Below are 115,343 nucleotides of genomic sequence, written 5' to 3'. Positions count from 1 at the left end.
TCTCCTTTGACTGGCAATGTGAAAATGTCATAGTAAGGAATTTTATGATCTATCTGGCGGTTGGGGTCATCGTTTCCGTAATCATGATTTCCGGGTGTTGGGAAAACCGGATATTTTTTAAGGAAATTATCTTTGTAATGATTGAAAAAATTGGACTGATATTCCGGATCTTTTCCCTGTGAATATGCATTGTCCCCGAGAAGAAGCAGCGCATTCATGTAGTTATTGCCAAGGTAATTGGTTAGCTGATCCCGAACATTTCCCTGAAAAGCCGAGTTGGTGCCGCAATCTCCCAAAATGCCGAAGCGATATTTTCCTTTGGTTCCGGGTATCGGCGTGGTTTCAAAATAGTTGTTCGCATCGCCCTGATGTACCGCGGACGTCGAACCGATGGAATAGAAATATTTTGTCATGGGTGCCAAACCGGTAAGCTTAACTTCATGCTCCGTCACGAGCGCATTATCATCCACTTTTTGATCCAGATTGTTCGAACCATTTCCAAATTGTACGCGGGAGGTAGTAGCCGCGTCAGTTCGCCAGCGGATTACCATACTAGTCGACGTGACTGCCTGCAAATAAGGGCCGCGAATTAGCTGTCCGAAAGACGGAAGAGCAAAAAACAGGAATAACTGCAATAGTAAATTTCTTCTCATATAATTATTGGTGTCAGGAGTTTTCGATCTTTTTATATCGCTTTTAAATCGTCGGTAAGCGAATTTAAAAACTCAATAATATTCTTTTTTTCTATTTCAGTTAAATTCAGTTTTCCAGCCGAAAGGGTCTGGCTCTTAAAGTCCAATCCCAGTCCGGCACCTCCACCCTGGTTATAAAATTCGAGTAAGGTTTCCAGTGATTGAAAGGCACCATTATGCATATAAGGGCCCGTTTTAGCAGAATTTCGGACAGTCGGTGTTTTAAAAGCTCCTTTGTAAAACCGGATGGGGCGAAAATTGAACCTGCCATCATCCTCATCAGAGACGGGATTTAAGAGATCTTCTGTTTTGGTAGTCCCCAGAATCTCAAACTCAGTAAGCGTATAAAAGGGAGGCGTGAGACCGTTGAAAAGTGGGGCAAAATGGCAGGTCCCGCACTGAGCCTTACCCATAAAAAGATTGAATCCAGTTTTCTGGTTTTCTGTTATGGCCGTTTTATCACCAGCCATGTACTGGTCAAATGGCGAATTATTTGGATTCAACGTGCGGATGTATGATGCAATCGCTCGATAAACTTCTTCCTCTGAAATTTCCTTTTTGCCTTTTTTTGAAAATGCTTTCTGAAAATCTTTGCGATAGTTTTTGTCCGCATTCAATCTGGCCAGGGATGCTGCGATATCACCACGCATTTCCAGCGGATCTTTGATGACTGCCTCAATTTGTTCTTCCAGACTTTTTGCCCGTCCGTCCCAAAACTGGCTATGTTGCATACCTGCATATAGTAGCGTTGGTGCATTTCTTTTGACCGTAGAGGTTGGATCAAAACCTACACTTTTTGCCAATCCATCTGAGAAATAATGATCAGGGTTATGACAGGAAACGCAACTTTTAGTGCCATTTCCGGAAAGCGCAGTTTCAGAAAATAGTTTTTTGCCCAAAGCAATCTCCTTATTTGATACGGCTCTGTTACTACCAGTAAATGAGCTGGTCTGAAATGCGTTGTGACTGAAAATATGATCAGAACCGTAGTTTAAGGTTCGGTACTTGTTGGTCTCAGAACCAATACCACGAATCAATTTACCCAGGTGTTTTTGCAATGGAAGGGCGCAAGTCGTCAGAAATTCCAGACGGTTGAATTCATCGAAATCCGGATTGTTTTGCAGATACGTATATGTTTTTTTTAGAAAAAAATCTACGCTGTCTCCGGCGGATTTGTTTTCAGCGATATAAGGTTGAAGCGATTTTTGCATGGACTGTATCACGACGGCCGATTCCAGAATCCCGGATTTTAAAAATGGAGCGTCGAATCCGTTGATGCCTAATGACATAACACGTACTAAGGCAATTCTGATACTTTCAAGCAGTTGTGCGTCGGTGGGAGAGAAGTTGTATAATAAAGAATTTACGTCTTCCGAGGCAAGGCGCAACAGTGTAGTTTGTTCTTTGAAAATTCGCTTATGTTTCTCGGGAGTACTGTCGAAAACCAATGTTTCTAAATATTGCAGCCCGGCTAATTCCTGATATTCCAGAAATGGCTCTTCAATCTCATTTTTCGGCGCTCTGTTGTAAAGGCGGGAAGATGTGTAGAAAAAATATTCGAGAAGATACTCAATTTTTTTGTAAGCAAGACGACTTGAAACAAGCAATTTTTTTGCCTTTTCGATCGTCTTTGGTTTAGAAGAATCCAGGCCTGATAAGGCCATTTCAAGATCAGTAATACTGGAAGCAAATGCTTTGGAATCAACTCGAAATTGCGTGGTACTCTGATTAACACCAATCGTCCTGTCGTCATGTGAAGTTGCAGCCATGATGATACTTAGCAATGCGGCGCAGAATAGAATTAATTTCAGTTGGCCAGGCATAAGTCCGGATGAATTTTCTATGAACTTTCTATTTAGTAGGTAAATGTACTCTGTTAGGTTATTAAACTCATTTTTAATTTATCAATTGGTAGTTAAATAGTTACAGAGTAACAAGTTTTCTCGTCCGCTTCTGTTGCTGAAATCAGGCAACTAAGATCAAGTAACCTATTTTATACATTAAGGCAAAATAAGTATATTACAATTCATATACCTCTATCATTGTATCAATATAACCTTACCTTAATGAAATACTATTTAATTTCGATTTGTAGCTTAGTAGTTTTGCTACTTTCCAACCCACTTTTTGCACAAAAAAATTATGAACCCGGATATGTGATCTCTGTCAAAAATGATACGATCAACGGATTCATTTCGTACTTAAACTGGTCGAAAAATCCGGAGAAAATTTATTTCAAAGGTCAACAGGATGGAACTGAAAAAAGATATGGATTGGAATATTTAAATGGTTTTGGAGTCCATGGGGAAAATTACATTAAAGCAGCGATCTTAGTCAATGAAAACAGCGACAAAACAAGTGAGCTTTCAAGTGTCCCCACTGCAAGCATGCGTGCCGATACGGCATTTTTAATGGTATTGTCGGGAGGATCAAGAAGTCTGTATTATTTGAATGACGCAAGCGGTAAATCTCATTTTTTTATAAAGGCAGGTGAAAAATTCGAATGGCTGGTTTATTACAGGTATCGTTTGGAGCGTGATAATCAGTCTGGAATTGTGACGGTCGACGGCTTCAAAAAACAATTGGAAGATTACTTTCAGGATTGCCCTATCGTATCAGGAAATACTAAATATCTAATTTACTCGCAAAGGTCTATCAGTAAATTATTTGAAAGTTACAATAAAGAATGCCAGCCTAATTCAAATATTGCCATATTTAACACCGAAAAAATTATCTCCGAATTCGGTGTCCTGGCAGGACTTTCGGTTACCAAACTTAGATTCAAAGGCGAGGGCGGTAATAAATATTTGCTTGCAACTTTGCCTTCGTCGAGTCAAGTTGCTGGCGGGGTGTTTTTAAATTTAATTCTGCCACGTACGAAGCAGAGAGTGTCTGTATACAACGAGCTGTTTTTTACCTCTTTCAAAACATCAAACCATCAGGAAGAGTATGTAAGCGATCAGGATTTTAGCGCTACGGACTATACCATTGGTTTTGGTTACCTCAAACTAAATAATTTTTTACGTTACACGATTCCTGCGCGGAAGCTAAATCTTTATTTTAATCTTGGGATTTCGAACGGAATTGCCATTTCTGAGACGAATACTTCCAGGACTGAAACGACATTTTTTTCAGATAAAGGGCGTGTGACGATGGGTGAGGCTCTTGGAAGTGTCAGGAAGTATGAACAAGGACTTTTGGCAGGCATTGGCGTCACCATCAAAAAGTGTTCCCTGGAAGCGCGATACGAAAGAGGAAACGGGATGTCGGCCTACCAAGGTCTTAATTCATTGGCCCAGCGGTTCTACCTGCTGCTTGGTTATAAGTTTTGAAATTTAGGGATCCCATGCAAATTGATTCCGGGGAAATTTTTATAATTTTTCCGGAATTTTTTGTGATCACCTGATATTTTTATATATTAATCCACAGGCGAATCTTCCGGGACATCAGGTTTGACTTGCTGAATGAAATTCTGTTTCGCAGTTGAATACGGTCAGGTAAATCATTTTAGTTTTAAACAAAAAGGTTATGTTCAGAGAAACAAAAGCTTTTAGTGGATTTTCAGTGGATAACATTGAAAAGGCAAGACAGTTTTATGGAGAATTACTTCAAATGGAAGTGACCCATGATGAAGAAATGAATATTTTGCAGCTGCAAGTCCATGGCGGAAATGATATTATAGTTTACGAAAAACCGAATCATACACCTGCTACATTCAAAATTCTCAACTTCCCGGTTCCAAATGTTCAGCAGTCCGTGGAAAGGCTCAAAGCAGCTGGCGTTCAGTTTGAAAGTTATGACATGCCGGATATGAAAACCGATGAGGATAATATTTTTCGTGGAGGCGGTCCTTTAATCGCCTGGTTCACCGACCCGGCTGGCAATATTTTGTCCGTTCTGGAAACAGAGTAACAAATACTCATTTGTATCCGTTTGAGATTTAAGTCATTCATTAAGACCTGAATATTCAAGGAAATTGTGAAAAGCGTGCGTCAGTCTGGATTATCCGGTAAAGAATATATGTAATATCGCTAGCTAAATTCTTCGACCTAATCAGTATATTTCGCCTGTCGCTGATATTTTCTCAGTGAACGGACATGAAATTAATTGCTGATAAAATGCTTAAAAAACTGGTTCTTACAATTTTGCTGTCTCCGTGTGTTTTTGTTAACGCACAGATGATGAAAGATTCTTTATTAATTGAAAACCATTACCGGGTTTTCTTTTTCAAAAAGCCGCCTGCATCAACGAATGGTGCAAGTCTGATTTTCGCGATGCATGGATCAGGAGGTGATCCCAAAAGCCTTTTTGATAAAACCACGAAGCTGGAATCTATGGCGGCGACAGAAAATTTTATTGTCGCATATCCGGCCGGTTACCAGCGCTATTGGAACGAGTGCAGAAAAGCTTCTACGGCTGTGACGAATGTAGAAAATTTCAATGAAGAAGTTTTCTTTTCAGAAATGATCACCTATTTCAAAAAGAATTACAAGATTAATGAAAAGCATGTTTTTGCCACAGGTTTTTCAGGCGGCGGGCATATGACCTATAAGTTGGGTCTTACGATGCCGGACAAAATTAAAGCGTTATCTGCAATTGTGGCAAATTTACCAACGCCGGATAATATGGATTGCGGTGAAGCCAGAAAACCGATAGCAATCCAGATTATTAACGGAACGGCGGATATGACAAATCCCTACAATGGCGGAGAAGTGAAAACACCGGGCGTTACGCTCGGCATGGTGAGATCAACAGAGGAATCTTTGAAATATTGGGCCTCACTTGATGGTTACAAAGGCGAGCCCGTCAAATCAATCATGCCGGACGCTGACACGAGCAACGATATAACCGTTGAAAAATATACTTATAAAAAGAGAAATCAGCCAGAGGTTACACTTTTGAAAGTCATCAACGGTAAACATCAATTTTTAACTGATATCGATGTTTTTGAAGAATCTTGGAAGTTTTTTAAGAGGCAGATTGGCGAATAAATTCATTTCGCGCAAAGCAAAAAAGTAAAAGACAAAGGACGCGGAGAAATTTTCTCTGCGTCCTTTGTCTTTTACTTACCTGCTACGCGTGAAATAAAAACTACTCGAATTTCTTCCCAACCGTTATTCCAGGCCAGTTATCCGTACGGAAAGGACTTGCCGGAAATTCTTCGGAATTATAAAGATTGGCTTCTACCGGGGCGTCCGACCACGCATAACGAACAGAAGCTGGTTTCACTCCTTTCGGGTGATAGACAATAACAGTATTCCCAAGGATTTCAGCTTTGGCATAATGAAAAATCTTGTCCTCTCCTGCAATTTCAAATCCTTTCAGATATCCGTATTTATCTTTCACGATCAGCCCGCTTCCGGCAAATTTAAAGCGCACGGTAGCTTTTCCTTCACTGAAAGTAACCGTGTCGTACAGCGGTGAACTGTATTCAATATTTTGTCCATAATCCAGCTTCAACGCGTTTGTAGCCAGCCTGTGAGCGACATCCTGCTTATTTGTAGGATGAATATCTTTGGGATTTCCAACGTCTGTCGTGACCGCCATACCTGTTTTGGGCAATTTTAAAGCCATCGTCTGTGCCTCGCGAAGTTCTGCCCAGCCACTTCCTTTGTTGCTATCCTGATCGGGGCCATAACTAGACAGTTGAACGAAGTAAAATGATTCGTCGCCTGGTTTTCCATCGACACTCCATTTGTTGCGCCAGTCCTGAATCAGTAAGGGAAAGCTCTGCCGATACTGATACGCGCGGCCGGTATTGGTTTCGCCCTGATACCATAAATTTCCACGGATCGCAAATGGTACCAGCGGTGCGATCATGGCATTATAGATCGTCGTGCCGACATTATTACTGGAATGAACATAGCTGTGTTTATCCGCAAATGAAGGCATCAGATACCAATCGTTGGCAAGGCTAATTTTCTGTGTTTCAGTACCTACATATAAATCTTCGGCTGATCCCATCAGTCCCAGTCCGTACCAAGGTGTGGCGATCATGTTTCCGAATTTGATAACGAGCTTATTCTCTCCGTCTTTCCATGTATTCTCAGGAATTTCGATTTTTCTGAGACCTTTCATCACACCTTCATTTATCAATTTTCCATTGATGAAAATAGCATTTTGGCTATCATTTTCTGCGAGCGCTAAAACTGTTTTTTTGTTAACCAAGCCAGCTGGTATCATAATAGTCCTGGCCATATATCCATTACCACGAAATGCCCAGATCCCTTTCCAGTCCCATTGTCCGATCGGGCTGTCTGCTTTCGTCCATTTTGAAAAGTCATAATCCGCTTCCGGATATTTTGCTTCATCTGCGGCAGATGGGTTAATTTGGGAGTCTTTAAAAAGCTGTTTTCTTAATTTTGCATCAAGTTGTGCGTCAGCTTCTTCCCAGGATTTTGGGAAATTTTTCGCATAATTTTTCAACTCCACATCGCTTAACATTCCCTCTTTGCTGATCCATCCTTCTACCTGAGAGCCACCCCAGGAACTGTGCAGTATACCGATCGGAACATTCAATTTTTGATGTAATTCTCTGGCAAAAAAGAAACCGATAGCCGAAAAATTTCCAACAGTTTCAGAGGAAGCCATTTGCCAGGATCCATTTTTAAGATCTTTTTGAACTTCCAGCGTTACCTCATGATCGACGTTGAAGTGGCGGATTTTCGGGAAATCTGCGTTCTTTTTTTCCTCAGCAAAATGATCAGCCTGCCGGACTTTAAATTCCATATTCGACTGGCCCGAACACAGCCATACCTCGCCGATAAGAACATCTTCAACGTTTACTTTCCCGGATTTTCCGGATGCATTTATTTGGTAAGGCCCACCTGCTTCGAGAGGGGAGAAACGGACAATCCATTTGCCGGATGCATCCGCTTTTACTTTTTGAGTTTGTCCTGCCAACGTCACTGTTACCGTTTCTTTGGGTGTTGTCCAGCCCCAGACCGGTATTGATTTTTGTCTTTGAAGCACCACATGATCGGAAAAAAGGCGTGCGAATTTTAACTGCGCAAAACTGCTGGTTCCTGAGAAAAGGAGCAGGAGTAGGAGTATTCTTTTCATTATTTATTTAAAAGTTTACCAGGTTGAAAGCTGATCTCAGGCTTAAATTACTATAAAAATCAGTAGTGTTTTCATGTCAGGTAAATGATTGAATCGTCTGAGGCAAGTGGCTTAAGAAAAACAGATATTTCCTGCCTGACGTTTACAGGTTGACTTTGAAAACAAAAAGGCCCGACATTGATTGCCAGGCCGGGACATAATTTTTATATTTTAATTATTTTTCTTCGCGTAAGAGCTTTTCGTATTCAATTTCAACAGATTTCTTTGGGTTGTAATCTCCGAAAGCGGAAAAGTAATGTGATAGTAATCCAATTCCCCAGCCAAACATTGGCCAGATTGGCCATGGATATGAATAATGTCCCCAATGCTTTTGCGTCGTCAGGCCGTAGATGATCCACAGGCCGCCAATTACCAAGACATAAGACCGAAGGTGTGCTTTAAATGCTGCGCGTTTTTTAGCTTTTCTCCAAAGAAACTCGTTTCGAGAGGTTTCCATTATTTCTATATTAATTTTTAAATAACATATTGACTAATCAGCTTTTCCGCTGATTTATGTTATGAACTTACGGCTATAAGATTTGATATTTTTACCGTTTTCGACGAAGTTCAGGATATTATTGACAGAGAACGGAATTAGGTAGATAAAGTTTATGTCTGTTCTTGTTCCTTATGACTTTTCGCTTTCAGAATGCTCGCAGAATATTAAACAGCATTTAAAATTCAGGCCGGTAGAAAGACACTAAAAACAGAACCAACTCCCAGCTTGCTGTTTGCCGTAATGGCACCGCCGTGATTAGTGACAACTTTTTCACAAATCGCCAGACCTATACCGGTTCCGGCATACTCGGTTTTACCGTGAAGCCTTTGAAAAATCTGAAAAATCCTGTCCGTGTATTTACTGTCAAATCCGATGCCATAGTCAGTTACATTGATCCGATAATAAGCAGCTGCCATTTTTAATGGTTTAGATGTCAAAGGCCAGTCCTGCGCTTTTACAATTTCAGAAGTTATTTCAACAACAGGTGAAGTGCCCGGTTTATGGAACTTGATCGCGTTGCTGATGAGATTTTGAAAAAGCTGACCCAATTGCAATTCATCTCCCTGCACCACAGGTAATTCTCCTACTTTAATTCGAGCACCTTTTTCGTGAATGGATAATTCGAGGTCATTTAGTACGGATTTAACGATCTTATTTATAGAAACCTGGCTTGTCGTGTCTTGTTGTGTTGACACACGCGAGAAAGCCAACAGGTCTTCTATCAGCGAAGACATGCGTTTTGCGGCTCCCTGCATTCGATCCAGATACTCTGCGCCCGGGCCGAGCTGGTCTGCAAAGCGTTTTTTCAAAAGGTCACCGAAAGACTGTATTTTCCTTAGTGGTTCCTGCAAATCGTGTGAGGCAACGTAAGCGAACTGCTGCAAATTTTCGTTCGAATGAATGAGCAGTTCATTGGACTTAGCTAGCTCCTCGTTGATTGCCGCAAGCTCTTCGTTCGTAATTTCCAATTCTTCCGTACGCTCTCTTACCAGCTCTTCCAGTGCCAGCTGGACCTGGCGTTGTTCCGTAACGTCCTGTACCGATCCGATAATTCTGACAGGCTCACCGTTTTCGTTTAAGTAAGTTTTCCCCTGCGCATGAAGGATTCTCTGTCTTCCAGTCATTTCGGCTTCAATCACGTATTCGATGTCATATATTCCGTCCGAGTCTGGTAAAATCGCTTTATTGATGGCGGCTTTAATTAATGGACGGTCTGATTCGCGGATAGGTTGGTAACCTCTTTCAACCGTGATTATCTCGTTTTCTCCAATGCCAAACCATTCGCGAAGCCGCGGAGAAAATTCTAAAATCCTGGTTTTCAGATCAATCTGCCAGGTGCCCAGGTTTGCCAGCTCCACAGCACCCCTCAGACCTATTTCTGCCTCCTGAATTTTCTGACGTGCAAGTACCTGTTCTGTCATATCCGTTACTACAACAAGAATTCCGGAAACCACATTGTCAATATCCCGTTTAGGCTGATAAACAAAATCGATGTATATTTTTTCCTGAACACCGTTTCGAATAATAGAAAGTGGAAGCTCTTTAAATTTTACGGATGTTTCAGTCTTTACCACATTATTAAGCAACGCATCAAAACCCTGTCCGGTCAATTCTGGAATTGCATCAAGCAATGACCTGCCGATAATCTCATCCGGTTGCCTGCCCACTAATTCGCTGTAAAATTGATTTGCCATGGTAAAGACGAGGTTATTCTTGTCCATAATCGCAATTCCAACTGGAGACTGTTCAAAAAGTGCAAGTAATTGCTGCTGACTTTGTTCAATCTGCTGTTGTGCTTTCATACGCTCGGTCACATCAATTGCGATATCAAGAATCGCATAAACCTCGCCGTTGACGTCCAGAAGCGGTGTATAAGTGATGTTGTAAAAATTATGAGACATAACACCGTGCTGCACGATATCTACTTGTGTACCAAAGCTTTGATACATTATTCCGGACGTGAACACATCATCAAGAATTTGCAGATATGCCTGACTTTCCAGCTCTGGCATAACTTCCCTTAGCGGCTTTCCGACGATATCAAGACCCTTGCCGACAATGTCGATAAAAGCTTGGTTTGGCATTTCTATTACCAGATCCCGGCTCACAAAAAGACCTATCGCCGCCGGAGCCGTTGCAATAACAGACCGTAATTTTGCCTCACTTGCTTCCAGGCTCTTTAATGCCACTACCTTGTCTGTAACGTCGATCGCGGTATCCATGATCGCGTAGATTTCTCCTTTTTCGTTACGAAGCGGTTTGTAAGTAAAATCAAAATAATATTCTGAGAGCACACCGTCAACTTCGAGGAAGGCGGGCATATTGGTCGCTGTAAAAATTTCTCCGCTTTTGTAAATATCATGAAGAATTTTAGGGAATTCCTGCCCTCGTAACTCCGGTATGGCTTCAAGTAATGGTTGGCCAAGAACAGATTTATCCTTCCCCCAATAACCAATCATGGTTTCATTGGCTATTTCAATTCTCATTTCCGGTCCGACAAAAAGGCAAGTTGCCATAGATGCTTCCTCAATGAGACTCCTGAAACGCTCCTCGTTTAAAGTTAGTTGCTGCCTCGTAAGGGCGTTGGCAGTGACATCCAGTGCGATACCTGAAAGCAGAAAGACCTGATTTTGGTTATTCTTCAAGGCCTGACCTTTTAAATTTATCCAGCGAATTTCATCTTGCCTGTCAAAGGTCCGGAACTCAATATCAAATTTTTCGTCAGCATTATTTTCCAGAGCACTTTTTACTTTTTGCCTTACAAGATCCCGGTCATCTGCATGAATACGGGACAAAATATCGTCCACGTCGACGACATCTTCAAAAGAATAATCGAATATGGATTTGAACCGTTCACAAAACCGAAAGGTTTTTTTATCCGGATCAAAATCCCAGGTTCCTACGCAAGCTGCCTCCAAAGCCATTTCCAGGCGTTTTATTTCGATAGCATTATCGGTATTAAATGGTTTGGAAAGTTCAGTCATAGAGTTGAAAAGCTATCGTATTATGGAAACAATTGTCAATATGGTAGATAAAAAGTCATTAAACAACAACACAGAAATGCAACGGTCTTATGCCAAAACATTAATATAAAAATTGTACCTGCTTACATAGATCCATTTTCTGCATTGAAACATTAGGGAGAGTAAAATGTCAAATGAATATCGTCTTTTGTTTTTCGCAAACTTAACGGCCTGACCTATACGAAGGTGTTTTAATGTCAAAGCCCAATTCTCCTATCACATAAGTACTATGACAGGCGCGGGATTTTTATTCAATTCAGATTTTGGTAATAAAATGTGGTTCAAGCTTAATGAATGTTTGTCATTTGATTCCGGATATGACAAACTTAGAAGATAGGGGTAATCCGGTAAAGAATTTGCAACCAATTTTAGTTACCCTTCTTTCCAAACGACAGCGAATAATAATCACCATCAGGCGAAATTCCTGAATCTTCAATGAGCCAGCCTTGTTTTTTATAAAATTTTAGAGCAGATTCATTTGCCTTCAGACATTTCAGCGAAGCGGGCAGCGAAATTTGTTCCAGACATGCTGCCAGTAACAACTTACCAATTCCCTGGCCAATAAAGTTCGGATCGATAAAAAGTGAGTGAATAAAACTTGCAGGCGGCCACCAGGCGATAAATCCTACGGGAATATTGTCGTTTAAAGCAATCAACAGCTTCTCGTCCTTAATAACTTCGTCAAAATCAGTCAACCTGAACTCCTTGGTATCTTTCCATGGGAAGGCCAGTTTACGGGATTCAAGAAAAACCTCCCGGAGTTTTGAGGTATGAACCTGAGTATATTCTGAAATTTTGAGGGCCATAAGTTAAGGTTTTTTTCATTCAGCTTTTCTTCATTTTATAAACATCCTTATTTGGACGATCTTCCGGAAATGGTGTTGGCACAAATTTTCTGGTACGAAAATTAGATTACAGAATGAATGATGGATAAACTTAATGAAAAAACGATGAATCTTGATCAATTTTATAATAAAGCTTACTTGTGGATATTGGATCGTGGGCCCTCATTTTTATTGGGCGTTGTAATACTGATAACCGGATTGTGGCTGATCAAAGTCCTTTCAAGATGGATGTCTGCACACATGCTCAGAAAAGAAATTGACCCTTCGCTAACACCATTTCTGATTAGTTTAACGATAACTGTTCTCAGAATTCTTCTGATTATTGCAGCGATGCAAATCATTGGAGTTCAAATGACGATTTTTGCTGCAATAATTGGTGCCATTGGTGTAGCGGCAGGACTTGCACTTTCCGGGACACTTCAAAATTTTGCGAGTGGTGTTTTGATTCTGTTGCTAAAACCGTTCAAAGTTGGTGATAACATTGTCGCTCAGGGCCAGGAAGGTACGGTCGTGGCAATAAAAATATTTCATACCGTCGTTAAGACTTTTGATAACCGAACGGTTGTCATTCCGAACAGTAAACTTTCGAATGAGGTGATTATCAATATTAGTGTTTCGGGAAAAAGACGGCTCGATGTAGAGATGAAATTCAGTAATAGTATTGATTTCGCGACAGTGAAAAATCTCATCAACCAAGTGCTTGAGAGATCCCAGAACATACTGGAAACGCCCGAAAGGCGAATTGGTATTTCTTCCATTGAAAGTGATGGCTATAAAGTCATGTTAAATGTCTGGATCAACGCCCATGGTTTTATTGATACGAAAATGGCCATTCAGGAAAAGTTGCTGGAAGATCTTAAAGCGTCAGGTTTGAAATTGCCAGGCATGTAAAATAATATTGAGCCAAACAATGGCTACTAAAAACCTCTAAATGTCGAAAAAATCGTCGCCGATAGATTTTGGAAGAATTGCTGTAAAATTTAAAAGGTTTGTTTGGGGGATGTTTTTCTTATTTGGATTCGCTGTTAATGCAGTCAGGAGTGTAAAAATGGATGGCAACGCCGGAGTCAAATTCCTTTTTACGTATAAGCGTCAAACGATTTTTTAATTCTGGATTTCTGAAAAAAAGTTTTCCTCGACCCAGCATAATAGGATGGACCCATAGTTGATACTCGTCAATTAAGTTGTACTCGGCGAGTGAAGCAACGACGGTACCGCTGCCAAGCACAAGAATATCTGTACCAGGTTCCTGCTTTAGATGACAGACCGCATTTTGTAAATTTTCTGTCATGATCATTGAATTATGCCAGCGCGTGTCTTTTAATGTATTTGAAAAAACAACTTTCCTATGGTTGTTCATCATATCGGCAAAGGCCATATCCTGTCGGGCGAAATTTGGATTAAGCGGTTGGAAAGGCCAGTAGTTTGCCAAAGCCTGGTAGGTGATTCGCCCTAATAATATTGTATCGGCTTTGTTCAATTGTTTTGCGGCTTCTTCTGCCATTTCTTCATTCCAGTATTTAAAATGCCAGTCAAGCTCACAGTTCGGTCCGGCCATGAAACCGTCGAGCGTCACATTCATGGATACAATTACTTTCCGCATATAAGGACAGATTAGGATCTAAAAGTTATTCACTCACTTTTTTATACAAAACTATTTTCAAATGAAACATAAGGCGATGTGCAAAAGAGACTTTTTCAAGGGTAAATAGCGACATGTATTTCCAACCTATCATTTAATTTGATACATTTATTTACCCAAATGACAAATCTTTGTTAGCCAGATTTCAGATGAAAAACGTAGCAATTTTGATCCCGAATGAAGCCGTTTTATGCAGCATTGTCGATGCCCGAACGATGTTTACAGGTGCCAATGATTTTCTCGAAGCAATGGGAAGGAAGCCTTTGTTTAATGTAAAAATGGTCGGGTTGTCAAAAGATGTCAAATTTCATAATGGAATGTTTTCGGTGCATCCTGACATGCTTTTAGCAGATGCAGAAAAAGCGGATCTGGTAATTATTCCGGCCATTAGCGGAGATTTGGCGAAAACAGTCGCGGCTAACGAAGCTTTCGTACCCTGGATCGTGGAGCAATATCAGCATGGTGCTGAGGTGGCAAGTCTTTGCGTCGGTGCTTTTCTGCTGGCTTCGACCGGTTTGTTGAACGGTAAGGAATGTTCGAGTCACTGGAAAACTGCACCGGAATTTCGAGAAATGTTTCCGGAGGTTACCCTGGTAGACGGCCGGATCGTGACGGAACAGCAGGGAGTTTACAGCAGCGGCGGGGCGACATCTTATTGGAGCCTGCTTTTACATCTCGTTGAAAAACATGCCGGCAGGGACGTTTCCATCATGGCTTCGAAAATATATGCACTTGAAATAGATCGTAAAAGCCAGTCGCCGTTCGTAATGTTTAACGGGCAAAAAAAGCACGAGGACGACCCCATTAAAAAAGCGCAGGAGTATATCGAAAATAATTTTACTGAAAAGATTTCAGTTGAGGAATTGTCGTCAATGTATGCAATTGGCCGACGCCACTTTGAGCGAAGATTTAAAAAAGCAACTAACAATACACCGGTAGAATATATTCAACGCGTAAAAATAGAAGCGGCGAAAAAGCAGTTTGAATCCAGCGGAAAAAACGTAAACGAAGTGATGTACGACGTCGGATATTCTGACGCGAAAGCGTTTCGGTCTGTCTTTAAAAAGATTACAGGGTTATCTCCGACAGACTATCGAAACAGATATAACAAAGAGGCTGCGGTTGCATAAAAGCAACAAAAAAATTTGATTTCTTTTCATTTGCACGATGGCGTGTTTCAGATCTGATATCTGGGACACGTTTTTTTTGCAGATATATGATTTACTATTGAGCGTTGAAAAATAATTAGTGTACTAAATAAAATAAAATTAATTCGATAAAAATAATAATATCTTATAATTCTAACTTTAAAATTTTAGTTTATAAATAATATTTTTAGATTTGTCTAAAATTTAAGATATGCGACTCTGAAATCAATTCATCTGGATTAATAAGGTCCCTTGAGGTATTGAAAAAATATTTACGATAATTTGATTATTCCACAATTGAATTGGGACTTACTAATAAATGGGATTGTTTAGAATTTGTTTGCAACATTAATGCATAGATTATTTGATATGAGTGATAATGTTATGAAACGACGACAGTTGGCTGGCTTTTTGCTGGTATTGTGGGCATTGATTTGCCTGAGCAACGTCGTGTTTCGGCATTCTCACCGTATGCCTGATGGCCGGATTGTCAGCCACGTGCATCCCTATGCAGAATTCGGGGCGAAATGTAATTTCCCGAACCACCATCATACCCAGTCCGAATTGAACTGGCTGGATTGTGTCAGTAACCTTCCATTTGATACATTTCTTCCGGAGCTTTCTTTTTCTATACCTGAAATTATTGAGGAAACACTTCTTGTCTACCAATACATTGAACGCGATTCAGAACATAATTTCCTGACTTTATTTCTACGCGGACCGCCGACTGTTTAAGCTTCTTCTTTATATCCCTAACATCATTATTCAACAACAGCATTTGCATGCAGTACGTCTGGTATGCGTTCATCTGAGGTTGTTCCATTCTTGCTACTCAATAGAATTGAATCTATGAAAAAATATATCCATTTCATTACGATTTTTTTAGCCCTTACCTCGCAGGTACTTGCTCAAAATAATCAGATTACCGGAACAATTACTTCCGGCGGAAAACCTGTTCCCTACGCAACAGTTACTTTGGTAAAAACGACTTTTGGCATACAGGCTGACAGTAGTGGAGCTTTTACGATTGCTAATATTCCGGCAGGGCGTTATGAATTACAGGTTTCTGCAATAGGTTTTCAGCGTGTTACAAAAAAGATTGATATTCTTGCCGATGTGGTCGCAGCGGTAAACATTTCTTTATATTCTCTTATTAATAATTTAAGTGAGGTTGTTGTCACAGGTGTTTCCAGAGCAACAGAACTTCGGAAAAGTCCGGTTGCTATTGCAGTCATGAGCAAAAAGGAAATGGATATGAACGTCAATAACAACATAGTTGACGCTGTCTTAAAAGGTGTTCCTGGGCTTAGCGCGGTAACAACGGGTCCTAATGTTTCAAAGCCTTTTATCCGTGGCCTTGGTTATAACCGCGTTTTGACTCTTTATAACGGCATCCGTCAGGAGGGACAGCAGTGGGGCGACGAACATGGTATTGAAATTGACCAGTATGGCATTGAGCGTGCAGAAGTTGTGAAAGGCCCTGCAAGTCTGATTTATGGTTCGGACGCTGTGGCTGGCGTGATCAACTTTATACCCTATATCCCAAAAGGTCCGGAAGGGAAAGTGAAGGGAGATATCACGACGGAATATCATACCAATAACGGTATGATCGGTGCCTCCGGCGGGCTGGCTTATAACAAAAACGGCTGGAAAAGCGCATTCCGCGTTTCAGGAAAAAATGCTACGGCTTATAAGAATCGGGTGGATGGCAGGGTCTATGGTACTGCCTACAACGAACTGAATTTGTCGGCGATGACCGGGTTCGAAAAACGCTGGGGATCGTCCTATGTTTATGCAACGCTTTACAATAACTTACAGGAAATTCCGGACGGAAGCCGGGATTCGTTAACCCGCCGATTTACAAGACAAATTTTTGAAAGTGGAAAAGATGACATAAAGGATCGCCCGTTGGTTGCTGAGCGGGACTTGAAAACTTATAATATTAATCCATTGCACCAGCGCATTCAGCATTACCGGTTATTTACAAAAAATCATTTTTTGTTAGGTAAAGGAGATCTGACAGCCTTACTTGGATTTCAGCAAAGTGTGCGCCGGGAATATAATCACCCGACCACGCCGGAACAGCCGGGATTGTATGTGCAGCTTAGTACCTATAACTATGATTTAAAGTATAATTTCCCGGAATGGCAGGGCGTAGAGGCAACATTAGGGGTGAATGGAATGTATCAGATGAACCGAAACCTGGATGGAACAGATTTTCCGATTCCTGATTATAATTTGCTGGATATTGGCGGGTTCTTATTCCTGAAAAAATCATTGGGTAAGGTTGATGTCAGCGGTGGAATGCGTTATGATACCCGGTCATGGAATTGGGAAGACCAGTATGTGCAGCCTAATCCGGAGACAGGTTACGATGAACTTCTCAAAGTTCCCCGGAATTCTGCCGCAGTGCTGCAATTCCCATCTTATGACCGCAGTTTCAAAGGGATTTCGGGAAGCCTGGGCGCGACTTATAATATTTCAGAACGTCTGCTTTTGAAGGCAAATGTATCCCGTGGCTATCGCGCGCCAAATATTACGGAGATCGGATCAAACGGTCTTGATCCGGGGGCTCACATTGTTTATCTGGGTAACCGGGATTTCGAACCCGAATTCAGTCTGCAAACCGATATTGGTTTTATTGGTTATCTGAAAGATATGGATATCAGTCTGGAAGTTTTTAATAACACCATTGATAATTACATTTATCAGGCGCGCCTGTATGACGATTCAGGAAACCCTGTTGTGATCGTCCCGGGAAATTTTACTTATAAATACCAGCAGTCAAAAGCGCAGTTATATGGTGCTGAGGCAAGTTTAAACCTGCATCCGACCGGCTTAAAATGGCTGGCTTTTAATAATAGTCTGGCATTTATTCGAGGCCTGAACAAAAATGATGCTTTGATCGCCATCGAGGGAGACGCTGCGAAATACCTGCCATTTATACCACCGATTCACGGAAGGTCTGAGCTCAGGTTTTCAATCGCCAGGGAACTTGGGTTTTTGTCTTCAACTTATTTTCGGGCAGAAGTTGACTATTATGGAGCCCAGAATAAATTCTATGGCGTAGACGATACAGAAACTGCCACAGCAGGTTACACGCTTTTTAATCTGGGATGTGGTACTACGGTGAACAACCGCAACAAGAAACCGATTTTTCAGCTTTTTTTACAGGTTGATAACGTCTTTGACATCTCGTATCAATCGAATTTGAACCGGTTAAAATATTTCGAATATTACGCAAGTTCTCCGAACGGGCGTTCTGGAATTTATAACATGGGCCGGAACGGCAGTGTCAAAGTGATTATTCCGTTTTGATGATATATTGATTTTTAAAACTGGGTTGTCGAATCTGAAATCGGCAACCCAGTTTTGTTTTTGGTGCAAAATAGTATTCAGGCTTTGGGTTATAAATTGTGCTGATGTCAGTCTGTCTTATCATTCGTAATTCGTGGATAATTTTGAAAGGTTAAATTTTAACCAAAAAAATAAAGGAATTTGAGAGAAGATTTAGTGTGTTCAAACTAATTGTTTGATTTTTGGTAAATTGAATCTGATTTAAGCAAACTTAGCAGCAAACAAATGAATATCATAAAGGCAAGTGAAATAGCAGAAATATCTTCAACCGGCGATACTGTCATGATCGATGCCCGGGGCGGGGCAGATGCCGAAGACAGATTTGACGCGGGACATCTGGATGGGGCATTATTTGTGAACCTGGAAACGGATCTCTCAGAGAAATCAGAAAATGCGGCAGAAGGAGGCAGGCATCCATTGCCGGAGGCGAAAAGGTTTGCCCGGTTATTGGGTCAGTTAGGCATTACGCCGACTACGAAAGTGATCGTCTACGATGACAAAAGAGGTGCGATGGCAGCGGCGCGTTTCTGGTGGATGTTAAAAGCTGCCGGACATGAAGCGGTATATGTGGTCAGTGGAGGTTTGGAAGCGATCAAAAAAGAAGGACTTTTACTCTCCCAAGATGAACTTACCTTGTTAACCGAATATCCGGACTATCCTCTTGACGCCTGGCTTTCACCGACGGTAGGTTTGAAAGAAGTTGCACAGGCGGCCGGAAATTCCGATTATGTCGTTATTGATGTACGGGAAAACTATCGTTACAGAGGAGAAAGTGAACCGATTGATCTGGTTGCCGGGCATATACCGGGTGCTGTCAACATCCCATATATAGAAAATATGGATGAGGAAGGGAATTTCTTATCTCCGGAGGTATTGAAGCAAAAATATTCCGAAGTGCTGATGGGTAAAGCTCCTGAAAAAATAATTGTGCATTGCGGGTCTGGCGTTACGGCCTGCCATACGCTTTTGGCAATGGAGGAAGCCGGTATTACAGGTGCGAGTTTATATGTGGGTTCGTGGAGTGAATGGTCAAGAAATGATATGTCGATTGCTACCGGGGATAATTAAATAACCTAAACTGATTGACTAAGAGATTCCTTCACAAGAGGAATCTTTTTTATTTGAACGTCTGATATTGTCGCCTTTCAGTATTCAGAAGTTTAGAAACGTAAATTTTATATCAGATGGCCTGGGAATTTTTACCTGGACAGAATATTTAATTAAGCCTGGTTCAGAACAATATTTGACATAAATTATAAATTTCATAACTATACTAATGTATTAATTAAAAAGACAAAATATCTTAAAATGAATTTAACGAAAGTTGAAATTTTTATGAATATGTCATTAACTTAGAACAACGATATGAAAGTCTGCCATTTTAATGACCTGATCAAAGATGACCGCAATCGACGAAAATACTTTACTGAATGGTATATCGCTCGGCGACAGAAGAGCATTTGATGAGATTTACAATCAATATCATTCTGAAATTTACAAGTATGTTTTAAAGTTTGTGAAATCTTCCGATTGCGCACAAGATCTGTGTCAGGAAATCTTTTTGAAGGTTTGGGAAAAGAGAGAAAATCTGGCAGATGTACGTTCATTCAGAGCTTATCTTTTCACGGTTTCAAAAAATCATATCTTCGACTTTTTACGCCACGCATCGGTCGAACAATCTGCCCGCGAAGAAATACTAAATGCCTCCCGCGATTTTAAAAACCAGGTTGAAGACACTATTCAGTCAGAAGAATATTATCAGCATCTGCAAAAAGTTCTTGATCAAATGTCACCAAGAAATCAGGAGGTGTTTAAGTTATGCCGCGAAATGGATCAAACTTATGACGAAGCTGCGGAAGCACTAGGGATTTCTCGTAACGCAATAAAAAAACACATGGTTAAGACCATGAAACTTCTCAAATATTCTGCTCAAAAAAGCTTCGGTCTTTCTTTTAACACACTCCTTTCCTTTTTTCTCTTAGCCGGATTTTAAGAGATCATTTTTCTTTATTGTTATTTTTTTAGTGGTATATCACGTATTTACCAGAAGGAAAAATTGTGTTTTGCAAAAATTATAAAATAATTTTTGCAAATCAGGGTACCCTGCACGCAACGTTTTACGTCTTCCTTATAAATCCCTGAAAAATGGAAGAAAGGCAATTTCTGGAAATTCTCGTTAAAAGGTATGTTGCGAATGAATTGAGTGAAAAAGAACTCGAAGCATTTTTCCATTTATTGGCTCAAGGAAAACTGGATAACTTGCTGAATAATTATTTGGATAAAGAAAGCGGTGAGATTTTAAAAGTTAAGAAAACCTCATTATCCAAATCACGTTTGCTTTTACTTCCTTTGAACAGGTTAAGTCTCGCGGCCTCTGTTTTCCTGATCTTGGGGATGGTGATGTTTTTGGCCAAACCCGGAATAGTTAATTTTCTGAAAATTGGTATCGTAGCAGTTGAAACGAAAAAAGGCGAGAGGGAAGAGATCAGATTACCGGATGGTTCGACCGTGTGGTTAAATGAATCCAGCAAGCTGGAATACCCGAATAAGTTCGATTCTGATGAAAGAAAAGTTGTGTTACTTGATGGGGAAGCCTACTTCGATATTAAACGAGACACAACGAAGCCTTTCAATGTTGAAGCCTCAGGAACAAATACGAAAGTTTTGGGAACGGCATTCAACATCAGATCTTATCATTTTCTGGAAAGTGTCCAGGTTACTGTTACCCGCGGAAAAGTACAAGTCGAGGAAGCCTCAGACTGGGGCGAAAAACGGCAGCGGAAAATATTATTGCCGAACGAACAGGTCAATTTTGATACCAAAACAAAAAGTATAGAAAAAACGGCTGTCAACAGTGCCAACGCGGTAGCATGGAAAGATGGGAAATTACTTTTCGATAATGAAAGCTTTGCTAATGTAACTGCGATTTTAGAAAATAAATTTGGTGTTAAAATTGCCTTCGCCGATGAGTCCATTAAAAGTTATCACATGTCGGCTGAATTTACTGCCACCGATTCCCTGGCGCACATTCTTGAATTGCTAAGTCTTGCCAATAATCTGGATTATCAGTTTGAGGATAAGAAAATTACTTTATTGAAAAAGAGAAAAAATAATGCTAACCCGCTGCCTATGTAACATTGTTGCTTTTTTATAACAAAAAAATCCGGCAAGCCGAAGCTGCCGGAAAGTATGATAGAGAAGTCAGGACGTAACGCCAATCACCCACTGACCCTGCTATTCAAATTGGAATTAATGTTTATCGCTTAACCCCAAACTGATCCAAAGGTATGAAAAATTGTACCAGAAGTTTACAGTCCATTACCAAATGGACGACTAAAAGTGTATGCCTGTTTCTTTGTGTCCTGGCTGCGGTATTTCAGCCTTCGCTGGTCGTCGCCCATCTACCAGGACAAAGTCTTCAGGAGGTTACCATCGATCTGACACTCAAAGATAAAAGTCTGAAAGAGGCGCTCTCGCAGATTAATAAGAAGACCGGTTTCAGGTTTATCTATAACGAAGAACTGATCGCTCCGTACAAGGTTAATATTGCGGTAAGCAAAAAGCCGGTAAATGAAGTTTTGCACGAGCTTCTGGCTTCTACCAAACTGGATTACCGCGAGCAGAAAAGAACGGTGGTTATAATCGAAAGAGAAGTAAAGACCACCGGCGAAGCTAAAAAGACTGAGATTTTACTTGCTTCTCTTGTTCATCAGATGGAACGAGAAATTACCGGTGTGGTGACCGACGGAGAAAATGGCGATGCGCTTCCGGGTGTGGCCGTGCTCATCAAAGGAACGTCCATTGGTACCATCACGGACATGAATGGAAAGTATAGTATCAAAGTCACGGACGGTGGTTCTCCGGTTTTGGTATTTTCTTACGTGGGATATTTAGGACAGGAAATAACCATTACGAACCAATCCGCGGTAAATATTAAACTTGCAAGCAGCACCAAGCAGCTTAGTGAATTGATGGTCGTGGGTTATGGCACACAGTCGAAGGACGAGTTTACAGGCTCTGCTGCGCGCGTGTCGGGTGACAAACTGAAAGACATGCCCGTTCAAAGTTTTGACCAGGGAATGGCAGGCCGTGCAACGGGTGTTAGTATAGGGCAACCAAACGGGGTTTTGAATAATCCGCCTGTCATCAGGATACGCGGTGTAAATTCAATTTCGCTGAGTTCGTTCCCTTTGATCGTTGTGGATGGGATACCTATCAACACTGGTGATATTTCGGGAAACTCAACCGTAGCCAACAACCCGCTTGGCGATATTAACCCATCTGATATTGAGTCCATTGACGTGTTGAAAGACGCGGCATCTACTTCTATTTATGGTTCACGGGCAGCAGCCGGAGTTTTGTTGATTACAACCAAAAGTGGTAAAGTTGGCAAGCCAAAGGTAAATTATGAAGGCTGGACCGGTATGACAAAAGCAACCCGTCTGCCGACGATGCTTGATGCCCAGCAGTTTATGGATATTAAAAATGAAGCCGTTTTAAATGCAAAAATTCTGGGTGGAAATGCAAGTAATGATGCGGTTGCATCTGCGCTTTTCTTTCCTATGCTGAACCCTGATGGATCAATGGTTAACACCAACTGGTACGATCAGGTTTATCAGACGGGTGTTTCTCAAAACCATAGTTTAAGTATCTCGGGAGGTTCTGAATCAACAAAATATTACTTTTCAACAAATTATAGCAATCAAAAGGGGATTTTAAAGACCAATGAATTTACCCGTAAGGCAGCACGTTTTAACGTGGATCACAAATTCAATAACTGGCTTTCCTTTTCCAGTAATATCAATTACAACAACAGCCTGAACTCTTCCCCGAACACAGGTTCTCTAAGCGGAAATGCTTTTGGTTTGGTAGGTTCCGCTCGCCTTGCCTGGTTGTCGGCGCCGAACGTTTCCCCGTATAATGAAGACGGTTCTTATAATTTGAGTACTTCCAACACTTTGGGTATGGGTGCCAATAAAGTAGTTAGTAACTTTTATAACCCCGTTCCACTTTTAGATCTGAATAAATACAGTTCCGAAAACGACCGAATCATTGCCAATTTTGGCGGTACAGTGAAGCTGATGAAAGGGCTTACTTACAAAATGAACTACGCGATGGACCGTTTGAAAGTTGAAAACGTAACCTTCGAAAGCCCTGTGCATGGTCCCGGTTTTTCCACAAACGGGAGCGCGCAGAACATGAGCCGTACGATTAGCAACTGGAACTGGACCAATACGATGAGTTATAATACTTCAATTGCGACAAAGCATAACATTTCTTTGCTGGCTGGTTATGACGTCCAGAAATTTAATACTTCGAGCTGGGGTGCGAGACGTACACAGCTTTCCGATCCGTTCTTTGATGAATTTCAGGGAAGTTATGGACAGATTGTTCCGATTACGAACGTCTTGACGGAAAGTGCTCTTGTCTCGGTTTTTTCTCGTTTTACCTATGATTATGACAAACGATATTTCTTTACCCTGAACTATCGTCGTGATGGAAATTCGGCTTTGGGGGCTGGCAAAAAATATGGAAACTTTGGTGGTGTTTCGGGAGGCTGGACATTGTCTGAGGAAGAATTTTACAAGAATTCTGGCTTGGCTGATATCATGAGCAGCATCAAATTAAGAGCAAGCTGGGGCCGCGTAGGAAATTCCGGGGTGAGTCAATACGGTTCGCTTGCACTTTATGAATCGTCGTTATACGGATCAGCGCCAACGTGGAATTTCAGCCAGGGTGGAAATCCTGATCTTGGCTGGGAAACGAGTAATCAGACAAACGTTGGAGCCGATATCAGTTTTCTTAACGACCGTATCCAATTGGAAGCAACCTATTATGCGAACAGCGTGAATGGTCTGATCTTGAACGTACCACAATCGCCGTCCAAGGGTATTCCCGGAAATGCAATTTTTATGAACATTGGCAGCATGTATAACCACGGACTTGAACTCGGTATTAACGCTAGCGTAATCAGAAAAGGAAAGTTCAGCTGGAACACGAGTATTAACTTTACCAAAAATAAAAACAAGGTTACTGAGCTCTACGGGCAAGGTACTGAACTGGTAGGAACGACATCAACCGCGGCAGAAGCAACGAACATTACGCGGATCGGATATTCTGTTGGAAGTTTATATGGAGCCAAAACGGATGGCGTGAATCCTGAAAATGGTCAGCGTGTGTTTATCAACAAAGCTGGTGAAAAAGTACAATATAGTCACGTAGTGCCATCCGGTGGAAGTCGCTGGACGTATCTTGATGGCACACCAGCAGCGGCCATTGGTGTAAATGATTATCAACTTTTGGGTAATGCTTTGCCAACTTACTACGGTGGTTTTATCAATACCATCAAGTATGGGGCATTTGATCTGGGTGTCAATTTTACTTATTCAGGTGGAAATCTTGTGATGAATGGAACGAAAGCAACATGGCGCGACCAGCGTTTCTGGAATAATTCCACGGACGTACTTTCAAGATGGACGACGCCCGGACAAGTTACGGATGTACCGAAAGTGGTTTACGGTGATTTACTTTCAAACGGATCTTCCTGGCCTATTTCCGACAATGCTGAAAAAGGTGATTTCCTGAGATTGCAGTCGGCTTCGCTGGGATACCGCGTTCCAACGGGTGGTTTAGCGAAACTGGGTCTGGCTTCTCTTCGTTTGTATGTTCAGGCTTTCAATGCTTTTATCCTGACAAAATACACAGGAACGGATCCCGAAATTTCGGTTAACGGTAATTCAAATACGACGCCGGGTGTCGAGAAAAACTCGATTCCACAAGGGCGTACTTTCACATTTGGTGTAAACCTTGGATTCTAAGATCATTTTTAATCATACAAAAGATGAAAGAAATCAATATAAAATCAGCAAAACACTGGATGCGCAGCGCGGTATTTCTGGCCTTGCCTTTTGGCCTTGCGCTTAGTTCCTGTGATGAAGATAAACTGCTTAACCCGATACCAAATATTCAGCTTCAGGACGCATTTTTGTTCGATACGCCGGAACGTGTTTTGGGGCAGGTGAACGGAATTTATACTTCTATGAAAGATGGCAGTTTGTATGGTGGGAGATACCTGATGCTTGCTGATATCCGCGGAGAAGATTTTATTAACCGTACCCAAAATGTTTTTACGGGTTATGATGCATGGAGCCATACAGTTACGTCAGGTTCCAATGATGCTTCGTCTGGCTGGGGTTCTTCGTACACTGCCATCAATGCTGCAAATCTGATCATCGACGGACTTGCCGCCCATCCAACGGCAGTAAGCGAAACACTTGCTGCACAATATCTTGCTGAGGCTAAATTTGTCAGGGCATTTTGTTATTTTGGACTGATCACCCGTTATGGACAGCCGTATACAAAAGATAACGGTGCGTCAGCGGGTGTACCCCTGCGGTTGAAAGGTGAAACAACCCCTGCTAATAATGATCTGGCCAGAAGCTCGGTTGCTGAGGTTTATGCGCAGATTTTGAAAGATCTTGATGAAGCAGAAGCTGGTTTGCCTCTAACTTATACCACTGCACTTTTAAATACAACACGTGCGCATAAAAATACCGCCATCGCATTCAAGACCCGGGTTTATCTGACTATGGGCGATTATGCAAAGGTGGTGACGGAAGCTAAGAAAATTGTATCGGATGCTGCACCTTTTTCCGCACCAACAGGTGTGAAAAACCAGCTGCAAGCCAATGTTGCGACGCCATTTACGACGGATTACACAACTACCGAATCAATTTTCTCAATGCCGATGACAGTATTGAATATTGTGGCCGGGCAAAATTCATTGGCCTATACCTACAACCTCAACCTGGAATATAATTTGAATGCAACGGGTATTCTGGGAGACCCGACCTGGTCGGCGACGGATGCGAGAAAAACGAATTTTACACGTGTTGCCGGTGGGGTTACCTATCTGAAAAAGTATAACCAGACGAACCCGGCTTTAGATTATGTGCCTTTGCTCCGGTATGCCGAAGTTTTACTGAATTATTCAGAAGCCGCGGCGAAAACAGGAGATCTGGCAAAATCGGTTGCGTTGCTGAAAGCCGTGCGCAACCGCTCAGATGCTGCCTACGTTTTTCCGGATGCCAGTATTGCAACAGCAGATGCGCTGGTGAAAACAATCTGGATTGAAAGAAGGATTGAGCTTTTGGGAGAAGGATTGCGATCAAATGATCTGCTGAGGAATTTGCTGACTATTCCGGCAAAAGGAAGTGGGGGATTATCATCGCCAGCGGTGGCACCAACGCAGCCTGAATATATTTTTCCGATCCCGAATGCAGAGCTTTCGACAAATAAGCTTATTTAATTAATTGTTAAGGGTTAATTGTTAATGTTTGAAAGAGCTGAAACTTTGGTTACGTATATGCTTTATGGTTTGTTTTTTCTATGGTCATAACCGTCAAACTTTGGAGCTTATTCTGAATATTTTTTATAGTGATTTGATGGATGTTATGGAAGTTTCCTATGAATTGCAAATGTGGAAAGCGCGATAAATTAAACTAAAACCTTAATCGGTTATAAAATGGAAAAAGATATAAAAAGATTTTACCGGTATAGGAGCTGGTTGGCAAAGGGGATTTGTGTTGCAGGTACTTTTGCGATGAGTTCGCAGATGGTTGCCGCGCAGACCAAAATGACACCTGCCAAAATCGATGCTTTGAAAACGGAGCTTACCAAAGAGATTGATAAGCAACAGAAATTTACCCAGGAAATGGTTGATATGGTTTTCAGTTTCGGAGAACTTGGTTTTCAGGAAGTGGAAACCTCGAAATACCTGACCGATATTTTGCAGAAAAACGGGTTCACTATTGAAAATGGAATTTCCGGGGTCCCGACAGCATGGACTGCAAAATGGGGATCGGGTAAACCGGTTATTGCCGTTGGAAGCGATATCGATTGTATTCCAAAAGCATCGCAAAAACCCGGTATTTCTTATCACGATCCGATCATCGAAGGTGCTCCTGGCCACGGAGAAGGCCATAATTCCGGACAGCCTCTGAATATTACTGCTGTTCTGGCATTGAAAAAAATCATGGAGCGTGAAAAGATTTCTGGGACGATCATGTTGTGGCCCGGCGTTGCGGAGGAGCAGCTTGGCACAAAAGCATATTACGTTCGTGATGGTTATTTCAAAGATGTGGATGCTTGTATTTTTACGCATGTGGCAAACAATATGGCGGTGTCCTATGGTGATGCCGGAAACAATGGAATGGTGTCGGCCCTATTCAGTTTTGAAGGTCAGGCTTCTCATGCGGGTGCGGCACCTTGGCGCGGAAAAAGTGCTTTGGATGCAGTTGAGCTGACCAATATTGCCTGGAATTATCACCGTGAGCACATGGAAACCACCCAGCGTTCACATTATGTGATCAGGGACGGAGGGGACCAGCCTAATGTGGTACCTTCGAAAGCCTCGGTCTGGTATTATTTCCGCGAAAGAACTTATCCCAAAATTATGCAGATGTATAAAGATGGAATCAGAATTGCGGAAGGTGCTGCGCAAATGACTGAAACTAAAATGACTTACGAGGTTCTTGGAAGCGCCTGGCCGGGACATTTTAATCAGCCCATGGCAGAGGCGATGTATGAAAATATCAAAGCCGTCGGGTTACCGAAATGGTCGGAGGCTGACCAGATACTCGCGAAAGCTGCACAGAAAGAAATGGGAAATCCGGAAGGCGGAGCTATTGAATATAACGGTCTTGCTACGACGTTAAGTCCCTTTGCAAAACCGACCGCAACGTCTGGTTCGGGCGGTGGCGGTTCGGATGACATTGCTGATATTTCATGGAATTTGCCAACGATCGTGCTGAGATATCCTGCGAATATTCCTGGTCTTCCGGGTCATCACTGGGCAAATGCTATCGCGATGGCAACCCCGATTGCGCATAAGGGTGTAACGGCTGGTGCGAAAGTGGAAGCTATGACTTTGCTCGATCTATTTCTCAAACCGGAGGTCATCAAAAATGCGAAAACGTATTTTACAGATGTACAGACCAAAGATGTTAAGTACACGCCGATTATTTCAAAAACGGATAAACCAGCCATTCACCTGAACGAAAAAATTATGCAGGAATTCAGGCCGGAGATGAAAAAATACTATTACGATCCGGCTAAATATCCTACTTATCTTGAACAACTCGGGATTAAATATCCGACAGTAAGAGATAGTAAAACAGAAGGAACTGGGAAGTGACTTCGGCAGTCGGCTTTCGTCAATCAGCTTTCAAATAGCCTGAGCCGTCTGCTGACTGCCGACAGCGGACCACCAAAAACTTTATGCTAAGAACAAAATCACTTTCTCATCATTATGCCAGCGAATCGCTCTCTTTTTCGGATTTACATATCCGAAAAGGCGAGCAATGGCTGCTTTTGGGTGAATCCGGAAGTGGTAAAACTACGTTGCTGCACATTTTGACGGGTATTAAAAAACCGAGTTCCGGCTCAGTTTTTATTGGTGAAACTGAGCTTTACAAACTTTCTAATTCTGCGCTGGATCAATTTCGTGGACGTAATATCGGTGTTGTTTTTCAGCAGGCTCATTTAATAAAAAGTCTGACAGTTAAAGAGAATTTATTTCTCGCGCAGACATTCGCAGGGTTAAAAAATGACGAACAAAGAATCAAAGAAGTTCTGACGGATCTTGATATTATTCAAAAAGTGAATAGTTACCCGTCCACATTGAGTCAAGGGCAATTACAGCGAGTTTCAATTGCCCGGGCGGTTTTGAACAAACCCGCTCTACTCTTTGCAGATGAGCCAACATCGAGTCTGGATAATAAAAATGCTAATGCGGTAATTGGTTTGTTATTGAAACTCTCTAATGCCAACGGCGCGACGTTGGTCGTTTCCACACATGATGAGCGGGTGAAGGAAGCATTTTCAAATGAGTATATTTTATAACCAGCGAATGAATTTGATCAGGATAAGTTGGAAAAGTTTGCAGTTCAACCGCCTCGCATTTTTTTTAAATGTGTTGCTGATTGCGTTTGGAACTGGTATTCTGACTTTATTGCTTTTGGGTTCAACGCAGGCAGGCGAAAAATTAAGAGGAAATGCGAATGGAATTGATCTTGTGGTAGGAGCGAAGGGCAGTCCTCTACAGTTGATTCTGAGCAGTATCTACTTTATTGATTTTCCGACAGGGAATATTTCATTATCAGAAGCGCAGAATCTAGCTAAAAATCCAATGGTGAAACGTGCAGTGCCACTTGCTTTGGGCGATAACTATGCCGGGTTTCGGATTGTCGGAACCGACACAAGTTATATTAATCTCTATCATTTGAAACTTGCTCAGGGCGATTATTGGAAGATTGATTTTGAAGTCGTCATCGGTTCGGAAGTCGCGAAAATTAAAAAGTTGAAGGTAGGGGATAAATTTAGCGCGTCGCATGGGTTGAGTTCGGATGAAGATGTTCATGAAGGAAATCAGAATAGGATAACCGGAATTCTGGAACCTACTGGCACAGTCGCGGATAATCTTGTGCTGACCAGTATTGAAAGTGTCTGGAAAATGCATGGCATTGAAGACGATCATGAGAATCCGGAGCATCAAAGCAAAAAGGAAATTACGTCACTTTTAATCCAATACCGCTCTCGCATGTCAATTGTACTTTTTCCAATGATGGTGAATAAATCAACTTCGATGCAGGCAGCATCTCCGGCTAAGGAAAGTGCCAGATTGTTCACACTGATCGGCGTTGGGGTCAACACTGCGAAGTGGTTTGCAATCATTGTCATGTTCATTTCAGCGATCAGCATTTTTGTGACTTTATATAATTCATTAAGAGAACGTACGTATGATCTGGCCATTATGCGGGTGATGGGCGCGTCTCAGTTGAAAGTTTTCACGATCATTATTCTGGAAGGTATCATTCTGACGATAATTGGATCTGCTATTGGTATGTTTCTAGGACACGTTTGTCTGCATGTGATCGGTTATTTTCAGGATTCCCCGCAAGCGCGGTTAAGCGGATTTTATTTTATGCCGGAAGAATTATATCTCGTCGCAGGCGGATTTTCTATTGGAATCGTAGCGGCCATTTTGCCTGCAATTCAGGCGTATCGGGCGGATATTTCTAAAACTATTTTAAGGGTTAAGTCATGATAATGAAAAAAATAGTTTTCCTTTTTTTATTTTTAACGGTTGCATTATTTGCAAAAGCACAGCCGCCTACGCACATTCCGTTGATGAACAATACGTGGAAATTGATTGCCGGGAGGTCCTATAAAAAGAATAAGAATTTTAAAATGGTACCGGTTTTTCCTGCAAAACTGGAAGCATTACAAAACAAAGTTGTGGAGTTGCCCGGTTACATTATTCCAATAAATGCCGATCTTAACCATTCAGAATTCATGTTAGCGGTGGTTCCCATGGACCAGTGTCCCTATTGCGGACAAGGTGATATTCCCTCAATGATCGAGGTTAAAATGAGTAAGGAATTGAATTATACCGATAAACCTGTAAAACTCAGGGGTAAACTAGTGCTGAACAAATCCGGCGATTTAAGGTCGGAAATATTTCTTTTAGATGCTGAATTGATAAAATAACGGTTTGAAATTTTTGATTAAATAACTCCTGTACTATGAAATTAAGTTTTAATACATTAGCCGTTTTATTGGCTGCCGGGTCAGTTTCTTATGCGCAGAATCCTGCTGCCGGAGGCGCACCAGCCAGGCAAGCAGCCACACCTGCAACCAGTATTGCTTCCATCACGCAGGGATTGAAAAAGTACGATGGTTTTTTTAATTTTTATTATGACGAAAAATCAGGGAAAGTTTATCTGGAAGTGGATAAACTGGACAAAGAATTTCTTTATTTTTCTTCTTTGACGGATGGAGTTGGAAGCGGCGGACCTGAACGTGGACAAGCTTCTTCGGCTATTGCTAAATTTGTAAAAGTAGGCTCGAAAGTATTATTGGTTGAGCCTGTTTATAGTTACCGAGCGATCACTGAAAATCCGGATGAGAAAAAAGCTGTCGAGAACGCTTTCGCAAAATCGGTGATCTGGGGTTTCGTTCCGGCTGCGGTTGAAGGTGATAAAATGCTGATTGACCTAACTCCATTTATTATCCGGGACAGCCAGAATATTGCTTCACGTTTAGGCGTGCGAAGAGCTGCGGGACCTGTTGCTGTTCCACAGCCAGCAGGTGGCGGCGGAGCATACAGAATGGATGAAAGCCGTTCGGTATTGTATCTTGAAAATACAAAAAATTTCCCGAAAAACACGGAATTTGAAGCACTGATCACTTTTACCGGCGGAAATCCGAATACAGGATTTTTCGGCGGCGGACCGGGACTTGCTCCTGATCCAAGTGCGGTTAGCGTTAAAATGCATCAGTCTTTCGTTGAGCTGCCCGATGATAAATATAAAACCAGAAAGTTTGACACACGTTCCGCGTTTGGGTTGTTCAGTTACATGGATTTCTCTGCACCGATGACCGAACCCATCGTGAAACGATTTATCAGAAGGCACAGGCTTGAAAAGAAAAATCCAGGTGCTGCACCAAGCGAAGCAATAAAACCAATTGTATATTACATAGATCGCGGTGCTCCGGGACCCGTGAAACAAGCTTTGATTGAAGGCGGATCGTTTTGGAACGAAGCTTTTGAGGCAGCCGGTTATAAAAATGCTTTCCAGGTGAAAGAGCTTCCTGAAGGTGCCGATCCTATGGATATCCGCTATAACGTGGTAAACTGGGTAAACAGAAACGGAAGTCCGCGCGGTTTCTCTTATGGTTCTTCTTATGTTGATCCGCGGACTGGTGAAATTATTAAAGGTGTGGTAACACTCGGTTCGGATCGCCACCGTCAGGATTATCTCATTGCAGAAGGTTTGTTGCAGCCTTATGAAGATGGAAAGCCAATTCCCAAGGCAATGCAGGAACTTGCTTTGGCGAGGATTCGGCAATTGTCTGCACATGAGATTGGCCATACGCTTGGATTTAACCACAATTTCGCCGCAAGTCCGAAAGACAGAGCATCGGTGATGGATTATCCATTCCCTAAATTTTCTCTGAAAGCGGATGGTACCGTTGATATTTCAGATTCGTACGCCAAAGGAATCGGAAGCTGGGATAAGCGTGCTGTGATGTGGGGATATACAGAGTTCCCGGCTGGAAAAGAAGATGAAGGTTTGGAAAAAATTATGCAGGAAACGCTTAAACAAGGATTTATTTACATCCCGGACATTGGCGGAAACGCACATCCCACTTCTCACCAGTGGGACGACGGTTCAAATCCAATTGATCAGATGACAAACATTATGAAAGTCAGAAGAAAAGTTTTGGATAATTTCTCTGAGAAAGCAATCAGACAAGGCGAGCCGATGGCAACGATTGAAGAAGTATTGGTTCCGGTTTATTTGCTGCATCGTTATCAGGTTGAGGCAGTTGCGAAATCTGTTGGAGGGTTGTATTTCACGCACGCAGTGAAGAACGATGGTCAGGTTATCACCAGAATGGTTGAGCCAAAAGAGCAATGGAGAGCGTTGGAATCGTTATTGAGCACAATTACACCAGAGGCTCTTGCTTTGCCTGAAGCACTAATCAAGAAAATTCCGCCACGCCCGTCAGGATATCCGGCTAGTCTGGAAACATTCTCAGGCCATACGGGGCCAACTTTTGATCCGATCGCTGCCGCTGAAACAGCTGCGGGAACGACCTTGTCTTATCTGTTAAATGCAGAACGTGCGGCACGTTTGGTTGAATACAATGCCAGGGACGAAAAACAACCAGGCCTTATGCCTGTGATCGATAAACTTTTTGAAAGCACCTGGAAAGCCCCGGTGGCGCCGGGATATAAGGGTCAATTGCAAACGTTGGTGAATAATCTTTCGCTGAAATATTTGCTGAATCTTGCGGCCAATTCAAAAGCACCGGAAAGCGTTCGCGGTGAAGCGTTATTGAAAGTGAGCGAACTGGGCGACTGGATGAAAGGAAAAATGGCAAGTGCTGCGCCAAAACAAAAAGCGAACATACTTTTCGGACTTTCTCAAATTGAAGAATTTAATAAAAATCCGAACAAATTTGAACCCGCTTCGGTATTGGATATGCCTCCCGGTGCGCCAATTATGGGACTGATGGATTTCATGGGTTGCTCTCAGACTCATTTTCATGGAGAGTAATAAGCTGAATTGTTAGCCAAACTTAATTAAGCGGATCAGGAAAAATCGAGGAATTGAATACAGATTTCAAGATCATTTTCTGATCCGCTTTCTTTTATTTTTTGAAAAGTATTTAACACTCCGGATATGAAAATAAATCTTCTTGTGGCGGTAGCAATGCTGTCTGTTACTGGTCATTCTTTTGCACAAAATTCTCTGTCAACGGCAAATCAGTCTGCTCAAACAAAAGCCTCACAAATACTTTCCATTGCCGGAAAAACGGCTGGAATGAAAAAAAGTGAAGGATATTTTAATTTTTATTATGACGAAAAAGAAGGAAGGATTTTTCTTGAAATTCCAGAGCTTATGTTTGATAAGGAATTTTTATATGTCAACTCAATGCCGGGCGGCGGTGGCGGGGCAGGAGACAGGGGAGCCGTTGGCGGATACCGCATTGTGAAATTTATAACCGTCGGTCCGAAAATTTTTCTGACACTTCCTAATTATGATTTCCGCGCGGATACTGACAATCTAGAAGAAAAAAAATCGGTGGCCGAGTCTTTTCCGCAGTCGATAATCTGGGCATTTAAGCCGGAAGTGAAAGAAGTTGGCAAGGTGCTCGTTGATCTTACAGGTTTTTTATTACGCGACAGCCAGAAATCCGGAGAAAGATTAGGGGCAGTAGGATTTCGTCCTGCATCACCGGGAAATATCTACCGCGTGGATGAAACGCGATCAGCGATAGCCATTGGTAATACCAAAAGTTTTCCAAAAAATACCGAGTTTGAAGCGTTGCTGACGTTTGCTGGTCCGGGTGGAAATGAGCGGAGTTATTTCAGCGGTGGTCCGGGTAATGCGTCGAAAGCACCAGACCCAAATGCTATCACACTCCGCAATCATCATTCATTCATCGAATTGCCTGATGACAAGTACAAAAAAAGAGAATTCGATCCACGCTCGGGATACAATTCCATGGACTACTTCGACTTTGCTGCTTCAATTGAACAGCCGATCGTGAAAAAATATATTCGCCGGTGGAGGTTAGAAAAGAAAAATCCGAATGCAGAGAAAAGTGAGGCTATAAAACCGATCATTTATTATGTTGACAGAGGTGCGCCCGCGGAAATAAAAAAAGCATTAATTGAGGGTGCTTCATGGTGGAACCAGGCGTTTGAAACCGCCGGTTATATCAATGCTTTTCAGGTAAAGGAACTCCCAGAAGGAGCTGATCCGATGGATATTCGTTATAGTATCATTAATTGGGTACACCGTCCAACCCGTGGTTATTCTAACGGAATTGGAATTTTTGACCCAAGAACCGGCGAAATTATCAAAGGTCAGGTAACGCTCGGTTCCATGCGCGAAAGACAGGATTTTTTGATACTGCAAGGTTTGACCCAACCGTATGGTGACGACAAAACTGCACCTCAAAGAGCGGTTGAGCAGGCCATGGCTCGAATCCGTCAACTGGCAGCCCACGAGGTTGGTCATACGCTTGGATTGTATCATAACCACATGTCCAGCAGTAACGACAGATCTTCTGTAACAGATTATCCTTTTCCAAAAATATCGCTGAAAAAAGATGGCTCAATCGATATCTCCGAAGCCTATACCAAGGGAATTGGTACTTACGACAAACGTTCGATTTTGTGGGGTTATGCAGAATTCAAAAAAGGGGAAAATGAGAAGGAAGGTCTTGAAAAAATCATACAGGAATCGATCCGACAAGAGCAACTTTTTATGTTTGATCTTGGTGTGCATCCACAATCTGCACATTGGGATAATTCTGGCAATGCGAGCGGAGAATTGTTGAGATTAATGGAAGTGCGTAAGCATGTCCTGGCAAGATTCTCTGAAAAAGCAATTCCGTTAGGTGCTCCTCTGGCAACTTTGGAAGAGGTCTTGGTTCCTTTGTATCTTCTGCATCGATATCAAATCCTGGCAACTTCCTATCTGGTCGGAGGAATGAACTACCGGTATGCACTTCGAGGAGATGGTCAGTTGGTGACTGAACTGCTTGATCCGAAAGAACAACAGAAAGCGCTTGAAGCCATCATGTTGGCAATAACTCCTGCTGAGCTCGCAATTCCTGAAAAATTAGTCAAATCATTGCCGCCGTATCCCATTGGATATGCCAAAACTCAGGAAAATTTTAAGGGATATACCGGCTTGACGTTTGATCCCGTCGGTGCCGCGGAATCTTTGGCTGGGGATTGTATCACCTTACTTCTTGACCCGGAAAGAGCTGCCAGACTTTTAGAATTTCATGGACGAGACGCCACGCAACCCGGCTTGATTTCGGTAATCAATAGACTGAATGACCAAATATGGAAGTCCGCAGCGCTGACGGGTTATCAGGGCGATCTCCAAAGTATGGTCCGAAAGGTTTATCTCAAAACATTGCTAGGTCTCGCTGCAAATTCTGGTGCTTCTGATAACGTTAGAGCGACTGTAATAGGTGAAATTGATAATCTTAAAAACTGGATGATTTCGCAGAAAAGTACAACCGATGTAAAACTAAAAGGTGATTTGTTGTTCAGTCTTTTGCAGATTAATCAGTTTGAGGCAGATCCGGATAAGTTCAGACCTACGCCTCCATTAACAATGCCCGCAGGTTCGCCCATTTAATTTTGGTTTTATAAAATATGCATGTATCGGCTTTTCCTGAACATTGTACATGCATATTCTTTTTAAGCATAAAATATAATGATTAATTTATGCGGTACCGGTTACATAATTGCATTTTACAGATTACATTTGGAAATCAATTATTAGCCAATTTCCACATGAAATTACTTATTCCTCTTCTGCTATTTTTATGCTCCGCTCCGGGTTTCAGCCAGATCATTTTTGAAAAGGATCTTTCCTGGGAACAGCTTTCCAAGAAAGCAAAAAGTGAAAATAAACTGATCTTTCTTCATCTGGAAGATGATCACTGCCAGCAATGTAATGATGTGGCATCGCAGGGATTTGCTTCCAGTATTTTGAAAGAAAAATTTGAGAAAAACTTTGTCTCAATGCGGTCAAATGTTAAAACCGAGATCGGCAAGACGCTAGCAGAAAAATTTGAGATAAAAGGAGCGCTTGTTTCTTTGTTCATTGATACCGATGGAAATATTCTAAACCGGTATAATGGCTCAACAAGTGCCTCATTTTTTTACGCGGAACAGGCTGATATTGCACTTGGTAGAACAGGTGAAAAAAAACTGAAAGATTTCGAGAAGGAATATAAGGCAGGCGAAAGGTCTTCGAAATTTTTAAAGGAATACATTGGAAAACGAAAAGAACTCTCACTTCCTGTTGGCGATTTGCTGGAACAGTATGTTGGCCAGTTACCTGTTGATTCATTGAAAAGTTATGACGTGGTAAGATTTGTCTATGCACAGGGACCGTCTCTGGATAGTCGTGCCTACAACATTATTCAATCCGGAGCTCCGCGTGGTCTGGTAGACAGTGTTTATAAAACAGTTTCGTATGAAGATGCTGTGGCTATGAACAACGCAATTATCGGCAATACTTTCCGGCTCGCTGTTGAAAAGAGGGATGTGAATCTCGCTTATAGATTGTCCTCTTTCACCCAGAATACATATAACAAGGATTATATGAAAGGCCACCTGGCGTCTCGCCGGGGAATGTTGAGATATTTGTATGCCGTGAGAGATACGGTCCAATATAAAAGGCAGGCGAGAGAATTTCTGGATTTTACACACATGGTCGTTACAGTAGATTCGTTGAAAAAAATGGATGAGGCCGATATGAAAAATCAACCACCTTTACCGCCAGTGCCGTTTAGAAAAGAAACTATGCGGGTCGTTAGCGTAGCACCTTCTTCACAGTTTTTTCACATGGACCTGAATGAACATGCCTGGCATTTTTACGAAATGTCGAGCAAGACATCTGATCTGGAAACAGCGTTGAAATGGTCGAATCAATCGATGGAGTTTTTTAATGGACTGAACCTTGGTAGACAACATCCTATGCGTCTGGGCAATCCTGCTTATATAGATACATATGCGCAGATTTTGTATAAATTGGGCAGAAAGCCAGAGGCGATTGAATGGCAGACAAAAGCTGTGGAAGCACAGAAACTGGTAGGGAATCCTGAATCACTTGAACGCACTTTGCTCAAAATGAAAGAGGGGAAATTGTAATTTGCGAACCGGCAAGTCTTGTCGTTATTCCTTATTCTCAGAATTATTTGTGCGAGGAAAAAAGCCAGCGAAATCCACACCGTCGGGATTACTGTTGATCGTTTATCTGTTTTAAAACCGAATTTACAATCATTTCTGACACGCCGGTAAACTCAGCAATTTTAACTGTTGAGAAGTCGGTATTGCGAAGTAAATTTTCGACGATATCCAGTTTAGCGATTTCAATTCCCTTTTCAATTCCTGTCTGTATTCCTCTTTCCATCCCAATTTTTTTGCCTTTTTCGATGAAAATATTCAGCGTGTTCATAATTGTATCTTTTAATGTAATTGGTAGTGATTGTATTATTTCTTCAATTGCATCTTCTTCTAAACCACTGTTAATGAATAGGTAAATACAATACTTTTCTGCAATGAACGTACATTGCTCAAAATGAAAGACGGGAAATTGTAATTTGCGAACCGGCAAGTCTTGTCGTTATTCCTTATTCTCAGAATTATTTGGGCGAGAAAAAAAGCCAGCGAAATCCACACCGTCGGGATTATTGTTGATCGTTTATCTGTTTTAAAACCGAATTTACAATCATTTCTGACACGCCGGTTAACTCAGCAATTTTAGCTGTTGAAAAGTCGGTATTGCGAAGTAAATTTTCGACGATATCCAGTTTAGCGATTTCAATTCCCTGTTCAATTCCTGTCTGTATTCCTCTTTCCATTCCTGTCTTTATTCCTCTTTCCATCCCAATTTTTTTGCCTTTTTCGATGAAAATATCCAGCGTGTTCATAATTGTATCTTTTAATGTAATTGGTAGTGATTGTATTATTTCTTCAATTGCATCTTCTTCTAAACCACTGTTAATGAATAGGTAAATTACAAAACTTTTCTGTAATTTCTCGGATTCTTCCGAGATCAGAAGTAGTATGCGCTGGGCATTTAATTTCAGCCATTCCTTTTCAAAGCTATGCTTTAAAGCCAGGATCGATGCCAGAAGAAACTTGTTGTTTAAAGTTTCGACCTGTTCATCAGAAATGTCTCCAAGATCATTGTAAATGTATTCAAAATCAGGCAGGTATTTCGTCAATTCAGGTTCTGGATTTTTAAATAAAGATGCCAGTGTCTGATATTTCCATTTTCCTCTTCCATGATACAATAACACCGGAATAATAATGGAAAGTTCTTCCTTATTTTCAATCTGTTTCTGTAAACCAGAGAAGACGTAATGTCCGATTTGCAGCGGTGTGTACTTATCAGGGTAGCTTTTGTGCTCAATTAACAAACATATTTTCACGACATTGGGAGTATCATTTTTCTCGCAGGAATACACAATGTCAGAAATTGATTTTTTGAGTTTATCAGAAAGATAGGTATCCGGTAGTTGCGTAAGTGTAGAAAAATTCAGTTTTGAAGATATAGACTCGGGTAAATAATTTCGGAAATACTCAGTCGCGATGGTTTTACTGGACAAGATTGCCCGGATAAAATTATCATGTATGGAAGTGTGTGTGTTGCTCATTTTGTAAAGATAATTTGTTTCCGGAAAAATGATAGTTTTCATTCATCCGGAAACAAATTGTCAGTCAAAGCACTGCTAACTTCCACTCTGCACATCATCATTCCGGATACCCCGTTTATTCTTTTTGATCGCGTCTTTCAATTTCCCAAACTTATAATTTACACTGAAATTAAAAGAGCGAAAATAGTCTCGGCGATCATTAAGCTGAGCAAAATCAGGCCCGTAAGATTCATTTCGGTTATGTCTGAACTTTGTGAACGGATTATTGACTGCTGCTGAAAGTGATAATTTGTCTTTAACAATATCTTTATTCACACTAAACGAAGTACTAACCATGGCATTCGACGTTCCCTGCAAACTTACGCTAGGTCCATTTGCATTCAGGTTAGTATTGATCCGCCAGTCTTTTTCAAAACGATAACCGGTCGAGGACGAAATCTGGTACATAAGACCCTCATTTTTAATTAAAACACCGTTCACGACACCGCTCACCATACCGTATGCAACCCGTGAATTCAGGCTGAAATTCCATTTTTTTGTAATCGGATAGTTGATATTTAAATTTCCCTGAGGAAGTTTTGCAGTACCGGTATTTCCGTAAGAGGTCCGCGTAATGTTGGTTACGGAATCATACACAGAAACCGGGAAGATCAGATCTTTGAAAAAAGTATAACCAAGTCCAAAATTGATCGACATTTTCTTCGACCAGTTATATCCCAACTGAATATCATTGACATTCGCCGGCCTTAAATCAGGATTTCCGGTACGTTCGAAATTCGGGTTTGATCTGTCGACAAATGGATTTAACTGATAAATGCCAGGTCGTTGAATTCTTTGTGTGTACCCAAGATTAAGCGCACTGCTCCCTTTCAGTTTTCGGTTTATGGATACCGACGGAATGACGTTAAAATAATTCTGGCTGACACTTGATTCTGAGGAAATGAATTCTGCATGAATAACCGTTTGTTCGATCCGCGCACCGCCTTTAAAACTCCATTTTTTGACACTGAACTGGTAAGTATTATACGCTCCAAAAACGTTTTGTTCATTCCTGAATTTATTCCCTAATCCGGGCTGGATTTCAAACTGATCAGTTTCGTCATTCAAGGACCAGTTTTGAAAATCGCTTTTGTTATCACGGAAAATCGCTTTGATTCCTGCTTCAATGTTGAGTTTTTTCACGGGATAAACATAATCAATCTGAAAAGTCTGCTCTGAAAAACGCTGATCATTGAGCTGGCGATAATCCGGAACTGTATAGTCTACACGCTCAGTGAAGGCTATGTTATTATTTTGTTTATTCCCATAAGCAAATACCCGGTAAGAAAAGGTAAGCAATCTGTTTTTATCTGCCTTGAATCCTTTCTGATAATTTAAAGCTGCGTCCATGCCCTTTCCGTTTCCATTATTGAGATTACGAAGCATATAGTTTTGAAGGATATCCTGCGTATTTTGCAGCGAACTGCTCTGCGTTATAATCCCATCTGATTTACTTCCGTTGATATTAAATTGTCCGGAAAGCAGGTTTAAAGTATCAATTTCATAGGTAATTTCGTAGCCCAAATATGCATTTTTGCTATCAGTCTGATTGGTCCCGTTTTGAGCGAGAGACGTTGGTTCTTCACCAAATGTGTTTCTCAAAGCCGAATTTGTCGTGACAGGCGCATGAAGAGAGCTGGCCCCTCCAAAAGCAGACATCCCTAACTGTCCAAACTTTGCTGATACTGATCCTCCGAAACCAGGTCCGCCATTTGGAAATTTCTCGCTGATGTTAAGCGATCCGTTATATCCGTTGTCAATTTTCTTGGTGGTAATAATATTGATTATACCAGCCAATCCCTCGGCGTCATATTTGGCTGGTGGCGTGGTGATTACCTCAATGCGTTCAATCGAAGAAGCCGGCATACTACGAAGCACTTCCTTGTAACTTCTTTCCATCATACTGGATGGTTTTCCATTAATAAGAATTTTGAAATCGCTGTTGCCCTTCAAATAGACAGTATTGTCTGCATCGACAGACAAAAGCGGCACTTTTCGCATCATATCCAGCACGCTGTTCACTTTGCTTTCCGGATCAGCCTGTAAATCGTAAGAAAGTCTGTCAACTTCCTGCGTTACAACTGGTTTTGCAGCTGTAATCCTGACCTCTTTCAATCCCAGGGTTGCCTGGCCGATGCTGATGTTTTCCAGATTCAGCGTTTGTTTGGTAGAATCCGACAGATCTGCTTCAACCACCTTATTTTTATATCCAACACCGATAATGATTACCTGATATTTGAGTGGTTTTAACCCGGAGAAAGTAAAGGATCCATCTTCTTTCGAATAATCTACTTTCACAACTGTGTTTTTATCGGTCATCAAATTGACAGTAATAAAATCGAGCTTTTTTTGTGAAATTGAGTCTGAAATGAACCCAATAATTTTTCGATCTAAGACATTGCTTTGCGCCGAAGCTTGTCGGGCTGTAAGTAATAGGTAGGTGACAATCAATGTCATGCAAATTAAAATAGATTTGATCTTCATGATATTTTATTTTTGATGGCTAATAAAAAGGGCAAAGGAGTAGCGTCCGGAAAATGGTGGTTTTCCGTGAATCACGCCAGTATCATTTTAATAATTTATCACGGATAATTTTAAGAAACGTCTTTCCTAAGACTATCAATAATACAAAGGTATATCAAGGTACTATGTTTTGCAAGGTACTAGGTGAAAGATTTGTTGGTTCTTGATGAGAGGCGTATAACTTACACGAATGGTAAATAGAGGGAAACAAACTCAATCTTATTTATCGGCAAGTTTTCTTTCGATAAAAAAATTAATGATAAGACTGAGTCCTCCAAAGAGAAAGACCATCGAAAGAAATGAAGTTCCTTTGCTGAGACCATAAATTTGATGCATTATGTCGCCGACTATGATGCCCAACGCTATACCTACAAATAACATCCCGAATTTCAGCGTAGGAGAAATGGATTTGTTATTACTAACGAAAATGGAGGCGTCGACACCTCTTTCGATCATTGCTATACGTTCCTTATATCTGGTCATAAGAAATACATAAACGATACCGAAAATTCCTGAAAATGCGCCAAGTGCTATCATGACGCTCATTGAAGTTCCACTCATATTATAAATTGTTATTATTCGATATTATTTAATGCATAAGACACGAGCAGTTTTAGCTTGGTTACAAGATTTTGTAAATTTATTACACAAAAGATTTCTCTCAATGTTTGTAACCATCATACTGAAATTTATGTCTAATCCGAAACAGGCAGCCATGTGACCAACGGATGAAATATCGCGAAGATCAGATTTATATTGACAAAATAATGAACGGAGATTCAGCGTCTTATGCGTTTCTGGTAAACAGGTATAAGGATATGGCTTTCACGATTGCGGTTAGAATTATGCGAAATGCTGAGGATGCCGAAGATGTTGCCCAGGAAGGATTTTTAAAGGCGTACCAGCAGCTTCACAGATTCGAGAGAAAATCTAAATTTTCAACATGGCTTTACACCATCATTTACCGGACGGCGGTAACCAAACTACAAAAAAGAGGAGTGCCGGCATTTTCTGTTGATGAAGATTTGAGTGGCTATTTTATATCGGATGAAACTCCACAAGTAGAAGTGATGCACGCACAGGAACAGGCAAGATTTATCAAACAAGCGATTGCCAAACTTCCTGAAATGGACGGACTTCTGATCACACTATTTTATCTGAATGAAAATACCATTCGCGAAATTGAGGAGATTACAGGATTGTCGGCTTCGAATATTAAGGTGAAGTTGTTTCGGGCAAGGAAAACATTGGAAGCTGAACTGCGATTTTTATTATGAAAATCAGTATTTATGGAAAACGATAAAGAGTCAATATTAAAAAAACTCATTCAAAAGGCTGGAACGGAAGAAACCAAAGCTATTTTTACCGGTTTGGTGATGAAAAATATTGAGCTTGAAACGGAGCTGGAACTTGGGAAAGAAAACAAGTTGCGTGAAGTTATCAATGCTATTCAATTGGATAGTGCGCCGCCATTGCTTCAAAGGAATATTATGGCGCAGATCGCATTTGCTGAACAGAAGGTAGTTGAGCCAATTATCAGCCGTAAGGTCTGGTATATCGTCGCCGCTATTGCCGTATTAATTCTGTCTTTTTGTATTATTTCACCAGTTGAAAAGTCGGTAGACAATATTCCGTATTTTTCCAATAATATCACAATTTCTGCCTTTGAAACTATTAATAAAATAAGCGTTTTACCTGTTATTTATCCGGCAGTTATTTTTGCACTGGCAGTGCTCATTATGGGAGATTATTTTTTGCGGACGAAAATGGAAAATATTAGAAGTTGACAACATACTGGTCTTGTTGCTGCCAACTTCTAATCTAAATCAATTTACTCACTCCGCAACGCCTTCACCGGATTCATCAAAGCCGCTTTAACACTTTGAAAACTTATGGTGATGAGGGCGATAACCACAGCCATTATACCAGCAACTGCGAAAATCCACCAGCTGATTTCAATCCGGTATGTATAATCTTTTAGCCAGTTATCCATGGCGTACCAGGCTATTGGTGAGGCGATAACGAGCGCGATCACGACCAGTTTTATAAAATCCACAGAAAATAAACCGAAGATATTGAAGGCTGATGCGCCGATCGCTTTACGGATTCCCATTTCTTTAGTTCTGGATTCTGCCATAAAGGCGACAACACCATATAATCCGAGGCAGCCAATGAAAATAGCAATACCGGTCAGAATTCTGAATAGGGAAAACAGTTGCTGTTCTTTCTCATAAAAACTGTTCAAAGTCTCATCGAAATAGGTATACTTGAACATGAATTCCGGAAAGGTATCGGTCCATGCTTTTTCGATTTGCGCCAGTTGCGCCGGTGTGGCATTGGCGGTCATCTTTATGCTCAGCGTACGATAATTATCTCTGGCAGTTGTCAAAACACAGGGAATGATTTCACGGTGAAGACTGAACGTGTTGAAGTTTTTAACAACACCAACGATCGGTAATTTTACATTACTTCCGCCAATCGCCAGTCTTTTTCCAATCGCGTCCTGGGGATTTTTGAAACCCAGTTTTTTTACAAATGCCTCATTGACTACGTATTCACGCATGGTATCTGCCGGGAGATAAGTCCTTCCCGCGAGTAGTGCCAGTCCATAAGTGTTGATATAAGAGGTGTCTGCCGGGCGCATAACGATTTCAAAATCCAGCACTTCTTTATCGTTTTCATAGGTAAAACTGGTTTGCCAATTGCTTCGCGACATGGGCGTAAAGGCACTGAAACTGATTGATTTAATTCCGGGAATATCCTGTAATTTTGATTGTAAATTTTCCAGTTTTCCCTCTTTTTGCTCAGGAACCTGCATGTTGATAATTTCGTCACGCATAAAACCCACATCCATCGTCCGGAAATATTTCATCTGGCTATAAGCGATGATCGTACCGATGAGAATAACCTGCGAAATTGTAAATTGCAAAACAATCAAACCTCTTCTCAAATTCGATTGCTGACTTCCTGATTTACCGACTTTTCCTTTTAATGCCAGTATAGGTTGATATCCTGAAACGATCAACGCAGGATAAAAACCGGCTAAAAAAGTTGTGAGAATACAAAGCACAATAAGAAAAGCCATTATCGTCGGATCTGTAATAAACAAAACGCCCTGCGATTTTACATTCAGAATTTGTGAAACGTAAGGCAAAGAAATCTGAGCGACGATTAGCGCCAGGATTACTGACAAGAATGTGATGATTCCGGTTTCAGAAAAATACTGACGAAGTAATTGTCCGCGTGTGCTGCCCAGCACTTTTCTCACGCCAACTTCACGAGCACGGCGCAAAGCTTGTGCGGTTGCCAGATTGATGAAGTTGACACAGGCGGTGATTAAAATAAAACCTCCAACCAATATCATCGACCAGATCATGCCTTTACTAATCGTCCGTCCTGAGTAATTCTGGGTGTAGGTGGAAAAGTGAATGTCGTCCAAGGGCTGGAGAATCCAGTCGTTTTCAGCTGCATCTTTCGGATCCCTGTATTTTTGCGCAAAGGCTGTCAACTGTTTTTCCATCTGGCCTTTACTGACCGACTCGGGAAGTTTTATGTATACCTGGCCGCCGCCATAACTAGACTTCCAGTCGTCCCAATCCGTGTTTGCGCCATATTTTTTCAGCGAAGAAAACGAGAGCATAACCGTAAAAGGGAGACTTGTTGTTGTGGGCGGGTTGTCGATAATCCCGGTCACGATGAAATCCATTATGTTACTCACCCGGATGGATTTGCCCATAGGGTCTTCTTCTCCAAAGTACTTTTTCGCCTGATCAATGCTGAGAACAACAGAGCCTGGATTTTTCAGGCTGGTTGCCGGGCTTCCTTTTAACCATTTGTAAGTAAATATGTTGAAATATTCAGGATCAATAAAAGAAACTGAGTTATTGGGGTCAATAAATTTTTTTCTTTTTTCTCCCTGACCAACGGTCACCAAAGCTTCTTTGGACGCATAAGTACAGGTTACTGTATTTCTGATTTCAGGAAAATCGTTTCGAAGCGCGGCAATAACAGGTAGTGGCGCACCCACATTATAACCTTTTTCTCCCCGCTGTTTATTTCGGTCTGCAAACCGGTAGATCCTTTCGCCATCGACATGGTGTTTGTCAAAATTCAACTCAAACCTTACTGTAAAAAATATCAGAAGACAACATGTTAGTCCTAAGGTTAGTCCGGTAATATTAATTGCAGTAAAATTCCAGTTACGCCGCAGATTACGAAAGGAAGTGATCAGGTAATTTTTTATCATGGCTTTGGTTTTGAAAGAGAACACTTTTGATGTTACAATTTTATGCCAGTGACAATTTTAATATTTACATATTGTTAATCAAGTAGTTATCTTATACTTTTTAAAAATAAATGTCCGCTTTCGGACATTTATTTGTCTGAAAGCGGACATTTGTTTTCTTGAATTATTTCTTTCTAACCTCTTCCGTTGAAGCGGCCATAACCAGGATTGTTTTGATAAGCCATCCAGCGTTGGCGTTGTACCGGAGTCAAAACAGCCATGATCTCTTTTTGTTTGTTCCATTCAAGCTGTTTGTAATTTCTGACTCTGCTATTCGCCATCAAGCGATCATAGCTGTTTTCTATTTTCTTGATTTTGTTTTCCTGTTTCCGTGTAAGTTTAACTATGTTGTCAAGTTTGTTGATTTGAAACTCTTCACGGGCGTTGTCTCTCTGTGCATTTTGAACGGCTCTGCCGCTGATAACGGCGCGTTGTGCGAAAGATTCTCCAACAGAAAGTGTTGCTAAAACGGCGATTGCTAAGATGTACTTTTTCATGGTTTCTATTGTTTAAATTTGTTTGTTATGTCTTTTAGAGCGCATACAAATCAAATAGTTTAACCACTACATTTGCTCAATCTGCCATCTGGCACTTTTAACAGATGAATCGCTTATCCACACCGACCAATCGTTGATTTTATTATTTTTACATATTTCCAGCGTATCATCAAAATTCGATTTATTCGCTTCGAAGCGACTTTACAGGATTCATCAGTGCTGCTTTGATACTTTGAAAACTTACAGTAAGAAATGCAATTGAGATCGACAGCACAGCGGCACTTGCAAAGATCCACCATTTGATGTCTGTTTTGTATGCAAAGTTTTCAAGCCATTTAAACATTCCATAATAGGCCAGGGGCGAGGCGATCACAAATGCAATAACGACCAATTTCAGGAAGTCTTTGGATAAAAGTCCAACAATACTGCCGACAGAAGCACCCATCACTTTTCTTACCCCAATTTCTTTTGTTCGCTGCATCGTACTGTAAGACGCCAGACCTAAGAGACCGAGACAAGAAATGAAAATGGCCAGAATAGCGAAGTTGAAGAATAATTTTTCAAACCGTTCTTCGCCGCGGTATTGTCTGTCGAAAAACTCGTCCATGAAATAATAACTGAATGGCCGGTTCGGCATGGTGGCTTTCCATTTTTCCTCAATTGCTGCAACAGTGCCTTTTATATTGCCGCCATCGATTTTTACCGAAACAAGGTCACTTCCGCCTGGTTCGATACGCATCGTTAATGGTTTTATTGTTTCCTGTAAAGCTCGGAAATGGAAATCTTTGACCACGCCAACGATTTTCCCTTCACGTCCCCATTGCTTGAATCTCCTTCCAATTGCCTCCTGCGGGGTTTTATAACCAAACAATTTAACAGCTGCTTCATTCATAACCATCGCCTGGGTAGTATCTGTTCCAAATTCTCTGGAAAACGGCCGGCCAGCTACTATTTTTAGCTGGAATTGAGGTATGTAGTCGAAATCGACAAAATAGAGATCCAGGTTGGCAATTTGTAAATCGCCGCTTTTGTTTTCAATTTCTGAGTAGGCACCAGGATTTCCACTACCCGGCACACTTGAAGACGCAGCGGTTGATTTTACGCCTGCGATGTTAGTCAGCGATTGTTTGAAAGCTTCTCTTTTAGGATCACCTTCTGAATTCACGATGAGCATTTGATCCTTGCTGAAACCAAGGTCGCGGTTCCGCATAAAGTTCATTTGTGTGTAAACCACGAGCGTCGCAATGATCAGCGCGATTGAAATTGCAAACTGAATGGTTACCAAACCTTTCCGCAATAATATCCCTTTTACGCTTGTTGTAAACCTTCCTTTTAAAACAACAACAGGTTCGAAAGAAGACAAAACCAGTGCCGGATATAGTCCCGCAACAAAACCAATCAGAATCGACGCGACGAACATGCCACCTATAAATGACATATTACTGAATATGCCCGTGCTGATGATTTTACCTGAAAGGTTATTAAACAAGGGAATCAACGCAGCAGAAAGTGCCACAGAGAGAATAAATGCGATCAGGCAAATCAATATGGATTCACTGATAAACTGGCGTGCTAAAAGCATTCGGGGTGCGCCAACTACTTTGCGAATACCAACTTCTTTGGCCCTTTCAACGGAACGCGCCGTAGTAAGGTTGACAAAATTGATGCAGGCGATAAGTAAAATAAATATTGCAACGGCTGAAAATACATACACATTATTAGCGCTCCCTGTTTCCTGTCCGCCTCTGGTCGAATGCAGGTATACGTCTCTCAGCGGTTCAAGAAATAAAGTATAGTGCATCTTCATTTCCTTCATCATTTTTCCTGCCCGGTTTTCCAGGAAAGCAGGAAATTTTTTTACGAGTGCTGCGCTGGTTGTTTGCGGTTTGAGAAGTAAATAGGACGTAGCTCCAAAATTCCCCCATTGTTCGTCAAGGCCTTTATTAAACCTTTGCGTCATGGTTGCCATAGACACGATCATGTCAGCTTTTATCTGCGAATTTTCAGGAATATCTTTAATAACACCGGTAACGGTTGCAGGCAGTCCCTCACCGGACAGTAGCAGGGTTTGTCCCAGCGGATCAGCATCTCCGAAGTATTTTTTCGCTGCTTTTTCTGTAAAAACAATGCTGAGTTGCTCTTTCAGTGCAGTTTTAGGGTTTCCTTTAATTAATTCAAAATCAAAAACCTGGAACAAAGTTGAGTCGGCAAAGATTGTTTTTTCTTCCTGAAATTTTATATCACCTTTTCTAACCAGAAAACTGCCACCGCTGACGCGTGTAAATGCTTCCACTTCCGGAAAGTCATTTTTAATATTGGGCGCAAAAGCCCAGCTCGTAACGCCAGTATTGATCGTTTCAGATGGCGTTTTGATATCCGTCACCAGCCTGTAAATCCTGTCCGCTTTACCATGAAAGGCATCGTAGGTTACCTCAAAATGGACATAAAGGAATATCAGAAAACAGGCAGACATACCGACCGTTAATCCCAAAACATTGATAAAAGAAAACACCTTGTGTTTCCAGAGATTGCGCAAGGCACTTTTGAGATAATTTTTTAACATAACCGTTTCTATATAGGATTTTGGATTGATCTAATGATTATTTGTTTAAGCGCTACTCACTTTTCAAAGCATTGATTGGATTCCGCAATGCCGCTTTAATACTTTGAAAACTAATGGTCAGCAGTGCGATTCCAGCGGATAGAAATCCGGCGCCGACGAAGATCCAGATAGAAATATTCGTATGATAAGCGAAATTTTCTAACCAGTTATGCATACCATACCAGGCAATAGGCGAGGCAATAATAATGGCAATCACCACGAGTTTCAGGAAGTCGTTTGACAAAAGTACAACCAGACTCGGAATTGATGCGCCAAGCACTTTTCGAACGCCGATTTCTTTCACACGAAGTTCAGCCATAAACATGGATAGTCCGAGCAAACCAAGGCAGGAAATGAAGATAGCGATGCCGGCAAAAATTCCAAATAGAAGCTGCTGGGTTTGTTCACGTGCATAAAGCCTTCCAAATCTTTCGTCCAAAAATTCGTAGTAAAATGGTTTGTCCGGAAAACGGCTCTCCCATACTTTTTTCATGTGATCAACAGAATTTTTGATATCACCGCCAGCGATTTGTACTGAAAGCCATCTTCTGTTTCCGGTTTGCATAAACATTACAATGGGCGCAACCTTTTGATGAAGGGATTCAAAGTGATAATCTTTGGTAACGCCTATAATTTGGCCTCGTACATTTCCATAACCAAAGCGGTTAGCGATCGCATCTTTGGCATTTTTCCAACCGAGCATGCGAACCGCTGTTTCATTTAATATAAATCCTTCGGTTTTGTCGGTTCCAAAATTCTTTGAAAAGTTTCTGCCGGCAGCCATTTCGATTTTATAAGCAGGAATAAAATCTTCATCAACCGAAAGTGATTTAATATTGATATCGGATGGTGTCATCGAATCACCTTTCATCACATAAGCTTCCCAAGAATCCAGAAGCCGGATGGAAGGAATGCGGGAAGAGCGACCGACCTCAATAATGTTGCTGTTCTGTTTTAATTCCTGACTGATTGCCTCAAAATTGGTAGTAGAATCAGAAGGCGGGGAGAGTAGAATGACCTGATCTTTTGAATAACCCAGCTTATAATTTTGGATATATTTCATCTGACTATAAACGACGGCCGTGCTGATGATCAGCACAACAGCGATAGCAAATTGCGCCACGACAAGCGTTTGGCGCAGCCGCCCATTTTTCAATGCCGAAGCAATTTTTCCTTTAAGCACACTCGTTGGCTGAAAAGAAGTCAGGAAAAATGCGGGATAACTTCCGGCGACGAGTCCCGTAAAAAGTGTTATCGAAATGACTATAGCAATGAAAGACGGCGTTAGCAGCGAATTTGCAGTAAGTTGTTTTTGTGTAAAATCGTTCAGAAACGGCAAGCATATTGCTACAATGACAAAGGCAAGAACGAGCGAAATGCAAACCAGCAAGATTGATTCACTCAGAAATTGATTAATGAGCTGGCTGCGAACCGCGCCGACGACTTTTCGCATACCAACTTCTTTCGCTCTTTTGGCCGAACGCGCTGTTGCCAGATTCATGTAATTGATACAGGCAATAAGCAAGATAAAAATAGCAATAGCAGAAAATAAATAAACATACTGTATATCTCCGTTGGCCTCCATTTCGGAATCCAAGTGTGAGTGAAGATGGATATCAGTCAGTTTCATTAAATTGAGTACAGACCAGGTCGAAGCTTTTGGATCAATATGTTTGTTCTGAAAAGCCGGAAATGCCTTGACAAGTTTTTCAGGATCATAGTTTTTCGCCAACAATAAAAATGTTGAAAATGAATTGTTTCCCCAGTTTGAACGCAGGTTTTCAGCTCCATAAACGCGGTCGTCGGCGAGTGTTGAAAACGAGATAAGAAAGTTTGGATGAAAGCTGGCTTGGGAAGGAAAGGGCTCATAAACGCCGGTAACGGTATAATCAAACTCGTTGTCAACCCGGATTGTCTTGCCAATTGGATTTTCTTTTCCAAAATATTTTTCTGCCATTGGTCTTGAAAACATAATGGAAAATGGATTGACCAGGGCGTTTGCAGGGTTTCCTTGCAAGACATTAAAAGAGAAAACCTTGAAAACATTATCTTCCGCAGCGTAGATATTTTCTTCATTAAAAATATGCTCTCCGTAACGCACCATCGCGTCGGTTTCGAGCAAACGGACCACTTGTTCTATTTCAGGGAAATCCTGCCGTATAAGTGGGCCGAAAGGTGGCGCGGCATGCCCCAGACGCAGCGATTCTGTTCCGTCTTTTGAAAGGAAAGTCCGGGACAACCTGTAAATTCTGTCAGCATTTACGTTATGGCGGTCATAACTCAGTTCGTCTTTGACGTATAAGGTCAAAAGCAAAAAACAGGCAAGGCCTATGGCCACGCCTATGATATTGATAAAACTGAATGACTTGTGTTTGACAAGATTTCTGAGGGCGATTTTAAAGTAGTTTTTTATCATGGCTAATGGATCTATGGGTTGCACCAAAGGTGCATACAATAATCTTATGCCATCATACTTATATGGCCTCAAAGCCTGCATTTTAGTCTTTGGATGTTCAAAACCGGACATTTTTGTCCGTAAGCGGACAGCGTTAACTGTCATCTCATGCTGGTCTTTATTAAAAACGATAAGGCTTGTACGGGTAGGAAGTGAAAGCAGCTGTCAGCTTTTTAAGAGCCTGACTTTCCGAGGCTGGAATTGAAAATGTATTATTTATAAACAACTCGGTCAATTTTGTATAATTTTAACAATTTTTTAAATTATACTTTTGTTATAATGTTATTCTGAACTAAACATACCATGCGGTATTTTCAAATTTTTTTTGCGATACTGATTTATAGCTGCATGCTCTCCTGCGGGCCGAAACTCCCTGTGGACATACAAACTGTATACGACGAGCTACCGGAACAGCTGGACTACAACCAGCACGTAAAACCTGTGCTTTCCGACAAATGTTTTGCCTGCCATGGGCCGGATAAGGCGAAACAGAAAGCGGGCTTGCGTCTTGATCTAAAAGAAGCCGCCTATGGAAAACTCCCGGAAAATCCGGACAAGGTTGCTATAAATCCGGGTGATTTGGAAGGGAGTGAGTTTTATCATAGAATTATTTCCAGCGATCCGGAATATATGATGCCCACGAAAGATTCACATTTGAGCCTGACTGCAAAAGAAAAGGCCATATTGATCAAATGGATTGAGGATGGGGCTGAATATAAGCCGCACTGGGCATTTGTAAGACCTGAAAAACCAGAATTGCCCAAGGTAAATAACAAAAAGTGGATAAAAAATCCGATTGACCATTTTATTCTGGCCAAACTTGAACAGGAAAAATTGACGCCGTCCATGGAGTCAGACAAGGAGTTATTGCTGCGCAGAGTTTCGCTGGATCTCACGGGGCTTCCGCCAACGCTTGAAGAAATGGACGCATTTTTGAATGATAAGAGTGCAAATGCTTATGAAAAACAAGTAAACAGGCTTTTGAAATCGCCGCACTACGGTGAGAAAATGGCGGTAGACTGGCTGGATCTGGCTCGTTTTGCAGATTCTCATGGATACACCGTGGACAGGCTCCGTGACATGTCACCTTATCGGGACTGGGTTATCGGCGCATTTAATCAGAATCTGCGCTATGATCAATTTGTTCAGTGGCAGCTTGCCGGCGATTTGATGCCAAAGCCCACCAAAGACATGATTATTGCTACTGCTTTTAACAGAAATCATCAGCAGAATATGGAAGGTGGAATTGTGGAGGAGGAATTTCAGACGGAATATGTGATAGACAGGACCAACACATTCGGCGATGCTATGCTTGGAATTTCAGTGGGATGTGCAAAGTGTCACGACCATAAATACGATCCGATCTCGCAAAAGAATTATTTTCAGCTTTTTAGCTTTTTTAATAATGTAAAAGAAGCCGGGCAGATTTCCTGGGATGACGCGCTGCCGACGCCCACGTTAATGCTGCCAACCGATCAGCAGGAAAAAATGCTTCGGTTCATAAATTCACGGATCGCTTCTGAGGAACTGGAGGTTGAGAATGCAAAATCGGCTTCTGAAAACGATTTCCGACAATGGATTAATAAGCAAAAATACAGGGAGTTGGGAAATGAAAACTTGCCCAAGACGAATTTGCAGGCGCATTTTTCTTTTGATAAAAACGCGTTGAAAAACGCTGTTAATCCAAAACAAACGGGTATCATGAAAAGAGAATCGGGGCAAACCGGAGATAGCCCAGTTTTTGTAACCCATGATATCGGGCAAGCTTTGGTGATGAACGGTGATGTTTTTTTAGATCTTGACCAAACGGGTGTGTTCCGCCGTTCTCAGCCTTTTAGTATTGGTATTTGGATCAATATTCCGAAAGGCCTACAAGAAGGCGTGATCCTGCATAAGTCCCAGGCTGAGCGACTTTACAATTTCAGAGGATATCATTTATACCTGAAAGATGACAGGCTGGAACTCAATATGGCGCATACCGCACCGTCAAACGCAATTACAAAAATAACGCAAAAAGGAATTCCCCGGGATCAGTGGATTCAGCTGACTATCACTTACGATGGCTCGTCAAAGGCCGGAGGTTTTAATCTTTTTCTTGATGGAAAAAAATGCGTTATGGAGACGACCATGAATCAGTTGACAAAGGATATTTTATTTAAAGGGGAAAAACAGCCGGGTTTACAAATTGGTGGATGGTGGCGCGGACTGGGTTTTAAAGGTGGGAAGGTCGATGACATCTTGGTATATGACAGGGTTTTGACGAATTATGAAATCGGAATTCTTGCCCGGAAAAAGTCCTGGGAAATGGTCGCTGGTAAAGCAAAAGAACAAATGTCAAGGCAAGATGTGGAGATTTTGAAAGCATACTATTTCTCAGCGGTCTCTACAAAGGTCATTGCAGCTTCCAGAAAATTGACCAAAACGAGAACGACGCTGGCTGACTCTTCGGAAAATATTCGCGAGCTGATGGTCATGCAAGAGATGAATAAACCGAAAAAAGCTCATGTCCTTTTACGCGGCAATTATGATGCATTTGGTGAAGAAGTTTCGCCAGATACGCCGGAATCTATATTGAAATTCCCAAAAAATCTTCCCAAAAATAGATATGGTCTTGCGCTTTGGTTGACTGATCAAGAAAATCCGCTGACAGCCAGAGTGGCTGTGAACCGTTTCTGGCAAAATTTCTTTGGTACCGGAATCGTCAAAACCACGGAAGATTTTGGCAATCAGGGCGAGCTTCCAAGCCACCCTGAACTGCTAGACTGGCTGGCAACCAATTTTCAGGAATCGGGTTGGGATATCAAAAGATTAAATAAAATGATTGTAATGTCAGCGAGTTATCGTCAGAATTCAAATACGACCAGAGAAAATCGCGAAAAGGATCCTGAAAACCGATTACTTGCACGAGGGCCTTCCAACCGGATGACTGCGGAAATGATCCGCGATAATGCACTAATGGCCAGCGGATTGATAAATAATAAAATCGGCGGGGAAAGTGTGAAACCATACCAACCGGATGGTTTATGGGAAATTAATAATACGACATACAAGGCGGATTCCGGTCAAAGTGTTTACAGAAGAAGTTTATATGTGATCGTAAAAAGGTCTGTTCCCAACCCGACACTTTCCACATTCGACGCGACTTCCAGGAGTTTCTGCGTTGTCAGAAGGCAGAAAACCAATACGCCGTTACAGGCTTTGGTGACACTGAACGATCCCACTTTTGTAGAAGCGATGAAAGTATTGGGAGAAAATATGAGCCGGATTTCTGATGCCAGACTGGCAATTATTATCGCATATAGAAAGCTTACCGGCCGGAAACCTTCTGTAAAAGAGATTGATTTGCTGGAAACGATGCAAAGGCATGAATATCAAAAATTTAAAAAGTCACCTGAGAAAGCAGTCGGTTGGTTTGGCGCGGGACAAGTAATCATCAATAAAAAAGCAGACTTAGCTTCGATAGCGGCAAACGCGATAGTCGCAAGTACCATATTGAATTCGGACGCAACATTGACCAAAAGATAACCTATGTCACAGCATCACGACGAAGAATTTAGACTGAATGGTCCCGAATTTGACCAGCTGAATAAAAAGCTGGACAGGCGGCGTTTTCTAAACAAAACATCGCTGGGATTAGGCGCGCTTGCCATGGGTTCGCTGCTGGGTGCCGGAAAGATTTTGAATACTTCCGGCTTAGCTGCGCCAGAAAGTGCTGCTGATTTTGAACAGGAAATACTTAAAGCATTACCGCATATTACCCCAAAAGCAAAACGGGTGATTTATCTCTTTATGAGTGGCGGCCCGTCCCAGTTTGAGACGTTTGACTACAAACCGAAATTGGTAGATATGGCCGGCCAAAATCTTCCGGATTCCGTTCGTCAGGGTCAGCGGCTTACGGGCATGAGTGCCAATCAAAGTGCACTTCCGATGGTTCCCTCGATATATAAATTTAATCAGTTTGGTAAAAGCGAAACCTGGGTCAGTGAGCTGTTGCCGCATACTGCAAAAGTTGTGGACGATCTGTGCATCATTAAATCAATCCATTCCGAAGCGATCAACCACGATCCGGCCATTACCTTTTTTCAAACCGGAAACCAGCTTCCCGGAAGGCCGTCGATCGGCTCCTGGGTAAGTTATGGTCTGGGGTCCGACAATCAGAATCTTCCAACATTTATTGTTTTGGTTTCGAAAAACGGATCGAAAGATCAGCCCTTGTACGCCCGGCTTTGGGGAAACGGGTTCCTGCCCTCCAAACATCAGGGTGTACAATTCCGATCAGGAAAGGACCCGGTTTTGTTTTTAAATAATCCCGAAGGTTATGACGGGACGGATCGGAAAGAGATGCTGGACTATCTGAAAAAACTGAATCAGCTACAAAATGAAGCGTATGGTGATCCCGAAGTAGATGCCCGCATTTCTCAGTACGAAATGGCATACCGGATGCAAACTTCGGTGCCGGAAGTGATGGATACAAAAGATGAACCTGACGAGGTGTTTGAGCTTTATGGCCCCGACAGCCGTGATGCAGGAACCTATGCTGCAAATTGTATTCTGGCAAGAAAACTGGTTGAGAAAGACGTCAAATTTGTTCAATTGTATCATCAGGGCTGGGATAACCATGGCGGCTTGCCAAAAGGGATCGCGCACCAATGTAAAAACACAGACCAGCCAACAGCGGCTCTGATTATGGATCTGAAAAGGAGAGGCCTTCTGGACGATACGCTAGTGATCTGGGGTGGTGAATTCGGGCGGACGGTATATTCTCAGGGAAAACTCACCGCTGACGATTACGGGCGAGATCACCACCCGAGATGTTTTACGATGTGGATGGCAGGAGCAGGCGTGAAACCGGGAATTAGCTATGGCGAAACGGATGATTTTAGTTATAACATCGTAAAGGATCCGGTTCATGTACATGATTTTCAGGCTACGTTAATGCATCTGATGGGCGTTGACCATGAGCGCCTGACCTACAAATTTCAGGGGCGACGATTCCGCCTTACTGATGTTCATGGATCCGTAGTGAAAGATATTTTGTCGTAAAAACCAATCACCGTTCCCGTATATAACATTTTCGTTGATGAGGAAAATAGTATTCTTTTGCTTTTGTATATTTCATTTCAACCAGCTCCTTGCCCAGTCGGAAAAAATTAGTGACTATCATGTGGTTTGGAATTCCCAAAGTAAAAATTCCTCCGAATCGATGCCTTGCGGCGGAGGGGATATCGGCCTGAATGTCTGGGTTGAAAATGGTGATGTTTTATTCTATTTGTCGAGAAGCGGCACATTTGACGAAAACAACCAGATGTTGAAGTTGGGTAGAATGCGGCTAAAAATTTCTTCTAACCCGTTCGAAGGGCAAGATTTTCGCCAGGAGCTCCGGCTCTTGGAAGGGGGGGTGAAAATTTCCGGCGGAGGTGTCGAGTTGAATCTTTGGGTTGATGTTTTTAATCCGGTAGTTCACGTAGATATAAAAAGTAAAAAAGCGATCAAATTGACTGCGGCTTATGAGTCGTGGAGGACTGAGGATCACCTGATAACCGGAACGGAATTCAGGGCAAATTCCTATCGGCATAAGCAGCCTTTTGCAGTGAAAACATTAAAAGATGAAGTTGCTTTTGAAGGTAACACAATTCTTTTTTACCACAGAAACAGTTCAGAGCGGGACGACATTTTTGATTATACCGTGAAAATGGAAGGGATGGATTCGGTAAAAAACGAAATGTTTGATCCTGTAAAAAACAATACATTTGGTGGGATGGTGTGCGGCAAAAACCTGCGGCCTTCGGGTAATGACCAGGGGCGTTATGCCAGTACTGATTACAAGTCCTGGAAACTGGAAAGTATTTCAGATGCCAGGAGCTTCCAACTCGAAATCGGTCTTCATGTGGCACAAGCACAGACGCCTTCCGTTTGGAAAAGTGATCTGGAAAAGATTATGAAAAAATCTGCTTCTGAACAGAAAATATCTCTGGGTAAAACCAGGCAATGGTGGAACGATTTCTGGAACAGAAGTTATATTTTTATTGAAGGAAGCGACAGCACAATCTCCCGGAATTATCAATTGTTCCGTTATCAGCTTGGTTGTAATGCTTATGGTAAGTGGCCAACGAAATTCAACGGTGGTCTGTTTACTTTTGATCCTGAATATGTTGATGAAAAATACAGTTTTTCGCCCGATTTCCGGTTGTGGGGTGGGGGAGCTATGACGGCTCAAAATCAGCGTCTTGTTTATTTTCCGATGTTGAAAAGCGGAGATTTTGATATGCTGAAAGCGCAGTTTGATTTTTATCTGAATATTCTTCACACCGCCGAATTGCGAAGCAAGTTTTATTGGCATCATGGCGGGGCTTCATTTACAGAACAAATAGAAAATTTCGGACTACCTAACATTTCTGAGTATATTATAAAACGCCCTGCCGGCTATGATGCAGGTATGGAATATAATCCATGGCTTGAATATTTGTGGGAAACAGTATTTGAGTTTTGTTTAATGATGCTTGAAACCGAGCGCTATGAAGGACGCGATATCCGTCCTTATATTCCTTTTATTGAAAGCAGTCTGACCTTTTATGATGAACATTATCAACAGCTCGCCTTGAAGTTTGGGACTAAAGCTTTTGATGAAAACGGTCATTATATATTTTATCCAAGCACGGCGGCAGAAACGTTTAAAATGACCTACAATTCAACAACGGTTATTTCAGCATTGAAAATAATTCTGGAAAGAATGCTGGCACTGCCCGATCCTTATCTTGATCAGAAACAAAAAGAGAAGTGGTCCGTCATGTTAAAACGTATTCCACCCATCCCATTCCAACAATTTGAAGGCCATAAAACGCTGGCGCCTGCGGTCACATGGAGCAGAGTTCAGAATTCGGAAACTCCGCAATTGTATCCTGTTTTTCCATGGGGAATATATGGCGTCGGGAAGCCGGATCTGGACATTGCTGTTAATACATACAAATTTGACCCTCATGTTATAAAATTCAGAAGCCATATTGGATGGAGGCAATATAGTATTTTCGCTGCAAGGCTTGGGCTTACGGATGAGGCTGAGTATTTGACAAGAGAAAAATTCAAGGATTCTAAACATCGTTTTCCGACTTTCTGGGGGCCTGGGTTTGACTGGACGCCCGATCATAACTGGGGAGGTTCTGCGATGATCGGTTTGCAGGAGATGGTCATGCAGGTGGATGATAAGAAAATTTATCTTCTCCCAGCCTGGCCTAAAAAATGGAATGGGAAATTTAAGCTTCATGCGCCATATCAAACTATCGTAGAGGCAGAAATTAAGGATGGGGAAATCCGGAATCTTGTCGTTTCACCGGAAAACCGGCGTCAGGATGTTATCATAAAATAAAACAGTATCCGGGTTCACATCCGGACACTGAAAGTTGTATGTAATCTTGATACAGATTACCTGAGCCGAAAACCCTGTTTTTGTTTTTCATAGACTCATACCTCCGTCTACGAAAATGTTTTGTCCGGTTATAAATTTTCCGGCATCCGAGCAAAGAAAGAGTGCCATACCAGCGCAGTCCTCCGGTTCGCCGATCTCGCCCGATGGGGTATGCAGCCTTTGAAGAATTCGCTCATCTGCCTCGGGTACGTGCTCATCAATCCGTGGTGTCGAAATAACGCCGGGTGCGAGGTTGTTTACCGTAACGCCCTTATCTGCAAGCTGCATGGCGATGTTCTGTACGAGATTTAGAACAGCAGATTTCATGGCGGCATAAGCAATCATGTTCGGGTGTGGTTTTACCTGTTGTACGCTGCCTATGGTCAGAATTCTTCCCCAATTTCTCTCAACCATGGCAGGAGCCAAATATTGCATTAGAAAAAATGTTGATTTAAAATTCGCCTGTATATGTTCGTCAAAATCGGCGGGTGTGTAGTCTTGCCAGTTCTTCGCTTTTTGGATCGAAGCATTGAGCACGAGGATATCAACCTTTTTTACTTTTTCCATGATTGACTCATAGAAATTTTCTACACCCTCATTTGCCGTAAAATCTTCCTGGACTATATGCACATCAACGTTATATTTCTCTCTTAAATGAGCTGCCAGTTTTTCAGCATTCTCTTCGCCGCCGTGGTGATGCAAAACTATATTTGCCCCAAACTCTGCAAAGGTAGTTGCGATTCCTTCACCGATTCCCTGGCTCGCACCTGTTATAACAGCCGTTTTTCCGGTTAACCTAAGTTTTTCTGAAAACATATTTTTCAATTTAGATGAGTACCTCGTTTCGCGGTATATTTAACAAAATGCTCCCTGGATCAGCCTTACCTGATAACAGAGAGCAAATTTGCTGTTAAAATATTCTACAAGCTTCCAACACTTGCTGAAAAAGTGTCATCGGACCTATCCGTCTGATTGGAGTCTTCGTGGGCTATTCCTCCGATGAAGTTTACCAGGTCTTTGTTTAATCTCTCTTTCTCAGTTATGAAAAGGCCATGAGGCGCACCTTCGTAAACTATATATTGTGCCGCCGGCAGCAGTTCAGCTGTTTTCTGGCCACTGACTTCAATCGGCACTGTTTTGTCAGCGTCTCCATGAATAATCAATACGGGTACTTTTATTTCAGCCAGATCTGCCCGAAAGTCGGTTTCACTGAATGACCGGATGCAACGGCTTGTAGCTCGTCCTGATGCCTGCAAGGCTAGAGCGTTATGCCAGGCCAGGATTTCGTCGCTTACGTTAGCGTTAAGAAAAGAATTGCCGTAAAATGATTTTGCAAACTCTGTAAGGAATTTAGGTCTGTCGTCCTCAGAACTTTCAACAAAACCATCGAACATTTCCTTTGGAAGACCATCCGGATTGTTGTCCGTTTTGAGCATAAATGGCACAACAGAACTTACCAGGGCGATTCGCGCAATTCTCTTGTCGCCGTATTTCGAAAGATAGCGGACCACTTCACCTCCTCCCATCGAAAACCCCACCAATGTAACCTCATACAGGTCAAGCTCTTCAAGAATTGCATTTAAGTCCGAAGCCAGCGTATCGTAATCGTAACCATCCCAGGGCTTATCAGATTTTCCGAAACCGCGTCGGTCGTAACCGATACAGCGTATGAAATGTTTGGGTAAAACGTTGAACTGGTATTCCCACATTTCACTGCTTAAAGGCCATCCGGATATAAACACCACGGGTTTTCCCTGACCGACATCCTGAACAAAAAGTTTAACCGGCTTTTCACCGGTACTTGACAATGATTCTACGAAAGTCATAACGATAAAAAATTTAGAATTTAGTTTGATGAATCAGCCCAGGCATAAAAACTTATACGTCTGGTGACTGGTCATTTAAAATAATCATTCCAAATTTGGACATCCTCGATAAGGTAATGGAGTTTATTTCTGTTGGCTCATTAAGTCAATCAAGTTATTTTCAGTCTATTTAAGAAAATCCGATCGGGAGTAAGTAATTCAATAATTTTTTGAATTAATCAGAAAAGTTGATAAATTTTATAATTAATTGTAAATAAGGGATATTGTGGGTACGCACACGTTATTTTATTTTAGATAATGTGTTTTATAAAAATATAAGTTGGAATTTTACTTAAATCCTCGAAAATTGGAAAATCTTTACACTTATATAAGACATCATTACCCGGAAATATCTGAAAAAAATTGGGAAGCGTTGGTTCAGGTTTTAACATCGATCCATTTTCGGAAAGGGGAGGCGCTATTGAAAACCGGCGAACTTTGTAAATCCATTTTTTTTATTGAAAGTGGATATTGCAGAGCTGTTTACAGCCACGAGGGCCAGGAGCTGAATACCAATTTCTATTTTGAAAATGAATTAGCCACCAACATCCGAAGTCTCAAACAAGAAAAGGGATCTGAATATGCAATTCTGGCTGAGGAAGATTTAGAAGCAATTATTTTCGATAAAGATAAGCTTTACGAACTTTTTAGCCGTTCATCAGAAATTGATGCCATGGGTAGGAAACTTATGGAAGGTGTTTTAGCCCGTCAGGAAGAACAGGCGAAATTATTTAAACTTGACACAGCCAGGAAACGATACGATTATATGCTTCTCATCCAACCTCAAATAGTGGACCGTGTTCCTTTGGAACATATCGCGTCTTATTTGGGTATTAGTTTGGACACACTTCTTCGAATTCATCCATCTGTTTAGCTCATTATCTTTTTGAAGTTTTTCAAACGATCTCAAACATCCTGACGCAAAACTTCAAGCGGTGATTTGGATAATATACCTCTGCTGTTGATCAAACCGATAAAAACAGTCAGTCCGGAAACGATCATAAATAAGAGTAATACCGGCAGCAATTCTGGCTTAAATTCTGTCTCAAAGGTGAATTTTGCCAGTGCATAACTGCTTATCAAAGCCAGCATAATACCAGTCGCAGCGGCCATCGCCCCCAAAAAGAAATATTCCAATGCCGTGATCGCAAAAATTTGCTTCCGGCTGGCACCAAGCGTTCTAAGCAAAACACTTTCCTGTAAACGCTGATATTTACTGATCAATACGGAGGAAATCAATACGACGAGCCCGGTCAGAATACTGAATCCCGCCATGAAACGGATGACAAATCCTATTTTACTAAACAGTTCGTCAATGACTTTTAAAACCAATGCAAGGTCAATAATGGAAACGTTGGGGAATCTCTGAACTAACGCAGTCTGGAATCTTGCTGACATTTCAGGAGAGGTGACACGCGTAAGTAAAACATGGAACTGAGGAGCTTCTTCAAGGACTCCATTTGGAAAAACAACAAGAAAATTCGTCTGGACTTCTGCCCAGTTTACTTCACGCATGCTGCCGACAACAGTCTGCATTACGGCTCCTTGCACATTAAACAAAAGGGTATCGCCCAATTTTATTTGATTCCTTTCAGCAAAACCTTCTTCGATAGAAATCGGAACAAGTTTTGAAGGATCTGTAAAAGAGTCTGTCCATTTCCCCTGAACCAGTTTTTCAGAGGCAGTTAATGAATCGCGGAATGTTACCCGATATTCCCTGCCAAAAATCCGTCTCGATTGTTTTTTCAAAGAATCATTTTTAATCTCAGATCCATTTTTTCCATTGACAGATTCCAGTCGCATGTTGACAATTGGAACCGTTTCATCTACCGGTAATCCCTGTTGTTTAGCAAGTGAGACGACCGCATCTTTTTGATTTGACTGAATATCAAAAAGAACAATATTAGGCTTGTTGCCGCTCGACGACAATTTTACACGGTTGAGTAGAATAGTTTGTGTGAAAAATAAAGTACAGATAAATAAAGTACCCAGTCCAATGGAGACAATCAGGATTACGGTCTGATTGTTGGGACGGAATAAATTTGCAAGTCCTTGTCTCCATAGATAACTCCATGACGAAGGGAAAAATCTCCGCACGAGCCACATAAGGCCTGTTGCAATGGCAGTGAGAACAAGGAAAGAACCGAGGATACCGCCCGTAAAAGATAAAGCCTGAATCCAGTTCCGCGTTTGAAGATAAGAAAATCCGAAAATGAACAGGACGATCAGAACATAGACCATCCAGATAACCGGATCTTTTTCTACACCGCTGCTTTCACTGGTATTACGAAGGACATTTAAAGGTGAGATTTTCCGGATACCTACCAATGGCGGCATTGCAAAAAGTATGGAAATGATCAGTCCTATACCAATTCCTTGACCAATGGCTGGCCATGAAATTCCGGTGGTAACTTCAAAGGGTAGAAAATCTTTTAGAACGATCGGCAAAAACTGCTGAATAATACTTCCCAGGCAGGCACCTAAAATTGAACCAAAAAGTCCGATTCCGGCGATTTGAATAAGATAAATTAAAAAAGCCTGATAACCTTTCACACCCAGACAACGTAAAATTGCAATGGAGTTGAGTTTTTCCCGGATGTAAATATGAACCGCGCTGGCAACACCTATGCATCCAAGCAGAAGCGCGATGAAACCAACAAGTGCCAGAAATTGAGTCAGATCCTTAAAAGATCTGCCGGTATCTTCTTTTTGACTTTGTACCGTTTTATTGTCCAGATCCGCCGCCTCCAGCCTTGGTTCTATGGTTTTCAAAAGTTTTTCAACGTCGGTTTTGGGTTTGAACCTGATATAATGTCTGTATGCAACCCGACTTCCTTTTTGCATCAAACCGGTTTGGTCCAGATACTTCATGGGAATGTATACCGAAGGAGCGACTGAACTTGTGAGCCCTGTTTGTCCCGGAGCTTTCATCAGAATTCCGGCAATGCCAAAAGTTTCTTCGCCTACTTTTATAGAGTCACCGACTTTGGCGTTGTATTGGAGCATCAGTGTCTGGTCCACAATCGCTAGTTTTCCTAACCTGAAATCTTTCCCGGCAGTAACGGGAATTGTTTCTAATGCTCCGTAGAAAGGGAAATTTCCGTCCAGCGCTTTTACCTGAGCCAGACGATTACCGCCGCTTTTTGGAAATAAAATCATGGAAGCAAAACTTCTTTCTTCCGACCGTTCTGTGCCCAGCGAATCAATCAGTTTTTTTGCATTTCCAGTCACGGGACGGTTTCCAGAAATCTGGAGATCTGCTCCCAGAAGTTCAGCGGCCTGACTGTCAATATTTTGCCTGAGATTATCGCCTAAGGAATAGATTGCTACAAGCGCAGCAATTCCCAGCACGATGGACGATACGAAAAGGAGAAGTCTCGACCGGTTTTTCCTGCTATCGCGCCAGGCCATTTGCAAAAGCCATGGAAAGTTCAGGCTGTTTTTTTTATCAAAAGAATTGTCGGGAGAAATCATTTTGTCTGAGTATCGGAGATAATTTTTCCTCCTTTAATTTTGATAATCCTTTGCGTTTTTGCGGCAAGATCCAGATCGTGGGTGACGACGACCAGGGTTGTTCCTGCTTCTTTGTTCAAATCAAAGAGCAATTTGACCACTTTTTCACTCGTTTCAGCATCCAGATTACCGGTAGGCTCGTCCGCGAAAAGTATCTGAGGTTTATTGGAAAATGCCCTCGCCAGTGAAACGCGCTGTTGCTCGCCACCACTCAGTTGCGTAGGATAGTGGTGACTACGCTCCGCCAGTCCAACTTTATCCAAAAGGTCCAGGGCCCGTGGACGGATATTTTTTTCGCCGCGCAGTTCCAGCGGTACCATCACATTTTCAAGAGCAGTCAGGGTCGGCATGAGTTGAAAGTTCTGGAAAATAAATCCGACATACTGATTACGAACTGCCGCCAGCTGATCTTCGGTCAGCCCATCCAGACGTGTTTCATGTAATTCAACTTTTCCAGATGAAGAGCGGTCAAGACCGGCACACAATCCTAAAAGCGTTGTTTTTCCACTTCCGGATGGTCCAACGATGGACATCGTCGAGCCGGCTTCGACAGAAAAACTGATATTATCCAGGACGGTTAGGGAACGATCGGCACTTTTATATATCTTACTTACCTGTTCAAGTTTGAGTATTGTATTCATCAATTAATTTCGTTGTAGCGTTACTTATTTTCCTGATTGAAAAGGGCATGAAGATCCCAGATTTTCGAAGAAAACGATCTGACAGGTAATATAAACCATTAATATTATATTTTTACATGTTGATGCCGCTCAATTACAAAAATGAACGCACTGGAATTGTATTTATCAAAAATCATCAACGAAGTATTTAATTAAAATAATCATGAATTCAATTTTTTCATTCGCGCGACTCTTGGTTTTAGTAATGCTAATTACCGCGTGCAATTCAAACAAAAAAACTGAACCAACTCAAAATGATTCAACGGCAAGCGAAAAAGTAGTTGAGAAGAAAACCACCAGGACAATTCTTTTCTTCGGTAACAGCCTGACCGCGGCGTATGGTCTTGATGATCCAACACAAGGTTTTGCGGGACTGACACAGAAAAGAATCGATTCGCTGGGACTTAATTATAAAGTAGTCAATGCGGGCGTGAGCGGAGAAACTTCGGCGGGAGGTAACAGCAGGATTGACTGGATTTTAAAGCAACCTGTGGATATTTTTATTCTCGAACTTGGTGGAAATGATGGCCTTCGCGGTATTCCTGTAAGCGAAACGAAGAAAAATTTACAAGCGATTCTGGACAAGGTGAAAACAAAATACCCGGATGCGAAACTGGTTTTAGCCGGAATGCAAATGCCGCCAAGTATGGGCAAAACCTACACGTCAGCGTTCAGGAATGTGTATCCAGAACTTGCGAAAAAAAATGATCTGACTCTTATTCCATTTTTGCTGGAAAACGTAGGCGGAGAGGCAAAACTAAATCTTCCCGACGGCATACACCCAACCGAAGAAGGGCATAAAATTGTTGCTGAAACAGTTTGGAATACGCTAAAAGACATCTTATAATGGACCTTGGGATATCAAATTGGTTTAATGATATCCCAAAGTTCAAGTTTTGCCTGAAGTATCTCTTTTTTTGAAATATAATTGTCAAAAGTGTCATGTTTGAGACCGTTGACAAATTGTGGCTTCATGACGCGGGTAATGTATTCGTTATCACTGAACGGGTCTATCCATTTGTCAGCATCTTTTTCTTTCAGGAAAATTGAATATCCCCAATTCGATTTATTAAGATGTACATATAACCAGACCGATACTTTAACCAGACTCCCATCTTTGCGTTTAAATACCTTTTCGTGTGTCATTAAAATAAACTGTTTACGCTATTCCAAATGGTTCATAACCAGCTCCTGAATTGTTCGTTCAAGCGCTTTTTTAATTTCATTTATTTTACTGAGAACAGGATCTGTTCCTTCGTTGTTATGGATTAATTTAACATAACTTTCCCGGATTCTGCCCGTAACCTGAAAAAGGGGGTCTCCTGCGCTTTTGTATATTATCGATTCCAGATCCTGTTTTACGAATTCATCGAGAATATCATCGGCAATGTTTTCCGGATATTTTTCGATCGTGTCAAAGATAAGAAATCCATTCTCCTGCTTGCATTTTATAAAATCTGCCATGTCTGAGCGTTGTAATTTTCACTGCCAAAATTATTATACCAAAAAAACCAGTGCGGATCAAAAAGGGTTGCACTGGCATTCATATTAATCAAAATTTTCGATCATTAATCTTCATGGATCTGACGACCGCCATAACTATTCCAGGCCGTGATGATGTCAAGTCTGACTACAACTGTTTTTGGTTTAAAACCAATGATTATGCCACCCTCTTTTAAACTTTTATCATAATGCTCTGCATGATGTTCCGGAACGCCCGACCCGATCAACGCGCCAATGATGCCGCCTGTCAGTCCTCCTGCCCCCGCACCTGTGAGCGATGCCAGGATTGGTCCGGCGACAGCGATTCCTAATCCGGGAATAAAAACTGCAGTACCGATCGCTGCAATCGCTCCGGCAACCGCCCCGACAGTTCCGCCAATGGCAGACCCCAATCCGGCATTTTCCAAAGTTTTCGTAGTCAGGTCGGAATGATCTAGGTCAGAGAAATGCAACTTTCGCGTTTCGTCTGATATCAAAACCGTTATTTCTTCTGATAGGTAGCCTCGGGAAATTAATTCATTGTATGCCCGTTCAGAACTGTCTTTTGTTTTAAAGACAGCGGTAACATTATCGGGGATAATGATCTCGTCAGGATTCTCCATTGTTATCTAATTGTTAAATCTTGAATGGTTCAGCTTTTTATTTTTTGTTTGTAACAATTATGCCAACAAACGGATCAGCCTTTTGAAAATGTGGCCATAAAAAAACTCAGAACTAATGAAAGTTCTGAGCCAATATTTATTGATGAAGTATTTTGTTAGACGACTCTGTCTCCACGGATCACTCTTAATATCACGGCAACAACAGCGATTACCAGCAATACGTGAATGATGTTTCCCATTCCGAAGCTAGCGAAGCCGAAATAGCCAATTAGCCACAAAATAACCAGAATAACGGCTATTGTATAAAGTAGATTTCCCATGGTGGTAGTAAGTTAGTTTGATTGATAATGTTTGATAAAGCTTGTTAAAATTAAGTGCCAGCGCATTTTTTATTCTGAAAAACGAGTTAATTCCCCGTATTTAACCAGAATCAGCACTTAACTTCATTTTTATCCCTAATAGTTGTAGAAAAAAGCCCTCAATAAGTCGTTTCAGTGTTATAAGTAATTGTATACCTTGAATAATTTATGGGGTCTGGCGTCAGCTCATTAGAAAAATGTATAGGAGAATTGATTGCTTTTACGATATGTAGGATCTAAATTGGCACCAATATTAAATTATAGAAACGTGAAATACGAAGATATTCCTCTCGTAGATAATAAGGAAGAACATAATTTTGAATTCATCGTCGACGGATACCGGTCATTTATCGACTATGTGATAAAATACGATCTGGTTTATCTGATTCATACGGAAGTTGCTCCGGAGCTCGAAGGAAAAGGTGTTGCATCTGCGATGGTGACAAAAACTTTCGAATTTCTGGAATCCGAAAACAGACAGATTGTTCCGCGTTGCTCTTACGTGCTCAGTTTCCTGGAAAGGCATCCGGAGTGGAAAAAGCTGGTCGCGCATCATTAAAGTTCACGCATTCTTTTACCGGATTGATCCAGAAAAACTGAATTTTTTGGTTCGCCGATCATCTGTGCGCTGTAAATGCTGCTGCTTCCTGAAAACAGGTAAGAAACAACGCAGGCAATAGCTACGTAAATTCCGCATTCACTGCCAAATAATTCAATCGCCATAAGTATGCAGGCAAGCGGAGTATTGGTGGCCCCGGCAAATACCGCGACAAAGCCCATAGCGGCCAGTAATCCCACGGGAAGCGGAATGAAATAGGAAAGCGCGTTGCCCAAAGTTGCCCCTATAAAAAAAAGCGGAGTAACTTCGCCGCCTTTAAAACCAGCGGCGAGGGTGATGATTGTAAAAATAATTTTCAGAAGAAAATCATAGGGCGGAAGATTCTGTTCAAATGAAAGCAATATGGTTGGTATACCAAGCCCGACATATTTAGTCGTGCCCAAAATCCAGACACCGAGTGCTACAATAATGCCACCTAGAACCGGCCGCAATGGAGGAAAGCCAATATTTGACTTAAAAATTCGTGATACGACGTGAATACTTTTGCTGAAAAAAGCTGCTGTAATCCCGAATAATATCGCTGCGCCAATGCTATATAAAATCGTTGGAACAGAAGTTTTTGGTACCAAAGAAATGTGATAATGCGTATGGGAAACCTGCCAGGAATCGGTGACCAGGCTGGCCAGAATTGCCGATATAAATGCAGGGAAAATTGCGTCATATCTTAATCTCCCGATCAGAAATACTTCAAGGCCGAAAATCGCACCGGCAAGTGGGGTGCCGAAAACGGAGCCGAATCCAGCGCTGACAGCTGAAATAAGCAGTATTCTACGGTCGTCTTTGCTAAGTTTAAATAATCTGGAAAACTGCTCTCCGATGGATCCCGCCATTTGCAGTGCCGTTCCCTCGCGGCCGGCTGACCCTCCGAAAACATGCGTAGCAATGGTACCAATCAAAACGAATGGTGCCATTTTTAATGGAATGAAATCTTTTGGATCGTGAATTGTGTCAATGAGCAGATTGTTTCCAGCTTCAACACTTTTTCCATAGTAGTGATATAACAAACCGATCAGAAAACCCGCCAGCGGCAGTAGTGCGATTAACCAGATATTGGCTTCTCTCAATTTTGTAGCCCATTCCAGCGAGACAAGAAAAAAAGCAGACACGGATCCAACGCAAACGGCCAGAAGAGAGCTAAGTAACAGCCACTTTAAAACGTACTTCGTTGATGGAAACTTTTGATTAAAAGATAAAAAGTAACTTTTGGCGTTAGAAGGCATTTTGAATTTTGTTTCAGACATGATAATCCTGGCAAATAATGTTTAACATTAAAATTGACCAGGCGTCATCAGCTTTTTAAAGCGGTTCGAATAGGAAGACACCATTTCCTCGTCTGCAAATATATTCAGAAATTCGAAGCTCCGGCGTGTTTTTACTGTACAATATTTCGATATTGGGCTCATATTATTGATTAAAGTATGCAGCAGTTTGTAAATCCACCAAAGTTATTCATGGTTCTTTTAGGTTGCCGTCCTCCCGGCAGGTTCACCGAACAGCACGATATATTTTTTGGCATAGGAAATTCTTTAAAGGATCTGGTACCGGAAATCATTACAAGCTGGCCGGAGGCAAATAAGAAAATTCATGTTGACGCCTTCCGCGAAGTAAAGTCGGTGGATGGTTATACCATAGAAATCACTGAAAGAAGTGAGGCCCTCGAAGCCGGGGGAGATAACTTATTTTTTATAAACCTGGGCGGGTATAAGGCAGGAGAATTCGACGAATTTCATTATAAAATGCTGACGGTGGCGAAAACGCAAGGTGAGGCTATTCGACTGGCGAAACAAACTGCTTTTTACAAACACACCGGTTTTAAGGGTGCGCCTTCTCATATTGATGATAAATATGGAATCGATGTGGACGATATTTTTCAGGTAAGTGATATTTTGCCTGCGGTATTTAAGGAGAAATATTCTATCAAAATAATTAAAAGAGAGATGGAAGAAGATGAGCTATTTCTTGGATATTTCCCTTTAAAGAAAGTATTGGATGAATTTTGAAAATAAAAAATCCTTGAATATAACCGAGGCAGATTATTCAAGGATTTTATTTTCTTTCGCATTTTTTATTAAACCTTCTTATTCAACACGGACCCGTTCCTGACTTCTTCGCTGGCAGATTTTACGAGCTGGTCATCCACTTTCAGACTGTCGCTGAAAATTTCGACATTTCCGTCTGCTTCTCTTCCTTTCTGTACATCAACCCATACCGCCTTGTTATCAATGACTTTCACAACAAAAACTCTTTCCATAGAACTAACCAGCGCAGTTTTTGGAACAACGAAAGATGCTGTCTGAGAAGAAAGTGGGATGGATACTTCGGCAATCATGCCTGGGAGCAGTTTTTTGCTATTGTTGATCACGTCCATTTCGATTCGTTCTGATCGCAGTCTGGTATCAAGAGCGCCAGCCATACGTTTTACTTTTGCCGTGAATTGTTCATTTGGATATGCTTTTACAGAAAATTTGATTTCTGTCTGATTGGTGACATACCCAACATAAGCTTCCGGGATTGAAACAACCAAACGCATTTTTTTCTGATCCTGCAAAGTGAAGAGCGGAAATTCAGAACCTTTTCCGGAAGGGCCTACATAAGCACCAAGATTGACATTTCTGGCTGTGATGATCCCTGCAAAAGGTGCACGGATTTCCAGATAATTTTTGGAAGCGCCAACTTCCTTCTGGCTGGCTTTCGCAGATTGAAGCTGTGCATAATCCGCGTCCATCCGTGCCAACGCCTGGTCAAGGTCATTTTGCGAGATTGTTCCCGGCGTTTTGCTCGTTTCCAGCAAACGATTATAATTTGCTTTGCTCGCAATGTAGGCTGCCTCCTGAGCTTTTGCCCGCGATTCAGCTCCCGCCAAACGTGAATTCAGTTCGGGTGCTTCCATTGATACCAAGAGTTGTCCGGCCTTCACCTCCGTTCCAACATCCGCATATAGTTTTTTTACAAAACTGGTCTCCCGTGCATAAAGATCAACCTGCTGGTAGGAGATCAATTCTCCCGGCGTATGAAATGCGGTGGAGAGATCTTCTTTTTTCAATGGAAAAGTTTCTGTAACCGACACTTTTTTTTCAGCTGCGGGCTCTTCTTTATGTTCTTTTTTTTCAGCATTTGAATTACATCCGATTGCTGTTGCAATAAGGGCAGCCAAAACCAGACTGTTCAATGTCGAATATTTATTGATAGGTTGCATTGTGAATATTTTTGAATTAATGAGCCGGTATATAATGTTTGCTTTCCTTATCCTCCGGATCCAGGGAAACCGAAGCAGTTGATGTTTTTTCCTGAACCCAGGCAAAAACCAGCGGGAGGATAATCAATGCAGAGAAAGTTGACGCGATCAATCCTCCGATTACTGCGCGTGCCAAAGGAGAGGCCTGGTCTCCACCTTCTCCAAAACCAGCAGCCATCGGAATCATCCCGACGATCATCGCAACGCTGGTCATCAAGATTGGTCTTAGTCGAAGTGACGTAGCCTCTTTTGCGGACATCAGTGCATTTCCATTATGTTTTCGTAATTCCTCAGCATTTGTAACGAGCAATACGGCATTGGCGATGGACACGCCAACAGACATGATAATTCCCATGTAAGATTGCAAATTTAATGTAGATCCGGTGATTGTCAACATGGCTAGCGCGCCTAATAATACAGCTGGCACCGTTGTTAATACGACCAGAGAAACTTTAAATGACTGGAAATTAGCGGCAAGCATCAAAAATATTACCACGATCGCAACGCCAAGTCCGGATTGGAGACTATCCAGCGTTTCAATCAGCACATTACTTAATCCGATTGGCTCTATTGTCATTCCACGGGGTAATTCACCCAGGGCGACAATAGCAGCCCGCACCGCTGTGGTTGCCGTTCCTAAATCTGTCTTGTGCAAATTCGATGTAACCGAAATGATCGGCATAGCGCCAAAATTATCATTCTCTCCATAAGTCGTGTCCATTTTTATTGTTGCAACATCACTCAGGACGGGTCTGGACGAATTTTTCAAAATCGGAATTTCCCCGATACTGTTAATACTATTCATTTTGTTTTCAGGCACCTGAACCTGAACAGCATAACTAAGTCCGATCTTTTCATCCAGCCATACATTTTTTTCTGTGTAACGCGAGGAAGATGTAGATGCCGTTAAAGACCGTGAAATATCTGACATATCTACGCCAAGTTGTGCGGCGCGGGTTCTGTCAATATCAATATTCACCGACGGATAATGAAGCGGCTGAGCGATTTGGACGTCTCTCAGAAAACTTACCTGGCTTAGTTTGGCTGCCAGTTTGTTAGCGTACTCTTCATTCTGTTTTTTATTTTTACTCATAATCCTGACTTCAACAGGCGTTGGAGATCCCTGGCTGAGGATTTTGTCGGTCAGCTCTATCGGTTCAAACGAAACTTTTACATCCGGTAAACTTTCCTTCATTTTATTCCGAAGGTCTTCCTTCAAGTCGTCAAGATTAACATGATAATCGTGGCTCAAACTCACCTGCAAAATGGCGTCATGTGGCCCGCTTGTAAATAAATAAATCGGGTTAACAGAAAACTGTGCAGGGTGCATCCCGACGAATGCCGAAGTAATTGATATATTTTCTTTACCGATTAATTTTTCAAGCACACCGATTGTTTGAATAAGTTTTTCTTCGGTGCGTTCTATCCGGGTTCCATCAGCGACGCGTATGTGAAGCTGGAATTGTCTTCCGTTCACTTTTGGGAGTACGTCTCTACCGATATTGATCAGTAAAAATCCTGCACAAGCCGAAATAATAACGACATAAGACACCACAACCAGCTTTCGTTTTGGCAAAAGTTTATCAATCATCCGCATAAAGCCCCGCCGGAATCTTTCAAACCCGGTCAATTTTCCTTCATGGTTGGTATCCGCCGTTTCAGCAATTTCTTTTTTGTCCTCCCAGGTATCATTTTCCGTCGCAGCGATGGAAGAGTCAGCAGACTTCTTGTGTTTAGGTTTATGTTCTTTCATAAGCCAGTTGGCCATGATCGGTACAAATGTTTGCGATAACAAATACGAAACAAGCATTGAAAAACCGATTGCCAGTGCCAAAGGAAGGAAAAGTGCTCCGGGAATACCCGTCATGGTAAATGCAGGTGCAAATACGGCCAGGATACAAAAAAGAATCAAAAGTTTTGGGAAAGCAATTTCTTTACAAGCATCCCATATCGCAAGCGCCTTGGGTTTTCCGAGATCAAGGTGCTGGTGAATGTTTTCGATGGTTACTGTCGATTCATCAACGAGAATACCAATGGCCAGGGAAAGCCCGCTCAACGTCATGATGTTGATGGTTTGCCCAAATAATTTAAGGAACAACACTCCGGAAATAATAGAAGTTGGAATAGTAAGAATTACAATCAATGCACCTCTCGGATCACCAAGAAATATCAATACCATAATGCCGGTTAGAATAGCCCCAATCGCACCTTCCACGATCAAGCTTTCAACGGCATTAATTACATAGGCCGATTGATCAAATTCGTAAGAAATTTTTACATCCTCCGGAAGCAGGCTCTGAAATCTCGGCAGCGCTTTTTTCAAACTTTGCACAACCTCCCATGTCGAAGCATCTGCTGATTTTGTGATTGGAAGATAAACAGATCTTTTTCCGTTGACGAGTGCATAACCGGCAGTAAGGTCAGCACCATCTTCAATGGTAGCCACATCACGCAGATAAAGGTTTTGAACGGTGCCTTTAAACAGAGGAATATTCCCAAAATCCTGAACATTTTTTATGGATGTATTGGCTGGTGTCAGGTAATTCTTATCGCCAATCCTTACGTTTCCGGCTGGGGTTGCCTGGTTGTTCAGCCGTATCGCTTCAACCAGCTGATCCGGTGTAAGGTTATGTGAGCGTAATAATTCCGGATCCGCTTTGATCAAAATTGTACGAAGATTCCCTCCGAATGGCGGCGGAGAAACCAAACCTGGTATAGATGTAAAAGAGGACCGGACATATACATGTGCAAGGTCAAGAAGCTCATTATTGGATCGGGTAGGACTGCTGAAAACAAGTTGCCCGACGGGTAGCGTTGATGCATCGAACCGTATAATGAATGGTGGCTGAGAACCTGGCGGAAACGAAGATTGCATCCGGTTACAAAAGGAACTGAGCTCGGCAGCCGCCTGCGCCATATTTGTGCCTTCATAAAAACTCAGCTTCATCAGCGTCAGGCCTTGAATATTTTTCGTTTCAACACTTTTCAGACCATTCACGAAAAGAAAAATATTGACATAAGGTTTTCCGAAATAAGCCTCCATTTGGTTAGGCGTAAACCCACCAAAAGGGTGAGAAATATAAATAACCGGCAAATCCATTTTCGGAAAAATATCAACTTTGATCGTCCGCACCGCATTGATACCGAAAAAGAATAACCCGGCTACGAGTACTAAAATTGAAATGGGTTTGCGAAGTGCACTTCTTATTAATTCCATAGGGTTGGGAAAGGGTTTATGAAAAGACTTTAAGCGAGGGCTGAAGTCTCTTTTTCATAAAGAATGCTAAAAACTGCTTGTGAATAAATTAAAATCTCCGGTTGCGGCCGCTTTGAGCAAAAGCCCTTGCCAGACATTGCTGTAAGCAATATCGCGGTCGGTTTCTGCCCGGTTTAATATGTACAATGCCTGCGTCAGATCAACGATATTGCTCAGCCCATTTTTGTAAAGCGCGCTTTTCTGGATATATGCGTCTGTCGCTGATTTGATCTGAATTGGTGCTTCGCGATAATTGGCAAGTGCATTTTGTATCTTATTATTCGATAAAATAAGCTGGTTTCTGATCTGTTGGTCCGCCAGATCATATTCATTTTGAAGGGCATTGGAAACGAACTTCTGAGACAAAACCTGATGACGGATACGCAGCACATTGGTCATATTCCAGACAACCCCAACACCTAAAAGGTAATTAGACCGGACTGGCCTGATACCTTCCGCAAAACTGCCTGTATATGCGGTCTGATCTTGCGCATAATTTGAACTGAATCCTGAACCCCGTGTTTGAAAAACACCGAAAGCAGAGAAAACCGGCATACTAAGTGTATGGAAATACTTTGCCTGTTGGTTGCTGACCGCGATCCGGTTTGAATAATATTTTAAAAGCGGATGGTTTTTTGATGGCGCGTTAATCGAATCGGCGAATGACACAGGAATTTTGGCAATAAAGACAGTGTCAAGCGCGAAATCCTGTTGCTGAACACCCATAAGGACCGCCAGCCGGTTTGCCTGCTCCTGCTCAAAATCTTTAGCTCTGGTAATCGCAATTTTTGCGTTGGAAACTTCCGCATTCGCGAGTGAAGAATCTACACCGGCGATCAAACCATTTCTAGCTCTGGTAACTACTACTTGTTTTATGGCCGTGGCACGGGCCAGGTTATTTTGCCAGGAACGGGTCAATCTTTGTGCGGCTAATAAATTCAGGTAAGCACCGGCAACGCGAATTTCATGTTGAAAAACTTCCTGCTCCAAATCGCTTTCATCGCGCATCACGGTAGATTTTGCGACATTTATTTTTTCGCGGGCGCGGCCGAACGCAAAGAAATCCCAGTTTACATTCGTGAGATATAAGGCACCAAAGGCGGCATTCCAGTTTTGGTTCGCCAATGGAAGACCAGAAGAAGCCACACCCAAACCGCCCAATCCAAATAACGGTCCGTTCTGTCCATTGACCGTTCCATAATCCTGTTGAAGAGAAAGATTAAGATTTGGCAAATAGTCTTTTATGCTCTGTTGCACCGTTGCTCTCGATGCATTTGCGTAATTCGTCTTTGCCTTGATGGTGCCGTAGTTAGATTTAGCAGTTTCAATGGCATCAGCGATTGTTAAAACCTGGGCGTTGATTTTAGCTGATATAAAAAATGAAGAAGCGAGCAGAAAATATAATACTCCATTTTTTATTAAATATGGCAAACTGCTAAATTGTCGAAAGATTATTGAAGTTCGGGGAGGGTTTGCTGCGAAAATAAATTTCATTTTAATCATTTTCTAAATTGTATTCCTGGGTTACAAAAATAATGAGGTGCTTGGTACATATTCTTATGTATTTCAAATAATAACCTGTAAAATTCAAACATTTACTTTCGAAATGAATTTGGTGTTATTCCGGTTTGCTTTTTGAACAGGTTATTAAAATACTCCGGGTACTCAAATCCCAGGCAGTATGCAATTTCAGTCACACTCCAATTGGATTTTATTAATAAAATCTTTGATTCTTGAATCAATCTTTCTGTGATGTGTTCGGTTGTCGTCTTGCCGGTTACTTCTTTCAGTGCTCTGTTGAGGTGATTAATATGGATGGATAGTCTTTGTGCATAATCCTTCGCCGTACGCAACTGTAACTTATGCTCTGGCGAGTCGATTGGAAATTGTCTTTCCAAAAGTTCGGAGAAACAGGATGCGATGCGCCTTGAACCGTTTGTATGATAACCAGCTGCCTGTGAGGACTGCATTTTTAAAGCCTCGTGAATAATCAGGTTTACATGATTTTTGATCAGATCATATTTATAAACATAACCGGATTCCATCTCAGCCGATATTTTCTGATAGATTTCCAAAAGATACTGTTCCTGTTGTTCATTAATAAAATAAACAGGAATCGTATCGTGCTTTAAAATTGGAGAATCCATAAAATTCTTTGTGCGATTCATGCCGTTAAGAAAATCGTCATTAAACAGGCAGAAATATCCGGATTGCTGTTCCGAAGATGTTTCCCAGGAATAGGGGACATTTCGGTTAAAAAAGACTAGTGCATTTTGGTTGATCTCGATTTTTGAATCGCCATAGGTAAGATTTCCTTTTCCAAGGATTAGCGAAATTTTATAATAATCTCTCCGACTGTAAGCATTGTAACGGTTACAAAATTTCCGGGAAAAGACGTTAAAATGTCCGTACTGCAAAGTACTTGAAAAGGGATCTCCCGAAGCTCGTTTTGCAGCGGGATGGGTTTTGTAAAAATCCTCGATTGATTCGCTTACTATCATTCCATAAAGCTATGAAATTCAAATATCAGCACCAACGATCTTGGTTTCTGGGGAGATGATTTTTAATTGAAAATAAATGTTTCTCTGTAAAGAATAGGGCTATGTAACAATATCCATAAAATGAGATACAATAACATAACCCTCTGATCAAGATTTACTATCAGCTTTACTTAAAAATGTTTTTGAATAATGGAGGTGTGGGAATCTAGGGTTCAATGACAGCAAAATGCCTTAGACAATCTGAATCAATCAATGATCGGTCGTGGCAAATGGGATGAGTAACAAATTTAATGCATCGTGCAAGCTCTGATATACGAATATCTTTTTGGGGCTTCCAGACATAAGTCTTATCGCTCTTCATTTCCAAACCAGTGTTTTGCCTTTCAGATTTGGATTGTGGATCTAGTGGGTTCTCGCTCATAACACGCAGACGTTAAGGTTGAGTTATTTATTTAACTAAACTTACAGAATCGTCGTATGAATGTCAAGCTATTGCAGATAAAATTCTACTAATGTTGTAGAATTTTACGATTTGAAAATAAATCAATTACGTTTCTTCCGAATGTATATATTCTCGGTGTCGATTTTCGGCAACTTAAACCAACATAAAGCAGTCCAATAGGGGGTAGAAACTAGCGTTCTGCGTAAACTGAATTATTATCAAGTGTAACCATAACACTTTTTGTCTCCATGGTCGGTTTAGACGACTTTTCTACCAGCTCTACAGGATCATTTTTTGTCGTTGGGATGGTCCAGCAAAAGTAAAATCCTAACATTAGAACCAAAACAACAGAAGACAAGCCTAATGACCAAAGTATGGCGTCCAGACAACGTAGTGAGATAGATAGAAGACTCTTCATGGTAAATTCAATATGGTTAAGAACGGAGAAACCGGGTGTTACCTTTCCGTTTCGTTTCTGCACGCGAATACATCTACGAAAACCATGCCAAATTCGATTAAGGGTGTAGATCGTATATGGTCATCTAGACTAATTTACGGCCTTTCCATTCATATTCTGGTTTTTGTGCAACTAAACCAAAAAAACATACATAGAAAGGGTAGAAAATTTGTGTCAGTGGAATGAAGAATATTGAAACAGTTTTTCTTAAAAAGTGTAGAATTGTACCTAGAAATAACCATTCAGGGGCACATTTTATCAGAAGCAATGTTAGGAAACTACTATACGACAGATTTCCGGATAGCCATAAAGCACTTGCAAGAATGATTGAGAGATTGCAAGAGAAAACAAATAATGCCAAAACCAAGGGTGTTTTGCTCTGATAATGTTTCCATTTACTCGCCCAGCGCTTTCTTTGTTTAAAGAACAATGACCAATCCCTATGAGCCTGGGTTGAAATGACTGCGTCCGGATTTTTCAAAAACATAGCCTTTCCGGGAAATCTTGCTGAAATTTTATGCATTAAAAATTCATCATCGCCCGAAGCAATATGTCTAACTCCGTCGTATCCGCCAACTTCAAAGAATGCATCTTTCTCATAGGCCAGGTTTGCACCGTTGCATAGGGAAGGAAAACCTGCTTGGATCGCGCTCGCGCCACTTCCGATCAGACTGGAAAATTCTACGGTTTGTAAATGATCGGTTAGGGAAGTTTCGTGGTTAAAAGTAACCGGACCGCTGATAAGTTTTACGCCCGTGGCACTGTGGCAATTGGCGATTGCTTCCAGCCAGCCGGGTTTTGCGCGACAATCACCATCTGTGGTTACAATCAAATTTCCTTTTGCAAGTGCCATTGCAGTTTCGATCGCACGTTTTTTCGGAGAAGTTGTTGGTGTATCCGGCAATGTGATCAATTGTATCGCGCAATTGGATTGATCTTTATAGTTATTGACAAGTTCAGCAGTATTGTCCGTTGAGCCATCGTTCATAACCAGGACTTCAAAACGTGAAAATGGAAAAGTCTGGGCACTGATATCTTGTAACAACGCAATGATATTAGCCTCCTCGTTACGCACCGGGATAATGACGGAAATAATGTCAGAATGATCATTATTATTTTCAAACTGAGAAGGAATTCGTTTCCAAAGAATATATAACATGATCGTGAACACCGCATAACTTGTTATGAATGTCCATAATACGGGTATCAGCCAGGGAGCGATGTACTGTTCTATCATATTTGAATTCCTATTTTAGACTTTTCCATTTATATTTCCATATCAGGAAAATTCCGATCAGGATGGGGCCGAGCACGTTAATGATCCATACCAGAAAGGTTGCAGCAATGACTTGTTCGGCAGGCAGATTGTATTGTTTGAAAACAAAAAGTGCAGTAAATTCCCTTAACCCCAGATCTCCCAAGACATTGATTGCCGGGATAAGTGTTTTGGCAAGAAAAATTAGCGCAACGCAAGCAGCCAAGTCCATAAGCGACATTGCGAAACTAAATAAAGATAAGGCAAGAAGAAATTGCGTTAAAAAAACCAGATAACGGAGTGTTCCAAAAATCGTGGCAACGAGCAGGTCAGTAGCCGTATACGAACCGATGATCCGGATATAGGATAGTGCTTTTTGCAAGTATACTTTTTGAGGTTCCCACTTATTCAGTCGTTTTCGATAGGCTACAACCAAAAAACCAGTTAGCAGCAGAAAAAAAAGCAAAACATATAAACCATTTTTACCAGCAGAATCAAGTCCGAGTTTATTACCGATCCTGGCAAGTCCCCAGCCGCCAAAAATAAGCGAAACATAAAACTGAATTCCATTGGAAACAACGGCTGCTCCGATGGCTTTCAGGCGGTCATCTGATTTCAGCGCAGCAACCCTTCCGATTGTATCTCCAAGCTGCGCAGGTGCTGCCACACCTATTGCCAGCCCAGTCAAAGTACCTCTGAAAGCTTCCCAGAATGTTATGGGAACCGCTTTTCTGGCGAGTCTTTGCCATTTAAAACTTTCCAGTGCCCAATTGACCGGAACCAGAAGCAGCATGATCAATAAGGTATTTAAATGATCTCCTCGCAGGATTTCGCTGTAAACCGATCCAATATCGCCAATTCCTTTTTGTTCGTTTTGAAAGGTTTTGTATATGTAGCTTAAAATCAGAAGGGTAACAATAAGCTTTGCGGCCCAGAAAAGCTTTCGCCAGGCTGTTTTTTCGTTTGAAGCTTTCAGTTGACTATCTTGCACCATGATTAAAATGCAGCAAGCTGACGCTACCGAAAAGGTGATTATAGGAGTGGATCCCGGCACACAAGTGATGGGTTATGGCGTGATATCTGTCAAGGGACAGCACATTACTTTGATTCAGTATGGTGTGATTCATCTCAGCAAATATACTACGCATGAGTTGAAGTTGAAGAAAATCTTTGAACGGATCTCACAGCTCATCGATGATTACCTGCCCGACGAGATGGCGATTGAAGATCCATTTTATGGAAAAAACCCGCAGTCGATGCTGAAACTGGGTCGGGCGCAAGGCGTTGCGATGGCAGCTGCGCTGGCGCGTGACATTCCAATCGTTGAGTATTCTCCCAAAAAAGTAAAACAATCCGTGACCGGAAGTGGTGCGGCTTCCAAAGAGCAGGTTGCCTATATGCTTGAAAAAATATTGAAAATGGAGCTTAGTAAAGAATTTATGGATGCCACAGATGGAATTGCAATCGCCATTTGTCATCACTATCATGCAAATTCTCCCGCCGCCATCGCTTCAACATCAGGTGCTAAAAAATCGAAAAAGGGTGGCTGGGGTGCTTTTGTAACGGAAAATCCCAATCGGGTCAAGTAATAAATATGTAATTGATCAAACCATATTTCTGAAAGATTAAACTGTACTGAGACTTTTTTCGGCTCTTTTCATTTGTACCAGCATTAACATCACAAGTTCGCTAAACTTCATCATTGAAGTCTGATGATTTGCTTGTTGCGAGCGCTATTTTTCCGGTGGCAAGCAGATTTATCAATGCGATCATAGCCTACATTTCTTATATAAAAACAACATTAAAATAATTTTAATGGTATTATTCCCATGACTGCTTGAATAAATCAAACGTTTGTTTAGTAAAATCAAACAAACGTTTGATTTATTATTTTCCTTCTGTTACATTTGTCTCACCATTCAGCCAGTATTTCAATAGAACGTACAAACATGCTGATAGTCAATAAGATGGAATATAACGCAAAACAATTACAGATCATCCATGTGGCAGAGAGGCTTTTTGCAGGAAAAGGTTTTTCAGGGACATCCATACGGGATATTGCACATGCGGCGGATATTAACGTTTCGATGATTTCATATTATTTCGGTTCAAAAGAAAAATTGATTGAAGCGCTTTTCGAAGTGAAAAGTGTAGAATCGACAACCCGCTTGGAAACAATTATATCCAATGACGATTTATCTCCAATTCAGAAAGTTTTTATCCTGATTGATGGCGCAATCGACAGGTTACTTGGCAATCAGTGCTTTCACAACATTATGTTGCGTGAGCAGCTTTCGGAAGAAGATCGGACACAGGTAATATCAGATCTCATTTTTAACTTGAAATTTAAAAACTGGGAGGGGCTTGATACAATCATAAAAGAAGGACAAAATAAAGGACATTTTCGGGAAGACATCAATGTCTCCCTACTTTCTGCAACGCTGTACGGGACAATTAATCAGGTAATTACTACACAGGCCTTTTTTAAAAAGATAAATAAACTGGAACTTCTTACTCAGGAAGAATTTGAAAAGGACCTGAAACTTAAATTGAGCAAACACTTAAAGAGTATCTTCAAAGCAACAGTAGCATATGAAACCATCGAGTAGTAAAAGAATGGCTTTTGCAGTGATCACAATGTTAATGATAGCCGCATCTTCTCATTCATTCGCACAAACACCACGGCAGATCACGCTGGAAGAAGCCGTCGAGCTTAGTCTCAAAAACAGCAAACAATTGAAATTGAGCCAGTCTAATGTTGACATGGCCGGATATAATATTCGACAAATTAAAGATAATCAGTTGCCAAGTTTTGGGGTTTCAGCATCTTATCTGAGATTAAATACGCCGAATATTAATTTAAAAACAGGCAGTGCAGGAACTGGCGATTCTTCGGGTATGAGCTCACTTCACGTAAACCAGGTTATGTATGGAATGGCAAGCGCATCTGTTCCGCTATTTTCAGGTTTTCGTTATAAATACAGTCTGGAGTCTGCCAGGTTTTTACAGGAAGCTTCAAGACTTGATGCAGAGGGTGATCGTCAGGCAATAATTCAGAATGCAATTATGGCATACGGAAATTTATATAAAGCAAAAAGGTCAGTGGATCTGGTTGCTGAAAATCTTGTCCGTGAGCATGAGCGTGTTACAGAATTTACAAACCGCGAAAAAAACGGTATCATCGCCCGGAACGATTTGTTAAAAGCTACTTTGCAGGAATCCAACGTGCAGCTTGCTTTGATGGAAGCGGAAAACGATTTAAAAATTACCACCATCAACATGAACCTGCTTTTGGGTTTACCGGAAGGTACTTCACTTATGGCCGATTCCAGCAGTTTTGAAATTTTGAAAGAAGCTGGAAATGCTATGGATTGGGAGCAAACAGCACTAACACATCGTAAGGATATGGCTGCGATTGCAATTCGTCAGAAGGCCGCCGGATCTGATATTCGTGTTGCAAAAGCAGATTTTTATCCAAGTGTAGCATTGACAGGTGGTTATGTCGCTTTGAGTATTCCCGGTTTCATAACCGTTCCAAATGCATTTAATGCAGGTATTGGTGTAAGTTATAACCTTGCCTCCCTGTGGAAAACAGGAGCCAAAATTGACGAGGCTAAAACAAGACTTTACCAGATGAAAACAAATGAAGAGATTTTACTTGACCGTATACACCTGGAAGTTAACACTGCTTACTACAATTATGTGCTGAGCAAGAAGAAGATCGAGGTTTATGAAAAAGCAGTTGAGCAGGCCGGTGAAAATTACAGAATAACGAAGAATAAATACGATAACAGCCTGGTTACAACCACTGAACTTTTGGATGCAGACGTTGCGCAGGTTCAGTCTAAGATAAACTACGCTGCTGCAAAAGCCGATGCGATCATCGCCTACAAAAAGCTGGAACAAACTGCCGGCGTCATTAACTAACTAAATTTTCAAAACAGCGGCGAAAAAGTATCGCTTGTCCGCACATTTTAACATTTTTTTATTCCAAAGATTATGGAAACCAATCAAAACACCGGCGCTGAAATTGAGGCACCTAAAAAGAAAAGTTACACATTCGTTATCATCCTTGCGGTTCTTGTCATTGTAGGAGGAACCTGGGGTTATACAAAATATAATCACGGCCTGCACCACGAAGAAACAGACGATGCGCAGATCGATGCCAACATCAGCCCGGTGATTCCCCGGATTTCAGGATATATCACAGAAATTAAAGTAAAAGATAATCAGATGGTTCATAAAGGCGATACGCTGATTGTACTTGATAACCGCGATCAGATCATTAAACTGGAACAGGCACAGGCAAACCTCTATGCTTCACAGGGAAATCTTGTCGTAGCCAACGCAACCACCAATGCTTCCGTTGCCAGCGGTAGCACGTATATTGCTAACGTTGAGGTCGCAGAAGCGCAAATTGAGCAGGCAAAAGTGAGCGTTTGGAGAGCAAACCAGGATTTCGCCAGATATGAAAACCTGATCAAAGATCATTCAATTACACAGCAGGAATATGAGCAGGCATTAGCTACAAAACAGACTGCCGAACGTCAGCTTCAGGTATTGATCTCGCAGAAAAATGCGGCACAGCGTCAGGCAAAAGCGGCAACTTCTCAAACGGCTGCAACTTCACGTCAGACCAGCGTAGTTAACGCAACAATCAAAGCACGTCAGGCAGATATTGATAACGCAAAATTGAATTTATCTTATACCATTATCACAGCGCCAACGGATGGGCATGTTTCAAAAGTGAACGCACAATTGGGTCAGTATCTGCAAGCCGGACAGTCTCTTTTCAGCATAATTGCCAACAGCCAACCTTGGGTTGTTGCCAACTTTAAGGAAACGCAGCTTACAAAAATGAAACTTGGACAGGAAGTTAAGGTTCACATTGATGCCTATCCGGATCACGTTTTTGAAGCCAAAGTAGCTTCGTTTTCACCGGCAACAGGTGCTCGTTTCGCACTTTTGCCTCCTGATAATGCAAGTGGAAACTTTGTGAAAGTAGTTCAGCGCCTTCCGGTCCGCATTGAATTTAAAGAAGTAAAAGACGAATTTATTCAACGTCTCCGTCCGGGAATGAATGTCTTTGTTGATGTTGAGCTTGATTAAGATGTAAGTATTTCAGAGATGCGATTGGTATAACAAACGCATCCAGGTCTTAACATCAATTAAAAAAGTAGCATATGGAATTACAACCATCCCTGGTAGAATATGGCTTTCGAAGGGTAATCATTACAATCACAGCCGTTATGTGTGCGCTTCTGGAGATTGTCGATACGACGATCGTGAACGTGGCACTGAACGATATGCGGGGGAATTTGGGAGGAACGCTTTCCGAAGTGAGCTGGGTTATCACAGCCTACGCCATTGGTAACGTGATCATTGTGCCCATGACGAGCTGGCTTTCACAACAATTTGGCCGTCGTAATTATTTCGCAGCCTCCATCATCATTTTTACCGTAGCCTCGTTTTGTTGTGGAAATTCAGATAACATCTGGGAACTCGTATTTTTCCGTCTGATTCAGGGTTTTGGTGGCGGAGCACTTTTGGTAACTGCGCAAACGTTGATCACTGAAAGTTATCCGCCTGAAAAACGTGGTATGGCGCAGGCAATTTACGGTTTGGGTGTCATTGTTGGACCAACGCTGGGCCCGCCGCTGGGTGGCTATATCGTAGATAATTTTAGCTGGCCCTACATATTTTACATCAATCTTCCACTTGGAGCAATTGCAGCGCTTTTGACAATGCAATTTATTCGCAGCCCTAAATATTCTGAGAAAAAATCAGCCAGTGAAATTGACTGGTGGGGTATAGTACTGCTGGCTCTTGCTGTTGGTTCTTTACAATATGTTTTAGAAAAAGGTCAGGAAGATGACTGGTTCAACGACGAAATTATTATTATTTGCACAGTCACTGCGGTGCTCGGATTTTTCTTTTTTATCTGGCGCGAGTTAACTTATAAGAACCCAATCGTTGCCCTTCGGGTTTTGAAAAACAGCAATCTGTTGATCGGTACTATTCTTTCCTTTGTATTGGGTTTTGGACTTTATGGATCAACTTTCGTGATCCCGCTTTACACACAAGCGACGTTGGGCTGGACTGCGACCCAGTCCGGTATGCTGATGGTGCCGGCTGCGTTGGTAACAGCATTCTGTATGCCCATTGTCGGACAGCTGATTCAACGAGGCGTAAAGCAGCAATATCTGGTTGCCGGCGGCATGGTGGTTTTCTTTATTTACAGCATCTGGGGTTATTTTATCCTGACGCCTGATACCGGTTCTGATGCATTTTTCTGGATGCTAATTGTAAGAGGTGCAGGGCTCGGATTTTTGTTCGTACCGATTTCAACGCTGGCTTTATCAACATTGAAGGGTAGAGAAATAGGCGAGGGGGCAGCTTTCACAGGCATGATGCGTCAGCTGGGAGGATCATTCGGTGTGGCGGTTATCACCACCTATATTGCCAGACAAAACATGCAGCACAGAAGTGATCTGGTAAGTCGTCTTGATGTTAACAATCCTGTGGTTCAACAACGGGTTGAAGGGTTGCAAAGAAATTTTATGGCAAAAGGTATGAGCCCTGATGTTGCTTTGAAGAGTGGTTATCAAACGCTTGAATATAGTATTTACAAACAGGCGACTGTGCTTTCTTATATGGACGTTTTCCTGTTTTTAGGTTGTTTATTTTTATTCTGTGTTCCTTTTGTGCTAATGACAAGGAGCGGAAAAACCAAAATCGATCCGTCATCGGTTCATTAATAATAAGTGTTTGTTAATTTGGTATAGTAGTAGTTTAAAGAAGCTTCCCCGGTTCTGAAGGGAAGCTTCTTTTTTATTAACAGGTTCGTGAAGAGAGTAATTCCTCAGTATCTTTCGCTGGATTTTATTCTACTCCGGCTAAAATAATTCCTAAATATGCGTAAACTCTTTTGCGACGAAGCGTTATGATCAATCTTAAAAATCACATTCCTTACCGGTTTAAAGTTAATAATGATCAAATTGAGATACATTGGCTAAATACGGGAGACGTTACTTACTCAGCACCTTTTTTTGATGAAACCATATCCCGATGTCTTTCGCTAAATCCGGGAATGGCAAATTTTAAGTGTATATCCTCATTGGATAACATGATTGAAGCTGCCGAATATGCTGATGCTGTTCTGGTCACTTCCTTCATTTTTCATATCTCCCGATGCGGATCAACACTTTTGTCGCAATCGTTAAGCCTTTCGGAAGAAAATATTGTGTTGTCCGAAGTTCCTGTCTTTGATGCCATTTTACGGAGCAATCTTCTCGGGCTGGAAAAGAAAAAGGAAGTTCTTCTGGCTTTGGTGAAATTGTATGGGCAAAGGAGAAATGGTAAACAGAAAAAACTATATATAAAACTTGATAGCTGGTCGGTACACTATTGGCGACTGTTTCGGGAACTTTGGCCTGATGTGCCATTTCTGATGCTTTATCGTAATCCGATGGAGGTGCTTCAATCGCACCGAAAAAACGCTGGCATGCACGCTGTTCCCGTACTTTTGGAGCCGTGGCTATTTAATCTTGACACGGAGTCTGTTGCGGATCTGCGTGGAGACGAGTATTTGGCGAAGGTTTTAAATTATTATTTCTCAGCATTCATCGTGATGAAAAACAACGACAATCTCTGTGAAATACTGAGTTATCATCAGGGCATTGAGGGTATTGTAGCGACGATAGGTAAGTTTACGGGTGTTGCTTACAATGACGATTTTATGGATCTTGTCAAAAACAGATCACAGTATCATTCGAAAGACGATGGACGGTTATTCTCGGAAACTATGCCGGTCAATGCCATACCTGCGTATATGTTGCAGGCTTTTGAGAAATTCACAGCGCTTGAAAATATCCGGCAATCAAGCCAAAGGGAATGCTAAATAAGAAATTGCTTGTCTAAATCTTCTTCCATTTTCTTCGCCATCTTAACAGAAGTATCTGAACCTTGAAGATAAAGTGATTCAATAATTGCCTTTTGCAGATTGGGATCTAAAATCTCCGGCCGTTCACTGATCATCGGTGCCGTTGTAAAAAGTTGCGATAGCCAGTCATTGACTTCACAATCAATCACCAGATGGATCCGGTCGTTCGTGCCGTTATTTTCTACCGAATGGTAAAGATTTGCATTGATGTACCAGCATTCGCCGAGTCGCATTGGAAGTAATTCCCCGTCCAGGATGAACTGTACTTGTTCGTTTGTTTGCAAAGGAATATGAAGCCGAGCCTCCCCGTGTTCGTAGGAAAGCTCAGCGTCCCGATGTCGTAAAATTTTTGCGCCCGCCTTCAATCTCATAAGCCGGACAGATCTCAACGGACATTTGAAACTATCAAGTAGCAATTTAATGCCCGGAACAAAGTCCAGCAATGGCGAGGCTTTGAAATCTTCGCCGTGTAAGGCATCGGGAACGGTAGTATTTTTCCCGCCAGGTGAAATGAATGATAAAATGTTCCAGTCGCCCTGATACTGCGCGGTATTCAAGTGCGGATTCCAGTGCTCGCCGGAAAGATTCAAAAGATCCCCGGACAAATTTTGCAGGTCAGCAGCTAAGTCGATTTTGCAGAAACGTATCATAGTCCGATATTTATTTTGAACAACCAAAGATTGAATTAACAGAGAAACATTGCCACCTTAACTTATTTCAATAGCCTTCAACTCACTCAACCCAAGTTCTGCTTCGTTTTTCAAATCCGACAACTGCTCTTTCAGGTCAACCGGGCGAATGTTATTTTTAAGTTCACCTTCTATCTTTTTGTACTTATCTGCTGTTCCTAACAAGCCAACAGAAAACAATGACGACCGGAACTTATGCACGACCTGACGCAACTTTTCATTATCTCCCGAACTTTCCGCCTGATGAATCATTGAGGACTGGACTTCCAGCTCATCTTCAAAAAGTGAAATAAGTTCTCTTTGAAGATCAGGATCGCCGCCGGTAATTTCGTTTAGATACGTAATGTTTACAATATTAGTGCTCATAGAATCTTCATTGTGTTGGGTAATTGAATTCGTTTCATTAAAGTTCGTATTTTGTCTTCCTGTCAGGCTGGAAATAGTATGCAACAGTTCACTTTCCCGGAATGGTTTTGAAATATAACTGTTCGCTCCAATGCTCAGACATTCCTCCTTTTCTCCAACCATCGCGTGAGCAGTCATTGTGATAATCGGTAGTGTCTGAGAGATGGAGCTCCGGATTTTTTTGATTGCGGTATAGCCGTCCATAACCGGCATTTGAATATCCATCAAAACAAGATCATAAGCATTTTTTTCAATAGCCTCAATTGCTTCCTGACCATTGCTTACAATCGTGAGATCAATCGAAAGTCGATCAAAAATGGCTTCGAGGAGCTTTTGGTTCAAAAGGTTATCTTCTGCCGCTAAAACGTGGATATTGCCAATGGGAGCATGCTCGTTACCGAACGCTTCCTCACTGTCTGATAAAGTATAGTCCGTCACAACCTCAAACGGAAAATCCAGAATAAAAGTTGTTCCCTGACCAAACTGGCTCTCGACTTTAATAGTTCCGCCGAGGATTTGAACAAGAGATTTAACAATACTAAGTCCCAATCCGGTACCGCCGAAGAGCCTTGTTGTACTTTCCGATGCCTGAACAAACCGTTCGAAAATTTTAGCAACCTTATCCTCCGGAATACCAATTCCGCTATCGGTTATGGTAAAACGAATGGTTTGCAGATTATCTACAATTGGCGAAACGGGCATCGCCTGAATTTTTACAGAACCTTTTTCTGTAAATTTAATAGCATTTCCACACACATTTAAAAGTATCTGGGATATCCGGAGTTTGTCCGTTATGATCATTTCGGGTAGGTCAGGAGACAGATGACTTTCGTAATGAATGCCTTTTTCATTCGCCCGCTGATTAATGATAACTGATACCGATTCGATAAGCTCCGAAATGGAAGTGTTTGTTTTGTCAAGAATAACCTGTCCTGCCTCAATCTTGGAAAAGTCTAAAATATCGTTGATCAGTTCGAGCAGGTTTCTGCTGGCCATCCTGATATAACTCACGTAATCTTTACTTTTTTTATCAAATACCTGCTCTTCCAAAAGACTCGTGAACCCGATAATAGCATTCAGTGGTGTCCGGATTTCATGGCTTACATTGGAAAGAAATATATCTTTTACAAGAACTGACTTTTCCGCCAGAGACCGGGCTTTTTCAAGTGTTGCCTCATAATTTGCCCGTTCGGTTATATCTCTAAAAACAGAAATAGCATTTGTTATCTCTCCGTCTAACCCCAGAACCGGACGCACGCTGGTTTCCAAATGAACAAGCGCATTGTTTTTGATCAGATCAATTTTATTTCCATCGGATTTTTCACCTTCCAGTGCACGGCTTACAGGCAAAGTATCAGAAGTGAAACGGATATTATAAGTTAATGGATCAAGAAGGACCAATTTATTTACTTGTTCAGCAAGGGTTTCAAGTTTGCCTGTCAAACCAAGCATTTCCCGCCCGGATTGATTTAACAAAACAATTTCTTTATTGGTATTCAACACCATCACACCATCCGGAATGGCTTCGATATACTGAGCCAGTATTTGTTCTTTTTGCCTGATTTCCAGTTCCAGCTTTTGTTGTTTTTTTTGATTCCAAAGCAGGGATATTACAGCAAGAGCAGTTAGAAAAAATCCAAAAATGCTGGTTCCGGCAATAAATAAAGTTGTTTTCTTTTGTGTCTTTTGTATGAGTGCACGCTGTTGATTAAGATGGCTGTTTTCCGAATTCTCAATAGCGGCAATTTTGCTGGTCAACATTTTGTTGAGTCGGATACCTTCTCCCAGTTTTATCAGTTCAAAAGCTTTCTCTCTGCCTTGTTCGCGATAAACGTTCATTACGTTCTGGGTGTTTTTCACGATTTTTCCTGAAATTTCCAGTAACTCCCTTATGCGAAGCGTTTGTACTTTGTCACCCTTGACGAGGTTAAATAACGTATCGCTCATGCTTAAAAGTTTAACTTTTGTGGCATAAGTATCGGCCAGCAACATTTCGTTACCGGTTATCACATACTCATTCATGTTGGACTGCGCATCTTTAGTAGATAATCCAAAATTTGCAGTTTGATTAAGTATTCTGATGGTTACGCTAACGCTCTGATTGTGAAGAGACAAGTCTTGTACATTTTTGTATGCAAAGTATTGGGAAGCGAAGATTAAAATTAGCCCAATGAAAATACTAATGTACGACCACCGGAGTGCTTTGTCCTTAAATGAAGTTTGCATGCAGAAAATTGTTCCCGTTGAGTCTTACTTCAAATGTAGTGTTGTTACCTGAAAAGTAAAAATAATTTTACAGACGAAAAGAATATCTTGCAGATGTAATATTACAAACTGCAAACGAGCGAAGAGGGTCTATAAACTTTTTCAGCTCTTAAATTATAATCAGGAGCAGATGAAAATGCGCGGTTTTATAGGAGTTCCGTCTTAACAATCATCTAGGATAGGATTGTTAAGATCTCACTCAAATTGATTCAAAAACAGATTAAAGGGTAGAGACCATGCCATCGAATTTGGCAACCACATTTTTCCTGAAAGAAAGTGGAGCTGGACTTTTTAGATTCATGACTAACAGAACCAGGCCTTCTCTTGTTATCAAAATCGTTGGGTCCGGTTTCCCTGATGGCCATAAACTTGGAGACGGTATAAAATTACTCGTTTTAAACTCCGTGGTGCAGGTAAGCGTCTCGATTGATCTTAAAATATCATTATGAGACTTGCCGAATTGATCAGCAACTTCCGAAGAAGAGGTGGTTGGTTTTCCATTGTGGAAAGAGATGAAATACATGCCTATCTGAATTTGTTTACGTAATAAAAACAAATATCATACCAGGCACATACCATCGTTTCCATTTGCTGCACAAAATCAGCTGTAACGGTCATTACGCCACGGATAAGCTGTGTCCGAATAGCCCCTAAGCTCCCAGAAACCTAATTTATTTTTATTTAAAAATTCTATCCGGTTAATCCATTTGGCACCTTTCCAAGCGTAAAGTTGTGGAGTGATCATCCTCACAGGCCCGCCGTGATCTCTTTCCAGGGGCTTGTTGTCAGCAGTATGGACTAACAAGACATCATCTTTCAATGCTTCTTCAATGGAAATATTTGTTGTGTACTTATCATATCCGTGGCAGAGAATATGTGTGGCTGTCGATTTAGGAGATACCAAGGCAGCAAGGTCAGCGAGCCTCACACCAACCCAAGGAACGTCCATGCGAGACCAGGTGGTAACACAGTGAAAATCACTGACATCTTTCGTTTGCGGCAGGTTCATGAAATCCTGCCACGATAACTCCACAGGAGATTCAACTTCCCCGTTGATTGTTAGTTTCCAGTTTAAAAACGAAATATCTGGTTTAAAACCCAGATCCAGTACCGGCCATTTCGTAGTTTTTATTTGTCCAATCGGCAGCTGTGGCATACCGTGCCTGTTGATTGGCCCGGTTCCCATAGGTTGTTCGTCCGAGACAGATGGGGTCTGCAGCATTTTTTCCTCAAATCGTGCTTTAAGTTTTAACCTTGCCTCCACAATTTTGTCAAGCTTATTATCTTCAGCCATGAATTTTAAATTTAGTACAAATATTAATCTAACTCACTTAGCAGCCCGCTCAGATTCAAAATGCGGGTATACATTTCCAAAGTACCATCCTCCGTGACCGGCCATAGTTCTCTTGGCCGATCCCAGTATAATTCAATTCCATTGTTATCCGGATCGTTCAAATATAAAGCTTCAGAAACCCCATGGTCGCTTGCGCCGCTAAGCGGGTAATGTGAGTCGATAAGCCGTTTGTAAATCCGGGCCAGATCTTTCCTGGTTGGATATAAAATGGCCGTATGGAAAAGACCCACCCCGTCCCTGCTTGCCGGTGGGTAACCTTTGCTATACCAGGTATTTAATCCGATGTGATGATGGTAGCCGCCAGCAGAAATAAATGCAGCCTGATCCCCGTAACGAGCCGTCAACTCAAACCCCAGCAGGCCACAGTAAAAATCCAGCGCTTTTTCAAGATTCGAAACTTTTAGATGAACATGTCCGATACGTGTTTCTGCCGGGACTATGTATTCAGTGGGATTCATACGTGGTCATGTTAAAATAACAAAGCTTCATTGAAACTCTAATTTACAACCAATTTGAAATAAAACCGGTAAAAAATGAAGTGCTGTTTCTTTTATTCAAATACCATCATTTTATAAAAATTCATTGATGAACCGCCGCGAAGCATTTACCTCCATTCTGGCTGTCTCCTCGGCAGCAGTTACGCCTTTGGAAATAAACAAGACGAAGTCTGCACCTTTTATCTATTCCCTGAACATGAGCACCTTGCGTGGCCATAAGCTGGGTTTTAGAAAAGAGCTGGAAGTGGCAGCAAAAGCTGGATTTAAATCTGTGGAAATCTGGGTGAATACTTTGCAGGATTTTTTAAAAACAAATTCCACGAACGAAGCAAAACGTATCATCGATGATCTTGGGCTTAAAGTGGAAGATGCTATTGGGTTTGCAACCTGGATTGTTGATGACGAAAACGCACGTTCCAAGGCGCTGGAACAATTGAAATTGGAAATGGATCAGCTGGCACAAATTGGTTGTCCAAGAATAGCTGCACCGCCGATGGGCGCCACTACCGGCACGGCGTTGGAGCTTCCCAGAATGGCTGAACGTTACCGGAAGATCCTCGAATTAGGCGAACAGACGAAAGTTGTTCCTCATCTTGAATTGTGGGGTTTTTCAAAAAACCTGAGCCGTGTAGGGGAATTATTATACGTGGCCGTTGAGGCGGACCATCCCTCTGCCCGTGTTTTAATGGACGTTTACCATCTGCATAAAGGTGGATCCGGAATGGATAGTGTCAAAGATGTGGGAAAGCCTTTGATCGAAATTTTTCACATAAACGATTATCCCGAAACGCCTCCCCGCGACGCCATAACAGATGCTGACAGGATATACCCCGGCGACGGTGTTGCTCCGTTAAAAGGATTGCTGACTTCGCTGAAAAATCCCGAAATGCCGGTTATTCTTTCTTTTGAAGTGTTTAATAAGGATTATTATGCACAAGACGCACTTGTTGTTGCAAAAACAGGATTGGCAAAAATGATGAAGGTAACGGAAGGGATATAAGGTTTCTGTTAAAACCCATTGTAGGTAAGTGGACATTTTATCGTTATTTTTAGGTAAAATGTCTCTTATGAATAATTTAAAAGAACTTAGTGGGAATATATCAGTCAATGAAATGACCTGGCTGATACTGGGCGGTGAAAAATCGATTGGACAAAAACCGGTATCCGGCCTGGATTATTTGGTCGCAGCAACGTTAGGTATCCCAAAATCTTCAGATGAAAACCTTGCCAATGTTTTAAACATTCCAATGAGAGACATGGCGGTTTTATTAAATCTGTCCTACAAAACGCTCGCTAGAAAGAAGAAGGACGAAGTTTTTGGAAATCTGGTTTCCTCCCTCTCCGTGGAAATTGCTAATACCGTAGCAAAGGGTTTGGCCGTCTTTGAAGATACGGATAGGCTAAACAGGTGGCTTCACAAAGAAAACAAAGCTTTAAACGGACAGAAACCTTTTGACCTTTTGAATACTCCAACCGGTATTAAGTTGGTCAGTCAGATCTTAGGAAGGATCGAGGATGGAGTTTATTCATAAGACATGATTTTATATCGAATCGCAAAAAGGAAAGAAAGGGCGCAGGATCTCAGCGGGAGAGGTGCAGCAAATGAAGGAGGTCGATGGACTAGTGAGGGTGTTTTCGCGTTATATACCAGTGAAAGCCGAGCTCTGGCAATGCTTGAATTATTGGTGCATGTGGATGAAGCGGAACTACCGCCCAACCTTTTTGCAATGACGATCGAAGTGGAGAACGCTGCAAGATTTTATGAAAAGCCGGACGGGGAATGCCGGATGATTGGCGAATTACTGAAAATCTTGTTTTAAAGCAGCTCGGCGATGAATGCTTCAAAACAAGAAAATATATTGGCCTTAAAGTCAGAAGTGCGGTGAAGCCCCAGGAATATAATTATGTTCTTAATCCATTATTCCCGCGTTATTACGATCTTGTTCAAATTCTATCAATTGAACAATATAAAAAAGACAGGCGACTCTAATACTTTATTTTCGTTTAATAAATCTCATTCGCAGATGTAAGAATAACGGGCTTGCCATCCGTTACGATAATCGTATGCTCGTGCTGGGCGACGAAACCGCCCTTATTTCCAGTCATAGTCCATCCGTCTTTTCCATGATCTGCATAAGTGGACGCCGTTGAAATAAAGGTTTCAATAGCCACAACCGAGTTTTTTCTAAACCGCTGTTTGTTGTCATGAACATAACAATTCAGGATCTCGTGTGGATCTTCGTGCAGGCTTCGTCCAACACCATGTCCAGCGAGATTTTTAATCACTTTAAAACCCGATTTCCTCGCCTCCATCTCAATGAACCGGCCTATTTCGGAAATTTTTACGCCACCTTTAATCCGGCTGATTGCCTTTTGCAAAATCACTTTGGACGCATTAACCAGTGCTTTATGGTTATGAATATCTTCACCCAGAATAAACGAGCCGCCATTATCTGCCCAGAAGCCGTCAAGTTCTGCCGAGACGTCAATGTTAATCAGATCACCCTCCTTAAATATTTTGGTTTCAGACGGAATCCCATGTGCCACTTCATGGTTAACACTGATACACGTCCATCCTGGAAAACCATAAGTTAAACGCGGAGCCGATTTTGCCCCCATCTCGTTCAGGATTTTTCCTCCAAAATCATCAAGTTCTTTTGCCGTCATGCCTGGTCGCGCAAAGTCCCGCATTTGTTTTAAAGTGATTGCGACGGCTTCACTTATTTTTTGCATTCCTGATAATTCTGCGGCAGATGTAATTGACATAAATTTATTTCTTTAATCCAATAACCGGAACAGGTTTTAAAATCGAAATATTTCTGGCAGATAGGGTATACCGTTCACTGCAATTTCTAAATTCTGATCAGGCTTTATATTGATTAACCAGCGGTAACCTGTGGAAGGTTCCGGAATTGTGTGTTTTAATATAGATAGAAACCAAAAAAAATGAGTCGAGGGGAATTGTTGAAACGTATCTAGTATATTGGTTTACAAGTATTTAACAGTTGTTTTTAATTTCTAATTTTTTATTATAATTTTAATACTTCTTCTGCATAGAAACAATATCACCATGGCGAATTATAACTTAACAGTAAACAACAAAAAAATAAAGGTCGATGTGGAACCTGATATGCCTCTTTTGTGGGTATTGAGGGATTTTGCCGATTTGAAGGGAACCAAATTCGGATGCGGGATGGCGCTTTGTGGTGCTTGCACAGTTCATCTGGATGGTCAGCCCGCCCGCTCATGCCAGACACCCATTTCGAGTGTCTCGAAAACGACGAAGATTACAACAATCGAAGGAATTGGTGACGTTAAACTTCATGCGATTCAACAGGCCTGGATTGAAGAACAAGTGCCGCAATGCGGTTATTGTCAGTCAGGGCAGATTATGTCTGCGGTAGCGTTGCTAAAAGAAAAGCCGACTCCGACAGATGATGATATCGACTCGGCGATGAGCGGAAATCTTTGTCGTTGTGGTACGTACGATCGCATCCGTAAAGCGATTCACCGCGCAGCTGATACGATCAAGGTATCTGAAAAAGGCATTGGCAAGAATTAATTCCTTCACTCAAAGCGATATTAAAATTGGAAAATATAAAAGCAACACGCCGCGACTTTCTCAAAACGACCGGCCTGACATCCTTCGGACTCGCACTGGGGATATCTTCATTGGCCAAAGATGCAACGGTAAAGAAAATAATTCCAGCCATTTTAAAACTGGAGATTAATCCGTTCATCGTGATTGACACAGCCGGAAATATTACCATCATCAACCCTCGTCCGGATATGGGCCAGGGATCTACTCAGGCCGTGCCGTCTTTGCTGGCGGAGGAACTTGAAGTCAGCCTTGACCAGGTTAAAATTGCCCAGAGTGACGGAAAGGATAAATATGGAAATCAGACTTCCGGCGGTAGTAGTTCGGTAAGATCGCTCTGGGAACCTATCCGTAAGGCGGGGGCCGCTGCGCGTGAAATGCTAACGGAAGCTGCGGCAAAACGCTGGAACGTCCCAGTAAGCGAATGTGCTGCAAAAGACGGCGCGATCGTGCATAATCCGACCGGAAGAAGTCTTGGATATGGCGAACTCGCAGACGATGCTTCCAAACTGGAAGTACCTAAAAATCCGAAATTAAAAGATCCGAAAGATTTTAAAATCATCGGAAAATATAACAAACGTCTGGATGTTCCTGAGCGGGTTACGGGTAAGGCAGTTTACGGTATTGACGTTGATATCCCCGGTATGGTCTACGCCAGTATTTTGCATTCGCCGTCTCTTCATGGAAAAGTTGTTTCTATTGATGATGCAGAAGCGAAAAAGGTGAAAGGGGTTTTGAAAGTTATAAAAACGGAAAGACCTATGCCGCACAGGACTTCGGAGGCGGTAGCCGTGATCGGAACGAACTGGTGGGCAGCGCTGAAAGGGAAAAAAGCGCTGAATGTGAAGTGGGATAATGGCGATCTGGAAAAAACGATCAGCACGGAAAAATACTTTACTGAAACCTACGAAGCGGCTAAGAAGGATGGAATTAATTACGAAGAAAAAGGAGATTTTTCTGCAAAATATGCTGCCGCTGAAAAGAAACTGGAAGCAAATTATGAAACACCATTTTTAGCACATGCGCCAATTGAGCCTGAAAATGCGATTGTTCATGTGAAAGATGATGGTTCAGTTGAAATCTGGGCACCGGTGCAAGGGCCTGACTGGGCGCTGAGGGATGTCTGTGCGTACCTGAAAGTAGCTCCCGAAAAAGTAAAAATCAATGTGACTTTGCTGGGTGGAGCTTTTGGCAGAAAGGCGTATCACGATTTTCTGCTGGAAGCCTGCCATCTTTCCCGGGAACTGAAAAAACCTGTGAAGGTAATCTGGACACGTGAGGACGATATTTCACAAGGACCCTACCGTCCGGGTATGCTCAGCCATATGCAGGGTTTTGTAGAAAATGGAAACATAACAGGTTATCATCACCATGCCATAGGAGAATCGATTGTTGGTCAGGTTTTTAAAGGTTTGAAATCTGATGAGGCTGATCCCTGGCTGAGTGAGGAAATCAGTATGAACAATAACAAATACAGCTTTCCGGCTGCATCAAAAATCAGTTGGACAAACGTCAAAACGGATATTCCAATTGTTTGGTGGCGCTCGGTTTATGCCTCTAATTTTGGCTGGGGACAGGAATGTTTTATTGATGAACTGGCTCATCTTGCCGGAAAAGATCCTCTGAAAGCGCGGATGGAGCTGATTAAGGATGATCGCTTTAAAAAGGTGCTTGAAACGCTGGCCGAAAAAGCTGCCTGGGGAGAAAAACTTTCCGAAGGACAAGGTAAAGGAATCGCCGTTTTTAAATCATTTGACAGTATTTCGGCGACCTGTATCACGGTAACAAAAAAAGATCAGGGTGTGACAATCGATAAGGTTGTGACGGTGATCGATTGTGGTTATTATGTCAATCCGGATAACGTAAAGGCCCAGACAGAAGGCAATATTGTCATGGGTATCACAGCTGCGATAAAGGATGGAATCACCTTCACGAACGGTGTGTGTGATCAAAGTAATTACCATCAATATAATATCATGCGACTGAATGAAACGCCTAAAATGGAAATTCATATCGTGGACAGCGGCGCTAATCCGGGTGGGGTAGGAGAGCCAGGCCTACCTCCGATTGCACCTGCACTGGGTAATGCAATTTTTGCCGCGACAGGAAAAAGAATGCGGAAACTTCCTTTTGATATTAACAATCTGGCATAGTTGTTAATGTAATAAAAAATCGTCCCCTAGCTAAACCTAGCTTTGGGACGATTTTCTTTTAGAGGTAAATTTGTTTAAAACCTTCCGAATTTTAATGTCAGATTGTAAGAAACGTTACTTAAATCAGAGTCAGATAATCCATCTCCTTTCGCGCCAAATGTTTTTCGGTAAGAAACGCCGGGAGCAAATCGCATCCATTTAAGAAGGTTAATCTCCAATTGTACACCAGGCTCGATCACGAAGAAGCAGTTTGCGTTGTGGTCGTCATCGTCCCATTCGTCCGAATCATCAAAATCGTCCCAGTCATTTCGATCATAACGAAGTGTAAATCCCGCACCCGTTGTCATATTGGCCACGAGGTGAACCGCTTTATTGGAGGCAAAAACGTATTCAGTCATAAGGCCAAATTGTCCATATTGATACGTCATTTTCTGATCAGTTGGTTGATTGAAGGAGTAAGGTGCCGGTATATAATTTGTCGTAGCGGCGAGACTTGCTCCGATCAAAAGCTTGCTGTTCACAAACCATCCTCCATAAATTTCCGGCATGTTGGCAAAATCCCCGTTGATCGTTGTGAATTTGTTTGAGATGGCCGCATATCCGCCGGACCTGTTAATGCCATGGCCCTTGAATACGGTCTGAACTTGCTGAGCGAAAGTGCTCGAAGCGGTTAGCATAATTGCCAGAAGTGTAATTTTTGTAAGTTGTGTTTTCATGACCTGGTGTTTTGGTTCTATGACAACCCAAAATTGAAAGGCCCCTATTTTGTCGTTAAAATTTCAAGAAAAAACTGCCGGAGTTTTGTATAGCTCCGGCAGTTTTTGAGATTGAATAATATAAAAACAGGATGTTTTATTCTGCACCATCGGTCATTGCGCGCTGTACGGCATAATTACCAACTTTATGGCCCGTCACCAATCCTTCTTCACAATCAAAGCGGTAGTGGATAAGTCCATAAATTCTAGAAACGGATGCCTCAACAGCCATTGCCTCAAGTTCTTCTTTATTTTTCGGGAAAATATGAGAAAGAATTTCAGCTGCGGCACCGGAGAACATAGAATGGCCGGATGTGTATGAGGGGAAATTTGGCAGCCCAACAGAAGTTTTTACTGCCAGATTCATCTGATTAGGTCGCGGATAATAGTAATAAAATTTAGCATCCCAGCATGCTACGCCGGCATCCTGCATGGCTGTTCCGACCAAAGCGAATGTTCTTGCTGTCCGAACTTCACTGAAATTATTTTGATGTGCCAAAGCCGCAGCTTTGCGATGCCAGTGTCCCGGAGGCGTATAACTACCCACGCCATCTGCCCAATAATTGGCAATACGAGCCTGTTCGCGCGTTTGTTTTTTTGCGATCGAAAGCAATTCGTCCATGTTTTCTTTGAACTCCGGGCTGTCTATTACGGGCGGTGCTTTTGGACGCAAGGCAACTACTGTCGCTGAATTAAAATTCCAGGGCTGAACGAAACCATAAGTTGGCAGCATCGGAGGGCGTGCCGGAAACTCCTGACTTTGCCAGGTTTTAACGATACCTAACTTTACCGCATTGGCAATCATTTCCTGAGTTTTTGCCTGATTGTTTGCAGCACCCATACCATCAGCTTTGGCGCGAGCCATTATTTTCTGTCCGACAGCTTTTCCAAGTGCATCTCCGGCAGTGATATCACTTTCTACATTCATACCTGCCCAAAGACGGCTGTTTTTATGTTCTGCCAGTTTTGCCTCCAGAAAAGGAACTTCACCGGGAAACATCGCTTTTAAAATCTCGAACGATGCGGCAGCTACGACGGCATCTTCGGATGGATAAGTAGGAAGATCGGAAACCGGTAGAACTGCTTTTATAGAAGCGTCTGTCCTGGAAGGAGCCTTGCGGTTATACTTGAATTTATAATTCCAGGCAGATACCAACGCATCATACTGCGCAACGCTAAGATATGCGAGAGCCCTTGCAGTATAAGGTGGGTTTGCGAACGGGAACTTGGGGTCCGCGAGTGGGTTTGCAGCATCAGGAACGGGATATTTCCCTTCCGCATTCGGTGCTGGCGGGTTATTGTAACGCGCCGCCAATTCTCTGGCAATTTCGTTCCAGCGGAATGAAGCACCTGCTCCCCAATAGTTAATGATCTCACGCTGAGCAGCGGTCACTGCTCCAGCGGTTTCCTTAAGTTTGCTCACTTCTGCCAAATATTCCGCGGAAGTCTCTGATTTGGGCTCAGCAACAATAATTTCACCTGACGAAGCCAAAACGATGGTCTTCCAGTTTCCTGCGTTCGCGTCGATGGTTGAGGGTATATTAATTGCCGCAGAAGGCTCATTGACTGATTTACTGCAAGAGAAAATTGTCATGGCAAGAAATAAACTTCCTGTCAATGAAATTACTCCCGGCCAAACTTGTGTTGATTTTATATATTTTTTCATCTGATTTCTATAATAACGGGATTTACTTTTTTGCCGATTTCAAATACGCAAACTGGTATAAAATACCTGCCTGATAGGTCATCGCCTGGCCAACGTTTTCGCCATCAATGACACGCGCAACCCTGACGTTGAAGCCAAGATTTTTCGGTTGAAATTTGCCATAAAAACCAACAGCCGTTGATTTCATATTGTTAGTTGGAAAAGGCATTGCATTGCGGCGGATATTATCACCGTCCGTGCATGCACCATACTCAGCGAATACTTCTGTCTGAAGAAATTTATTGGTATAACCCAAACGTCCGGACAAGTCATACGCATTGGGAACACTTACTTCATTGGTATTGTAAAGTGTCTCACCCATCAGGTAAGAATCACGGTCGATCTTGATCTTACTTCTTAAAATATAACTTCCGAACGCGGTTGCATATATGCCGGTTTTGTGTTTATAACGTACAACAAGCCTTCCCGTAGCTGTCTTGCATTGAAGTCCGATCGACATTGGCATGAAATCGGGAACATAATTGGTAACAGGTATCGAACCGCCAACAACGGCGTTCAGCGAAAGTCCGCCCTGGTTGAAGAAACGATATTTAAGCCACCCGGATACATCCTGAACACCTTTGTTCCACTGTAGATTACCAGCGCTCGCTTGCGTCCAGATATAAGGAAGGCCTACAATGACGTTCAGATTTTTTGTCACGCCCACAGCGAGCATCGCCATCGCCGTTTGCGTCGTTTGTGTTCCAATATTCAGGTTATCTCTCTTGGTAGTGCCCTCCCAATATTTGTCCCAGGCGGTATGATTGTAGGAAAGAGCAAGGCAGGCAGTGCCTTTGTTCATATATATTGCGTCATTAGGCATTTGCGCAAAGGCATAACTTGCCAGAAATGACAAAGTAATTGTCAATGTCAAGAGACGCATTTTTGATTGTATAATTTTCAGCATATAAAATAGGTCAATTAATACCGCAGAATTATCTGCAAGTCAGTAAAAGGAGGTTATTATGGTACAGGCAAGCCTCCATAGAACATTTGTCCAGGGCTTGGAAAGAAAATTTTCGGAATGAAAATTTAGGAAAGAAGGTGGTTTTCGGGCGGCGGTGTTTGCAGCTGTCTAACCCAGAACAAATATTTTATCTGTTCAGATGGGTAATTCGCCATAACTTTTTGTAAAGCTGTCGCCGGCCGAAAAACAGCAAATGCAGTCTGATTTTGAACATAGTTTTTCAAAAGATTATCCAGCATTTTCATAGCCTTATCCTTCGCTTTTTCAGGATTTTCGCTGGCCTGATCGGCCATGGACTGCATTTTATCTGCCAGTTCAAAGAAATGATCACGTGCTGCCTGATTCGATTTGACAGTTACATACAAAGTGTCATTGGTGTGTTTGACATGCGTAGCATTGTAAAACTGACCGTTAGCTTTGATTAATCCTTCAAGTCCGTCGGTATTTTCCCAGTCGGAAGAATAGGGAAGGGATGGCATGTATACTTTTAAAAGCTCATATTCGCCAGCCGATGCAGTAGTTGAAGGAGCTTCATACTTGTTATCAAACAACAAAATAGCCGTAGCGAGCCCAAACATGTTGTAGAGCAACAGCACCAGTAAGCCGATAACAGCAATTTTTTTCAAGTCTCAGGGGAAATGTAAACCAAATGTAATAAATAATTCACTAATTTGATTCGTTCAGTTCAAAAATTTTATACTTAAAATAGAATAATTATTATGATTTTAATCAATATACCAATTGTTCGACAAGTCTGTCTTTTAGCAATTATCTTTGTAATTACTTGTTGCGAATGTTCGGCGCAGGCGAAAACTTTCTCTAAGGAAGATTTTCAAGAATTGGATAACCTGCTGGGTATCTGGAAGACTGAGAAGAAAAATGGGGTTTTATATGAAGCCTGGGTCAAAGTTTCAGACAACGAGCTGCAAGGGAAAAGTTTCAAAATTGCCGGTGCTGATACTATTATTCTGGAAAGAGTGAGACTGGCACAGGATCAAAATTTTCAAATTATCTACGCAGTGCGGGTAGACGGCGAAAATGATGGAAAAGAAACTTTATTTCACCTCTCAAAAGTTACCGATAGTGACTATATTTTTGAAAATCTGAAGCATGACTTTCCAAAAAGGATCGTTTATGTTATCCCGAAAGGTGACGTACTGCACGCTTATATAGAAGGAGAAATTGAAGGTAAAAACCAGCGATCAGATTTTAACTATGCTCGTGTTTTGCAAAAAAAATAAATTATTGCTCATTAGATTTTTCGATTTTTGTTTTTAATATTTAAGAAATAAGCCCTGTCTGATGAAGCGATCGAACATAAACCCTATGCCTGAATTTTTTGACAGGTATATCAATCTGGTTGAAGATATTGACATTTTTGAAGCATTTGAAAAATATGCTCCGGAAAAAGTTTACCAGGAAATTGAAAAATTAATTATGGTAAACGACCAGGTTTACACTCCTGGAAAATGGACTGTCAAAGATATTTTGCAGCATGTGATCGATACTGAAAGAATTATGAGTTACCGTGCGCTGCGTTTTTCAAGAAATGATAATACCGTCCTGCCCGGTTATGAAGAGGACCTATTTGCCGCTAACACGATTGCGAATAAACGTACGATTGAGGATCTAATGGAAGAATTTTCCTTGGTCAGGCAATCGACAGAACTGCTATTCAAAAATATGAGTGATGAAATGATATTAAGAAGCGGCGTGGCATTCAAAAGTGAAATTTCAGCGCTGGCGCTTGGCTTTGTCATTATTGGCCATGCCATGCACCATATGGGCGTTATCCGCGAACGCTACTTTCCGCTTCTGGATCGATAACAAATAGGGCAGCTTCGTTAAAAATGCTGCCCTATTTTTTTAAAATATATCGTCAAATTAACGAAGTAGTTCCAGTGCTTTCTCAACCGAAGTCACGGGCAACTGGCAAGTTTTATTATGACAGATATAAATTGCTGTTTCCTTATTTAACGGCGTTCTGTTTTCTAGCAATGGAAGTGTCGAAGACGTAGTTGTTCCAGCCACTATTTTATTTGGAATAAAAAAGCGGTCAAAATCCTTCCGGATTTCATCAGCTGTTTCTCCAACAATAACAACTTCTACCGTAGGCGTCACGCGCTGACAATAAAGCGCAGCCCAGTTGGTGACCCACTGAACGTCTGTCAAAATCAATCTGCTCATTTTAGAGAGCATCTGATCCGATAATGCTAAATAATCAGCGCGATCCAGCATTTTCCCAAGCACATACAGATTCTGAGCCATAATCGAATTGGAAGCTGGGATAACATTATCAAAAAGCTCCTTTTTCCTGGCGATCAATGCCTCTGCTTCGCTGTCTGTAAAATAGAAGTAACCTTCCGATGTATCAAAAAAGTTGGCAATTGTATAATCAGTAAGCGTTGTAGCCTCTTTAAGCCATTGTTCATCAAAGGTGATCTGATACAATCCCAGGTACCCTTCAACGACCGCAGCATAATCTTCCAAAAATGCAGTAATGCTTGCTCTTCCGTTTTTATAACTATGCCACAGTCTACCGTTTTTGCTCATTTTTTCGGAAATGAAAATTCCTGTCTTTATAGCCAGATTACGGATTTTTTCATCACCAGTTGACTGATATGCTGTCGTCAGGCCTTTGACCAACAGGCCGTTCCAGGAAGCTAAAATTTTATCATCCAACCCGGGCCTGATGCGTGAGGCACGTTCTTCAAGTAATTTTGCTATTACGTTTTTATATTTTTGCTCAAAACCTTCCTCATAAATCCCGGCTGCTTTTGCAGTTTGCGTTACGTAGTTGGTCAAGTGTAGATGATTGTAACCATCCTCCCAATTTCCATGCGCACTAATGTTGTATAATTTCGCAAACCAGTCAAAATCATTTCCCAGAATTTCCTTCAATTCTGCCTTTTTCCATATATAAAATTTCCCCTCAATACCTTCACTATCGGCATCGAGTGCTGAATAAAAACCGCCTTCTGGGCTCAACATTTCTTTTTGCAGCCAGGAAATAGTCTGATGAATTCTTTCAGCATATAACGGATTCTGCGTTAATGCATAACCTTCGGAAAAAATTCCCAGGAGCTGTGCATTGTCATAAAGCATTTTTTCAAAATGCGGAATAAACCACTCATCATCGACGGAATACCTTGCCCAGCCGCCACCGACGTGATCATAGATCCCACCGAGAGCAATTCTGTTCAAAGTCAATTCGATCTGTGCAAGCGCTTCCGGATTTTGTGTAATATCAAAATAACGCAGCAAAAATTTGTAAATGGAAGGCATCGGAAATTTTGGAGCCCGGTCCATTCCACCTTTAACGGTATCAAAATTTTGCTTTAATTTTTCAAATATTTCATCCAGCGCTTCAACCGTATAGGCATCTGATGACGCAGCAAGCCCGTATTTCTCAATGTCAGACCGGACCATATTTTCAACAAATCCCTCTGCTGAACTTGCAAGCTCGTCAAAGTGATTTGTAAAAGCATTGTGGACACTTTTTAAAAGCTGCACCCAGTTTTGCGGTGGGAGATAGGTGACGCCATAAAATGGCTTTGCGTCGGGCAAAAGAAAAACATTTAAGGGCCATCCACCGCGCGTTCCCATAGCCTGGAGAGCGTCCATGTATACAGCATCCACGTCAGGCCGCTCCTCGCGATCGACCTTTATGCAAACGAAATATTCGTTCATGATCTCGGCCACATTGTCGTGCTCGAAACTTTCACGTTCCATCACGTGGCACCAGTGACAGGCCGAATAACCGATACTTACCAAAATCGGTTTGTTTTCTGACCTTGCTTTTTGCAATGCAAGATCGCCCCACGGATACCAATCCACAGGATTATTCGCGTGCTGCAATAAGTATGGGCTGGTTTCCTGGCTAAGACGGTTCATTATCTGGTGATGATTATTTTCTGAGTAATAGTTTTGTTCCGGCTTTTAAAACGGGCAAAATAAAGGCCGGTTGTTAAAGACGGCAATTCAATGGGCTGGTCTGTTTCCCCAACCAATGATTGAAGTGTGCGCTCTAAAATGACCGTGCCATTCTTGTCAAGTAAGGCAAAAGCTACGTCCGTGACGCCATTAATTCCCGTCATCCGGATTTTTGAATCCGATGTTACTGTTGGGTTTGGATATAAAAATGCCTCGGTGATTGTTGGCTCAGTTGACGAATTATCCTGACTGAGGTCGAACTTGCAGAGAAAAACTTCTTTACCTTTCAGCTTTATCGTTTTTACCCAGTTTTGATGTGAAAGCGTTACACTTGTTTCTGCATTGTCGGCAGCGTATGGGTTTTGTGCAGCGATCAAAATATTTCCGTCTTTCACCACACCACGCCATACGGGACGTTTGGAGGTCATAAGATCTCGCGCGGACGTGGGGATCACAAGTTCGTAATTCCCTTCAAACATATCTTTAAATTCAGAAAGCCTATACAGTCCGTAGATAAAATTTTCATATACGGTATAATTCTCGTCACGTGAAGTATCATAGAAGCTGTTTTCCCAAAGCCAGAGCCCTTTTGCTCCTGAAAAAAACGGGAAAATCGCAGTCGCCTGCGCCTGAAATGGCTGAATCAGCGGTACTGTTGGATCGAAGCTGTCATGAATCCGCATCCAGACAAAAGGTATGATCGGCTTGTCGCTCCACGCTTTATTGACTTCTATCTGAAACAATAAATACGTCAGATAATCCTTGCCAATTGGGCTTTCATAACCGTAATAATAATAAGGGGAAGGCGTAAGGCCGTTCATCGCATTATAAAAAGTGCCGCCCAATTTCCCGGAATTATCCTGGGTCAGATAATGCGTTCTGGCCGGATTAGTGGTCCAGTCCTGCCAGCTGTTACTTTCAATATTCAGCCAGGTCGCTCTTACAGGAACATCGCTGTAACTGGTCACTGTGGTTGAAGCATCAAGTCCTTTACTCTGTAAATGATTGATCGCCTCGGTATACCACCAACGAATATCCCGCTTGTAGGTGGATAGAAAATCTGCATCAGACAAATTTCGGTAATTGGCAGGAATGACGGGATTTGCTTTTAATCTTAAAATATCGCGGTCCTCGGTCAGCATTCTTTCAACGTCAAGACAAATCACGTCAGCTTTGGGTACGCCGGTTCCGTACGAGTCGTTGAAAGTATTGGCCATATTGGTCAGATACTGATCCCAAAGCCTTTTGTAAGTGATTGTATCATTTCCCCATGGACTTCTGATTGCATCCATACCCCATGGCTGGTTTTCCGCTATGGTTGCAACACTGTTCCAAAGCATTGCCCTGTTTTTCGCCGGAAGCGTATTTCCTTCATTGCCACTGAACAAAGCCAGATGGCTGAAACCATGTTTCAGGGGAGCAGATTCGGTGTCACCAAAACGGGGTCCGTTATAAATAATCTTGAATGGTAAAGTGAATTCAGGGAACTTACCCCACTCAATTTTATTATTTGTTGTAACCGGTGTATAAATATAAGATGGCTGACAATCCTGCGCAAAACAATGGACTGAGCTGATTATCAATAGTATAATTTTAATGTGTAAATTTTTTGATGACATATTTGTATGGTCTTCGATAAGAATTGATGAAACAAATCGTTAATTTTGCAATACAAGCCGAGGAATAGTTAATTTAATTATTCTAAGATTCCGCGAAGGAATGGCTGGTTTAGCCAAAACTGATACTTTAAAAACGCAAAAATGAATCGATTAATTAATCTTGTTGCCGTATTTGCTATTTTATTTCTGCTAGGTTCTTGCAGTAAAGATAGTGACGATCCTGCGAAGCCGACGGAAAAGAGCAAAATTCTTGTAAATTATCCGTGGCGTATGACTTCGGTTACAGACCTGAATGGGAAGGCAATTGCTGTCTCTCAGCTAAATGAGGAAACCAAAGCGATTGCTGATTATATGGACATTCAGTTTTTGGCCAACAACGTAACAAAGGCGTTGGAACGTAAAACGAGCCAGGTATTGAACGGTGGAACATGGTATCTGCTTGACGATTCAACAACGCTGGATATTGCAGTGAGCGGATTCTCCGGAAAATTTACGGTTGCAGAACTTACCAATAGTAAACTGAGATTGAAAAGAATAATGCCCGTTGGTGGCGTTGACACAGAAACCTATATGGTTTTTGAGCCTGTGATCTAAAACGGTTAATAAAACTGGCCTTTATAAATATTGTAAGAAAAGCGGCGGATTTAATCTGCCGCTTTTCTTATTTTGCATCAAAATTTCTTCTATGCAAAAGAATAACCCCAAGATAATAAATGCCTGGTGTATGTACGACTGGGCCAACTCTGTTCACGCCCTGGTTATCGTTTCGAGTATATTTCCTGTTTATTTTTCCGCGGCAGCCATGAATGCTTCTGCCGGGACGGGAATTGTAAATTTCTTCGGGTTAGCCGTTAAGAGTTCGGTGCTTTTTTCTTACACAGTTTCAGCTTCTTTTTTGTTTACAGCACTTTTAATCCCGGTTTGCACAGCCATTGCAGATTTTACAGGACATAAAAAGAGGTTTATGCAATTCTTTTGTTACCTCGGCGCGATAAGTTGCATGCTGCTGTTTTTCTTTACAAAAGACACGCTTAATTTTTCTGTTTTAATCTTCGCGCTGAGTTTGATAGGATGGAGCGGGAGTATCGTTTTTTATGATTCCTATCTTCCTGAAATTGTTACCGAAGAAAACTTTGACAGGGTAAGCGCAAGAGGATTTTCCATGGGATATTTGGGTAGCGTAATTTTGTTGTTGTTCAATCTGAGTATGGTTCTGGCACCTTCATTTTATGGAATTTCGGATAAGGCAATGCCTGCCCGGATCTCGTTTTTTACGGTGGGCGTTTGGTGGATACTGTTTGCACAGATTCCTTTTCATTATCTTCCGTCAAGTATTCAGGGCAGAAAGCCGGTTAAGAATTGGCTCTTCAATGGGTTTTCCGAGCTAGGTAAAGTTTATGCCGAGCTGAGAAAACAGCCTTATCTTGCTAAGTTCCTGCTTGCATTTTTCGTGTATACCATGGGGTTAAGGACGGTTATGTATGTGGCAACAATTTTCGGCGCCACTGAATTGAAACTTCCTTCTCAAAGCCTGATTATCACTGTGCTGCTGATCCAGCTGGTAGGCATTGCCGGTTCTTATTTGTTTGCATGGATTTCTTCCCGAATCGGGAATATTTATGCGCTAATGATCGGTGTGGCCATTTGGATTTTCATTTGTGCTGGTGCTTATTATACGACAGAAGCCAGTGAATTTTACTTGATTGCCTGCGCCGTAGGCATGGTCATGGGTGGAATTCAATCACTTTCCAGAGCTACCTATTCAAAACTTATTCCGGAAAATACTGTTGATACCGCTTCGTTTTTCAGTTTTTATGACGTGACTGAAAAGTTTGCGATTATGATTGGAACATTCATCTATGGTGCCGTTGAACAGGTCACTGGCAGTATGAGAAACAGTATTCTTGCCTTGCTTTTTATCTTTGTGATCGGCCTGATTCTCCTTTCCAGAATTCCATCGCAAAAAGTTTACAGGTTCGGATTGCAGACAAAAGTTAATTGATATATATTTGGAACCATAATCAGGATGTTAGCTCAGTTGGTTCAGAGTGCCGCCTTGACAGGGCGGAGGTCAGCGGTTCGAGCCCGCTACGTCCTACGGGAATTTCCGTTAAAACTGCGGTGCTTCGGTATCGCAGTTTTTTGTTGTTTAAATCGTTTCAATCTGCTTTCGTGGTAGAAGATGATACGTCAATCACGGGTTCATAATTTACTGTCATGCAGCGACCAACACGCGAACAACTTTTAAATTTTTTTCAATCTGATGTTTTTCCGGCAAGCGGCATCGACTACGACTTTGTAATAAGTCAATTTTACGAGCGATTCGACCCGCAATTCGACCAGCATACATATCATGAAATCGGTATTCATATCGATCGTGTGATCCGTGAGCCTTTTGTCATTGCAGAAGGGGAGGGTCATGAAAATAAAATAACAGTCTATTTTCATTTTCTGAAAAATCCGGATGAAGAATTGTCGTTTATTTTATGGGGAGACGTGGAAGAAAAGCCTTTCTTCACTTCGTCAAAGGAAGAGCTACTGGATTTTTTTATATTCAGGTTCAGAAGATTTCACAAACTTTTGAATCGGTAATAGCTGGCAAATGCCGTCGACAAGTGGTTCAATACTATTTGAAACAGATAAATAATCAATTTCCGGCAACTTGTCGAATTTGGCTTGCCGGTTGTTGAACAGAATCTTTTTTTGCAAATCCTTTCAGTATACAGACCAACGACATGTTTTATTTCAAAGATGCGCACTTAACTGGATAGAATACACGTAGGCGTTTTCGCAATAATAGCTCAGAATATTATTCCTATCTGAATTATTCGTATTTTTGCTTAAACTTATGCTTTCATGTAGAGAGTTTTATACGAAATGGACGAAAACAAAACGGTTCATCTCGCAGATGATGACGAGGATGACAGAATGCTGATGAAAGAGGCTTTGGAGGAAGCTAATCCGGGCGTGAACGTTGTGGAGTCTGAGGATGGTGTAGAGCTTATCGACAATATAAAAAATTCAGACGACCTTACGGATACTGTCGTGGTCCTTGATATGAATATGCCAAAGATGAATGGCATAGAAACGATCCTGGCCATGAAGGCTGATCCGGAGCTCGCAGAGGTTCCCACGGTAATGCTTTCAACGTCTGATAATCCCGAACTTGCCAAAAAAGCACTGGACGCGGGAGCCGATGAGTTTTTAACCAAGCCAAATAATTTCAGGGCACTGATTGATATTGCCAAAAATATCTTCAACAGGTTTTTTAGAAGCGGTTCCAGCCTACTAAATGATTAATAACTTGCGGTTTTTTTACTTCAACATTGAGTCAATTTCTCCCTGACTTCGTCTTCGCATACCGGATAAACGACCTTGGTACAATATTTATCCTCACTCAATACTACTAATAATAATTAAATGTACGTTAAGGAAGTTTTTTCTGTTTGGCGCCTTTTAAAAGGAATTTGGCCTGGTGTGCTCGCTGTTACTGCCTATGCTGCGCTTGTTTTTTACCTTTACCAATATCAAGGCTGGCATTTTCTCATTTTTCCGATCTCTATTATTTCTGTTGTCGGCACGGCTCTTTCGCTTTTGTTAGGTTTCAGAACCAACTCTGCTTACGACCGCTGGTGGGAAGCCCGAAAATCCTGGGGTGCCATTGTCAATGATAGCAGGACGCTGATCCGCCAATCGCTTTCATTTATTAAAACTGAGCCGGAGGAAAAAAAAGCAATTGTTGAAAATATAACGCATCTTCAGATTGCCTGGTGTTATGCGCTATGCAACAGTCTCAGACGCGAATCTGTGCTGATCAATGCGCATTTGCATCTGACAGAACAAGAGCTCGATTACGTATCGCGACACGATAATATTCCCAATGCTATACTTTTTCTGATTCAGGAAAGATTGAATTATGCTTACGACAAGCAATATTTAAGCACACTTTTTTTTCAGAATATCGATGATACATTAAGTCGCTTATGCGATTCGATGGGGCAGTGTGAAAGAATTAAGAATACAATTTTTCCTACGCAGTATAGTTTCTTCGTTCATTTTATCATCTTTCTTTTCACTTTGATTTTGCCGATGGGGCTTATCGAAAGTTTGGGGAGAATAGCCATTCCCATCACTTTCCTGATATCATTTTTGTTCTTTTATGTTGAAGGTATTTCTTACGTTATGCAGAGCCCGTTCGAAGGAAATCACAACGATATCCCGATGACATCGCTTTCAAGAACCATTGAAATCAATCTTTTGCAGCTTATTGATGCACCGCTTATTCCGGATAAGATTTTACCTAAGGATGGTTATGTGATGTAATTCACTCCGAAAATTTTTTGAACGAAATAAAAATCGAAAGCGGTCCAGGATATTCCTGAACCGCTTTCGATTTTTATATGAATGGAGCTCTATCTACCGATTAAGGCTTCAGCGTAGTATAGTAAAGTTGCAATTTTGCACCAGGCTCCACCGTATTTTTTTGATCACCAATAACAAGACGTGTAAGGCTCTGAGAAAACTCGGTCTGTGTTTCAGGAAACGTGCTTGCGCCCAAAGCAGATGTGATAAACAACAATCCGTTTGCGTCGGCAGACTCGCTGGCAAGAATTGAGGTAAATTGTGAACTTACATCAAACTCGTAGTATTCGGTATTCGTGAACAGGTCATTAATATATTTGCCAACAACAGCAGCCGGTTGTGTAGTACCGCCCAGGGTAGACAAGGGAATTGGCTGGCCATTAGATGTTATAAACTGGTTGTTTTTGTCACAATAATAGACGTGTATTGTTGGAGGCGCACCGAAAATACCTTTAACCACGGAGTTTTTGTAAGGTGTAATCCTTAGAAAGGCCCGGTTTGGAACGGAATATTTTACATCTTTTAAGCCTCGCAGCGTGGGAAAATCAGCTCTTGCCATCAGCCCCACACCACCCTGAATAAAAACTTTATTTCCTGACTTTTCAGAAGGCAAGGAAGTTCTGCTGTTGACAGGGAGTGTCGCAAGCTCAGTTCCTGCTCTGTTGGCGAGAATCTGGTTGTATTCAGCTGTTACCTTAAATGTACCAACCGCCTTGTTAACACCGTCCTTTTCTTCTGTATGGTAGTGAAGCTCAACCAGGGTACTGTCACTGCTGGTTTTAAAACCAACTACCGACGCATCGTCCTTCGCATCAGCCATCACAACAAGACCTTTAACGATATTGATCCACTGTTCATTGGTAGTCAAAAGATTCGCAACACTCTGATCAAAAATCTTTTTCCCTAACACATCATCAAGTTTGATCCTGAGTGAGTTAGTTTGGTTTGGCGAAGGCCTAAAACTTTTCTTGCCAATTGGCGTCTCATCAAAAGTCGTTGTGTTATTATTAAAGTAACTGCTTTTAACCAGTATATCAGCCTGGAGTGTATGAACCGAAAAGTTCAGCGTTTTGGTTGTGTCTCCGTAATAATAAGTATCGTACGGAAGCTTCAATACCAGAGAGTCGTAAACTGCTTTTTCAGGGAGGGTGAAAGCGGTAACCAGCGTAGGTTGGAAATACGCAGCAGATTGCATGTTCCCAAAAAACGGGTCAACATACCGTCCGATAAGCATACGGCCAGCACCGCCGGTCATCGTAGAATCCCAGGCAACCGTGGAAAGTTTTACAGTAGTCGTATCAGAAAACAACACCAGAAAATCGTCTGGGTTGGTTTGTTCCAATGCATTAATTTCATCACCTGATTGGCAACCTGATAGTGAAACGCACAAATATAATCCGGCTAGTAAGCTGGAAACCGGCGAAAATAATCCTTTAAAAGAATAATGAGTAAATTTCATTGAGCGCAAGAACAGTAAAAATGCAAAAATATCAGATATAACCCGAATAACAAAAGGAATTAGACAAACAGACAAAATGTGTAGACCAAAAAGAGATGCAACAAAATCGCCGGCTTACACGTATGGTTAAATATTACATCGACAATTTGCATTTAAAGTACATATGAGGAAGATTAATTGTATTGTCATTGATAAAAATAAACACGATTCAACAGTTTTGGGTCAGCATATTAACAGTATTCCATTTTTTAATTTAATTGGCACTTTCGCTTTTTCCGAAGATGCTGCCAGCATCCTTAGAACGCAAAAAGTAGACCTTCTATTTCTTGATATTGAAAATTGTGGTTTGGTCGGCCTTCATGCTCTGAAAAGTTTATCTTACAGTACCCGGGTTATTATTACAACAAATAAGGATATTTTTGCGTTAGAAGCCTTTAACCTGGATGTTTTAGATTACCTTTTAAAACCGATTCCGATAGAACGGTTTTGGAAAGCGGCCGATAAAGCACATGAACTTTTTAGTTTAATTTGCTTTAGGGACGGAAGAAATACTCTTTCAGAAGCCTATTTTGCAAACGCTGAATATTTATTTGTAACCTCAGATTACTCGCTTGTGAAAATTAAATTATCCGATGTGAGTTATATTGAAGGGTTAAAAGATTACCTGAAAATATATTTCGTAAATCAGCCCAATCCGGTCATTACCAGGATGACTATGAAAGGATTGGAAGAAAAACTGCCGAAGAATCTGTTTTTCAGAGTACACAAATCGTACATTGTTTCGATTGATAAAATTGACATAATAAGAAGCCAACGCATCAAAATCGGACAAAATACAGTACCTATCAGTGACGGCTATTATGAAACTTTTAGGCAAAAAGTAAATATATAATTTTTCTAAGCAATTCCAAGATGTTATGTTTGCAGTAGATTTGGTCCGGATGTCTCTTCATCTACACATTCGGTCATCTTATCGCAATTATTTTTTTTATCCTTAGTATACCAACATTTTTGTATTCATTTGTATTAATTAGTCAAACCAGAATTTTTTCCATGTTTAATACCTTAAAAAAGTCATCGTTAACCCTTCTAATTGCTTCGACCGCATTATTCCAATTCGGTTGCGGAGATAGTGCTGATCCAGATTTAGTTGGAAACTGGTATAAAAGAGACGTACCATCTTTCGGAGGTATTCCCCGTTATGGAGCAGTAAGCTTTATGATTAATAACAAAGGTTACATTGGTACAGGATATACCAGAGAAAGCGTTCCAAGAGTAAAAGATTTCTGGCAATATGACGCTGATGGCAAAATATGGTCACAGGTTGCTGAATTCACGGGGGCGGCAAGAAATGATGCAGTTTCATTTGTAGCAGGAGGAAAAGCTTATGTTGGAACAGGTTATGACGGAGTTACCACGGTTGACAACGGATACAAGAAAGATTTCTGGCAATACGATCCCGCAACGAACAAATGGAAAGCAGTAGCTGATTTTGCAGGCGTTCCCCGTCAGTATGCCTCTGCATTCTCAATTGGTGATAAAGGATATGTAGGTCTTGGATACAATGCATCAGGTGTTTATCAGGACTTTTACGAATATAACCCAACAACGGATACCTGGACTGAAGTTGCTACATTCCTTGGTGGGAAAAGAAGAAGTGCAACTGCGTTCACAATCGGTGGAACAGGTTATATAGGTTTCGGGATCAATAACTCGGCTGAAACAGTGAGAGATTTGTATCAATTCGTTCCAGGTGGAACCAGCGGAAAAGGAACCTGGACACAAAAAACTGCCTTTGACGACGACGAAGGTGATTTCCCACCAGTTCGTTCAAATGGTTTTGCGCTTGTAATTAATGAGAAAGCATATGTTGTCGGTGGAACTGCAAATTCGGATTGCTGGGAGTATAACCCAACTTCTGATACCTGGGTTGAAAAAACAAATTTTGAAGGCGGAACACGTGGATATGCAGCAGGTTTCGTGATCAATAATGTTGGTTATTTCGGAACAGGACTTGCAAGTTCTACACCTGTTGATGATTTCTGGGGTTTCAATCCAGACGCAGCCGTAGACGACGACGATAACTAAGAAGTGATCAAAAAGTCAAATATTTTCAGATCTGCTCTGATCTGCACGTGGGCCTTCACTGCCGCAGCTTTTCTTTCTTCCTGTGATGGGAAAAAGAAAAATGCAAGCAGCGAAGGTCTTCGCGATTACAAGGTGTCTGCAATTCAACTTGACAGCACCTGGGGGTACAGGATCACTCAGGATACCGTGCCTGTGATCGAGCAGAAAATTATTCCCGGCTTGCCAGGCAACATCGGGTTTAATTCCAAACAGGAAGCGCTTAAAACAGGTGAACTGGTAGTGAAAAAATTGAATAAAGGAGTATTCCCGCCATCTGTTTCAAGAGAAGAATTGGATAGTTTGGGGATTCAATACCAACACTAACAGCAGATAAAATAATGACCAAAAGC

93 protein-coding genes, 1 tRNA gene and 1 riboswitch (1 of these 95 running past the window's edge) are annotated in these 115,343 nt (G+C 41.6%); of the genes, 50 read left to right on the top strand and 44 right to left on the bottom strand.

Annotated elements, in window-relative coordinates:
• Together AC1XUO_RS22845 and AC1XUO_RS22840 are read right to left on the bottom strand one after the other, a co-directional pair.
• A protein-coding gene (locus AC1XUO_RS22845) for a metallophosphoesterase (protein ID WP_483332151.1) crosses the window boundary here: on the bottom strand, positions 1-653 show its 5' end (the start). The gene continues 1,447 nt to the left of window position 1, outside the view; only the first 653 of its 2,100 coding nucleotides appear in the window; its start codon is at positions 651-653; its stop codon lies beyond the left edge, outside the window.
• A 32-nt stretch (positions 654-685) separates the two neighbouring features.
• Positions 686-2,461 (bottom strand): cytochrome-c peroxidase, encoded by a 1,776-nt coding sequence (locus AC1XUO_RS22840; protein ID WP_483332150.1) that lies wholly within the window; start codon positions 2,459-2,461, stop codon positions 686-688.
• Between the two features lie 297 nt (positions 2,462-2,758).
• On the opposite strand from AC1XUO_RS22840, the gene AC1XUO_RS22835 reads away from it, so the two are divergent.
• From AC1XUO_RS22835 to AC1XUO_RS22825, 3 genes are all read left to right on the top strand, one after another.
• Positions 2,759-4,024 carry an outer membrane beta-barrel protein gene (locus AC1XUO_RS22835; RefSeq protein ID WP_483332149.1) on the top strand — a complete coding sequence of 422 codons (1,266 nt, stop codon included), beginning with the start codon at positions 2,759-2,761 and terminating at the stop codon, positions 4,022-4,024.
• 196 nt (positions 4,025-4,220) lie between these two features.
• Positions 4,221-4,604: a VOC family protein gene (locus tag AC1XUO_RS22830; protein WP_483332148.1), complete on the top strand. Its 384-nt coding sequence runs from the start codon at positions 4,221-4,223 to the stop codon at positions 4,602-4,604.
• A gap of 206 nt (positions 4,605-4,810) precedes the next feature.
• Positions 4,811-5,683 (top strand): CE1 family esterase, encoded by an 873-nt coding sequence (locus AC1XUO_RS22825; RefSeq protein WP_483332147.1) that lies wholly within the window; start codon positions 4,811-4,813, stop codon positions 5,681-5,683.
• 100 nt (positions 5,684-5,783) lie between these two features.
• Here AC1XUO_RS22825 and AC1XUO_RS22820 read toward each other — a convergent pair whose 3' ends face one another.
• The 4 genes from AC1XUO_RS22820 to AC1XUO_RS22805 form a co-directional block, all read right to left on the bottom strand.
• The gene (locus AC1XUO_RS22820) at positions 5,784-7,754 is read right to left on the bottom strand and encodes a sialate O-acetylesterase (RefSeq protein ID WP_483332146.1); all 1,971 of its coding nucleotides are present in this window, start codon (positions 7,752-7,754) and stop codon (positions 5,784-5,786) included.
• Between the two features lie 214 nt (positions 7,755-7,968).
• Entirely contained in the window at positions 7,969-8,250 is a 282-nt protein-coding gene (locus AC1XUO_RS22815) for a 2TM domain-containing protein (protein ID WP_483332145.1), read from the bottom strand.
• Between the two features lie 224 nt (positions 8,251-8,474).
• Complete coding sequence (locus AC1XUO_RS22810; RefSeq protein WP_483332144.1) at positions 8,475-11,276, bottom strand: PAS domain-containing sensor histidine kinase; 2,802 nt, start codon at positions 11,274-11,276, stop codon at positions 8,475-8,477.
• 407 nt (positions 11,277-11,683) lie between these two features.
• Positions 11,684-12,121 (bottom strand): GNAT family N-acetyltransferase, encoded by a 438-nt coding sequence (locus AC1XUO_RS22805; RefSeq protein ID WP_483332143.1) that lies wholly within the window; start codon positions 12,119-12,121, stop codon positions 11,684-11,686.
• Between the two features lie 117 nt (positions 12,122-12,238).
• On the opposite strand from AC1XUO_RS22805, the gene AC1XUO_RS22800 reads away from it, so the two are divergent.
• A complete protein-coding gene (locus AC1XUO_RS22800; RefSeq protein ID WP_483332142.1) occupies positions 12,239-13,051 on the top strand; it encodes a mechanosensitive ion channel family protein in 813 nt (270 codons plus the stop codon).
• Between the two features lie 118 nt (positions 13,052-13,169).
• Here AC1XUO_RS22800 and AC1XUO_RS22795 read toward each other — a convergent pair whose 3' ends face one another.
• A complete protein-coding gene (locus tag AC1XUO_RS22795) occupies positions 13,170-13,763 on the bottom strand; it encodes a dihydrofolate reductase family protein (protein ID WP_483332141.1) in 594 nt (197 codons plus the stop codon).
• 188 nt (positions 13,764-13,951) lie between these two features.
• On the opposite strand from AC1XUO_RS22795, the gene AC1XUO_RS22790 reads away from it, so the two are divergent.
• From AC1XUO_RS22790 to AC1XUO_RS22720, 15 genes are all read left to right on the top strand, one after another.
• Positions 13,952-14,932 (top strand): GlxA family transcriptional regulator, encoded by a 981-nt coding sequence (locus AC1XUO_RS22790; protein WP_483332140.1) that lies wholly within the window; start codon positions 13,952-13,954, stop codon positions 14,930-14,932.
• Between the two features lie 402 nt (positions 14,933-15,334).
• Positions 15,335-15,685 carry a hypothetical protein gene (locus AC1XUO_RS22785; RefSeq protein ID WP_483332139.1) on the top strand — a complete coding sequence of 117 codons (351 nt, stop codon included), beginning with the start codon at positions 15,335-15,337 and terminating at the stop codon, positions 15,683-15,685.
• A 114-nt stretch (positions 15,686-15,799) separates the two neighbouring features.
• The gene (locus AC1XUO_RS22780) at positions 15,800-18,268 is read left to right on the top strand and encodes a TonB-dependent receptor (RefSeq protein WP_483332138.1); all 2,469 of its coding nucleotides are present in this window, start codon (positions 15,800-15,802) and stop codon (positions 18,266-18,268) included.
• A gap of 264 nt (positions 18,269-18,532) precedes the next feature.
• Positions 18,533-19,375: a sulfurtransferase gene (locus AC1XUO_RS22775; protein WP_483332137.1), complete on the top strand. Its 843-nt coding sequence runs from the start codon at positions 18,533-18,535 to the stop codon at positions 19,373-19,375.
• Between the two features lie 331 nt (positions 19,376-19,706).
• On the top strand, positions 19,707-20,300 hold the full coding sequence (locus AC1XUO_RS22770; protein WP_483332136.1) for an RNA polymerase sigma factor: 594 nt from the start codon (positions 19,707-19,709) through the stop codon (positions 20,298-20,300).
• Between the two features lie 152 nt (positions 20,301-20,452).
• Positions 20,453-21,442 carry a FecR family protein gene (locus AC1XUO_RS22765; RefSeq protein ID WP_483332135.1) on the top strand — a complete coding sequence of 330 codons (990 nt, stop codon included), beginning with the start codon at positions 20,453-20,455 and terminating at the stop codon, positions 21,440-21,442.
• Between the two features lie 152 nt (positions 21,443-21,594).
• Positions 21,595-25,125 (top strand): SusC/RagA family TonB-linked outer membrane protein, encoded by a 3,531-nt coding sequence (locus AC1XUO_RS22760; protein ID WP_483332134.1) that lies wholly within the window; start codon positions 21,595-21,597, stop codon positions 25,123-25,125.
• Positions 25,126-25,148: 23 nt separating this feature from the next.
• The gene (locus tag AC1XUO_RS22755) at positions 25,149-26,615 is read left to right on the top strand and encodes a RagB/SusD family nutrient uptake outer membrane protein (RefSeq protein WP_483332133.1); all 1,467 of its coding nucleotides are present in this window, start codon (positions 25,149-25,151) and stop codon (positions 26,613-26,615) included.
• 294 nt (positions 26,616-26,909) lie between these two features.
• Positions 26,910-28,502 (top strand): amidohydrolase, encoded by a 1,593-nt coding sequence (locus tag AC1XUO_RS22750; protein WP_483332267.1) that lies wholly within the window; start codon positions 26,910-26,912, stop codon positions 28,500-28,502.
• 83 nt (positions 28,503-28,585) lie between these two features.
• A complete protein-coding gene (locus AC1XUO_RS22745; RefSeq protein ID WP_483332132.1) occupies positions 28,586-29,209 on the top strand; it encodes an ABC transporter ATP-binding protein in 624 nt (207 codons plus the stop codon).
• The gene (locus AC1XUO_RS22740) at positions 29,193-30,413 is read left to right on the top strand and encodes an ABC transporter permease (protein ID WP_483332131.1); all 1,221 of its coding nucleotides are present in this window, start codon (positions 29,193-29,195) and stop codon (positions 30,411-30,413) included. The genes AC1XUO_RS22745 and AC1XUO_RS22740 overlap by 17 nt, the downstream gene beginning before the upstream one ends.
• Before the next feature lie 2 nt (positions 30,414-30,415).
• Positions 30,416-30,856 (top strand): hypothetical protein, encoded by a 441-nt coding sequence (locus AC1XUO_RS22735; RefSeq protein WP_483332130.1) that lies wholly within the window; start codon positions 30,416-30,418, stop codon positions 30,854-30,856.
• 35 nt (positions 30,857-30,891) lie between these two features.
• Complete coding sequence (locus AC1XUO_RS22730) at positions 30,892-33,432, top strand: zinc-dependent metalloprotease (protein WP_483332129.1); 2,541 nt, start codon at positions 30,892-30,894, stop codon at positions 33,430-33,432.
• Between the two features lie 126 nt (positions 33,433-33,558).
• Positions 33,559-36,039, top strand: a complete 2,481-nt coding sequence (locus AC1XUO_RS22725) for a zinc-dependent metalloprotease (protein ID WP_483332128.1) — start codon at positions 33,559-33,561, stop codon at positions 36,037-36,039.
• A 158-nt stretch (positions 36,040-36,197) separates the two neighbouring features.
• Positions 36,198-37,562, top strand: a complete 1,365-nt coding sequence (locus AC1XUO_RS22720; RefSeq protein WP_483332127.1) for a thioredoxin family protein — start codon at positions 36,198-36,200, stop codon at positions 37,560-37,562.
• A gap of 88 nt (positions 37,563-37,650) precedes the next feature.
• Here AC1XUO_RS22720 and AC1XUO_RS22715 read toward each other — a convergent pair whose 3' ends face one another.
• The 4 genes from AC1XUO_RS22715 to AC1XUO_RS22700 all read right to left on the bottom strand — a co-directional run bounded on the left by AC1XUO_RS22715 (position 37,651) and on the right by AC1XUO_RS22700 (position 42,196).
• Positions 37,651-37,869, bottom strand: coding sequence for a hypothetical protein (locus tag AC1XUO_RS22715; RefSeq protein WP_483332126.1), 219 nt, complete (start codon positions 37,867-37,869; stop codon positions 37,651-37,653).
• Positions 37,870-38,101: 232 nt separating this feature from the next.
• On the bottom strand, positions 38,102-39,073 hold the full coding sequence (locus tag AC1XUO_RS22710; protein WP_483332125.1) for an Rpn family recombination-promoting nuclease/putative transposase: 972 nt from the start codon (positions 39,071-39,073) through the stop codon (positions 38,102-38,104).
• Positions 39,074-39,148: 75 nt separating this feature from the next.
• Complete coding sequence (locus tag AC1XUO_RS22705) at positions 39,149-41,596, bottom strand: outer membrane beta-barrel family protein (protein ID WP_483332124.1); 2,448 nt, start codon at positions 41,594-41,596, stop codon at positions 39,149-39,151.
• Positions 41,597-41,854: 258 nt separating this feature from the next.
• Entirely contained in the window at positions 41,855-42,196 is a 342-nt protein-coding gene (locus tag AC1XUO_RS22700) for a DUF6249 domain-containing protein (protein ID WP_483332123.1), read from the bottom strand.
• A gap of 167 nt (positions 42,197-42,363) precedes the next feature.
• Between AC1XUO_RS22700 and AC1XUO_RS22695 the strand changes: the two genes are divergently transcribed.
• Together AC1XUO_RS22695 and AC1XUO_RS22690 are read left to right on the top strand one after the other, a co-directional pair.
• Positions 42,364-42,912 carry an RNA polymerase sigma factor gene (locus tag AC1XUO_RS22695; RefSeq protein ID WP_483332122.1) on the top strand — a complete coding sequence of 183 codons (549 nt, stop codon included), beginning with the start codon at positions 42,364-42,366 and terminating at the stop codon, positions 42,910-42,912.
• 12 nt (positions 42,913-42,924) lie between these two features.
• A complete protein-coding gene (locus AC1XUO_RS22690; RefSeq protein ID WP_483332121.1) occupies positions 42,925-43,422 on the top strand; it encodes a hypothetical protein in 498 nt (165 codons plus the stop codon).
• A gap of 44 nt (positions 43,423-43,466) precedes the next feature.
• Here AC1XUO_RS22690 and AC1XUO_RS22685 read toward each other — a convergent pair whose 3' ends face one another.
• From AC1XUO_RS22685 to AC1XUO_RS22670, 4 genes are all read right to left on the bottom strand, one after another.
• On the bottom strand, positions 43,467-45,881 hold the full coding sequence (locus tag AC1XUO_RS22685; protein ID WP_483332120.1) for an ABC transporter permease: 2,415 nt from the start codon (positions 45,879-45,881) through the stop codon (positions 43,467-43,469).
• 173 nt (positions 45,882-46,054) lie between these two features.
• The gene (locus AC1XUO_RS22680; RefSeq protein WP_483332119.1) at positions 46,055-46,417 is read right to left on the bottom strand and encodes a hypothetical protein; all 363 of its coding nucleotides are present in this window, start codon (positions 46,415-46,417) and stop codon (positions 46,055-46,057) included.
• Between the two features lie 181 nt (positions 46,418-46,598).
• Complete coding sequence (locus AC1XUO_RS22675; protein WP_483332118.1) at positions 46,599-48,980, bottom strand: ABC transporter permease; 2,382 nt, start codon at positions 48,978-48,980, stop codon at positions 46,599-46,601.
• Between the two features lie 52 nt (positions 48,981-49,032).
• Positions 49,033-51,435, bottom strand: coding sequence for an ABC transporter permease (locus AC1XUO_RS22670; protein ID WP_483332266.1), 2,403 nt, complete (start codon positions 51,433-51,435; stop codon positions 49,033-49,035).
• A 342-nt stretch (positions 51,436-51,777) separates the two neighbouring features.
• Here AC1XUO_RS22670 and AC1XUO_RS22665 point away from each other — a divergent pair, with 342 nt between their 5' ends.
• The 3 genes from AC1XUO_RS22665 to AC1XUO_RS22655 are packed head-to-tail and all read left to right on the top strand — an operon-like array spanning position 51,778 to position 58,837.
• Positions 51,778-54,999, top strand: a complete 3,222-nt coding sequence (locus AC1XUO_RS22665) for a DUF1553 domain-containing protein (protein WP_483332117.1) — start codon at positions 51,778-51,780, stop codon at positions 54,997-54,999.
• 3 nt (positions 55,000-55,002) lie between these two features.
• Positions 55,003-56,517 (top strand): DUF1501 domain-containing protein, encoded by a 1,515-nt coding sequence (locus AC1XUO_RS22660; RefSeq protein ID WP_483332116.1) that lies wholly within the window; start codon positions 55,003-55,005, stop codon positions 56,515-56,517.
• A gap of 37 nt (positions 56,518-56,554) precedes the next feature.
• The gene (locus AC1XUO_RS22655) at positions 56,555-58,837 is read left to right on the top strand and encodes a DUF5703 domain-containing protein (protein WP_483332115.1); all 2,283 of its coding nucleotides are present in this window, start codon (positions 56,555-56,557) and stop codon (positions 58,835-58,837) included.
• 87 nt (positions 58,838-58,924) lie between these two features.
• On the opposite strand, the gene AC1XUO_RS22650 is transcribed toward AC1XUO_RS22655, so the two are convergent.
• A complete protein-coding gene (locus AC1XUO_RS22650) occupies positions 58,925-59,692 on the bottom strand; it encodes an SDR family NAD(P)-dependent oxidoreductase (RefSeq protein WP_483332113.1) in 768 nt (255 codons plus the stop codon).
• 104 nt (positions 59,693-59,796) lie between these two features.
• A complete protein-coding gene (locus tag AC1XUO_RS22645) occupies positions 59,797-60,702 on the bottom strand; it encodes an alpha/beta fold hydrolase (RefSeq protein ID WP_483332111.1) in 906 nt (301 codons plus the stop codon).
• A 346-nt stretch (positions 60,703-61,048) separates the two neighbouring features.
• On the opposite strand from AC1XUO_RS22645, the gene AC1XUO_RS22640 reads away from it, so the two are divergent.
• Positions 61,049-61,615 carry a Crp/Fnr family transcriptional regulator gene (locus AC1XUO_RS22640; RefSeq protein WP_483332109.1) on the top strand — a complete coding sequence of 189 codons (567 nt, stop codon included), beginning with the start codon at positions 61,049-61,051 and terminating at the stop codon, positions 61,613-61,615.
• Positions 61,616-61,647: 32 nt separating this feature from the next.
• On the opposite strand, the gene AC1XUO_RS22635 is transcribed toward AC1XUO_RS22640, so the two are convergent.
• Both AC1XUO_RS22635 and AC1XUO_RS22630 read right to left on the bottom strand, forming a co-directional pair.
• On the bottom strand, positions 61,648-64,215 hold the full coding sequence (locus AC1XUO_RS22635) for an ABC transporter permease (protein ID WP_483332107.1): 2,568 nt from the start codon (positions 64,213-64,215) through the stop codon (positions 61,648-61,650).
• Positions 64,212-64,895, bottom strand: a complete 684-nt coding sequence (locus tag AC1XUO_RS22630; protein WP_483332105.1) for an ABC transporter ATP-binding protein — start codon at positions 64,893-64,895, stop codon at positions 64,212-64,214. Before AC1XUO_RS22630 ends, AC1XUO_RS22635 begins: the two co-directional genes overlap by 4 nt.
• Before the next feature lie 202 nt (positions 64,896-65,097).
• Between AC1XUO_RS22630 and AC1XUO_RS22625 the strand changes: the two genes are divergently transcribed.
• The gene (locus AC1XUO_RS22625) at positions 65,098-65,781 is read left to right on the top strand and encodes an arylesterase (RefSeq protein WP_483332103.1); all 684 of its coding nucleotides are present in this window, start codon (positions 65,098-65,100) and stop codon (positions 65,779-65,781) included.
• Positions 65,782-65,795: 14 nt separating this feature from the next.
• On the opposite strand, the gene AC1XUO_RS22620 is transcribed toward AC1XUO_RS22625, so the two are convergent.
• From AC1XUO_RS22620 to AC1XUO_RS22605, 4 genes are all read right to left on the bottom strand, one after another.
• Positions 65,796-66,080, bottom strand: coding sequence for a hypothetical protein (locus AC1XUO_RS22620; protein ID WP_483332101.1), 285 nt, complete (start codon positions 66,078-66,080; stop codon positions 65,796-65,798).
• 18 nt (positions 66,081-66,098) lie between these two features.
• The gene (locus AC1XUO_RS22615; RefSeq protein WP_483332099.1) at positions 66,099-66,398 is read right to left on the bottom strand and encodes a hypothetical protein; all 300 of its coding nucleotides are present in this window, start codon (positions 66,396-66,398) and stop codon (positions 66,099-66,101) included.
• Positions 66,399-66,502: 104 nt separating this feature from the next.
• Positions 66,503-67,039 carry a hypothetical protein gene (locus AC1XUO_RS22610; protein ID WP_483332097.1) on the bottom strand — a complete coding sequence of 179 codons (537 nt, stop codon included), beginning with the start codon at positions 67,037-67,039 and terminating at the stop codon, positions 66,503-66,505.
• A gap of 155 nt (positions 67,040-67,194) precedes the next feature.
• A complete protein-coding gene (locus AC1XUO_RS22605) occupies positions 67,195-67,359 on the bottom strand; it encodes a lmo0937 family membrane protein (protein WP_235153449.1) in 165 nt (54 codons plus the stop codon).
• Positions 67,360-67,666: 307 nt separating this feature from the next.
• Between AC1XUO_RS22605 and AC1XUO_RS22600 the strand changes: the two genes are divergently transcribed.
• Positions 67,667-67,957, top strand: coding sequence for a GNAT family N-acetyltransferase (locus tag AC1XUO_RS22600; RefSeq protein WP_483332095.1), 291 nt, complete (start codon positions 67,667-67,669; stop codon positions 67,955-67,957).
• Here the strand turns inward: AC1XUO_RS22600 and AC1XUO_RS22595 are convergent.
• Entirely contained in the window at positions 67,954-69,258 is a 1,305-nt protein-coding gene (locus tag AC1XUO_RS22595) for a voltage-gated chloride channel family protein (protein WP_483332093.1), read from the bottom strand. The genes AC1XUO_RS22600 and AC1XUO_RS22595 overlap by 4 nt on opposite strands.
• Positions 69,259-69,289: 31 nt before the next feature.
• A riboswitch (Fluoride riboswitch) is annotated at positions 69,290-69,355 on the bottom strand.
• Between the two features lie 80 nt (positions 69,356-69,435).
• Here AC1XUO_RS22595 and AC1XUO_RS22590 point away from each other — a divergent pair.
• The gene (locus tag AC1XUO_RS22590) at positions 69,436-70,017 is read left to right on the top strand and encodes a DUF1543 domain-containing protein (protein WP_483332091.1); all 582 of its coding nucleotides are present in this window, start codon (positions 69,436-69,438) and stop codon (positions 70,015-70,017) included.
• 68 nt (positions 70,018-70,085) lie between these two features.
• On the opposite strand, the gene AC1XUO_RS22585 is transcribed toward AC1XUO_RS22590, so the two are convergent.
• The 7 genes from AC1XUO_RS22585 to AC1XUO_RS22555 form a co-directional block, all read right to left on the bottom strand.
• Positions 70,086-71,213 carry an efflux RND transporter periplasmic adaptor subunit gene (locus tag AC1XUO_RS22585; protein WP_483332090.1) on the bottom strand — a complete coding sequence of 376 codons (1,128 nt, stop codon included), beginning with the start codon at positions 71,211-71,213 and terminating at the stop codon, positions 70,086-70,088.
• A 16-nt stretch (positions 71,214-71,229) separates the two neighbouring features.
• Entirely contained in the window at positions 71,230-74,469 is a 3,240-nt protein-coding gene (locus AC1XUO_RS22580; protein WP_483332088.1) for an efflux RND transporter permease subunit, read from the bottom strand.
• A 66-nt stretch (positions 74,470-74,535) separates the two neighbouring features.
• Entirely contained in the window at positions 74,536-76,002 is a 1,467-nt protein-coding gene (locus AC1XUO_RS22575; RefSeq protein ID WP_483332086.1) for a TolC family protein, read from the bottom strand.
• A 101-nt stretch (positions 76,003-76,103) separates the two neighbouring features.
• A complete protein-coding gene (locus AC1XUO_RS22570; protein WP_483332085.1) occupies positions 76,104-77,009 on the bottom strand; it encodes a helix-turn-helix domain-containing protein in 906 nt (301 codons plus the stop codon).
• A gap of 632 nt (positions 77,010-77,641) precedes the next feature.
• A complete protein-coding gene (locus AC1XUO_RS22565) occupies positions 77,642-77,869 on the bottom strand; it encodes a hypothetical protein (RefSeq protein ID WP_483332083.1) in 228 nt (75 codons plus the stop codon).
• A gap of 124 nt (positions 77,870-77,993) precedes the next feature.
• Positions 77,994-79,145, bottom strand: coding sequence for a glycosyltransferase (locus AC1XUO_RS22560; protein ID WP_483332081.1), 1,152 nt, complete (start codon positions 79,143-79,145; stop codon positions 77,994-77,996).
• A gap of 10 nt (positions 79,146-79,155) precedes the next feature.
• Positions 79,156-80,157, bottom strand: a complete 1,002-nt coding sequence (locus AC1XUO_RS22555; RefSeq protein WP_483332079.1) for a lysylphosphatidylglycerol synthase domain-containing protein — start codon at positions 80,155-80,157, stop codon at positions 79,156-79,158.
• Positions 80,158-80,164: 7 nt separating this feature from the next.
• Between AC1XUO_RS22555 and ruvC the strand changes: the two genes are divergently transcribed.
• The 6 genes from ruvC (at position 80,165) to AC1XUO_RS22525 (ending at position 87,063) form a co-directional block, all read left to right on the top strand.
• Positions 80,165-80,752 (top strand): crossover junction endodeoxyribonuclease RuvC, encoded by a 588-nt coding sequence (gene ruvC, locus AC1XUO_RS22550; RefSeq protein ID WP_483332077.1) that lies wholly within the window; start codon positions 80,165-80,167, stop codon positions 80,750-80,752.
• A 360-nt stretch (positions 80,753-81,112) separates the two neighbouring features.
• Positions 81,113-81,772 carry a TetR/AcrR family transcriptional regulator gene (locus AC1XUO_RS22545; protein ID WP_483332075.1) on the top strand — a complete coding sequence of 220 codons (660 nt, stop codon included), beginning with the start codon at positions 81,113-81,115 and terminating at the stop codon, positions 81,770-81,772.
• Positions 81,756-83,090, top strand: a complete 1,335-nt coding sequence (locus AC1XUO_RS22540) for a TolC family protein (RefSeq protein ID WP_483332073.1) — start codon at positions 81,756-81,758, stop codon at positions 83,088-83,090. Before AC1XUO_RS22545 ends, AC1XUO_RS22540 begins: the two co-directional genes overlap by 17 nt.
• Positions 83,091-83,162: 72 nt before the next feature.
• Positions 83,163-84,272 (top strand): HlyD family secretion protein, encoded by a 1,110-nt coding sequence (locus tag AC1XUO_RS22535; protein ID WP_483332071.1) that lies wholly within the window; start codon positions 83,163-83,165, stop codon positions 84,270-84,272.
• A 74-nt stretch (positions 84,273-84,346) separates the two neighbouring features.
• The gene (locus AC1XUO_RS22530) at positions 84,347-85,921 is read left to right on the top strand and encodes a DHA2 family efflux MFS transporter permease subunit (RefSeq protein ID WP_483332070.1); all 1,575 of its coding nucleotides are present in this window, start codon (positions 84,347-84,349) and stop codon (positions 85,919-85,921) included.
• Between the two features lie 185 nt (positions 85,922-86,106).
• Complete coding sequence (locus AC1XUO_RS22525) at positions 86,107-87,063, top strand: hypothetical protein (protein WP_483332068.1); 957 nt, start codon at positions 86,107-86,109, stop codon at positions 87,061-87,063.
• Here AC1XUO_RS22525 and AC1XUO_RS22520 read toward each other — a convergent pair.
• From AC1XUO_RS22520 to AC1XUO_RS22500, 5 genes are all read right to left on the bottom strand, one after another.
• The gene (locus tag AC1XUO_RS22520; RefSeq protein ID WP_483332066.1) at positions 87,060-87,755 is read right to left on the bottom strand and encodes an aspartyl/asparaginyl beta-hydroxylase domain-containing protein; all 696 of its coding nucleotides are present in this window, start codon (positions 87,753-87,755) and stop codon (positions 87,060-87,062) included. The genes AC1XUO_RS22525 and AC1XUO_RS22520 overlap by 4 nt on opposite strands.
• A gap of 57 nt (positions 87,756-87,812) precedes the next feature.
• Positions 87,813-90,425: an ATP-binding protein gene (locus AC1XUO_RS22515; RefSeq protein ID WP_483332065.1), complete on the bottom strand. Its 2,613-nt coding sequence runs from the start codon at positions 90,423-90,425 to the stop codon at positions 87,813-87,815.
• A 259-nt stretch (positions 90,426-90,684) separates the two neighbouring features.
• On the bottom strand, positions 90,685-90,987 hold the full coding sequence (locus AC1XUO_RS22510; protein ID WP_483332063.1) for a Rha family transcriptional regulator: 303 nt from the start codon (positions 90,985-90,987) through the stop codon (positions 90,685-90,687).
• 78 nt (positions 90,988-91,065) lie between these two features.
• A complete protein-coding gene (locus tag AC1XUO_RS22505) occupies positions 91,066-91,758 on the bottom strand; it encodes a molybdopterin-dependent oxidoreductase (RefSeq protein WP_483332061.1) in 693 nt (230 codons plus the stop codon).
• 23 nt (positions 91,759-91,781) lie between these two features.
• Positions 91,782-92,276: a VOC family protein gene (locus AC1XUO_RS22500; protein WP_483332059.1), complete on the bottom strand. Its 495-nt coding sequence runs from the start codon at positions 92,274-92,276 to the stop codon at positions 91,782-91,784.
• A 127-nt stretch (positions 92,277-92,403) separates the two neighbouring features.
• Between AC1XUO_RS22500 and AC1XUO_RS22495 the strand changes: the two genes are divergently transcribed.
• The 3 genes from AC1XUO_RS22495 (at position 92,404) to AC1XUO_RS22485 (ending at position 94,135) form a co-directional block, all read left to right on the top strand.
• Entirely contained in the window at positions 92,404-93,315 is a 912-nt protein-coding gene (locus tag AC1XUO_RS22495; protein WP_483332058.1) for a sugar phosphate isomerase/epimerase family protein, read from the top strand.
• 67 nt (positions 93,316-93,382) lie between these two features.
• The gene (gene parS, locus AC1XUO_RS22490; protein WP_483332056.1) at positions 93,383-93,847 is read left to right on the top strand and encodes a type II RES/Xre toxin-antitoxin system antitoxin; all 465 of its coding nucleotides are present in this window, start codon (positions 93,383-93,385) and stop codon (positions 93,845-93,847) included.
• Between the two features lie 3 nt (positions 93,848-93,850).
• On the top strand, positions 93,851-94,135 hold the full coding sequence (locus AC1XUO_RS22485) for an RES family NAD+ phosphorylase (RefSeq protein WP_483332054.1): 285 nt from the start codon (positions 93,851-93,853) through the stop codon (positions 94,133-94,135).
• A gap of 184 nt (positions 94,136-94,319) precedes the next feature.
• Here the strand turns inward: AC1XUO_RS22485 and map are convergent, their stop codons facing one another.
• Positions 94,320-95,081 (bottom strand): type I methionyl aminopeptidase, encoded by a 762-nt coding sequence (map, locus tag AC1XUO_RS22480; protein ID WP_483332052.1) that lies wholly within the window; start codon positions 95,079-95,081, stop codon positions 94,320-94,322.
• A 304-nt stretch (positions 95,082-95,385) separates the two neighbouring features.
• Here map and AC1XUO_RS22475 point away from each other — a divergent pair, with 304 nt between their 5' ends.
• The gene (locus AC1XUO_RS22475; protein WP_483332050.1) at positions 95,386-95,877 is read left to right on the top strand and encodes a (2Fe-2S)-binding protein; all 492 of its coding nucleotides are present in this window, start codon (positions 95,386-95,388) and stop codon (positions 95,875-95,877) included.
• 26 nt (positions 95,878-95,903) lie between these two features.
• The gene (locus AC1XUO_RS22470; protein WP_483332048.1) at positions 95,904-98,066 is read left to right on the top strand and encodes a xanthine dehydrogenase family protein molybdopterin-binding subunit; all 2,163 of its coding nucleotides are present in this window, start codon (positions 95,904-95,906) and stop codon (positions 98,064-98,066) included.
• 74 nt (positions 98,067-98,140) lie between these two features.
• Here the strand turns inward: AC1XUO_RS22470 and AC1XUO_RS22465 are convergent, their stop codons facing one another.
• The 4 genes from AC1XUO_RS22465 to AC1XUO_RS22450 form a co-directional block, all read right to left on the bottom strand.
• On the bottom strand, positions 98,141-98,782 hold the full coding sequence (locus AC1XUO_RS22465) for a hypothetical protein (protein WP_483332046.1): 642 nt from the start codon (positions 98,780-98,782) through the stop codon (positions 98,141-98,143).
• Between the two features lie 136 nt (positions 98,783-98,918).
• Positions 98,919-100,487: a vanadium-dependent haloperoxidase gene (locus AC1XUO_RS22460; protein ID WP_483332044.1), complete on the bottom strand. Its 1,569-nt coding sequence runs from the start codon at positions 100,485-100,487 to the stop codon at positions 98,919-98,921.
• Positions 100,488-100,509: 22 nt separating this feature from the next.
• On the bottom strand, positions 100,510-101,433 hold the full coding sequence (locus tag AC1XUO_RS22455) for a hypothetical protein (RefSeq protein ID WP_483332042.1): 924 nt from the start codon (positions 101,431-101,433) through the stop codon (positions 100,510-100,512).
• Positions 101,434-101,558: 125 nt separating this feature from the next.
• Positions 101,559-102,119, bottom strand: a complete 561-nt coding sequence (locus AC1XUO_RS22450) for a hypothetical protein (RefSeq protein ID WP_483332040.1) — start codon at positions 102,117-102,119, stop codon at positions 101,559-101,561.
• A 93-nt stretch (positions 102,120-102,212) separates the two neighbouring features.
• On the opposite strand from AC1XUO_RS22450, the gene AC1XUO_RS22445 reads away from it, so the two are divergent.
• Both AC1XUO_RS22445 and AC1XUO_RS22440 read left to right on the top strand, forming a co-directional pair.
• Positions 102,213-102,734, top strand: coding sequence for a DUF6265 family protein (locus tag AC1XUO_RS22445; RefSeq protein ID WP_483332039.1), 522 nt, complete (start codon positions 102,213-102,215; stop codon positions 102,732-102,734).
• Positions 102,735-102,819: 85 nt separating this feature from the next.
• On the top strand, positions 102,820-103,320 hold the full coding sequence (locus AC1XUO_RS22440; protein ID WP_483332038.1) for a DinB family protein: 501 nt from the start codon (positions 102,820-102,822) through the stop codon (positions 103,318-103,320).
• A gap of 57 nt (positions 103,321-103,377) precedes the next feature.
• Here AC1XUO_RS22440 and AC1XUO_RS22435 read toward each other — a convergent pair whose 3' ends face one another.
• Entirely contained in the window at positions 103,378-105,387 is a 2,010-nt protein-coding gene (locus tag AC1XUO_RS22435; protein ID WP_483332036.1) for a thioredoxin domain-containing protein, read from the bottom strand.
• Entirely contained in the window at positions 105,387-107,009 is a 1,623-nt protein-coding gene (locus AC1XUO_RS22430; protein WP_483332035.1) for a T9SS type A sorting domain-containing protein, read from the bottom strand. The genes AC1XUO_RS22435 and AC1XUO_RS22430 overlap by 1 nt, the downstream gene beginning before the upstream one ends.
• Positions 107,010-107,186: 177 nt before the next feature.
• On the opposite strand from AC1XUO_RS22430, the gene AC1XUO_RS22425 reads away from it, so the two are divergent.
• The 6 genes from AC1XUO_RS22425 (at position 107,187) to AC1XUO_RS22400 (ending at position 111,368) form a co-directional block, all read left to right on the top strand.
• A complete protein-coding gene (locus AC1XUO_RS22425; protein WP_483332033.1) occupies positions 107,187-107,639 on the top strand; it encodes a hypothetical protein in 453 nt (150 codons plus the stop codon).
• 91 nt (positions 107,640-107,730) lie between these two features.
• Entirely contained in the window at positions 107,731-109,047 is a 1,317-nt protein-coding gene (locus tag AC1XUO_RS22420) for an MFS transporter (protein ID WP_483332031.1), read from the top strand.
• Positions 109,048-109,068: 21 nt separating this feature from the next.
• A tRNA-Val gene (locus AC1XUO_RS22415) sits at positions 109,069-109,143 on the top strand.
• 119 nt (positions 109,144-109,262) lie between these two features.
• The gene (locus AC1XUO_RS22410) at positions 109,263-109,637 is read left to right on the top strand and encodes a hypothetical protein (RefSeq protein WP_483332029.1); all 375 of its coding nucleotides are present in this window, start codon (positions 109,263-109,265) and stop codon (positions 109,635-109,637) included.
• Between the two features lie 285 nt (positions 109,638-109,922).
• Entirely contained in the window at positions 109,923-110,345 is a 423-nt protein-coding gene (locus tag AC1XUO_RS22405; protein WP_483332027.1) for a response regulator, read from the top strand.
• Between the two features lie 120 nt (positions 110,346-110,465).
• Positions 110,466-111,368: a bestrophin family protein gene (locus AC1XUO_RS22400; protein ID WP_483332025.1), complete on the top strand. Its 903-nt coding sequence runs from the start codon at positions 110,466-110,468 to the stop codon at positions 111,366-111,368.
• 100 nt (positions 111,369-111,468) lie between these two features.
• Here AC1XUO_RS22400 and AC1XUO_RS22395 read toward each other — a convergent pair whose 3' ends face one another.
• Entirely contained in the window at positions 111,469-112,866 is a 1,398-nt protein-coding gene (locus AC1XUO_RS22395) for a DUF4270 family protein (protein WP_483332024.1), read from the bottom strand.
• Positions 112,867-113,029: 163 nt separating this feature from the next.
• Between AC1XUO_RS22395 and AC1XUO_RS22390 the strand changes: the two genes are divergently transcribed.
• From AC1XUO_RS22390 to AC1XUO_RS22380, 3 genes are all read left to right on the top strand, one after another.
• Complete coding sequence (locus tag AC1XUO_RS22390) at positions 113,030-113,758, top strand: LytR/AlgR family response regulator transcription factor (protein ID WP_483332023.1); 729 nt, start codon at positions 113,030-113,032, stop codon at positions 113,756-113,758.
• Positions 113,759-113,919: 161 nt separating this feature from the next.
• Positions 113,920-114,954, top strand: coding sequence for a Kelch repeat-containing protein (locus AC1XUO_RS22385; protein WP_483332021.1), 1,035 nt, complete (start codon positions 113,920-113,922; stop codon positions 114,952-114,954).
• 3 nt (positions 114,955-114,957) lie between these two features.
• Positions 114,958-115,317, top strand: a complete 360-nt coding sequence (locus tag AC1XUO_RS22380) for a DUF4907 domain-containing protein (RefSeq protein WP_483332020.1) — start codon at positions 114,958-114,960, stop codon at positions 115,315-115,317.
• The last annotated feature ends 26 nt before the right edge of the window (positions 115,318-115,343 follow it).

The organism is Dyadobacter sp. HNCC25DJ186, assembly GCF_056895235.1.
Note: the sequence above shows the minus strand (reverse complement) of the source record. Positions and strands in the feature narration are given on the sequence as shown.

Bases quoted from the DNA above. Each gene is read 5' to 3' on its own strand.
- AC1XUO_RS22785 (WP_483332139.1), top strand. From the start codon at position 15,335: ATGAAACGACGACAGTTGGCTGGCTTTTTGCTGGTATTGTGGGCATTG.
- AC1XUO_RS22625 (WP_483332103.1), top strand. From the start codon at position 65,098: ATGAATTCAATTTTTTCATTCGCGCGACTCTTGGTTTTAGTAATGCTA.
- AC1XUO_RS22765 (WP_483332135.1), top strand. From the start codon at position 20,453: ATGGAAGAAAGGCAATTTCTGGAAATTCTCGTTAAAAGGTATGTTGCG.
- AC1XUO_RS22510 (WP_483332063.1), bottom strand. From the start codon at position 90,987: ATGTATTTCATCTCTTTCCACAATGGAAAACCAACCACCTCTTCTTCG.
- AC1XUO_RS22670 (WP_483332266.1), bottom strand. From the start codon at position 51,435: ATGATAAAAAACTACTTTAAAATCGCCCTCAGAAATCTTGTCAAACAC.
- AC1XUO_RS22475 (WP_483332050.1), top strand. From the start codon at position 95,386: ATGGCGAATTATAACTTAACAGTAAACAACAAAAAAATAAAGGTCGAT.
- AC1XUO_RS22495 (WP_483332058.1), top strand. From the start codon at position 92,404: ATGAACCGCCGCGAAGCATTTACCTCCATTCTGGCTGTCTCCTCGGCA.
- AC1XUO_RS22425 (WP_483332033.1), top strand. From the start codon at position 107,187: ATGAATCGATTAATTAATCTTGTTGCCGTATTTGCTATTTTATTTCTG.
- AC1XUO_RS22405 (WP_483332027.1), top strand. From the start codon at position 109,923: ATGGACGAAAACAAAACGGTTCATCTCGCAGATGATGACGAGGATGAC.
- AC1XUO_RS22515 (WP_483332065.1), bottom strand. From the start codon at position 90,425: ATGCAAACTTCATTTAAGGACAAAGCACTCCGGTGGTCGTACATTAGT.
- AC1XUO_RS22705 (WP_483332124.1), bottom strand. From the start codon at position 41,596: ATGAAGATCAAATCTATTTTAATTTGCATGACATTGATTGTCACCTAC.
- AC1XUO_RS22800 (WP_483332142.1), top strand. From the start codon at position 12,239: ATGATGGATAAACTTAATGAAAAAACGATGAATCTTGATCAATTTTAT.
- AC1XUO_RS22565 (WP_483332083.1), bottom strand. From the start codon at position 77,869: ATGAAGAGTCTTCTATCTATCTCACTACGTTGTCTGGACGCCATACTT.
- AC1XUO_RS22500 (WP_483332059.1), bottom strand. From the start codon at position 92,276: ATGAATCCCACTGAATACATAGTCCCGGCAGAAACACGTATCGGACAT.
- AC1XUO_RS22390 (WP_483332023.1), top strand. From the start codon at position 113,030: ATGAGGAAGATTAATTGTATTGTCATTGATAAAAATAAACACGATTCA.
- AC1XUO_RS22635 (WP_483332107.1), bottom strand. From the start codon at position 64,215: ATGATTTCTCCCGACAATTCTTTTGATAAAAAAAACAGCCTGAACTTT.
- AC1XUO_RS22420 (WP_483332031.1), top strand. From the start codon at position 107,731: ATGCAAAAGAATAACCCCAAGATAATAAATGCCTGGTGTATGTACGAC.
- AC1XUO_RS22545 (WP_483332075.1), top strand. From the start codon at position 81,113: ATGCTGATAGTCAATAAGATGGAATATAACGCAAAACAATTACAGATC.
- AC1XUO_RS22725 (WP_483332128.1), top strand. From the start codon at position 33,559: ATGAAAATAAATCTTCTTGTGGCGGTAGCAATGCTGTCTGTTACTGGT.
- AC1XUO_RS22485 (WP_483332054.1), top strand. From the start codon at position 93,851: ATGATTTTATATCGAATCGCAAAAAGGAAAGAAAGGGCGCAGGATCTC.
- AC1XUO_RS22440 (WP_483332038.1), top strand. From the start codon at position 102,820: ATGCCTGAATTTTTTGACAGGTATATCAATCTGGTTGAAGATATTGAC.
- AC1XUO_RS22590 (WP_483332091.1), top strand. From the start codon at position 69,436: ATGCAGCAGTTTGTAAATCCACCAAAGTTATTCATGGTTCTTTTAGGT.
- AC1XUO_RS22810 (WP_483332144.1), bottom strand. From the start codon at position 11,276: ATGACTGAACTTTCCAAACCATTTAATACCGATAATGCTATCGAAATA.
- AC1XUO_RS22695 (WP_483332122.1), top strand. From the start codon at position 42,364: ATGAAATATCGCGAAGATCAGATTTATATTGACAAAATAATGAACGGA.
- AC1XUO_RS22560 (WP_483332081.1), bottom strand. From the start codon at position 79,145: ATGATAGAACAGTACATCGCTCCCTGGCTGATACCCGTATTATGGACA.
- AC1XUO_RS22815 (WP_483332145.1), bottom strand. From the start codon at position 8,250: ATGGAAACCTCTCGAAACGAGTTTCTTTGGAGAAAAGCTAAAAAACGC.
- AC1XUO_RS22525 (WP_483332068.1), top strand. From the start codon at position 86,107: ATGATCAATCTTAAAAATCACATTCCTTACCGGTTTAAAGTTAATAAT.
- AC1XUO_RS22825 (WP_483332147.1), top strand. From the start codon at position 4,811: ATGCTTAAAAAACTGGTTCTTACAATTTTGCTGTCTCCGTGTGTTTTT.
- AC1XUO_RS22455 (WP_483332042.1), bottom strand. From the start codon at position 101,433: ATGCTGAAAATTATACAATCAAAAATGCGTCTCTTGACATTGACAATT.
- AC1XUO_RS22630 (WP_483332105.1), bottom strand. From the start codon at position 64,895: ATGAATACAATACTCAAACTTGAACAGGTAAGTAAGATATATAAAAGT.
- AC1XUO_RS22445 (WP_483332039.1), top strand. From the start codon at position 102,213: ATGATTTTAATCAATATACCAATTGTTCGACAAGTCTGTCTTTTAGCA.
- AC1XUO_RS22570 (WP_483332085.1), bottom strand. From the start codon at position 77,009: ATGATAGTAAGCGAATCAATCGAGGATTTTTACAAAACCCATCCCGCT.
- AC1XUO_RS22735 (WP_483332130.1), top strand. From the start codon at position 30,416: ATGAAAAAAATAGTTTTCCTTTTTTTATTTTTAACGGTTGCATTATTT.
- AC1XUO_RS22585 (WP_483332090.1), bottom strand. From the start codon at position 71,213: ATGCAACCTATCAATAAATATTCGACATTGAACAGTCTGGTTTTGGCT.
- AC1XUO_RS22650 (WP_483332113.1), bottom strand. From the start codon at position 59,692: ATGTTTTCAGAAAAACTTAGGTTAACCGGAAAAACGGCTGTTATAACA.
- AC1XUO_RS22535 (WP_483332071.1), top strand. From the start codon at position 83,163: ATGGAAACCAATCAAAACACCGGCGCTGAAATTGAGGCACCTAAAAAG.
- AC1XUO_RS22680 (WP_483332119.1), bottom strand. From the start codon at position 46,417: ATGAAAAAGTACATCTTAGCAATCGCCGTTTTAGCAACACTTTCTGTT.
- AC1XUO_RS22530 (WP_483332070.1), top strand. From the start codon at position 84,347: ATGGAATTACAACCATCCCTGGTAGAATATGGCTTTCGAAGGGTAATC.
- AC1XUO_RS22540 (WP_483332073.1), top strand. From the start codon at position 81,756: ATGAAACCATCGAGTAGTAAAAGAATGGCTTTTGCAGTGATCACAATG.
- AC1XUO_RS22740 (WP_483332131.1), top strand. From the start codon at position 29,193: ATGAGTATATTTTATAACCAGCGAATGAATTTGATCAGGATAAGTTGG.
- AC1XUO_RS22555 (WP_483332079.1), bottom strand. From the start codon at position 80,157: ATGGTGCAAGATAGTCAACTGAAAGCTTCAAACGAAAAAACAGCCTGG.
- AC1XUO_RS22710 (WP_483332125.1), bottom strand. From the start codon at position 39,073: ATGAGCAACACACACACTTCCATACATGATAATTTTATCCGGGCAATC.
- AC1XUO_RS22435 (WP_483332036.1), bottom strand. From the start codon at position 105,387: ATGAACCGTCTTAGCCAGGAAACCAGCCCATACTTATTGCAGCACGCG.
- AC1XUO_RS22660 (WP_483332116.1), top strand. From the start codon at position 55,003: ATGTCACAGCATCACGACGAAGAATTTAGACTGAATGGTCCCGAATTT.
- AC1XUO_RS22835 (WP_483332149.1), top strand. From the start codon at position 2,759: ATGAAATACTATTTAATTTCGATTTGTAGCTTAGTAGTTTTGCTACTT.
- AC1XUO_RS22645 (WP_483332111.1), bottom strand. From the start codon at position 60,702: ATGACTTTCGTAGAATCATTGTCAAGTACCGGTGAAAAGCCGGTTAAA.
- AC1XUO_RS22750 (WP_483332267.1), top strand. From the start codon at position 26,910: ATGAGTTCGCAGATGGTTGCCGCGCAGACCAAAATGACACCTGCCAAA.
- AC1XUO_RS22755 (WP_483332133.1), top strand. From the start codon at position 25,149: ATGAAAGAAATCAATATAAAATCAGCAAAACACTGGATGCGCAGCGCG.
- AC1XUO_RS22615 (WP_483332099.1), bottom strand. From the start codon at position 66,398: ATGGCAGATTTTATAAAATGCAAGCAGGAGAATGGATTTCTTATCTTT.
- map (WP_483332052.1), bottom strand. From the start codon at position 95,081: ATGTCAATTACATCTGCCGCAGAATTATCAGGAATGCAAAAAATAAGT.
- AC1XUO_RS22780 (WP_483332138.1), top strand. From the start codon at position 15,800: ATGAAAAAATATATCCATTTCATTACGATTTTTTTAGCCCTTACCTCG.
- AC1XUO_RS22605 (WP_235153449.1), bottom strand. From the start codon at position 67,359: ATGGGAAATCTACTTTATACAATAGCCGTTATTCTGGTTATTTTGTGG.
- AC1XUO_RS22790 (WP_483332140.1), top strand. From the start codon at position 13,952: ATGAAAAACGTAGCAATTTTGATCCCGAATGAAGCCGTTTTATGCAGC.
- AC1XUO_RS22610 (WP_483332097.1), bottom strand. From the start codon at position 67,039: ATGGAGAATCCTGACGAGATCATTATCCCCGATAATGTTACCGCTGTC.
- AC1XUO_RS22700 (WP_483332123.1), bottom strand. From the start codon at position 42,196: ATGAGTGGAACTTCAATGAGCGTCATGATAGCACTTGGCGCATTTTCA.
- AC1XUO_RS22400 (WP_483332025.1), top strand. From the start codon at position 110,466: ATGTACGTTAAGGAAGTTTTTTCTGTTTGGCGCCTTTTAAAAGGAATT.
- AC1XUO_RS22840 (WP_483332150.1), bottom strand. From the start codon at position 2,461: ATGGCTGCAACTTCACATGACGACAGGACGATTGGTGTTAATCAGAGT.
- AC1XUO_RS22675 (WP_483332118.1), bottom strand. From the start codon at position 48,980: ATGTTAAAAAATTATCTCAAAAGTGCCTTGCGCAATCTCTGGAAACAC.
- parS (WP_483332056.1), top strand. From the start codon at position 93,383: ATGAATAATTTAAAAGAACTTAGTGGGAATATATCAGTCAATGAAATG.
- AC1XUO_RS22745 (WP_483332132.1), top strand. From the start codon at position 28,586: ATGCTAAGAACAAAATCACTTTCTCATCATTATGCCAGCGAATCGCTC.
- AC1XUO_RS22595 (WP_483332093.1), bottom strand. From the start codon at position 69,258: ATGTCTGAAACAAAATTCAAAATGCCTTCTAACGCCAAAAGTTACTTT.
- AC1XUO_RS22575 (WP_483332086.1), bottom strand. From the start codon at position 76,002: ATGAAATTTATTTTCGCAGCAAACCCTCCCCGAACTTCAATAATCTTT.
- AC1XUO_RS22520 (WP_483332066.1), bottom strand. From the start codon at position 87,755: ATGATACGTTTCTGCAAAATCGACTTAGCTGCTGACCTGCAAAATTTG.
- AC1XUO_RS22715 (WP_483332126.1), bottom strand. From the start codon at position 37,869: ATGAACACGCTGAATATTTTCATCGAAAAAGGCAAAAAAATTGGGATG.
- AC1XUO_RS22830 (WP_483332148.1), top strand. From the start codon at position 4,221: ATGTTCAGAGAAACAAAAGCTTTTAGTGGATTTTCAGTGGATAACATT.
- AC1XUO_RS22720 (WP_483332127.1), top strand. From the start codon at position 36,198: ATGAAATTACTTATTCCTCTTCTGCTATTTTTATGCTCCGCTCCGGGT.
- AC1XUO_RS22655 (WP_483332115.1), top strand. From the start codon at position 56,555: ATGAGGAAAATAGTATTCTTTTGCTTTTGTATATTTCATTTCAACCAG.
- AC1XUO_RS22685 (WP_483332120.1), bottom strand. From the start codon at position 45,881: ATGATAAAAAATTACCTGATCACTTCCTTTCGTAATCTGCGGCGTAAC.
- AC1XUO_RS22665 (WP_483332117.1), top strand. From the start codon at position 51,778: ATGCGGTATTTTCAAATTTTTTTTGCGATACTGATTTATAGCTGCATG.
- AC1XUO_RS22410 (WP_483332029.1), top strand. From the start codon at position 109,263: ATGCAGCGACCAACACGCGAACAACTTTTAAATTTTTTTCAATCTGAT.
- AC1XUO_RS22775 (WP_483332137.1), top strand. From the start codon at position 18,533: ATGAATATCATAAAGGCAAGTGAAATAGCAGAAATATCTTCAACCGGC.
- AC1XUO_RS22505 (WP_483332061.1), bottom strand. From the start codon at position 91,758: ATGGCTGAAGATAATAAGCTTGACAAAATTGTGGAGGCAAGGTTAAAA.
- AC1XUO_RS22795 (WP_483332141.1), bottom strand. From the start codon at position 13,763: ATGCGGAAAGTAATTGTATCCATGAATGTGACGCTCGACGGTTTCATG.
- AC1XUO_RS22620 (WP_483332101.1), bottom strand. From the start codon at position 66,080: ATGACACACGAAAAGGTATTTAAACGCAAAGATGGGAGTCTGGTTAAA.
- AC1XUO_RS22385 (WP_483332021.1), top strand. From the start codon at position 113,920: ATGTTTAATACCTTAAAAAAGTCATCGTTAACCCTTCTAATTGCTTCG.
- AC1XUO_RS22465 (WP_483332046.1), bottom strand. From the start codon at position 98,782: ATGAAAACACAACTTACAAAAATTACACTTCTGGCAATTATGCTAACC.
- AC1XUO_RS22770 (WP_483332136.1), top strand. From the start codon at position 19,707: ATGACCGCAATCGACGAAAATACTTTACTGAATGGTATATCGCTCGGC.
- AC1XUO_RS22460 (WP_483332044.1), bottom strand. From the start codon at position 100,487: ATGAAAAAATATATAAAATCAACACAAGTTTGGCCGGGAGTAATTTCA.
- ruvC (WP_483332077.1), top strand. From the start codon at position 80,165: ATGCAGCAAGCTGACGCTACCGAAAAGGTGATTATAGGAGTGGATCCC.
- AC1XUO_RS22395 (WP_483332024.1), bottom strand. From the start codon at position 112,866: ATGAAATTTACTCATTATTCTTTTAAAGGATTATTTTCGCCGGTTTCC.
- AC1XUO_RS22730 (WP_483332129.1), top strand. From the start codon at position 30,892: ATGAAATTAAGTTTTAATACATTAGCCGTTTTATTGGCTGCCGGGTCA.
- AC1XUO_RS22690 (WP_483332121.1), top strand. From the start codon at position 42,925: ATGGAAAACGATAAAGAGTCAATATTAAAAAAACTCATTCAAAAGGCT.
- AC1XUO_RS22580 (WP_483332088.1), bottom strand. From the start codon at position 74,469: ATGGAATTAATAAGAAGTGCACTTCGCAAACCCATTTCAATTTTAGTA.
- AC1XUO_RS22805 (WP_483332143.1), bottom strand. From the start codon at position 12,121: ATGGCCCTCAAAATTTCAGAATATACTCAGGTTCATACCTCAAAACTC.
- AC1XUO_RS22760 (WP_483332134.1), top strand. From the start codon at position 21,595: ATGAAAAATTGTACCAGAAGTTTACAGTCCATTACCAAATGGACGACT.
- AC1XUO_RS22820 (WP_483332146.1), bottom strand. From the start codon at position 7,754: ATGAAAAGAATACTCCTACTCCTGCTCCTTTTCTCAGGAACCAGCAGT.